The organism is Bifidobacterium sp. ESL0825 (genome assembly GCF_052606465.1).
This window is the reverse complement of sequence record NZ_CP199589.1, coordinates 920,676-1,035,588: the sequence shown is the minus strand read 5'-3', so window position 1 is coordinate 1,035,588 and position 114,913 is coordinate 920,676. Positions and strand designations below refer to the sequence as shown.

Here is a 114,913-nt window from a genome sequence, read left to right as displayed (position 1 = left end):
CAAGTCCCGTCTGCTGGCCATGAAGCACGAGGAGGAGGCCGCCCAGGCCGCAGACATGCGCCACTCCCAGGTCCGTTCCCTGGATCGGTCCGAGCGTATCAGGACCTACAACTTCCCAGAGAGCCGGATCGTGGATCACCGTACCGGCTACAAGGCCTACAACCTGGAACAGGTGCTGGACGGCGATCTGCAGGCCGTCATCGACTCCGACATTCAAGCTGATGAGGCCCGCAGAATGGCTTCGCAGGGGTGAATCAGCAGGAGCGCGGGACCAGTATGGCTGAGCTGGTCGATAGGGGCCATCACATGCTGGCCCAGGCTGGCCTGCCCACTCCGCTCAATGATGCCAGGCTGCTGCTGGCCGATGCCCTTGGGTGCGATCTGCACCAGCTGGATCAGGCGCTGCTCTTGGATCGGACTGCTGAGGAACTGCTGACGAACGGTGTTGGTCGCAGACAGGCCGATGACTCCCAGTCGGCGGCCCTGGACCGTTATCAGTCCTATCTGCAAAGGCGGGTCGGACGCGAACCCTTGCAGTACATTCTTGGCCACGCCTGCTTTCGTTATTTGGATCTCCGCCTGGGTCCGGGGGTCTTTATCCCCCGTCCTGAGACCGAAACGGTGGTTCAGGCAGGTATCAATGCCTTGACTGGAGTGGATCATCCACTGGCAGTGGATCTGTGTTCCGGCAGTGGAGCCATCGGCCTGTCCTTGGCCACAGAGGTTCCAGGGGCGCGGGTTCGGGCCGTGGAGGTGGACAAGGAGGCATATCGGTGGGGTGCGTTGAATGCCGCCGCTCAGGAGGCTGCCATTCGGGAGGCTGGATCCGACTATCAGCTGCTCTTGGCTGATGCCACGGATTCCGCCGCCCTGTCTGATCTGGATGCCCATGTGGATTTGGTCATCAGCAACCCCCCCTACGTCCCCATGGATGCGATTCCTAGCCAGCCTGAGGTGCGTGACTGGGATCCGGACCTGGCCCTCTATGGCGGTTCACCCGACGGGTGCCTTGTGCCCTGCCGCATTCTGGACAGGGCCATGGTTTTGCTGGCACCCGGCGGTCTGCTGGTCATGGAGCATGACGCCTCCCAGGGGGCGGCCATGGTTGCAGCTGCACAGGAGCGAGGGTACCTGGATGCGCACACACACCGGGATCTGGCTGGCCGCGACCGCTACCTGACAGCCCGACGGCCAGGGTGACCGGACGCAGATCCGCGGTTCTTCAGGTCCTGGCGGGCTGCCGGGGTCCTGGGATAGATTGGTAGCTGGTCACATGAACATGTCGAGCCGAAAGGTCGTGATGCAGGGTATGAGCCGGGTGATGACCTATGACAGTCGGTCGCCGCAGTTACTGGCCCAGGTGGTGGCCGCCGGGGGGCTGGCGGTCATTCCTACCGACACGGTCTATGGCATCGTCTGCGATCCATGCAATGATGCGGCCATCGATAGGCTCTTCCAGGCCAAGCACCGTCCCAGGACCAAGTCCATCCAGGTGCTGTTGGATGGGGTCCAGGCCATGGACCGGCTGGATCTTAGCCTGCCTGCGCCTCTGGATCGCCTGTCCGATGCCCTGTTGCCGGGCCCCTTTTCGCCTATTGCCCTTGTAGGAAGTTCCTGCTCTCTGCGCACCCCTCGAAGGGAGCCCGAGGGTCCCACCCAGGCCGTCAGAGTGCCTGACTCGTCCATTTGCCGGGCCCTCCTGCAGGTGATCGGCCCCCTGGCTGCTTCCAGCGCCAACCGATCCGGCAATCCCAGCGTGGAGACCGTCCAGCAGGCCGAATCCGAGCTGGGTGACAGCGTCGATCTCTACCTGGATGGGGGGCCGACCCCTGGCTCAGTGGCCAGCACGGTGGTGGAAGCCGACAAGAATGATCCTGACGGAATACACGTGCTGCGGCAGGGCGTCATAGGCGAGACTCGGGTCCGTGCAATACTGTCCGGCCAGACCAGCAGAGGGGAGGGTCAGTGAGGGTATACCTGTTCATTGCTGCCATCGCTGGCGGAGCCACCTGGCTGGTCATGCCCATGGTTCGTCATCTCGCCATACGGGTTGGTGCCGTAGGTGTGGTCCGCGCTCGGGACGTGCATAAGGTGCCCACTCCTCGTATGGGCGGCTTGGGCATGCTGATAGGCTTTGCCGTGGCCATGTGCTTCGCCTCCCGCATTCCCTTCATCACGGGCCTCTTCCAGTCCGGACATCAGGCCTGGGTCATTCTGGCCGGGGCCGTGGCCATCTGCCTGCTGGGCATAGCCGACGACCTTTGGGACCTGGACTGGATGCTCAAGCTGGCCGGCCAGCTGCTGATTTCGGTCTTCGTCTCCTGGGGTGGCATCCAGATCATCTCCCTGCCTCTGGGATCCCTGGTGGCGGCCTCGCCCAGCCTGTCCATGGCCATCACAGCCTTCCTGATCGTGGCCTCCATCAATGCGGTCAACTTTGTGGACGGCCTGGACGGCCTGGCTGCAGGCATCGTAGCCATCGGGGGCATCGCCTTCGCCATCTACTCCTATATCATCGCCCGCATCTCGCCCGACTATGCCTCCCTGGCGACCCTGATCGACGTGGCCATGGTGGGCATTTGCGTGGGATTCCTCCTGCACAACTGGCATCCGGCCAAGCTCTTCATGGGCGATTCAGGATCCATGCTGCTGGGATACTTGATCACCTGCGCTTCGATTGTGGTGACTGGTCGGCTGGATCCGGCCACCATTCACGCCAGCATCTATCTGCCGGCCTTTATGCCCATTCTTTTGCCCATCCTGGTGCTTTTCCTGCCCGTTCTGGACATGTGCTTGGCCATCGTCCGGCGGCTCAGCCACGGGCAATCACCCATGCACCCCGACCGCATGCACCTGCACCATCGTATGCTGCGCATCGGTCACACGGTTCGGTCCGCGGTCCTGATCCTCTGGGGCTGGGCCGCCCTGATTGCCTTCGGCTCGCTCTTTATTCTTTTCTTCCCACTGAGATATGTCTTGATCGGTCTGGCCCTGGCCGCCATGCTGCTGACCTTCGCTACCCTCTACCCCTACTATCGTCGCCGCCTTCCCGAAATAAGGCGTGAGAACGCTCTTCTCGCCGCCCAAGGTTCACAGCATGCGGCCAGACCGCACTGGCATCGCAAGAGCCGCCACGATAAAGATGAGGACAATTGATTCACCCAATGAAATAGTGCGGACACGGTGCAGTGAACGGTCAAGAAGCACTTGTAGCATGGTGCTATGGCTATGGAAAACCCACAAAGCGAACCCTCCTCCTACACTCAACTTCCCGACGCCTTCCAGAAAATCGGTCTGGCCTATGACGACGTCCTCCTGCTCCCCAACGAATCCGATGTCATCCCCTCCGAGGTAGATACCACCACCCGGTTGACTCGGAACATCACCATGAAGTCCCCGGTCCTTTCGGCTGCCATGGACACCGTCACGGAGGCCACCATGGCTGTGGCCATGGCCCGCAACGGCGGCATCGGCGTCCTCCACCGCAATCTCAGCATTGAGGATCAGGCCAATCAGGTCGACATCGTCAAGCGGTCCGAGTCCGGCATGATCTCCGACCCCCTGACCGTCACCCCGGATGCCACGCTGACCGACCTGGACAAGCTCTGCTCCACCTACAAGGTCTCCGGTCTGCCCGTGGTGGATCGTCGGCAGCGGCTGGTGGGCATCATCACCAACCGTGACATGCGTTTCGTCAATCCTGCCGACTTCGACAGACTCAAGGTCAGCGACATCATGACCAAGGACCATCTGATCACCGGCCCGTCCAACATCACCAAGGAAGATGCCCATGAGCTGTTGGCCAAATACAAGGTGGAGAAGCTTCCCCTGGTCGACAGCGAGGGCAAGCTGACCGGGCTGATCACCGTCAAGGACTTCGTCAAGACCGAGCAGTACCCCGAGGCCACCAAGGATGAGCGCGGACGGCTGCGTGTGGCTGCAGCCGTTGGTTTCTTCGGCGATGCCTGGCAGCGCATCACCGCCCTGGCCGATGCCGGGGTCGACATCCTGGTCGTGGACACCGCCCATGGCCATGCCAAGCTCATGCTGGATATGATTCGCAGGATCAAGGCAGATCACGCCTTCGACCATGTGGATGTGATCGGCGGCAACGTGGCCACCCGCGAGGGCGCCCAGGCGCTGATCGATGCCGGCGTTGACGCGGTCAAGGTCGGCGTGGGCCCCGGCTCCATCTGCACCACCCGCGTGGTTGCCGGTGTGGGTGTGCCCCAGCTGACCGCCGTCTACGATGCAGCCCTGGCCTGCCGCCCTGCCGGGATTCCCCTGGTGGCCGACGGCGGAATCCATTACTCCGGCGACATCGCCAAGGCCATCGTGGCCGGGGCCGATTCGGTCATGCTGGGCGGTCTGCTGGCAGGCACTGAGGAGGCCCCTGGCGAGAAGGTCCTCCTGCATGGCAAGCAGTACAAGGTCTATCGGGGCATGGGCTCGCTGGGCGCCATGGCTCCGCGCGGCAAGAAGAGCTACTCCAAGGACCGCTACTTCCAGGCCGATGTCACCAGCTCCGACAAGGTGGTGCCAGAGGGTGTCGAGGGCGAGGTGCCCTACCGCGGTCCGCTCAACTATGTGCTCTACGAGCTGGTCGGCGGCCTGCATCAGACCATGTTCTACACCGGTGCCCGAACTATCCCCGAGCTGCAGCGCAAGGGCCGGTTCATTCGGATCACCGATGCCGGTCTGCGTGAATCGCATCCCCATGACATCGTCATGACCAAGGAAGCCCCCAACTACTCGGGTTTCCACAACTGAGCCAAGATAGGCAGGTGATCGGCGCAGGATCTCATCAGGACCTGCGCCGATTGCATATCACAAGTCAGTCATGGCCCGGTCGGCTGTGCTGGCGGACCCCCCGCCGGTCACGTGCTGGCGGTATCTTGTAATGTTCCGTTCAAGACGGCGGAAGAAGCGATCCGGTGCGCGACCCGGATCTGAAAGGCGTACAGATGAGCGATAACAATGATCTGACTTTCTCTGCGGAGGAATCCCGCATGATCTGGATTGACTGCGAGATGACCGGTCTGGATATCTTCCATGACGAGCTGTGCGAGGTCTCCGTGGTGCCTACCGACTTCAACATGAAGGTCCTGGACAAGGGCATCGACCTGGTCATCAAGCCCTCCCAGGCGGCCCTGGACCATATGGGAGACTTCGTCAGGAAGATGCACACCTCCTCCGGCCTGATCGAGGAGATGAAGACCGGCCTGGATCTTGAGGCGGCCCAGCGTCAGGTGATCGAGTACGTCAAGCCCTTCCTGCCCAAGAACGGCAAGGCTCATCTGGCAGGCAACTCCGTGGGCTCCGACAAGAAGTTCCTCGACAGGTACATGCCTGAACTGATGGATCTTCTGCACTACCGGGTCATCGACGTGAGCACCCTCAAGGAGCTGTCCCGCCGCTGGTACCCGGACGTCTACAAGAACAAGCCGGCCAAGCATGGCGGCCACAGGGCCCTGGCCGACATCATCGAGTCCATGGACGAACTGCGCTACTACCGCTCCATGTTCTTCCTTCCGGCTCCCGGACCTGACCAGGCGCAGTCCAAGGCCGGGGCGGAACAGATCGAGCAGACCAGCCTGCTGCGTCATTACGAAGAGTCCGGCAATCCGGTCGAGGACGCCAACAAGCCTGAGAAGACCGACTACTGACAGGCATGGCCATGTACCTCTGACGTGGCACCATGGAGGCATGCAGCAATCCGAAGCCTTGACCATATTGAGTGCGGGGGCCAATGCCTTCATCACGGGCGCCCCCGGGTCAGGCAAGACCTTTGTGCTCAACGAGTTCGTCGCCCAGGCCCGTCAGGCTGGGGCGGTGGTGGCGGTGACCGCCTCGACCGGCATCGCCGCCACGCACATCAACGGCCAGACCATCCACTCCTGGAGCGGAGTAGGCATCGCTACCTGCATGACCGAATCGCTCTTGAAGCGGATCAAGACCCGCCGTCGCAGACAGATCGAGGGCACCGACATCCTGGTCATCGACGAGGTTTCCATGATGCACGCCTGGCTCTTCGACATGGTGGACCAGGCCTGCCGGGCCGTTCGCCACAGCCCTGAACCCTTCGGAGGGATCCAGGTGGTCCTTTCCGGGGACTTCTTCCAGCTGCCGCCGGTGACGCGATCCAACCGAGCTGCAGGAATACTGCCCAGCCCTGAATTGCAGGCTGCCCGGGAACGCTATGCCCAGGCCGGCAAGGACCCGGATGGGTTCGTAACAGAATCACTGGTCTGGCAGGACCTGGACCCGGTCATCTGTTACTTGACCGAGCAGCACCGCCAGGACGATGGCCAGCTGTTGACCGTCCTGACTGACATCAGAGAGGGTGGCGTCACCCAGGAGGACCATGAGGTCCTGGCCGCCCGTGTCGGCGCAGTGCCCGCCCCCGGCCAGGTGGCGGTTCACCTCTTTCCGGTCAACAAGCAGGCCGACACGCTCAACGACCAGCGCCTGGCCTCCATCGACGAAGAGGCCCACCATTACCAGGCCACATCCCGAGGTGAGGCCAGGCTAGTGGAACGGCTGAAGAAGAACATGCTGGCCCCCGAGGATCTGGCCCTGAAGACCGGGGCCGCGGTCATGGCCCTGCGCAACGACCAGGACCATCAATATGTCAACGGCTCTATCGGCACCGTCAGTGGATTCACCAGCTCGGCCAAGGGGGGATGGCCGATCGTCTCCTTCCAGAACGGCAACGTGGTCACCATGAAGCCGGCCGCCTGGGAGACCATGGACGGGGACGCGGTCTTGGCCGCCGTCAATCAGGTTCCCCTTCGTTGCGCCTGGGGAATCACCATCCACAAGTCCCAGGGGATGACCCTGGACAGGGCAGTCATGGACCTGAGACGGACCTTCGCGCCAGGGATGGGCTACGTGGCCCTCTCGCGTGTGGAAAGCCTGGATGGGCTCTACCTGACGGGCATCAATGAGCACGCCTTCCTGGTCTCTCCCGATGCCGTCGTTCTGGATGCGGGTTTGAGGGCCGAATCCAAGGCTGCCTGCGCCCGTCTGAAGGATGAAGGTCCCGAGTCCTTCACCAAGCGGGCCGTCGGTCAGGAGCCAGAAGACGAATTCAGCCAGGACCAGCTTTTCTGAAGGGTCGTCCTTATCGGTCTTGGCCTGGTGTGGTTATTGGGGTCGCTAGAGATGCCATGACAGGCGGACCATGTCTCTCAGGGTGATTCCGTTCTCGACAATGGGATGCGCGTAGCGATTGACAAAATAATCCCGTTCAATGCGGTCCATGCGAAACCCGCATGTCTGGTAGAAGCAAAGGGCTCCAAAACTGGTGGATCCGGTCCCGACTTCCAGCCTTCTCAGGCCCAGTCTGACGGTCTCCATCTTGGCTCGGTCTATTAATCGGCTTCCGACTCCCAGTCTGCGTAAAGCGCGGTCCACGCTGATGTTGGCAATTTCCAAGGTATCCGTGTTTGGTCTGACAAGCAGCATGACACCGGCCAGAGTTTGTCCCACTCGGATTTCGTAGGCGCGCGAATGGATGAAAACGTCACGAACTATCCGTTCTGAAGGATCGGCCTCCAGAAGGAACGTCATGTGCTCTGCGTCGAGGTTGGTAAAGGTCTGGATGGTCACACCCGGCTCTGATGACATAGGTGCCCGCCTTGTCCTTGTAAATCAGAAAACCTGTTCGATATACAACCACTATATCTTGGCTATCCCAATGGAGGGACTTAGAGCTGGATAGATGCCCGGTTACGAATTTACCGACTTTCACCTGCATATGCTGTTTGGTTTCGGGCTTGGTTGCGCGGATCGTCATGTAGCTTCCCCTGCAGCTGCTTGTCCCTTTGCGCGCATATCTTTGGGAGGTATGAGAACCAAAGCCATGCGCATGTCAACCCTCTTTCTGCGGACCCTCAGGGAGGATCCTGCCGATGCCGATGTGGACTCGGCCAAACTCCTGCAGCGGGCCGGCTACGTCCGCAAGGTGGCCCCCGGCATCTTCACCTGGCTGCCGCTGGGTCTGAAAGTCCTTGACAAGGTCCAGGCCGTGGTCCGGGAGGAGATCGACGGCATTGGCGCCCAAGAGGTCCACTTCCCGGCCTTGCTGCCTCGCGAGCCCTACGAGGCCACTCACCGCTGGGAGGAGTACGGCGAGAACCTCTTCCGCCTCCAGGACAGGCACGGTGCTGACTACCTGCTGGCTCCCACCCACGAGGAGATGTTCACCCTTTTGGTCAAGGACATGTATTCCTCATACAAGGACCTGCCGGTGGTTCTGTACCAGATCCAGACCAAGTACCGCGACGAGTTCCGTCCCCGCGCCGGGCTGATCAGGGGTCGCGAGTTCATCATGAAGGACGCTTACTCCTTCACCGTGGACGAGGAAGGGCTGAAGAAGGCCTACCAGGATGAGCGCGGCGCCTATGAGCGAATCTTCAAGCGTCTGGGTGTCAATTACGTAATCGTCCATGCGGTTTCCGGACCCATGGGGGGATCCGAGTCCGAGGAGTTTCTGGCTCCGCTGCCTATAGGCGAGGATACCTTTGCGCTGGCTCCCTCGGGGAAGGCATGGAACGTGGAGGCGCTGACCACCCCGCGTCCTGATCCCGTCGACTATGCTGCGACCCCGGCCATGCAGGAGCTGGACACTCCCGACTCGACCACCATCGACACTCTGGTGGAGCAGTTCAACCAGCTGCATCCTCGTGAGGACGGCCGGGACTGGACTGCTGCCGATACTCTGAAGAACCTGGTTGTGGCCGTCAAGCACCCTGCGGATGATGACCATCCCGAGGGCTGGCGGGAGCTGGTGGCCGTCGGCCTGCCGGGCGACCGTCAGGCGGACATGAAGCGGCTGGAGGCCCAGTTCGCCCCGGCCGAGATCGAGGAGGCCAGCGAGGCTGACCTTGCTGCCCACCCCGAGCTGGTCAAGGGATACATCGGACCCCGCGTTTTGGGTCCTCAGCGTTCGGACACTGAGTCCGCCGCTCATATTCGCTACTTCCTCGACGCCCATGTGGCGCCCGGTTCAGCTTGGGTGACCGGGGCTGATGCCGAAGGCGTGCACCTGGCCAATGCGGTCTACGGGCGTGACTTCCAAGCCGACGGAGTGGTGGAAGCCGCCGAAGTGCGTCACGGTGACATGAGCCCTGACGGTTCCGGGCCGCTCAGCTTCGAGCGTGGCGTGGAGATTGGCCAGGTCTTCCAGCTTGGGCTGAAATACTCTGACGCATTGGGTTTGAAGGTCCTGGACCATAACGGCAAGGCTGTGCCGGTCTGGATGGGTTGCTACGGCATCGGCATCTCCCGTGTGCTGGCCTGCATCGCCGAGATGCATCACGATGACAAGGGTCTGGCCTGGCCCAAGGCTGTCGCTCCTGCCGCGGTGCATGTGGTGGCCACCGGCAAGAAGCAGGAGGCCTTCGATGCCGCCGAGAAACTGGTCGCCGAACTGGAGAAGCGTGGTGTGGAGGTCCTCTACGATGACCGTCTCAAGGTATCTCCCGGGGTCAAGTTCAAGGATGCCGAGCTGATTGGGGTGCCCCTGGTCGCCATCGCAGGTCGCGACACCATTGCCAACGGTACTATCGAGATCCGCAATCGCGACGGTTCGGATGTGCAAGCGGTTCCTGCCGATCAGGCCGATCAGGTGATCGTGGATCGGATAGCAGCTCTGCAGTAGGGTATGCCGCACTCAAAGTTGTTTATCGCAACAATATAGAGGGGTGGGGTCTTGGTCACGCCATGATGTATGCGACCAAGACCCCACCCCTCTGGTTTATCGGTTTGGGTTCAGGAATCTATCAGGTCAGATGCGCATCAGAATGGGCAGATGATCCTGGCGCTCGCCGGTGTCCACCGGTTCGCTGGTGCTGACTTGGCCAGCGATCCGATTGGAGGTCAGCCAGTAGTCGATGCGCCAGCCGGAGTTGTTGATCTTGCTCTTTGGGGCCCGCTGGGCGAACCAAGTGTAGACGCTGCGGTGATCGTCGTAGAAGCCGGCGGCATCGCCATGGATCTTTCGGAAGGTGTCGGTGAAGCCCGCATCCAGCAGAAGGCCGAACTTCTCGCGCTCCTGGTCGGTGAAGCCGGCTGAGTGATGGTTGGAACCGGGGTTGGCGATGTCAATCTCCTCGTGGGCCACGTTGAAGTCGCCACAGGCCAGGACCGGTTTACGGGCATCCAGCTCCTGCAAGTAGCGACGGTAGCAATCATCCCAGATGCCGCGTGGTTTGAGCCTGACCAGTCCCGATCCGGAATTGGGGGTGTAGACCGTGGTGACGAAGCAGTCCGGGAACTCCAGGGTGAGCATACGGCCCTCGTCGTCCATGGTGGCCGGAGCGCCGATGCGGGGGCGGGTTACGGTAGGCTCCGGCAGGCTCTTACGGTAGAGCATGAGCGTGCCTGCATAGCCTGTGCGGGCCGGGGGCTCGGAGCGGCGGTCCACCTCCTGATAATCAGGGAAGTAGCGCATGAGCGCCTTAAGGATGCCTGCGGATTTCTTCTGGTCACCGTTGAGTTTGGTTTCCTGGATGGCTACGACATCAGGGTCCAGATCCCGTATGGTCTCCACCACCTTCAGGGAGAGGGCGCTGCGGCTGCTCTTGCCCAACAGGGCGGCGTTGAGCGAATCGATGTTCCAACTGACCAGCGTGTGAACCATGACTGCAGGTCCTTCCAAACCGTGCCGATGTATCTGCTCTCACAGTTTAGCCCAGGACCGATGCTCAATGGTCCGGGGCGGTGACGGGGGCATTCGGAACCCAGCCATGGGGTGGCTTATCCACCACGGGAACAAGGCCGAGCCCGTTCGACCACAATGGCCAGCAGGTCGGGTGCGGGGACGTGTGCGGAGGCAGGATGGATTCACCGTTCGACGGAGGGTTCCTGGCTGGGGCCAGTCCCTTCCCCCGCTCCGATTATCCGCGCTCTGGCTAGGGGTTCTCCGTCGGACGGCTTCACCGCCGCGCAATTAGTAATCGACCGACAGGTTTACAGCGTCGGATTCATACCTTCGACAGAGAGGTTCCGATATGTCCATCAACGAAATAAAAACGACCGTCTTCGGCTTTATGGGGACCCAGCCAGCCCGTCTGGGACAGCCGGGCGCCACACCGGTCTGCTCCTTCAGGCTGGGCTCTACCCCGGCCTATTACGATGCCTCAGCTGGGGTGTGGAAACGAAAATCCACCACCTGGCTGACGGTCAAGGCTTTCAGGACTCTGGCGGTTAATGCCCTGGCCTGTCTGCACAAGGGCGATCCGGTCATCGTATCCGGATCCTTGGTGACGGAGGAATGGACTAGTGATGGTCAATCGCACAACAGCCTGGTCTTGGTGGCCGATGGCATCGGTCACGACCTGGCCAGGGGACAGGACACCTTCACCAAGATCCAATCAGGTGCTGGGCCCATTGATGAGGGGGCTGCCGGTCCGGATCCTTGGACCACTCCGCTGACATCATCGCCGCCCGAAACTGCCTCAGCATCATCTGCATCATCTGCAGCCGAGCGGACATCGGTGGAGGCTTCCAATGTCGGATGAGCAAAGGTTGTTTTGGCCGAGCAAGACGAAGGTGGGAGGCCGACTGACTCCCGTCGGCCTCCCACCTTGATCAGCAGGCTGATTGAAACCGTCAAACAGCCAACGATCTCAATCGAGCTGGCTTACCAGATTCTGACCCGTGCGGCGGGTTCCAGCCACATGCCGTCCTCGGCGGTGACCCCGAAGGCCTGATAGAAGCGATCCACATTCCTGACGATGCCGTTGGTGCGGAATTCAGCAGGGGAGTGGGGATCGATCTGCAGATACTGTTCGGCCAACTGATCCCTGTTCTTGGTCCTCCAGATGGAGGCATAAGAGAGGAAGAACCGCTGCAGGCCGGTGTAGCCGTCCATGACCGGAGCCGAGGCCAGCGCCTGGTCCATGGCCGCATCGTCTGTCCCGGCTGTGCCGCCCCGCCGCTTCTGCAAGGAGAGGGCATAGGCCTTGATGGCGATGTTGACGCCTCCCAGGTCTCCGATGTTCTCGCCGATGGTCAGCGACCCATTGACATGAGGTGCCTGCCCGGGCTTGTCGGCGTACTTCTCGGCAAGCTGTTGGGGGACGAACCCGTTGTACTGCTCGATGAGCGCCTTGGTCCGCTGCTCGAAGTTTTCACGGTCCTGCGGGGTCCACCAGTCCTGCAGACGTCCGTCGCCGTCGTACTTGGAGCCCTGGTCGTCGAATCCGTGACCGATCTCGTGGCCGATGACCGACCCGATGCCTCCGTAGTTGACCGCATCGTCGGCTTCTGGGTTGAAGAAGGGCGGCTGCAGGATTGCTGCGGGGAAGACGATGACGTTCAGGGTGGGCTCGTAGTAGGCGTTGACTGTCTGAGGGTTCATCAGCCACTCTTCCTTGTCCACAGGCTGGCCGGCCTTGCCGAACTGATAACCGGACTCGTAGAGGTTGGCCCTCCGTACGTTGTCGACCAGGCCCAGTTTTTCGTCCACAGCCAGGGCCGTATAGTCGCGCCAGTGCTCGGTGTAGCCGATCTTGGGCGAGAATTTGTCCAGCTTGGCCAGTGCCTTGACCTTGGTCTGTTCGCCTAGCCAGTCGCTGGAGGTGATGGAGACCCGGTAGGCGTCGATCAGGTCTTTGACCAAGGCCTCCATACGAGCCTTGCTGGAAGCAGGGAAGTGCCGGCGCACATACTCGCGTCCGACCTCCTCGCCGCAAATGCCGTTGACCAGGGAGACGGCTCGCTTCCAGCGGTCACGCATCTTGGTCGTGCCTGAAAGGACCTTGCCGTAAAAGTCGAACCTGGCCTGATCGAAGTCGCTGCTGAGCAGACCTGCCCACTCGATCAGAGTGTGTACGCGGGCCCAGAGCTTAAGGTCATCCAGGTCGCTGGTCTTCCATAGATCGTTCAACCCCTGCAGGAAGGAGGGTTCATGCACGATGGTCCTGGACAGGGCTGCGTTCAGATCGACTGGTTGCAGATTGGCGACCGGGCTGGAGGCATAGGCCCTCTGCCAGGACTCGATCCAAGTGTGCAGATCGAAATCGGCAAGCGTTGACTCCAAGTCTTTTAGGGTAGTGGGATTGTAGGTGCGATCCTCATCTCGTGTGGATACATTGTTCCAGTGGCGTGCCGCTATGCGGGTCTCGATCTCAAGGAAAGACTCCGCCTGCCTGTGGGCTTCCTCCTGGTCGTCGGCGTAGCCGGAGAGCCTGAGCAGTGAGGCGACCATGTCGGTGTAGGCCTGGCGGACTGGAGCGTAGCTCTTCTCCCGGTAGTAGGCCTCGTCGGGGAGCCCAAGCCCGGCCTGCTCCATGTGAGCCACGTTGACGCCAGCGTTGCCCGGATCGCCATAGATGGCGATGCCGAACAGGTCGGGGCCGCCAGTCGGATTGAGCTGGCCGAGCAGGCTGGTCAATGCCTTCTTGTCGGGTGCAGCATCAATGGCCTGCAGGTCGGAGCGGATGGGTTCCATTCCCGCAGCCTCGATGGCATCGGTGTCCAGGAAGCTGCGATAGAGCAGGGCCGACTTGACGGCCGGGGATTCCGGATCCTCAAGGATTTCATGGATCTGTGCTTCGGCATCCTCGGCAAGCTTGTCGAAGGAGCCGAACCGGGAGCGGTCCTCGGGCAGACTGTAGGTGTCGATCCAGGGGCCGTTGACGAAGCGGAAAAGATCGTCCTGAGGGCGAATGACCGAAGAGAAGGAGGCCGGGTCAAGTCCGGAGGAGGTCGTGGATTCTGTAGATTGTGCCATGGTACAAGCCTAGCCATCTTTGGTGACATGCCATGCCCTGTGGCCACCGGAAATTGGCGGATCGACGAATCATCCGCCGAAGGGAAAAGCCACGATTGCCTCTGTTGGTGATTTACACTTGGAAGACGGTAACAGGGCGGCCCATCAGCCGCCCTGAGCGAGCGAAAGAGGACGGTATGACGGATCCCATGCAGGGCGGTCAGCCCAACCAGTACGGCGGTCAGGATTCTGGGCAGAATAGCGGCCAATACCAGAATAATCATGGTCAGTATGGGCAATACCCCGGCTATCAGGGGCGCCCGCCACGCATGGATCCTTTCTCCATGATCGCCGAGGATCTGGGATTCAGAACCTTGCGGGCCATCCGCGTCATCATGGGTGTCATGGGCGTGATTGGAGTCATCCTGGGTCTGGCCTTGCTGCTCAGGCCGGACAAGACCCTGATAGCCGTGACTGTGGTGCTGGGCATCTACTTCATCATCTCCGGCGTGGTCCGTCTGGCCACCTCCATTGTGTCCAGGGGACTTCCCGGCGGTTGGCGGGTGCTGGGTGTCCTCTTTGGCGCTCTGATCGCCGTCGGCGGCATCGTTATCGTCAGGAACACGGCCCTGTCCGCTTCAGCGCTGACCCTGCTGGTCACCATCATTGTGGGCATCAGCTGGATCATGGAGGGCGTGATGAGCCTGGCCGCCTCCTGGGGGCTCCCGCATTCAGGCTGGGCCATCTTTTCCGGCATCGTCTCCATCATCGCCGGGGTCATCGTCATGATCTACCCGTTGAGCTCCGTCATCTTCCTGGTTATCTTCAGCGGGTGCGCTCTTCTGGTGCTGGGAGTCGTCTCCATTATCAGGGCCTTCACCTTCGGCCGGAACTGAGAGCCGGACTCGTCCGAGTGACCCGATAATACTGAGAGGTAGTACTTGGGCAGGATCCTGAGGGGCGGCACCCGCGGGCACCAATCATGAAAGGACGCAGAGGATGATCGAGCTCAAAACCAAGCAGGAGATCGAACAGATGAAGCCGGCGGGCAGGTTTGTCGGCAGCATCCTCAAGGAGCTCAAGGCCATGAGCAAGCCTGGGGTCAACCTCCTGGAGCTGGACGACTACGTCAAGGACAGGATCAACTCCCGCAAGGGAGCCACTTCCTGTTATGTGGATTATGCGCCTGATTTCGGCACCGGACCCTTCGCCCACTACATCTGCCTATCCGTCAACGATGCCGTCCTGCACGGGGTGCCTTATGACTACAACCTCAAGGACGGCGACCTGCTCTCCCTCGATCTGGCCATCAACGTGGACGGCTGGGTAGGCGACTCGGCCATCAGCTTCGTTGTGGGCGAGCATGCCGATCCGGAGGATCTGCGGCTGATTCGGACCACCGAAGAGGCCCTGAAGGCCGGCATCGCCCAGGCTCAGCCAGGTAACCGCCTAGGCGACATCTCCGCTGCAGTCGGTGAGGTTGCCCATGAAAACGGATACAGCGTCAACCTGGAGTTCGGCGGACACGGGGTAGGGCGGATCATGCATGGTGATCCCCATGTGCCCAACGACGGCACTCCCCATCACGGCTACAAGCTGCGCCCGGGTCTGGTCATCGCCATTGAGCCTTGGTTCCTAGCGACCACCGATCAGATTTACCAGGATCCCAAGGATGGGTGGACCCTGCGTTCTGCAGATGGATCGCGCGGCGCCCACAGCGAGCACACCATCGCCATCACCGAGCAGGGACCTGTCATCCTGACGACCAGGGACTGAGCCAAAAGGCTGTCCGAGGCCGAATCAGGACCATAAGGGATCTAGGAATGTCCACAATGTGGATGCTCTTGGATCCCTTTTTGATGCCGACCCTGTTGGACACCTGCACTTGCTTCATTGGCCTTGTGCCGGCAAGCTGCTGCGGGAGCGAAGACGGCACTGGCTTGGACCTGCGCATCGTTGGTGGAGGCGGCGGATTCCTGCTTGCGGTTACAAGCCGGTAATCGAAGTCGTGATTGTTTCTGTTAGCATGTCGGCAATTCCACGCCGGTACAGGTGCCGGTAGCCTGATCCGGCATGGCCGTCGACTCTCACTGGCACCTCACTGGTTGATTGACAGGAGGTGCGTGGTGTCTACAGCACGGTTGTCCATCGGTTCCGACCAGGTTGATCTGCCATTGGTCCGCGCCACCGAGGGGCCCGACGGCATTCTGGTCTCCTCCCTGCGCAACGATGGCTGGGTCACGCTCGATCCCGGCTTCCAGACCACAGCTCAGTGCGTTTCGGGAATTACCTTCATTGACGGCAAGCGATCCATACTGCGCTATAGGGGCTATGCCATAGAGGACTTGTGCGCCCAGTCCAATTTTCTCGAAGTGGCCTGGCTGCTGTCCCATGGCGAGCTGCCTGATGCCGAGCAGTACCAGCAGTTCCGCAGCCATGTCCTGGGTTACACGGTCGTAGGGGAGGACTTCCGCCATCTGCTCTCATCCTTCCCCCGCCAGGCTCATCCCATGAGTGTGCTGGCCGCGGCGGTCAACGCCCTTGCAGGCTTTCACCCCGACACCTGCAATGTTGATGATCCTGATCAGCTGGAGGAGGCCAGCGCCATCATCATGGCCAAGGTGCGCACCATCGTCTCTCTAATCCACCGTCGTCGCCGCGACCAGCCCCTGCTTTACCCGGACAGGACCTGGGGCTATGTGGAGGACTTCCTGCGGATGAGCTTCGCCATGCCCTACCAGCCTTATCAGGCCGATCCTCTCAGGGTGCAAGCCTTGGACAAGCTCCTGATCATCCATGCCGACCATGAGCAGAACTGCTCCACCTCAGTGGTGAGGATTGCCGGATCGGCCCGGGCCAATCTGTATTCTGCGGTGGCTGCCGGCATCAACACTCTGTCAGGCCCCTTGCACGGCGGTGCCAACGAGGCCGTGCTTCGTCAATTGAAGAACATACGGAATTCGGGCCTGGGTGTACGAGGCTATGTGGACCAGGCCAAGAGCGAGGGGCGGAAAATCGCGGGTCTGGGCCACCGGGTCTATAAGTCCTATGACCCGCGCGCGGCAATAGCCAAGCAGTGGCTCTACAAGCTCATGGACGAGCCCGACCAGGACAGGAACGCCGAGGACGCAGAGCTCTTCGACGTGGCCCTGGAGCTGGAGGACCTGGCCCTGCATGACGACTACTTCGTCGAGCGGCACCTCTATCCCAACGTGGATTTTTACACCGGGCTCATCTACCGCGCCATCGGCTTCGATCCGGAGATGTTCACCACGCTCTTCGCCTTGGGTCGCATCCCCGGATGGATCGCCCAGTACCGGGAAATGCTGGACGATCCTGACACGAAAATCGGTAGACCCCGGCAGGTCTATACCGGTCAGGGGCCACGCGACTACCTGCCCATAGAGCAGCGCTGAATCCTATGGCTGCCTGGGTTCAGTTGGCGTGCAGCCGCTCGTTCAGCTCGATCCCCTTCTTGCGAGGCAGGGCTCTGACCTGGCCCGTGCGGGAGTCGCGGATGAAGAGCAGATGATCCCGTCCGCTGAGTTCCGCCCCCTTGACCTCCTGGTCGCCCAGGCCGATCTTGGTGCCAGCGGTGACGTAGAGCCCGGCTTCAACCACGCAGTCGTCGCCCAGGGAGATGCCGATGCCGGCGTTGGCTCCCAGCAAGGAGTGCTGACCGATGGAGACTCGATGGCGGCCTCCGCCGGACAGGGTGCCCATGATGGAGGCTCCGCCGCCGATGTCCGAACCGTCGCCGACCACGACTCCCTGGGAGATCCGTCCTTCGACCATGGAGTGGCCCAGAGTTCCAGCGTTGAAATTGACGAAGCCCTCATGCATGACCGTCGTTCCCGGCGCCAGATGAGCGCCGAGCCGAATCCGGTCGGCGTTGCCGATGCGCACTCCCTCGGGAACCACGTAATCCACCATGCGGGGGAATTTGTCCACGCTCAGCACCGTTACTTGTGTCACCGGGATGCCCGGCATGGACCGGCTGGCTGCAGCCATGACCGCTGACCTGCGCAGGGCGAAGTCCTCAACGGCAAAGGGTCCGTAGTTGGTCCAGACCACCGTGTTGAGCTGTTCGAAGATCCCGTCCAGGTTCATGCTGTTGGGAGGAGCCAGCCGCATGCTGAGCAGATGAAGCCGCAGATAGGCATCGGCTGCATTGGCTATCGGGCCATCCAGATCGGCCACAGTGAAGACCGGAACCTTTCGGATGCCGCGGGCGTCCGGCTGGCTGTTGACCTGGTCGCCAAAGCCGTGGTTGGGACGGCTTGCCGGGGTCGGCGGCGTCGAGATCTCGGCCTTGGGGTACCAGACGTCCAGGGTCCGGCCCTGCTCGTCCTGGCTGGCCAGGCCCCAACCCCATGCGGTGCGTGCTGTGCTCATCGTTCCTCCTTCAGGCGGTGCTCTCGTATTGGCATAAGCTGTCTTACAGGATAAACCGGTCGACGCTCAAACAGAGACGGTCCGTCCGACAGTCGGGTCTGGATGGTCGCCAGCCAGGTCCCAGCCGATAGGTAAAATTATCAACTATGAGTGCCTACAGTCATGAGCGTGAGCGCCGGGAACGTCGGCGCCGCAACACAGCCAGGGCGGTCTGCCTGGTCATTGCCGTGGCTTTGCTGGCCAGTCTTGTCATTCCCGCCATCTTCAGCGGCCTTTGACCCGGTCCGTCCGGTCGGCGGGAATCCGGCCGTCACAGGCAAAGGCAAAGGGGAATGAAGACGGCGACCGACTCGCGTGGAGCCGGTCTGGAAAGCGGTGAGACGGTATGGCAGAGATGGATTTTGCCCAAGCTTTGGATCAGGCCAAGGCCAAGTACGAGATGATTTCCAAGGCGCTGGACCCGGAGGGTTTGCGCTCGCGGATTGCTGATCTGGAGCGTCAGGCCAGCGCGCCCGGACTCTGGGACGACCAGGAGAACGCCCAGAAGGTGACCAGCAGGCTCTCGGCCCTGCAATCCCAGCTCAAGCATCTGGAGTCCGCATCCTCCCGGCTGGAGGATGTCCAGGCTCTGGAGGAGCTGGGTCAGGAGGAGCATGATCAGGACACCTTGGTGGAGGCCCGCAAGGAGATCGACTCGTTGAGGTCCGACCTGGCCGATATGGAGATCCAGACCCTGCTGGACGGGGAGTATGACGAGCGTGCTGCCGTGGTCACTATCCGCTCTGGCGCCGGCGGGGTGGACGCGGCCGACTGGGCCCAGATGCTCCTGCGCATGTACATGAGGTGGGCTGAGCGGCACGGCTTCTCCACCAAGGTCATGGATACCTCCTATGCAGAGGAGGCTGGCATCAAGTCAGCCACCTTCCAGGTGGATGCCCCCTACGCCTACGGTCGGCTGTCGGTGGAGGGCGGCACCCATCGTCTGGTGCGGATCTCGCCCTTTGACAACCAGGGGCGACGGCAGACCTCTTTCGCCGCCGTCGAGGTCATCCCCTTGGTGGAGCCAACCGACCACATCGACATCCCCGATTCGGATATCCGAGTGGATACGTACTGCTCCTCCGGCCCCGGCGGCCAGGGTGTCAACACGACCTATTCGGCCGTGCGCATTACCCATTTGCCGACCAACATCGTGGTCACCATGCAGGATGAGCGCAGCCAGATTCAGAACCGTGCGGCTGCTATGGCCGTTCTGCAGTCCCGGCTGCTGGTTCTGCGGCACGAAGAGGAGGCCAAGAAGAAGAAGGAGCTGGCCGGCGACATCAAGGCCAGCTGGGGTGATCAGATGCGCTCATACGTCCTGCATCCCTACCAGATGGTCAAGGATCTGCGCACCGGATACGAGACCTCTGATACCCAGGGCGTTTTTGACGGCAACATCGATGCCTTCATAGAGGCCGGTATCCGTTGGCGGCATCAGCAGCGGGTTCAGGCCCGTGAGGAGGAAGCCAGCAAATAAACCTGCGCTCGGCCTCATCCGGGTCGGTGTTTCATGAGTGTGTAGTGTCGGTCTTCTTGATAGCCTCTGTAGGGGAATACCGAGGAACGGAGAGTCAATGGCGTTGATTTCGCTCAAGGACGTGACCAAGATCTACCCCAAGGGGTCCCGTCCCGCCTTGGATGACATCAGCCTGGATGTCGATCGTGGGGATTTTGTCTTCCTTGTGGGCGCCAGCGGGTCGGGCAAGACCACCCTGCTCCGCCTGCTTCTGCGCGAGGAGGAGGCCACCGAGGGGGAGATCCGCGTGGCCGGCAACGACCTGCGACGCCTGCGCAACCGTGAGATTCCCGGGTATCGGCGCTCCATCGGCTTTGTGTTTCAGGATTACAAGCTGCTCAATAACAAGACTGTATGGCAGAACGTGGCCTTCACGCTGGAAGTCATCGGCGCTCGTCGATCCACCATCAAGACTCTGGTTCCTCAGGTGCTCAAGACCGTGGGGCTGACGGGCAAGGAGCAAAACTACCCCCATGAGCTTTCCGGCGGCGAGGCGCAAAGGGTGGCTTTGGCCCGCGCCTACGTCAATAATCCGGAAATCCTGCTGGCTGACGAGCCCACAGGCAATCTAGATCCCACAACCTCCCTGGGCATTATGGAGGTTCTGGATGCCATCAACCGGACCGGCACCACCGTGGTCATGGCCACCCACAACGAGGAGATCGTCAACTCCATGCGCAAGCGGGTGGTGGAGCTGCATACGGGTCGGATCATGCGCGACGAGGCCCACGGCTCCTACGATTCTTCGCGCTTCTTCCCCGATGCCGAGGTTGCGGCGCGCTCCCATCATGCCATCGGGGATCCCGCCGACGGCGATGCCCTGGACCGTGCTCGTGAGGTTGGTGTTGGAGGGCGCCGTCCGGTGCAGGTTGTTGTGCAGGATGGGAATAGCTCGGCTACCGAACCCATCTCGGATGGAACCAAGGGGGCCAAGCAGGTGGTCCAGGCGGCGGCACAGGCCGTCGACCAGGGTCAGTATGGCGATGAGGGAATCGCACGGCTGGCCAAGTCCATGCATTCGGGGAGGACAGGACGTTATGGGCAGGTCTTCACCTCGGTCGAGGACACCCTGACCTGGGGGAAGGGCCTGGGCAGTCTTGAGTCTGCGCAGGAAGATTCCAGTCAGCATGAAGAAGCCTCTTCGGGGCAGCCCGATCGGAAGGCCGATTCCGATTCTGACGAACGATTCCGCAGACCTGCACCGGTGTCTCAGGGCAGCCAGGATCGACCGGGTCAGTCGAGTGAAGGTTCCGGCGACAAAGACCAGGGCAAGGCAGGAACTGATCGCGCCGAATCCGGGAATCGTCCCCAAGCAGAACCTGCAGAACCTGCAGCCTCCAGGAAGTCTCGGAAGTCCGCTCGTGGTTCGGAAGCTGCTCCGCGGCCCGAAGATGCGGGCAGCCAAGAGCAGGATAGGAGCCCAGGTCGTGACCGCAAGGGTCTCGCGCATGACGATCACAATCATGACCATGGTCAAGGCGGGTCCAAGAAAGACGACAAAGTCAAAAACCGCCAACCGTTGAAGGAATCCTCTGCTGAGGCTTCTGATCGTGAACAACAGTTCAAGAGGCCCGATATCTCCAGCCCAGCCCAACCGACCGGCGAATCCGGTCAGGCTGCGGTCCGCATGAAGCAGGACGGCGCGCAATCCTCAAAAGAACCCTCCGGCAAGAGCAGGACCGGTAAAAAGGACTCGACGAATGAAATAGATCATGATGTTGAGTCTTACGATGCCGAGTCCATGGGGGCCCCGCCGGCCCCGCCCGCTCCCCCTGAAGCCCCCAAGGCGGCCAGGAAGCCCCAGCAAAAGAGCGGCGCACAGGCTCGGAACGAGCGTCATGACAAGAAGAAGGCGGCACGATGAGACTGCGGTTCATCCTTTCCAGCACCTGGGACAACCTGCGGCGCAACGGTTCCATGATCCTCTCGGTCATGCTGGTCACGTTCATCTCCTTCCTCTTCATCGGCGCATCGGGACTCATGCAGGCCCAGATCAGCAAGGCCAAGGGGGACTGGTACGACCAAGTAGAGGTGGTGGTCTGGCTATGCCCGGACGGCGCCAGCCAGGCGGCATCCTGCGCGACCGGCAAGGCGCCCACCAACGCCGAGATCGTCAAGCTGGAGAACACCATCAATACCGAGCTGCGCGACTCTGTGGCAAAAATCACCTACCAGAGCAGGGAGGACTTCTTCAAAAACACCTTCCTCAAGCAGTACCCCAACGGCACATACGAGGGAAGGACCATGACCGCAGCGGACATGCAGGCCTCCCTGCGTCTCAAACTCAAGGATCCAACCAAGTACCAGGTGGTCTCCGAGGTGCTGTCCGGACGCGACGGCGTAGAGGAGGTGTCCGACCAGCGTCAGATATTCGACCCGGTCTTCAAGATCCTCAACAGGGCTACGGCAGTCACCCTGGTCCTGGCTGTAGTCATGGTGATCGTAGCCATCCTGCTGACTGGCACCACCATCAGGATGAGCGCAGCCTCGCGTCGCAACGAGACCGAGATCATGAGACTGGTGGGAGCCTCCAACTGGACCATACGACTGCCCTTCATCCTGGAGGGCGTGGTGGCATCCTTGCTGGGATCTCTTCTGGCTGTCGGCGCTCTGAGCGCCATCGTCAAGCTTTTCATCACGGATTGGCTGGCCCGGACGGTCCAGTGGATGCCCTACGTGGACCAGTCCACGGTCCTGCTCATGGCCCCGGCGCTGATCCTGGGGGCCATGCTTCTGTCCGCATTGGCTTCTTCCATCTCCCTGCGGCGGTATTTGAGGACCTGATCCGCAGCGACGGGCCGATTGTCCTTATGGGCCCGAACTCTGCCATAATGATGACTAGCATGGATAAGTGATAGTGAGGACTTGACCATGAATCGTACGAAGCACTTGGAAGCCATCTGCGGCCTGGTGGGGTCGTTGGCCATGATGCTGGGCGGTGGGATCCTGGGGTTGACAGTGGCCCCCGCACCGGCCCGGGCCGATTGGAGTAGCTATCAGCAGAAGGTGCAGAGCCATGAGGCTCTGAAGAGCAAGCTGGCGGGTGTCAACAGCGAGCTGGCCAACCAGATTCTCAGTCTCAGCGATCTGACTGCCAACCAGATCCCGGCGGCCCAGCAGAGCGCTATCGAAGCTCAGCAGCAGGCCGAGCAGGCCGACAGTTTGGTTCAGGCCACCAATGACCGACTGCAGGCGGCCCGCAAGGATCGTGCCGACCTGGAGGCCAAGATCCGTCAGACCGGCATCGACTATGACGACGCCAAGGCCGGTGTGGCGCAGATGGCGAGAAAGAGCTTCCACGGCTCTGAGGCCTCCCAGGTCATGGACGTGGTGACCAAGTCCTCCAGCACCAAGGACTTTGTGGACAAGATGCAGTCCGATGCAGCCGTGACCCGATCCGAGGCCAACACGGCCAATGATGCCGCCAACACCCTCAATTCGTCCATGAATCGCAAGCAGCGCCTCGAGGCCATCGAGGAGCAGATCAGCACCTTGAAGGCCAAGGCCGACCAGCAGCAGGCAGCGGCCCAGCAGGCGGCAGCCGCGGCGCAAGCCAAGCAGGACAGTCTGCAGGCCTTGCGCGACCAGGGAACTGCAGCACGCAAGCAGCTGGAGGGGCAGAAGGCCGCCCTGACCACGCAATCGGCCCGTGAGGCCGCTGACATTGTGGCCACCGAGTCTATGATCGATTCCCTCAACACTGGCAATGCCGGCGGCGGGGCCGATCCTCATGCCGGCGGCGCCCAGCAGATCGGCGGTGGCGGCTCCGCACCATCGCCGGCTCCGCAGCCGGCTCCGCCGAGCAACGGGGGCGGTGGAGGTGCCTCCGGCATGAATTACGGGGTGCCTGGCAGCTGTCCTGAGGGTTCTGGGTTCTGCTACGGCCATCCCACCGGCAACTCGGTGGGCGGCAGCGCTTACCCCGCCCGTCAGTGCACGCTCTGGGCCTACATCCGCCGCTCGCAGCTCTCCCTGCCTGTGGGATCCTATATGGGCAACGGGGCTGAGTGGGCTGGCAAGGCACGTGGCCTTGGCTATTTGGTCAACAACACCCCCCATGTCGGTGCTGCCATGGTCTTCGCCCGCGGCCAGCGAGTTACAAATTGGAACGCTGACTGGACCTATGGCCATGTGGCTGTGGTCGAGCGGGTCAATGCAGATGGATCGGTGCTCATCTCCGAAGGAGGCACCGGCTTCGCCTCCTTCCCGACTTATGAGACGGTCTATGGGGCCGGCAACTACCAATACGTTCATTACTGATGCCGTTGCGGGCCAGGTCCGCCGCTTGGAACGTTACTATCGCTGTCCGGAGTGCCAGGTAGCCTCCTTGGCGCGATCCAGAGGAGGATATTATGGCTAAGGAAACCGGCACAACCATGATCGCCCAGAATCGCAGGGCTCGTCATGACTACCAGATTGAGGATCGGTACGAGGCCGGCATAGCTCTGACCGGGACTGAGGTCAAGTCACTGCGTGAGGGGCGGGCTTCCCTGGCCGAGTCGTTTGTCAGCATCGACCGGAGGCACGAGGTCTGGCTGGAGAACGCCAATATCCCTGAATACCTTAATGGCACCTGGAATAACCATGCCCCCAAGCGCAAGCGCAAGCTGCTTCTGCATGCCAGGCAGATCATTCGCCTGGAGCGGCAGATTCAGGCCAAGGGCTACACCATTGTCCCCCTGAGCCTGTATTTCAAGGATGGCAGAGTCAAGGTGGAGATCGCCGTGGCAAGAGGCAAGCGCGAGTATGACAAGCGTCAGTCCCTGCGGGAGGAGCAGGACCGCCGCGAGGCCCAAAGGGCCATGCGCTACCGGAACCGTCGGGGCTGAGACACCTGCTGATGCACTTTCTGATTCTCGGATAGGCCGGCTGCCTCCTGATATTTCCTTGCACTATGCAGATCGACACGCCCGGAGCTAAGACGATTGGCAGTGTTCTATAAGCTTCTGAAGCTTGAGCTGGAGCCAAAATCTGCCCTGCAGAACAAACTGCAATCGATGATCAACAATCAGCTGGATGCATAAAAATACAAATGTGTGCATAATAGTGCATGTCGATCAAGGGATACGGAGGGTCGCCTCGGGCGGTCCGGAAGAGGAGAAGAGACATGGGCAAGATCAAGGCGGTGCTGGCGGCGGCTCTGAGTGTCACCCTGCTGGCCTCCCTCGGGGCCTGCGGAACTACCGACGAGGCGGACAGCAACAGTGCATCGGGCAAGTCCACAACAAGTTCCCATCCGGCGGCTTTTGACGTCAGTGGCATCAAAAAGGATCCGGACATCGCGGCCAAGGTGCCCGAGTCGGTTTCCAAGGACGGCAAGCTGACTGTGGGCATGGAGACCTCGTATGCTCCGGGTGAATTCATGAATGAGGACGGAAAGACACCGATAGGCTATGACGTCGACCTGTCCAACGCCATCGCCAAGGTGATGGGGCTCAAGGGGGAGATGGTCAGCGCTTCCTTCGATACCATCATCCCGGCCATCGGCAGCAAGTACGACGCGGGCATCTCCAGCTTCACCATCACCAAGGAGCGGATGCAGTCGGTTGACTTCGTCACCACCTTCAAGGCAGGCACGGCCTTTGCAGTCAAAAAAGGCAACCCCAACAAGATCAATCCTGACGACATCTGCGGCGTCAAGGTCGGTGTGCAGACGGGCACCATCGAAGAGCAGCAGGCGACCGACAAGATTTCGGCCGAGTGCAAGGCCAAGGGCAAGAAGCCGGTGGATGTGCAGTCCTACAAGCAGCAGACTGATGCCGCCACAGCGGTGGTCAACGGCAAGATCGACGTCTTCTACGCCGATTCCCAGGTGACCGGATATGCCATCAAGCAGACCGACGGTCAGCTGGAGAAGCTGGGCAAGGATACCGACATCGTCCTGCAAGGCGCCGCTCTGAAGAAGGGCAGCGGCATGGCTGAGGCCACCCAGGCGGCGCTCCAGAAGCTGATCGACGACGGCACCTATGCCAAGATCCTCAAGAATTGGGGCGTCCAGAGCGGGGCAGTCGAAAAGGCGGAGATCAACCCTGCGGTCTCTGACTGAGACAGGCCTCTAGGCGCGGGCCGGCTCAACAACCGGACTGCGCCTAGCGGTTGGCCCGGCTGGATAGGCTGGGCCTGAATAAGTTCAGCGGTGCGGAAGGAAGCAGGAGATGCATACCAAGAAGGGGACGGACCAGATTCAGATCCCCGGCAGAATAGAGGCCAGGCCGGTGCGCAAGCCGGGGCCGATCGTGGCCGCCGTCATCGTGGCCGTTTTCGTGGCCATGCTGATCCATGGCATGGTGACCAATCCCAACTTTGATTGGCCCACGGTCTGGAAGTATCTCTTCAACGAGCATGTCCTGGACGGCATCAAGTGGACCCTTCTGCTGACCGTCTACGCCATGGTTCTGGCCACAATCCTGGCCATCATCCTGGCGGTCATGCGCAAGTCGTCCAATCCGGTCCTGCGTTGGGTCAGCTGGTTCTTCATCTGGTTCTTCCGCGGCACTCCTGTATATACCCAGCTGGTCTTCTGGGGCCTGCTCTCCGTGCTGATTCCCAAGCTGGCCATAGGCATCCCCTTCGGGCCGGAGTTCTGGAGCATCGACACCAAGACCGTGCTCAACGCCACCGTGGCGACGGTTCTGGGGCTTGGACTGAACGAGGCTGCCTACCTTTCCGAAATCGTCCGCGCCGGCATCGAGGCTGTGGACCCCGGCCAGGAGGAGGCCGCCAAGGCTCTGGGCATGCCGCCCTCCATGATCATGCGACGGATCGTCCTGCCTCAGGCCATGCGCATCATCGTGCCGCCTACCGGCAATGAAACCATCGGCATGTTGAAGACCACATCCCTGGCCCTTGCCGTGCCCTTCACCCTGGAGCTCCAGTTCGCCACCAACGCCATCGCCAACCGCATCTACAAGACCATCCCGCTGCTGATCGTGGCCTGCATCTGGTACCTGGTCATCACCTCCGTTCTGATGGTCATCCAGGCCCAGCTGGAGAAGCACTACGGCAAGGGCTTCGACTCGCGGCCCCTGACCGGATCAGGGGCCAAGGACGGCAAGGATGGCGAGGACCCGCAGACCCGTCAGGAAACTGACAAGGTCAACAAGGTCATGATGGCCGGGCTGAACGCCTGAGCGCAGGAGGAAAATCATGGACGAGGACAGGCAGACCAGGAAAAATGGGCAAGTCAATAAGAATCCGGCTATTGTCATCAGGAATGTGCACAAGGTATTCGGCGACCAGCATGTACTGCGGGGGATCAACCTGGAAGTCATGCCCGGCACGGTAACGGCCGTCCTGGGGCCTTCCGGCTCAGGCAAGTCGACCCTGCTGCGGCTGATCAACCAGCTGGAGACCCGCACAGCCGGCGAAATCTATGTGGACGGCGAGCTGACCGGATACAAGAAAATCAATACCGGCAAAGGTTCTGTGCTGCAGACCCTGGATGACAAGGCTATTGCCAGGCAGCGATCCAAGATCGGCATGGTCTTCCAGCGTTTCAACCTCTTCCCCCACATGACTGCCTTGGAGAACGTCATGGAGGCGCCGGTTCATGTGGGCCGGGTTCCCAAGGCCGATGCCCGCCAGGAGGCTCAGGCCCAGCTGGAACGTGTAGGGCTGGAGGACAGGATGGACTACTATCCTGCCCAGCTCTCCGGTGGTCAGCAGCAGCGTGTGGCTATCGCGCGAGCCTTGGCCATGCACCCTGACATCATGCTCTTCGACGAGCCCACCTCAGCCCTGGATCCTGAGCTGGTGGGAGAGGTTTTGGGGGTCATGAGGCAGGTTGCCCAACAGGGCATGACCATGGTGGTGGTCACCCATGAGATGGGCTTCGCCCGCGAGGTGGCCGAGCAGATCGTCTTCATGGATCAGGGAGTCGTGGTGGAGCAGGGAGGCCCTGACATCATCGACCATCCGCACTCCGAGAGGTTCGCTGAATTCTTGCATACCGTACTCTAGCCTCCGCAGGCTCAGGCCCTGTCCAGGTTGTAGAAATTCCGGCAAGAAGCCTTCCGGACAGGCGACGGCGGAACTCCCATGGCTAGACTGGGGTCCATGTGCGGAATCGTCGGTTATGCGGGATCGGTGCGGACGGCCTGCGGCAGGCCCCTGGAGGTCTGCCTCAAGGGTCTGGAACGTTTGGAGTACCGGGGCTATGACTCGGCTGGAGTGGCTCTTGCTGCCCCGGGAATGACGCAGGTGGCCATACGCAAGAAGGCGGGGCGCCTGGGCAATCTGGTCGCTGATCTGAAGACCAAGCCCATGCCCGAAGCCACCGTGGGCATCGGGCACACCCGCTGGGCCACCAATGGCGAACCCACTGATGTCAACGCTCATCCCCACACCAGCCGTGACGGCAAGGTCGCGCTGATCCACAACGGGATCATCGAGAACGCCTCAAGGCTGCGGCTGGACCTGGAGACCGAGGGATACACCTTCGTGTCCTCCACGGACACCGAAGTGGCGGCCAAGCTTCTGGGCAAGATCGCCCAGGAGATCGTCGATGCCACCGGCCAGCCCGACATCTTCGAGGCCATCAGGCGGTTGGCCCGCATGCTCAAAGGAGCTTTCACCATCCTGGCTGTGGACTCACGTCAGCCTGATCTGGTGGTGGGCATCCGACACGATTCGCCGCTGGTGGTCGGCCTGGGAGACGGGGAGAACTACCTGGGCTCCGATGTGGCGGCCTTCGTAGCCTATACCCGCCAGGCCATGGAGCTGGGGCAGGACCAGGCCGTCTGCATCAGCGCGGACCAGGTCAAGGTTACGGACTTCCAAGGGCACCCGGTGGAGCATCCCCGCCGTTATACCGTCGACTGGGATGCCTCGGCCGCCGAAAAGGGCGGATGGGACTCCTTCATGGACAAGGAGATCCACGAGGACCCGGCTGCCGTCTCCAACACCCTGTTGGGCCGATACGACGAGTCGGGCGACCTGGATCTGGACGAGGTTCATATCGATGAGGAGGTCTTCCGCCAGATCGACAAGATCATCGTTGTGGCCTGCGGAACGGCCTCCTACGCAGGGCTGGTGGCCAAGTACGCCATCGAGCACTGGGTCCGCATCCCGGTGGAGGTCGAGCTGGCCCATGAGTTCCGTTACCGTGATCCCATTCTGACCCCGCGCACCCTGGTCGTGGCCATATCCCAGTCAGGAGAGACCATGGATACGCTGATGGCGCTTCGCCACGCACGCGAGCAGGGTTCACGGGTTCTGGCCATCTGCAACACCCAGGGATCCACCATCCCCAGGGAGTCCGACGCCGTGCTCTACACCCACGCCGGCCCAGAAGTGGCTGTGGCCTCCACCAAGGCCTTCCTGGCCCAGATCGTGGCGGCCTACCTGCTGGGTCTCTACCTGGCCCAGGTCAAGGGGACCATGTATCGAGACGAGATCCACCAGACCATCGACAGCCTCAAAGCCATGCCAGCCAAAATCCAGAAGGTGCTGGACGGACAGGCCGAGGTCATCAGCCAGACGGCTCAGCGCATGTCCAAGGCTCGCTCCTTCCTCTTCCTGGGGAGGCATGTGGGCTATCCGGTGGCCTTGGAAGGGGCGCTCAAGCTCAAGGAGATCGCTTACATCTTCACTGAGGGGTTCGCCGCTGGCGAGCTCAAGCACGGGCCCATCGCCCTGGTGGAGCCGGGGGAGCCTGTGGTGGTCATCGTGCCCAGCGCCCGGGGCCGCAATGTGCTGCACGACAAGGTCATCTCGGCCATCGAGGAGGTCAAGGCCCGTGGCGCCTTCACCATTGTCGTGGCCGAGGAGGGCGACCCGGACGCCGACCGCTATGCTGACGTGGTCTTTTGGAGGCCGCCCTGCCCAACCCTGCTAAGCCCCCTGGTGGACGTGGTCCCCCTGCAGCTGTTCGCCTTGGACATGGCCCGGCTCAAGGGTCTGGATGTGGACAAGCCCCGCAATCTGGCCAAGTCGGTCACGGTGGAATAGGATCTCATGGCTGTCGGGTCCGGGCAGCGGGGGCACCGGATGGTCCTTGAGGAGCCGCGGATCCCCTTCGAACCCCGAATCATATACGAGGACCAGCGCATCATCGTGGTCGATAAGCCCCATTTTCTGGCCACTATGCCTCGAGGGATGTGGTACGCCAGTACTGTGCTGATCCGAATGCGCCGACTCTACGGGGAGCCCGACATCATCCCTGCCCACCGGCTTGATAGGGCTACTGCGGGCGTGCTGGTCCTGGTTCGAGATCCGGCTGCCAGGCGGGCCTATCAGATGCTCTTCCAGGAGCATCGCGTGCGCAAGGCCTACCAGTGCTTGGCGCCGGTGCGACCCATAGTGCGTCCGCGGACCGGCACTGTGCGACACCTGGATCCGCCCCGGGTCTTCCCGCTGGAGCGCCGTTCCAGGATGATCAAGCGCCGTGGGGTTCTCCGGGCCTGGGAGGAGCGAGGGCCTGTCAATGCGGTTACTCGGGTCGATTTGACGGCGGGCCTGGGATGCCTGGCCACCTACACCCTTTACCCGAAGACCGGCAAGACCCACCAGCTTCGTGTGCACATGAACGCTCTGGGGCTGCCCATAGTGGGTGACGATCTCTACCCCCGAATCCAGTCCCGGGCCTATGACGACTTCTCCAGACCACTGCAATTGGTGGCCCGTCGCTTGGAATTCACGGACCCCTTCACCGGGGTTGATCGAACTTTCACCTCTTCCGTTCCCCTGGAGCCTCAAGGAAAAGCCTGAACGGTCAGACTGGTAAGACATAATGGTCAGGGGATCCCCGAGCCGCGGGACGACGTGGACGCGGCAGGTATCCCCGTCCGAGGTTTGAGACGGACCAGGAGGTTCTACCCATGAGCAAACCGACACGGCGGCCCTATCGATGGCCCAAGCATCTCAAGGGTCAGCAGTCCCTCTGGTACGGCTGCGACTACAACCCCGACCAGTGGCCTGAGGATACATGGGATGAGGACATCAGGCTGATGACCAAGGCAGGGGTCAACGTGGTGGCCTTGGCGGTCTTCTCCTGGTCGCGCATAGAGCCCAGCCAGGGGGTTTTCGATTTCGACTGGCTGGACCGGATCATCGACAAGCTTGGCAGGGCGGGCATCGGGGTCAACCTGGCCTCGGCCACGGCCTCGCCGCCGCTCTGGCTCACCCAGGCCCATCCTGAGGTTCTGCTCAGGGACGAGCGGGGCGACACGGTCTGGCCCGGGGCCCGGCAGCACTGGCGGCCCACCTCGCCGGTCTTCCGCTCCTACGCTTTGAAACTCTGCCGGGCCATGGCCGAGCACTACCGGGACAACCCCTATCTGGTGGCCTGGCATGTGGGCAATGAGTATGGCTGTCACAATCGCTTCGACTATTCCGACGATGCCATGCGGGCCTTCCAGCGCTGGTGCCGCCGCCGCTACAAGGACATCGAGGCCGTCAACCGCGCCTGGGGCACGGATTTCTGGTCACAGAGGCTGAGCGACTTCTCGCAGATTCTGCCACCGCGTTTCATCGGCCAAGGGAATTTTCAGAATCCGGGCCGCATGCTGGACTTCGAGCGATTCAGCTCCGATGCCCTCAAGGATTTCTACATGGCCGAGCGGGACACCCTGGCTGAGATCACCCCGGACATCCCCCTGACCACCAACTTCATGGTCAGCGCCGGCGGATTCGCCCTGGACTATGACGACTGGGGCGACCAGGTGGACTTTGTGGCCAACGACCACTATGTGACGCCTGGCAGGGATCATCTGGAGGAGCTGGCCTATTCCTCCAGCCTGGTGGATGCCATCGCCCGTCGGCGTCCCTGGTGGCTTATGGAGCAGTCCACCTCAGCGGTCAACTGGCGGCCGGTCAACCCCCGCAAGGAGCCCGGACAGCTGGAGCGTGACTCCCTGGCTCATCTGGCGCTTGGTGCTGATGCCATCTGCTACTTCCAGTGGAGGCAGTCCCGGGCTGGCGCGGAAAAGTTCCACTCGGCCATGCTGCCTCATGCCGGCGAGGACACGGCAGTCTTCCGTGACGTCTGCCAGCTTGGAGGGGACCTGCAGGGACTCTCGCAGGCTGGTTTGGCCGGCAGTACGCTGGCCAAGGCCCCGGTGGCCCTGGTCTTCGACTACGCAAGCCAGTGGGCCAGCTCCCAGGCAGCCTCACCCAGCGATCGGGTCGAGCATGGCCAGGAGCCGCCGGTCTGGTACCGGGCCTTTCTGGACAACGCCATCCGGCCCGATGTCCTGCCGGTCAGGGCCGGATGGGAGGAGTATCCGCTGGTGGTCCTGCCAGCCCTCTACCTGATCGACGCTGACCTCTCCAAGCGGCTGCACAAGTATGTACACAGTGGAGGGCGGCTGATCGTCACCTGGGGCAGCGGCATCGCCGACGAGCAGGACCGCGTCTGGACAGGAGGATATCCGGGGCCGCTTCGGGACCTGCTGGGTCTGTCGGTCGAGGAGTTCGCACCCATGGCCCCCGGTGTGCCCGGTCTGCTGGACCATCTGGATCTGACCAATGGGGTTACGGCGCACGATTGGGCCGATGTCATCGGTCACCTGGACAAGGGCACCAAGGTCCTGGCAAGCTACCGGGCGGATCCCTGGACAGGGATGGATGGCATGCCGGCCATGACCGTCCATGACTGGGGTCATGGCAAGGCCGCCTATCTGGGCTGCCGTCTGGATGCCCAGGATCTGGCCAAGGTTCTTCCTGCCCTGCTGGAGGCCCTGGATATTGCTGATATGAGGTCAGTCCAGGGCGACCCCGATCTGTTGAGAGTTGAGCGAGTGAGCAAGGATGACCGGACGCGATTCGTCTTTCTGTTCAACAGGACCAGGCATCCGGTGCAGGTTCAGCTGGAGGGCCAAGCCCTGGTGGGTTCACTGGCCAGCGTTGACGGGGAGGGCAAGCAGGCCAGTCTGCAGGTCAATGGCGCGCTGGTGCAGCGTGTGGTCGGCCATCGGCATTGAGCTGGTGAATCCTGTACATGCCGGCGAAGATCAACTCGGGATCGTAGACCTCGATCAGGTCGGTGTCTTCTGAGAAGGTGCGACCCATGCCGCCCGTGGCCACCACGTGGAAGTCCCGGCCTATCTCGCTGCGGTATTGGCGAATGATCCGCTCCAGACCGCCGAGGAAGTTGTAATAGAGCCCGGCCTGCATGGCCGTCCTGGTACCCGTAGCCATGATGGTCTGAGGGCGGGTGATCTCCACCTGGGGGAGCTGGGCGGTCTGACCGGCAAGGGCCTGGGCCCCTGAACGGATACCCGGCACGATCAGGCCTGAGCGAATGGCGCCCCTGTCATCCACATAGTTGAAGGTGGTGGCCGTGCCGAAGTCGATAACCAGTACAGGCCCTCCGTAGCGGTGGAAGGCGCCCACGCAGTCAGCCAGGCAGTCGGCGCCCAGGGAGCGCGGGTCGTCCAGACGGATGTTCATGCCCGTCTTCACGCCGGGGCCCACCACCATGGGGTCGATGGAAAAGAAGCGGATCAGACAGGATCTGACGGCGTGCATGACCGCAGGAGCCACCGAGGAGATGATGGCATCCTGCACGTCCGCAGTCTTGTAGCCGGCCAGGGCCATGAGCTGCCCCAGCAGAAGCCCGAACTCATCGGCCGTGTGGTCGATCCTTGTGGTCAGCCTGTAGGAGGCGGCAACCTGGTCGCCCTCCATGAATCCGACCTCGATGTTGGTGTTGCCGATGTCGATGGCCAGCAGCATGTCTCTTCCTCCCTGCCGTCGTCCGGGCGCGTGGCGCTTTCCGGATCCATCCTAAGCGCATAAGCCTGGGTGATGGCTTCGGGGAGTATGCTGGTGGGCGGTGATCGACCAGAATGGCGGTCAACCACAGCATAAGGATTCGTCAATGAACGCAGATCGACACGGCACGCATGCCCATGGCAGCGTGACCGCAGCAGATACAGAGGCGGCCCAGGAGTCAGGCCCCAGCACTGACCCCGAACTCAACGCCAGGATCAGACCCATGAAGTCGGGCGGCAACACCCTGCCCTGGAAGCTGCTCAGTCTCCTGCTGGCCCTGGCCTTGGCACTCTCCCTGTGGGCCGGGCATCGTGGACCTATTGGCCAGGCCGAGGGAGGAACTGTTGCGGACACGGTCACGGTGGGGCTCAAGCTGGCTCCCACCAATCTGGACATCCGCAATCAGTCGGGTACGGCGCTGGATCAGCTTCTGATCGGCAATGTCTATCAGGGCCTGGTGTCGCGGGATTCCCGGAACCAGGTGCGCCCAGGGCTGGCCAGGAGCTGGAATGTCTCCGAGGACGGCCTGGTCTACACCTTCCACCTGCATGAGGGCATCCGCTTCTCCAACGGTCATGCTCTTCGGGCCCAGGACGTGGTCGACTCCATTCGCGGGCTCATGGCAGGCCACTACCAGGGCAGCGAGATGCTGGAGGGCTTCCAGGGCGTTGAGGCCACAGATCCGCTGACGGTGCGTCTGACGCTGTCCAGACCCTACCAGGACCTGCTCTGGCAGTTGAGCGGCCGGGCTGGCCTGGTCTTTGACCGTCGTGCTCATTACGACATGAAGACCCAGGCCGTGGGATCCGGCCCGTACCTGCTGGAAAGCTTCCGGCCAAACGACTCGGTCACCCTCAAGGCCGATCCGCACTACTGGGGCAGCGACAAGCCTAAGACGCCAACCATCGTCATCCGTTACCTCAACGACGACAACGCTGCCGTCAACGCCCTGCGCAGCGGGGATGTGCAGGTGCTGGCTCCGGTCACCGAGAACCTGGCCAGTCCTTTCCGCAACAGCCGCGACTTCCAGGTCAGGGCGGGCGACGACACCGACAAATACGTTCTGGCCATGAACGGCAAGGGTGCCGCCACATCCGACCCGCTGGTGCGGCAGGCCATCCGCCATGCCATCGACCATCGGCAGTTGATCGCCTCCCGGGGCGGATCGGACAGGGCCCTGGGCGGCCCCATACCCTCCCTGGATCCCGGCTATCAGGATCTGACAGGGCTCTACCCCCACGATCCTGAGCAGGCGCGGCGGCTTCTGGCCCAAGCCGGGTACGGTCCCGGTCACCGGCTCAAGCTGCGGCTGACCTACGCCAACACCTACGGCAGCGAGTTGGGCGATCAGCTGCGCTCGCAGCTGCGTCAGGTGGGCATCGACCTGGATGTGCGGGTGGTGGAGTTCTCGGTTTGGCTCCAGGACGTCCATGCCAACAAGGACTATGACCTGTCTCTGGTGGATCATGGCGAGAGCCACGACTTCCATCAGTGGGCCAACCCCGGCTACTACTACAACTATGACAATCGTCAGGTCCAGGAGCTCTATAGGCAGGCCATGGCCACGACCTCCGCCGATGACTCCGACAGGCTCCTGGCCCAGGCCGCCCGGATTGTCAGCAACGATGCGGCGGCGGATTGGCTCTTCAACTACCGGGTGACCACGGCCTGGCGGACGGGGTTGGAGGGCTTCCCGGTCGATCTGAACCAGTCCCTCATGCCCTTGTCCGACGTGACCTACAGGCGGGGATAACCATGGCCAAATTCCTAGTGCGGCGCCTGGTGCTCTTCATCTTGGCGCTGATGGGCATCTCCCTGCTGATCTTCCTGGCTCTGCGCATCCTGCCCGGTGACGTGGCCGCCGTCATGGCCGGGCTGGATGCTCCGCCTGCGCGTGTTGACCGGCTGCGTCGGCAGATGGGCCTGGACCGCTCCTACCCAAGGCAGTATCTGGACTGGATCAGCGGCTTTCTGCAAGGGGACCTGGGCAGGTCCATTCTGACCAACCGTCCCATCGCCTCCCAGGTTGGTGTCCGGGCCCAGATCACCTTCCCGCTGATTCTTCTGGGGCTGGGTGTGGCCCTGCTGCTGGGCATTCCCCTGGGCTGCGCGGCCGCTCTGGCGCGCTCGCCACGGATGCAGTCCTTCAGCCACATGGCCGCCATCGTGGGCGGATCCGTACCCGCCCTCTGGTCAGGACTGCTGCTGATCATGCTCTTCGCCAAGGGCAGTGGCCTGATTGGTCTGCTGCCCTCCCAGGGCTTTCCTGCTCTCGGCTGGGCTCAGCCGGGTCAGGCCCTGGCGGCTTTGATTCTGCCTGCTCTGTCCACCGGCATCATCGTGGGCGCCGGCATCATGCGGTACACCCGCTCCTTGTTGGCCGACATGCTCTCTTCGGGGTATGTGGACATGGGCATGGCCTGCGGGATGACCCGGACCCAGGCCGCCCTGCGCATCGGTCTGCGGCTGGCTTCCCCCCAGCTGGTTTCGGTGATCGGGTTGACCATGGCCGAGATGATCACCGGGGTCATGGTCAGCGAGAACCTGTTCGCCCTGCCGGGGCTGGGCTCCATGCTGATCACCGATGTGGGCAACCGGGATCTTCCGGCCGTTCAGTCCGAGCTGCTTCTGCTGGCGGCCTTCTTCCTCTTCCTGGGACTCTTGGTGGACGTTATCCATAGATTGATCGATCCGCGTTTTCGAGGTGCGGCCAGGCAGGAGGTGGCTGACTGATGAGCTGGGAACACGCAGACAGGCCTTATCTGGGATTGAGGGCCACATTCCCAGGCCAACTGGGATTCTTCGGACGGATGCGGGTGGTGTTGTCCAGCATGTGGCGCAAGGCCTCGGGGCGATACTCGATGATTGTTCTGGTCATGTGGATCCTGGTTTCCCTGGTCTCCAGGTTCTGGACTCCGGTTCCTATTTGGACTACCGACGGGTACCGGATCTGGCAGGCCCCCAGCCGCGACCACCTGCTGGGAACGGATGGCACCGGGGCAGACATTCTCTCCTGGCTGATGGCGGGATCGGCCACCAACCTGGACATCAGCCTTCTGGCGGTCCTCCTGTCGGGCCTATTGGGGCTCCTTCTGGTCATGGCCATGGTCTCGCGCCGCTCTGGAATATCCCAGACGGTCGTGGTCCTGGTCGACGCCCTGATTTCCCTGCCCACAGTTCTGCTGGCCCTGATCCTGGCTGTCCCCCTAGGCCCCAGCATCGCCGTGGTCGTCGTGGCCTGCGGGTTCGGATACGGACTCAACCTGGCCCGGATCGTACGACCCCAGGCGCTCCTGGCGGCAGAGTCGGACTATGTGCAATCCGCCCGGCATAGCGGGGTCGGATCCTTCAGAATCTTCTTGACTCATTTGGTGCCCAATGTCATTCCGGTCCTGTGCGTGCAACTTTCCATGTCGGCGGGGACCTCCGTGCTGGCTGAGGCAGGGTTGACCTACTTGGGGGTGGGTGTTCCCTCCGGTCTGCCCTCCTGGGGGCACTCGCTGACCACCTCGGTCAAGTTCATCAACGTCTTTCCGCTGACCGTGCTCTGGCCCGGCCTGGCGGTCACCATGGTGGTGGTAGCTCTGAACCTGTTCGGCGACGCTCTGCGTGATGCCATCGATCCGGTTACCAATCCCAGGCTCAGGGCTGCCGTAGCTGCCGCCGGACGGTCCACTCTTCAATCCGGGCAATCAGATGACGCTGATCATCATGTCGAGAATGCGGTCCATACAGGCGAGGGAGGCCAATCATGTCGCTGAATATTGACGGCCTGAGCCTGTCCATCAATGGCCGCACCATTCTCGACCAGGTGGACCTCAAAGTCGGGGACGGCCAGCGGGTAGGCCTGATCGGCTCCTCAGGCTCCGGAAAGTCGATGATCGCCCGCAGCGTTTTGGGCACCACACCACTGACGGCCTCCCTGTCGGGATCCATTCTGGTGGACGGGCTCCAGATTCTCGGTTCGGACGACCGGTCCCTGGCGGATCTGCGCGGTTCCCGGATGGGCATGATCTTTCAGAATCCTTCCACGGCCCTGAACCCGGTAAAGAAGGTCTACAGCCAGGTTGAGCTGCCTCTTCGCCGCCACTACCGTCTGAGCGTCCAGGAACGGCGCAGGCGGGTCATGGAGATATTGGCCCAGGTCGGGTTGGATGCGGATCTGGCTGGATCCTATCCGCATGAGCTGTCCGGGGGACAGCAGCAGCGGGCGGCCATAGCCACGGCCCTGGTCACCAAGCCCAGACTGATTCTGGCAGACGAGCCGACCACGGCCCTGGATGCCATAACCCAGCGGCAGATTGTGGACCTGTTGGTCTCCTTGGTCGACCAGAGCGGGGCCTCCCTGCTGTTCATCACCCATGATTTCTCCGTCCTGGCCCGGGTTGCCGATTACTGCTACATCCTCGATGCAGGGCGAGTGGTGGAAAGCGGGCAGACGCAGAGCATTCTGCGTAGTCCATCCAGTCCGCAGGGCAGGACCCTGGTGCGAGCGGCCAGAGAGTTGACGCTGAGCACAGATGGAGGCAAGCATGAGGCTGACTGACGGTGCACATGCCGATCCGATCCTGATCGGGGAGGGCCTGACCAAGGTCTATGCCTCCACCGGCAATGGAGAAGCTGCAGTTGACGGCATCGATGTTTCCCTCCTGCCGGGGGAGTGCTTGGCGATCATAGGGGAGTCCGGTTCAGGGAAGACCACGCTTTCCCGTCTGCTCCTAGGTCAGTTGAGGCCTGATGCCGGGCAGGTGACATATCAGGGCAGACCGGTTCTCCACGGTTCCCCGGCCGCCAAGGCGCTTGCCCAAGACTCTGCTCTGGTCTTTCAAAACCCCTTCACCTCCCTCGACCCGCGGTGGACCATCGGCCGGTCAGTCGCCGAACCTCTTCTGGCTGCCAGGCGCAGGGGGAGTGGGCACCTATGGCATCGTCGTCAAGATGGGACAGACCTTGCTGATCGGGTGGCCAAGGTCTTGTCAGAGGTTCAGCTTGACCCAGGCGCGATCATGACGGCTTATCCCTCCGATCTGTCCGGAGGCCAGGCTCAGCGGGCGGCCATAGCCCGGGCCCTTGTTGTCAAGCCCCGGATACTCTTGGCCGATGAGCCCATGAGCGCCATTGACGTCTCGGCGCGCGTCGGGATTCTTCATACCCTTCAGTCCATCATGGCTCAGTCCAGAAAGCAGAGCAATCCGTCAAATAGCATGTCCATGATCATCATCTCCCATGATTTGGGCGTGGTTCAGCACATCGCGGACAGGGTCATGGTGCTCAGTCAAGGAAAGGTGGTGGAGGAGGGGCCTGTGAAAGCCATCCTCGATCACCCCAGTCAGTCTTATACCCGTCAGCTACTGGCAGCTGCGACCCTATAGGTACCGGTGCTCATCGGCATTCTGGCCAAGCAAAATTATATGAGTGCATGCCCGTCCTTGACGGAATGAAGGAGGGCAGCGAGAGCATCTGTGCAGAGAAAACGGACGGTTAAAGACTGCGCCTGATTTGACGGTTGGTAGAGCAAATCGTAGACTGTTGGTTAGTTACTCAAGTAACTAAGTAATAAACAGTAATGCAGATCCTAATTCGACGCCCCGAATCAAGGCAGACAAGGCGGTCAAACGATGGCGATCGAAATACCGGATGGTCGGCCGGTTTTCGTGAAGGTGGCAGACCGGTTGACCGAAGCCATAGCCGAGGGACTGGTCGCCGATGGTGAAAGGATTCCCAGCACCACGGAAATCTCGACTGCCTACCAGATCAACCCGGCCACAGTCCTCAAGGGGATGAACCTGCTGGTCGACCGGGGCCTTCTGGAGAAACGGCGGGGGCTGGGCATGTTTGTCACTGTCGGTGCGGGGCGGAGCGTTCGTGAGCGTCGCAGGAGGGAACTCCTGAACGGAAGGTTCCAGGATCTGGTCGAAGAAGCCAAGGCTCTGGACGTATCCCGTGAGGACTTGGACGCCATCATAGAAAGGGTCTACCAATGAGTCTGACAGTTTCCAAGGTGGACAAATCGTACGGAAAGCTGAAGGCCTTGGATGAGATCTCGCTCTGCTTTGAGCCCGGCAAGATATACGGACTCTTCGGGCGGAACGGGGCCGGCAAGTCCACCCTGTGCAATCTGATGGCGGGCAGGGCACTTCCTGACCAGGGGCTGATCCACCTGGATGGAAGCGATCTGGTCAGCGACTCAAGAATCGTTCGCCGAGTGGCTTTGGTCAACGAAACCTGGCCCTATCCATCCCGACGGCACATTAGACAGGCATTTGCCATGGCCGAGGGGTTTTACGGCGGTTTCGACTGGCACTTGGCTGAGCGTATTCTTAAGAGCTTCGCATTGAGGCCCACTGACACTTTTGTCTCCCTTTCCACGGGGCAGCGTCAGGTGGTCAAGGACCTCATCGGACTCTGCCTGCCTGTGGAATATCTCATTCTGGATGAACCGACGACAGGAATGGATGCGGCGGCCAGGGAGAGGATCTACTCCTTCCTTCTGGAGTCCTATCAGCGCCGCGGACCGACCATGATCATCGCTACCCATATCATCAACGAGGTCAGCCAGCTCATCTTCCGCGCCACGATCATCGACCAGGGGCGGGTCCTGCGATCTTTCAGCGTGGATGATCTGTCAGGTCTGGGGACCACTGTCACTGGCCGTCCGCGTGACGTGGAGGGCTACCTTGCACAGGGCGACCCAAAGCTGCTTGGCAGGCAGCGCATCGGCGACCTGCTGCGCGTCAGCTTCGAGGGGCCGGTGACCGACGAGCAGCCCAAGGGGCTAATTGTCGCTCCCATGGATCTGCAGACCTACTTCGTCCAGATAACGGAAGGAGCGGCACAATGAATAACACGCAAGTTGCGGGGGTAGTGCGGACGAAGACCAAGCCGGGGTCTGACAGCCCCGACCTGGGTGCTGGACCTGCTGAAGGCTGGGCTCAAATCAAGCGCTTCCTGTCGCCTGCGGTGCAGACCCGGATGGCCCTGCGCGTACAGGTGATGCCGAGGCTGATCGTCTTTTTGCTTTGGGCCCTCGTCCTCGCTCTGGGGGTTATGGGGTTCATCCCCTTGGGCTCCGGGTTCACCGGTCTGTTCACCGAGATGGTGCTCATGGCCACCGCCTTTGTCTGCTCACTGACGACTTTCCGGCCCTTGATCTCCAATGCTGTGACCCGGTCCACAATCGCATGGACCCAGATCATCTCCAATGTGGTCATGGCCCTGGCGACAAGCACTTTCATGATCGTGGTCGCGATTATCAGCAGCCTAGGCCAAATCGGATGGATGCCCTTTACAGAAAGTTACCAAAGGTTTCTCGTACAGGGCTGTTCGCCTTGGAGACTGACTCTTGATCCCTGGAGTGTGTCATGCTTTAACCAGTCGTATGCCCAGCAGCCGTCCCGTTGGCTGGCTCTGGCGCTGCATGTCTTTATGGTGCAGGTAGCCTTCGTTCTGCTTGGCCAGGTGCTGGGTGACCTGGCCGCCCGTCTTGATCGAAAAGGCAGATGTCTGCTGCTGGTAGGGCTGTTGATCTGTGTTGGTTTCTGGCATTCGATTTCCGGCTGGAATTTCTGGGGGTGGCAGCAAATGGCGGTTCAGATGATCAACCTTATGCGCGGCCATTGGATGTACAAGACCTTAAGCCCCTTCATGAATGTTGATTTATGGGGATACGTCACCGTGTATTTACTCTGGCCCCAAGTGGTCTTCACATTAGTCTTCTCCGCCATATGCATCCTGTTCAGCTACTGGCTCACCAGCCGTCGGCAGCTACCAGCTATCCAGGGGCTCAGCATTCTGGGTTAGTGGCAGGATAGCTAAGAATTCCAGCGACGATTGACCACATGGTCGTTCGCCCACTGCTTGACGCCTGCCGGGGCAATAGACTGGGGAACCATGGTGGACATCCAGGATGCAGGGCAGGCGCTGAAGCGGTATTTCGGGTATGAGTCCTTTCGCCCGGGTCAGGAGGATTTGGTCAAGGCTATCCTGAACGGGCAGGACTGCCTGGGTGTTATGCCGACCGGGGCCGGCAAGTCCATCTGCTATCAGATTCCTGCCACCCTTCTGGACGGTCTGACCATCGTCATCTCTCCCTTGGTCTCCCTGATGAAGGACCAGGTGGACGGGTTGGAGGATGCCGGCATACAGGCCTCATTCGTTAATTCCACCCAGGATATGGATGAGCAGTCCCTGGCCCTGGCTCAGGCTGCACAAGGGCGCAGCAAGATCCTCTATGTGGCTCCAGAGCGGCTGGACGCCCCCAGATTCAGGGAATTCGCCCAGCATACGAGGATCTCCCTGCTGGCTGTGGATGAGGCCCACTGTGTATCCCAGTGGGGTCAGGACTTCCGCCCTGCCTACCTGGGCATTGGCGACTTCATCAGATCCCTGCCTCACCGGCCCACGGTGGCAGCCTTCACTGCTACGGCGACCGAGAAGGTTCGGCGCGACATCGTATACATGCTGGGCTTGGACGACCCCTACGTGGCGGTGACGGGATTCGACAGGCCCAACCTCTTCTTCGACGTGATCAAGCTGGAGAGCAAATACAAGAATCGCTGGGTGGTCCAGTACGCCCTGAAGCATGGAAACGACTCAGGCATCGTCTACTGCGCCACCCGCAAGGAGACCGAAGCCCTAGCCGATGATTTGACCAAGGCCGGTGTCAGCGCTGTCAGCTACCACGCTGGCATGGATGCCCAGGACAGGGAGCAGGCTCAACGGGACTTTGTCAACGACAAGGTGCAGGTGGTCGTGGCTACCAATGCCTTCGGCATGGGCATCGACAAGTCCAACGTACGTTATGTCATTCATCACAATATGCCTGAGAGCATCGAGGCCTATTACCAGGAGGCCGGCAGAGCGGGACGTGACGGCGAGCCAGCCCGTTGCTCCCTGCTGTGGAACGAGAGCGACATCGTCACCCGCAGGCGCCTCTTGGACATGGACAACGGCAACGACAGAATGACCGGTGAGCAGGCTGAAGCGGTCAGGGCCGAACACCGGCGTCTGCTCAACGTCATGATCGGCTACTGCAGGACCACCGGCTGCCTTCACCAGTACATGTTGCGCTACTTCGGCGAGGAGGTGGATCAGGCGGCCGCAGGTCTTTCGCCTGCAGAGGCCGATAAGGGCAAATCCGTCCCAGTCGGGCATCCTGACACGGGCAGCGGCGGCTGCCAGAACTGTTCCAACTGTCTGAGCACCTTCACGACCATCGACGTCAGCGATGTGGCCCGTGCCATCAGCAGGTGCGTGCATGATGTGAACCAGGGATTCGGCTCCGGCAAGATCGCCCAGATTCTCCGGGGTTCGCGCTCGCAGGATCTTCTTCGGCGAGGGTTGGATCGGTGCCCTAGCTATGGCGCTCTGGATCAGGTTCCAGAGGCGCGAATCCGTGACGTGCTCAACCAGATGGCCTCGGACGGGTATCTGTATATCACCGAAGGGCGGTTGCCCATGGTCCATTTCGGGCCCAAGGCCGCGCAGACGGTCAGTCCGAACTTCCATTACGAGATCAAGCGGACGGAACGCCCACGCGCCTCGGGCAAGGTCTACGGCGGCAGATCCTCTTCAACTGTCGACGATGATGGTCTCGATCAGGCCGCTGCTAGCGATGCCAGCCCAGAGGATGAGGAACTTTTCCAGAAGCTACGCGACCTGCGGACCAGCATAGCCCGCAAGATCGGCAAGCCTCCCTACATTGTCTTCTCCGACAAGGCACTGCGCGATATGTGCCGTCTTCGTCCGGCTGATGATGCAACCTTCCTGGCCGTCAATGGGGTGGGACAGCACAAGCTGGAGCAGTATGGGCCACAGTTCATGGGTGTCATCTCCGAGTTTTCGGCCAGAAGAGGGGTGGATGTGGTCAGGGGCACTGCCGAATCTGATAGGTAGGTCGGCCTACCATGAGACATACACGACTTCATCAAGGTTGCCTTTCATACCGGGCGCCCGACAGGAAAGGAAATAACAATGGCTGACAAACCTATTGTAGAGAGCTTCCAGCTGGATCACACCAAGGTCAAGGCGCCCTACGTTCGTCTGATCGACGAGGAGAAAGGGCCTCAAGGAGACATCATCTCCAACTATGATCTCCGTCTGGTCCAGCCCAACCAGAACGCCATTCCAACTGCCGGGCTGCACACCATCGAGCACACCATCGCCGTGCTCCTGCGCGAGCGCATCCCCGGTTACATCGACTGCTCGCCTTTCGGCTGCCGGACGGGCTTCCACCTGCTTGCCTGGGGCCGTCATTCGACCGAGGATGTGGCCAAGGCCCTGAAGGAGTCGCTGGAGTTCATCGCCGACAAGGCCACCTGGGACGATGTGCCCGGCACCGAGATCACCTCCTGCGGCAACTACCGCGACCATTCGCTCTTCTCGGCCAAGCAGTGGAGCCGCGACATCGTGGCCGCCGGCATCAGCTCCGATCCTTACGAGCGCAAGCTGGTCTGATCGCTGACAGGCAAACAACTGGGCCTGAGGAAGGGTATGTTCCTTTCCTCAGGCCCAGTTCGATCTAACAGACGAAAGCTCAACTACGCAGTATGGTTTCGATCTGTTTCATCTGATCGTCATCAATCTGCATGGCTGGTTCGCGGATGCGTGTGCTGATGGGCAGACCCTGCAGTCGCACAGCTCCCTTGATGGCAGACACGAACAAATCCGCAGTGTCGTAAATCGCCATCAGGTGGTTGATGCGTCGGGCCTTGTCTAGCGCAGTCCGGTAATCGCCCTCTTGATAGGCCTGATGCATGGCAACGAAGGTTTCCGGCTCCACGTTGGTCAGGCCCGATAAAACACCGTTGCCTCCGCAGATACGATTGACCATATAGTATTCGTCGAATCCGGAGAACACCGAGAATCCAGGGCTGACACGTCTGACTGCCGATACGACTCGACGTGTGTGGCTGATTGTGTCCACGGTGTCTTTGATGCCAACGATGTTTGGACATTCCTGGGCCAGTTTAGCGACCAACTCCGGGGAGCAGTCGTTGCCAGTACGAGCCGGGAAGTTGTAGAGGATCACCGGCACAGCCGAGGCCTGGGCGATGCTGGTGAAATACCTGTAAGCAGTCGGTTCCGAAGGGCCGAAATAATAGGGGCTGACAGCCACCACGGCATCGGCGCCGATTTGTCCGGCAAACTTGGTCAGATCCCAAACCCGGTCCATGTCAGTGTCGCCTACTCCGACGAATACCTTCATGCGCCCCCGTATATGGTCGACGGCGAATTGCAGGGCTGAGCGCTTCTCTTGGAGATCATAGGCATAGAACTCGCCGATGCTTCCGAACAGGAGCACCCCATTAATGCCAGCCTGGATCAGATGGTCCAGATGTCGTCCCCACAGGTCGGTGTCGATGACTCCTTGATCGTCGCTGACGGTTATCGACGGGCAAAATATTCCCTCGAATTTGGCTGATGACGTGCTCATGTTCACCCTTCCACAGTAAGCATATCGGCATCGATCCCATAGGCCCTCATGGCATTGTGCTTGAAGAAGTCCTCATCAGGGCCAAAGATGTCCAGCATCAGTTGCCAGTGTTCCCTGAGTGAGGAGTGCACGGTGACGACCGGCCAGTTGGAGGCATAGAGGATCCTATCCGGGGGAAATGTGTCCCTGACGAAGGCGACGATGTCGCGATCGACCGGCAAGTCGCCTGACACCTTGATATAGCAGTGCGGCAGGGCCGCCATGGCCTGCATGGCCTTTCTGCAGGCCGGCGACAAGTCGGGCATGTTGCCCAGATGGTCCATGATGACAGTCAGGGAAGGAACCTGAGAGAAAGCCTGAGCCATGTCCGGCAGTTCTGCCCCCCGGTTGCATAGCTCAAAGGGCAGGCCCTTATCAGCCATGGCGCGGAGCCCAGCGATGAAGGAGGGTTCCATGCAACGGCCGCGAGGGGCAGAGTCAGTATGCAGTGGCTCTCTGATGCCCGTAGCGTTGATGGGCACTCTCATATAGGGCCCTACCTGGGCTCGGAGCATTCGGGCAAGAATCTTGGGGTCATTGTTCTCATAGACCAAACGGTCCTCTAATAGGGGGTCATCCGAGTCTACTTCCACATAGACTCCGCCCAGGAATTCCGCTCCCAGCTGCTCGTACTCGTTTTCCAGCTCATGAAGGGGAAAGCTCCGGTTCAGTGAGGGCATTCCGTCCAGCCAAGGCAGATGCTGCCGTTCGAGATCCCACATATGGAAGTGAGCATCGATGACCTGTAGTTGTCGTGTCATGTCAGGCTCCCTGCTTAAGACCTATGCGGCACCCGCGGAAGGCATACCAGGCGATGTAGAGGAATCCGGGCACGGTCACCAGCATGGCGATTTCGATGCCCATGGCATCCTGAATGGCACCCAGCAGCAGCGGGATCAGGGCTGCTCCGACGATGCTCATGACCAGCGCCGAAGAGCCGGTCTTGGCGTCGTTGCCCCTGATGCCCTTGAGCGTCAGCGAGAAGATGGTGGGGTAGCCGATCGATATGAACAGATAGGCAACCAGGAAGCAGATGACCGAGAATCGTCCCAGACCTAGGAATACCAGAACCATCAGCACGGCTGTGACGCACATGTAGATGCCCAGTATCTTGCCGGCATCGAATTTGGTCATTAACGGAGTGGTCAGGAACCGTCCAAGGGTGAACAGCAGCGACAGCAAGGCCAACAGTGTGGCAGCCAGACCGGCGGTGATGCCGGCACCCCAGTGTTTGAGAGCATAAGCGGAGAACATGGCCATGCCAGCCACCTGCAAGCCGATAAAGATGAACTCGGCGATCACGCCCAGTACGAAGTAAGGGCGTTTCAGCAGGCTTGAGGTGCCGGAACCGGTGCCAGTTTTCCCTTCCTGCTCGTCATCGCCGGGTGGTGTTGGCAGTTTGAAGACGATGAAGACAGCTAACACCAGCAGCAGGACGATGCCGATGACGATATAGATCATTCTGGTATCTGACAGGAACTTGACCTTGGCTTGCTCAAAGCCCGGCTCTTTTGGGGTCAGGGTTTTGGACAGGACTCTGCCCAAAATCAGAGGCCCTACCACGTTGCCGACGCCGTTGAAGCTCTGTGCCAGATTGAGTCTGAAGGATTCGCCTTTTTCGTCGCCCAGCTTGGTGACGTAAGGGTTGCAGTTGGTCTCCAGCGAGGAGGCTCCCAGCGCTACCACGAACATGGCGAATAAGAAGAGCCCGTAGCTGGCCATATTTGTGGCTGGCACCACGATGAATGCCCCAACCGCGAACAGTATCAGTCCGGAGATGACCCCGCCCTTGTAACCGAAGCGCTTGGAGATGATTCCGGCTGGGATGGCCATGACGAAGTAGGCTCCATAGTAGGCCACCTGCAGCAGCGATGCCTGGGTGCTGTTCAGCTCCATGTAGTTGCTGAATGGGCTGTTGAGGGCGTTGACCAGATTCATGGTCAATCCCCAAATGAAGAAGAGTCCGATGACCAGGGTTATAGCGACGGTTGCCTTGGACCCGCCCTTGTTTCGCGTATTTGTATTTTCCATGTCAGAGCTCAATTCAGTGCCCGGTCCAGGTGGACGTATCCGCCATCAACGAATACCCATTGGCCGGTGGTGTGGGATGCGCGATCAGAGAGCAGGAAGGTGGCGGTGTTCCCAATCTCCTCGGGTGTGGTCATGCGATGCTCCAGAGGAATCTTGTCTGTGATGACCGACAGGCGTGCCTGCTGGGCCTTTTCATCGCCAAAGGTTTTGATCCAGTCGGCATAGAGCGGGGTCCAGCATTCCGAGACCACGATGGCATTCACTCGTACGTCATCATGGACCAAGGCCGCAGCCCATTCCCTGGTCAGGCCCAGAACCCCGCCCTTGGCTGCTGCATAGGCGCTGGTCTTGCCCTGACCGGTCACAGCGGTTTTGGAGGTGATGTTGATGACGGATCCGTGGCTTTCCTTGAGGTAGGCACAAGAGGCATGCATGAGTTCGTAGTAGTGGGTGAGATTGCCGTGTACGGAACGCTCGAACTCCCGCCAGTCAGTGGTTTCCAAAGCCTTGTTGTCGTTGACTCCAGCGTTATTGACTATGCCATCGATATGGCCGAATTCCTTGTGTACCTGCTCCACAATGGGGGCTATGCCGTCGGTGTCATTCAGATCCAAAATGAAGGTCCGGTAGGTATCGGTATAGGCCTCGATGTCTTTGCAGAACTGGTCCCTGGCTGACTCGTCACGGTCTATGACTGCGGTTATGGCACCCTCCTGGGCCAGTTGTAGAGTGATGCCCCTGCCGATGCCCTTGAAGCCGCCGGTGATGATGAATACCTTGTTCTTGAGATGCAGATCCATGAGAACTCCTTTGTCTATATGGATGGATGATTTGTTAGAGGTCCAGTGATTGGACTGGATTTTGATTGAGGTGGGCCGCTCTCACTCCTGGTGCAGGTAGCGCTGTGCGGTTTCCACGGTCATTTCGGCTCCATTGCCGGGAGCGGTCGGTGCCTGATACATGCCTTGGCTGATACGTACGGGGTTCACGAAATATTCGTGCTGGTTGTCTACGTATTCGATCATTCGGCCCTGTGTGGTGCAGGAGACGGCTGCGTAGTCGAACATGGCGAAGTGGCAGACCATCTCGCACAATCCGACCCCGCCGGCGTGGGGGCAGACTATTTTGTGGAACTTGCGAGCCAGCAGGTATTCCAGAACTATCTCCTGGGGGCCCGCCACTCTGGTGGCGTCGATCTGCATGATGCCGAAGGCGTTGGCCTGAAGGAACTGCTTGAACATGATGCGGTTCTGCATCTGTTCGCCGGTTGCCACGGGTATGGGATTGATGGCTCTGGCAATGGTTGCGTGGCCGATGATGTCGTCGGGGCTGGTGGGCTCTTCGACCCATGCCAGGTCGAAGTCATGGAAATGGTTGATCCAATCAATGGCTTGAGGGACATCCCAGACCTGATTGGCGTCGACGGCCAGGCGGACGTCGGGACCGATGGCATCCCTGGCCAGTCCCAGACGGCGTATGTCATCATCGAGGTTCTGGCCTACCTTGAGCTTGATTTGCTTAAAGCCCTTCTCCTGCGTCTCTCGTTTGGCGATCTCCACCATTTTTTCGTCGCTGTAGCCAAGCCAGCCTGGTGCTGTCGAATAACCGGGGTACCCGTGCTGGCGAATGTCCTCGATGCGCTCCTGCTTGCCGGATTGCCCATCCTTGAGGATGTCTATGGCCTCCTCGGGGCGCAGGGCGTCAGACAGATATCGAAAGTCCAATGTGCTGACAAGATCCTCAGGATCCATTTCAGCCAGCAGCAACCACAAGGGTTTTCTCGCCCTTTTGGCTTTCATGTCCCAGAGGGCGCTCAGCAGTGCGCCAATGGCCATGTGCTCGACTCCCTTTTCGGGCCCCAGCCAGCGCAGCTGTGAGTCATGGACCAATAGGTCCCAGGCCAGACCCATGCTGTCCAGCAGACGTTCAACCTCTAGGCCACGCAGAGTCTCTCCTATGGAATCTATGGCTCTGCAAACAACATCGTTGCCTCGTCCGATGGTGAAGACCAGACCACAACCTTTGATGCCGTCGTCAGCCGAGGTGTGTATTTCCACATAGGCGGCCGAATAGTCGGGGTCCTTGTTCATGGCATCCGACCCTGACAGGGTCAGAGAAGTGGGAAAACGAAAGTCATACGTTTTCACCGCAGTGATAGTACTCATCGTGGCTCCTTTGCCAATCTTGTGAACGTATACCCTACTATAGGCGTAGAAATAGAAATTTGAAAATCAGAAATGTAAAAATTCTAATTTCGACATGGATGCTTTAGCTGCTTCCTTGGTTACGATTGGTGGGTAATGGAAAGGACGCACATGGCCAGACAGGAACCAGGCAATCCGCACGTTGGCGCCATAGCCGAGCAGCTCGGCATCTCTGCTTCGACCGTCTCCAAGGTGATCAACGGTCGACCGGGCGTGGCGGCAAAAACCCGTCGAAGGGTCGAAAAAGCTTTGGCAGACGAGGGCTATGCGCATCCGCTTGTCAGCACGAAGATTGCTCAGACTATTGAGCTGGTTGTGGATTATATTGCCAACAATGGCACTATCGAGATGATACGTTATGCCTCAAAGTGGGCTTTGGATGCCGGTCTGGCTCTGACGGTGACACAGACCGATCACCAGCGGCGTGCCGAGGAATGCCTGAGGGGGATCATTGATCGCAACCCGCTGGGTGTGATCACCCAGATGTCCTCCATAGACCAGGAGGGCAAGAATGTGCTCAAGGCAAGGGGCATTCCCCTGGTGGCGGTCGATCCGGTGGACTTGGTAAGCGATGAGGACATGAGCATAACGCTAGACAATTGGACTGGAGGATACCAAGCGGCCAAATGCCTTCTTGACGCCGGGCACAGGTGCATTGGCGTCATCGCTGGACCGGCGAATGTGCAATCCGCGCAAGCCAGACTGGCTGGATACCGAGCAGCATTGGCAGCCATTGGTGCCAGTCTGCCGTCAAACATGGTTCAACAGGGAGATTATTTGCCTGACAGAGGGTACCAAGCCGCTTGTGATCTGCTGGACCGCGCACATCGTCCAACTGCGATTCTGGCCTGCAACGACTTGACAGCCGTCAATATCTATAGAGCGGCTCGCGAACGTGGACTGGAACCCGGGCAAGACCTGTCTGTGGTCGGATTCGACAACGTATATCCATCCTCTTATCTGATGCCCGCTCTTACCACGGTGGACCAGCCATTTGATTTGATGGCCAGGATGGCGGTGGGAATGATCCTCGATGCACGCCAGGGCAAGGAGTTCCAGCGGCATGTGGTCATGCCAACCCGTCTGGTCAGTCGGCATAGCGTGGTCAACCTGACTCGTGCTCGCCGTTTGCGCTCGGAAGGCCGGGTTCAGGAGAGCGCAGAATAGCCCAAACTATTCCCTGATTCGCTCAATGCGTACTCACTTCGTGACTGCCTGCTGATGGATACACTCGTACTTCGGCAATCGCGGGGGCGGGTCTCGTCCCTGCCGAACCGGTCGAGAAAGAGGTAGCCACAGTGAGCAGCTACACGATGGAAACTGCACGTTGGATCCGTCATGCCACCATGGACGACTTTGAGGCGATCATGCCTGTCTACGCCTACGCCAGAAAGCGGATGGCCGAGACTGGCAACCCCCGTCAGTGGGGGGACAAGTACCCCCTGCCCGAACGCATCCGCGAGGACATCGCCGGGGGCCACACCATGCTCTTGGTTGACGATGCGGCTGACATGGATCAGATTCCTGACGATCCTGCCTACCCTGAACCTGAGTTGGACGAGCACAAGGGCAGCCACGAGCGCATCATCGGCGTTTTTGCCCTCTTCAATGACCCGGAACCTGATTATAAGGTCATTGACGGCAGCTGGCTGGACGACCGGCCCTATACCACCATCCATCGGGTGGCTGCCTCGGGACTTGGGCGTCATGCGGCCGGGGACCTGCTTGACTGGAGCATGCGCCGGTACGAGAACATCCGCGCCGATACGGGACTGAAGAATTATGCCATGCAGCACATCCTGGAGACCCACGGTTTCACCCGCTGCGGCAACATCATCATGCCTGAGAACAAGGAGATCGAGAACGTGCGGGTGGCCTACCAGCGGCACGATCGGCCCCTTGACCTGGCTGAGCGCGAAAGGGCAGCCAGGCGCTTGGTTGCCGTCTGAGGGCGGAGGCCGACCGTCGCAGCGCCGTCGCACAATGGAGCCATGACATTGAGCGCAGCACCGGCATGGCGGTTCTCCGGGCCCGAGGGCCAGCGGCATTACGAGCAAGCTCTTCGGGCCTATCCTGGACAGATCATCGTGGACTTGCGGACCTTGAAGGTCAATATGGCCACCCTGGTGAAGCTGGTTCATTCCACGAACCCCGGTGCTGCAGTCATGGGTGTGGTCAAGGCCGATGCCTACGGCCACGGGCTCATCCCCGCCGCCCTAGCGGCACTGGCGGGCGGGGCAACTTGGCTGGGAACGGCCCAGTCCAGCGAGGCCCTGCGTCTGCGTCGTGCAGGCATCGGCCCCGACCGTTGCCGGATTCTGTCCTGGATGTTCAATGGGGACCGCGCCCCCTTTGATCAGTTGATCCAGGCTGACATCGATCTGGGCATCGGTTCCCTAAAGACCATGGAGATGGCAGCCCAGGCGGCAGATCTGGCCGGCAGACCTGCACGCGTCCATATCAAGGTGGATACCGGCTTTGGACGCAACGGCTTCACCCCTGAAGCCTTCGGGGATGCCCTGCACGAGCTCTCAAGCCTGGCCGCCAAGGGGCTGTTGGAGCCTGTGGGGCTTTTCAGCCATCTGGCAGTGGCCGACATGCCTGGCGTGGACGAGTTTGTGTCGTCCACTGACGAGCAAATCGCGCTCTTCGAGGAGTTCTCCGACAAGATGACGGCCGCAGGCATGAAACCCGAAATCCGGCATTTGGCCAATACCGCCGCCACGCTGACCCGTCCTGGGATACATTACGATCTGACCCGACCGGGCATCGGCCTGTACGGATACGAGCCTGATCCCTCCATGGGGGTTTCGGCCGATTATGGTCTGCGTCCGGCCATGACCCTCCAGGCCCAGCTAGGCACTGTCAAGGATATGCCGGCCGGCCATGGCATCTCCTATGGGCGCACCTATTTGACGGAGAAGCCCACCAGCACGGCCATCATGCCCCTGGGCTACGCTGACGGGATCCATCGGTCTGCTTCGGGCTTTGACCGCCAGGGCGCCATGGGCCGGGAGCACCGGGGCGGACCCGTCCGTCTGATGACTCGTCAAGGGCCCAAGTTGGTTCGCGTCGCTGGCAGGGTCTGCATGGACCAGTGCGTGCTTGACCTCAAGGGCATGGCTTCCGATCTGGGGGTGAGCGAAGGCGATACCGTTGTTCTCTTCGGTCCAGGAAGTGGAGAGGATCAGGCCGAGCCAACCGCTGACGACTGGGCCCGGGCCGCCGACACCATCAGCTATGAGATCTTCACCTGCCTGCGCAGCCGGATTCCACGGCTCTACTTGGGCGTGCATGAGGTGATCGACCCTGCCGACCTGCATCTGATGGCCGCTGAATCCATTCTTTGAGACCACTATCACAGGTAGAACCTGGGCTTGGGGCCTTGTCAAGGGGCAATATAAGTGGTGAGATGAGGTTATGACTACATATACAGGAAATGAACCCAGCAATATCTCATACACAGCCGTAGCTGACATCACCGGAGGCCGCGAGGGCCATGCGGATAGCCACGAGCCCGATCTCTCCCTGGACCTGGATACACCCAAGGCCATGGGGGGCAAGGGCCAGGGCACCAACCCCGAGCAGCTCTTCGCCATCGGTTGGGGAGCCTGCTTCCAGGGAGCTATGGGACTGGCCGGCAAGGAGTTGCGTGTGCCAGCCACCAAGTTGGCCCAGAGCAAGGTGCGCACTCATATCTCTCTTGGCGACCAGGGCGAGTCCTTTGGCATCAAGGCTCTAATTGAGGTCTGCCTGCCCGGCGTCGATCGTGATCTGGCCACCCGCCTGGTGGAACGCACCCAGGAGCTCTGCCCCTATTCCAAGGCAACGGCGGGCAATGTGCCCACTGAAGTGGTGGTCGTGGACAATCTGGACTGAACGGAGCGGGCGCGCCTGATGGGCACTGACGAGGAGGGCGGATCCCGCCTGCTGGCCGAGGGCTACTCCACTCAGGATCAGGAACGGTGGGCGCCAGAGCCTCCAAAGACCAGCAGCAGGACCGCCTTTGAACGTGATAGGGCGCGTCTTGTCCATTCTTCAGCCTTGCGTCGGTTGGGGGCCAAGACGCAGATCCTGGTCGCCGGCACCGACGACTTTGCTCGTACGCGGCTGACCCACACCCTGGAGGTGGCCCAGATTGGACGGCAGATCGGGACCATGCTGGGCTGCGACCCCGACGTGGTGGATTGTGCCTGCTTGGCCCATGACCTGGGCCATCCGCCCTTCGGCCACAACGGCGAACGCGCCCTGTCTTCGCTGGCCTCCGACATAGGGGGATTCGAGGGTAATGCACAGACCCTTCGATTGCTGACCAGGCTGGAGCCTAAGGTCTTCCATCCGGACGGACGCTCGGCAGGGGTCAACCTGACCAGGGCTGCCTTGGATGCTGCGGTCAAATATCCCTGGACCCTGGCCGAGGCCTCGGCTCATCCCAAGGGGGAGAGGACGGCCAAGTTCTGCGTCTACCCTGACGACCAAGAGGTCTTTCATTGGCTCAAGCAGGGGGCGCCGCAGGCCAGCACTCCTATGGAGTGCCAGGTCATGGATTTGGCTGATGACATCGCCTACAGCGTCCATGACGTGGAGGATGCCATCGTGGTCGGTTCTTTCGTGCCTGAGCGACTGGCTGAGCCCAGTATCATCGATGGCGTGGTCCGGGCTGCCCGATCCTGGTATGGCGACCGATGGGATGCTGACCAGCTGGTACGAGCTTTGGAAACCGTCCGTGGCATGTTGCCGTTGGGCTTCGACGGTTCACGTCGGGCCCTGGCTACGTTGAAGAACACCACCAGCTATCTGATAGGGCGCTTTGCCGACTCCGTGGAGGCGGCCACCCGAAGCCGCCATGGCCAAGGTCCGCTGACCAGGTACTCGGGAGGGCTGGTCATTCCTCCCCGGACCTCCTATGAGATTGTGGCCTTGAAGGGGATTGCTGTCTACTTCGTCATGGCTCCCCGTGAGAAGGAGCCCTTCCATGCAGAGCAGCTGAAAATCGTGACCGACCTGGTTGAGGTGATGATGGCCGACTCGCCAGCACCTTCGGATGCTCTGGAGGATGTCTTCCTGGAGGATTGGCGCCATGCGGGTTCAGACGGGGAGCGCCTGAGGGTGGCCATCGACCAGGTGGCCTCTCTGACCGACGGCTCGGCGTTGGCCCTGCATTCCCTGGTCTGCCCCTAGGCCTGCGGCATTTATGCCGGGCGCAACACATCGGCCTGGGCCGGTAGGCTGGGTGTCATGTCCGGAATGATCAAGAAGGAAGACATCGAGAAGGTCAGAGCCAAGGCCGATCTGTATGAGATCGTCTCTGAAAGCGTGACTCTGAAGCCTTCCGGTTCCGGCACTTATATGGGCTTGTGCCCCTTCCACGATGAGAAGTCCCCGTCCTTTTCGGTGCGTCCGTCCATGGGGGTCTGGCACTGCTTCGGCTGCGGCCTGGGCGGCGATGTCTTTACCTACGTGGAGCAGGAGGAGAACGTCGAGTTCGGCGATGCAGTCGAGATTCTGGCAGACAAGTACCAGATCGAGCTGCATTACGAAAACTCCCGCCAGGACAAGCGCCGGGGGTCCAAACGTTCCCGGTTGCTGGAGGCCAACGAGGAGGCCCAGCGTTTCTTCGTCTCGCAGATCATGAGCAAGGAGGCGCTGGCAGCGCGCAAGCTCTTGGCGGGCAGAACCTTCTCTCAGGCTGACAGTGCGCATTTCGGCTGCGGATACGCCCCACGCGGATGGGACAATCTGGTTCGCCACCTGGCTACCAAGGGTTTCACCCAGCAGGAGATGCTGGATGCAGGTCTGGCCAGGCAGGGGCAACGGGGGGTCTATGACTATTTCCGGGGCAGGGTCACCTGGCCTATCAGGGATTCCACTGGCCGTACCCTCGGCTTTGGCGCTCGCAAGCTCTACGAGGACGACGGCATCAACGCCAAGTACATCAACACGCCGGACACCCAGCTCTACCGCAAGAACCAGGTGCTCTACGGCATCGACCTGGCCAAAGACGCCATCGTCAAAAAGCGGCAGGTGGTTATCGTGGAGGGCTATACCGACGTCATGGCCTGCCACCTTGCCGGTGTCGATACGGCTGTAGCAACCTGCGGCACTGCATTCGGCGAGGATCATGCCAAGATCGTCCGCCGGCTCATCTCCGACGACGCCCTCGGCGCCATCCAGCTGATCGGGCCGGTCCAGGGTTCCCGGGTGGTTTTCACCTTCGACGGTGATGCCGCCGGGCAGAAGGCCGCCCTGCATGCCTTCGGCCTTGATGGGAGCTTTCTGACGCAGACCTTCGTGGCAGTGGCTCGGGAGAATCTGGATCCATGTGATCTGCGCATCCGCTATGGCGATGAGGCCGTGCGTTCCCTGGTCGAGCATGCCCGGCCGCTCTATGACTTCGTCATCGACACCGCCGTGGCCATGTTCGATACCCAGTACACCACCGGGCAGATGGGGGCGGTCAAGGCCGTAGCACCAATCCTGGCCCAGATCAGAGATCGCTCCCTGGTAGGGGCCTACACTCGCAAGACTGCCAGAAAAATCGGCGTGGATCTGGATCTGCTGCGCCAGGAGGTCAACAGGGCCCGTCGCAAGCTGCATGTGAAGGACCAGGATGCCTATGCGGTCCGAACTCCTCACCGCGGTGCGGGTGAATCAGAGGGTCGTGCGGGCCAGGGCAGTGACGATGCCATGCGACGCCGCAGAATACAGCGTGAGGACGCCCTTCGACAGGGCTACCACCACATTGATGATGCCGTCTTCATCTGCGAGCAGCAGTTCATGGGCGTGCTTATCCAAATTCCCAGAGCGGTCGGATCGAATGCCTTCGCCCAGCTGAGTCCGGACAGTTTCGAGGTTCCGATTTTCCGCTCCCTCTATCGGGCGGTGCAGGCCGCCGGAGGGCTGCCTGGCAGGAAGACGCCCCAAGGACTATGGATGCATAATCTGACCAAGGCTGGCGGGCCCATGCTGGAGTCGGCCATTAATGAGCTGGCCGTCATGCCCCTGCCGCTGAATCTGGATAAGCAGGAGGATAAGCAGAGGGGCTCAGGACCCGGCTCCAGGAAAGGCGACAAGGGGGACGATCAGAGCGCAGGCTCCGAGGGCGCGGATGTTCAGCTGAAGCAGCCTAGCCCAGAGGAGCGTCAGTATGCCTCAGAGCTGCTGGCAAGGCTGCTGGATGCCACCTACATGCGGCTGATTGCCTCGGTCAAGCACCAGATGAATCAGTTGCCCGACGGCCAGGAGAAGTTCGACCTTCTCGGCCAGCTCACTCAATACGAGACCCAGCGTAACAACTTGCGCAACCAGGTCTTCGGCAACGCCGAGTGAACTGCTGGTTAGATCAGTTGGCCCTTCCTGTTCTTGTGGGCGTTTTGACTGCCGACAAGCCCTGCCGATAGGGTGAATGCATGAACATGGAGCATCTAAAGGAAGCAAGTCCTGCCGAGTCAGCTGACAAAGCCCGGTCTGTTGAGGGCCGTCGACCGCTTGCTGTCTTCTGGGATATGGACGGAACCCTGATCGACTCAGAGCCTTACTGGCATCAGGCCGAGGTAGATCTAGCGCGCAAGCATGGAGGAGACTGGAATACTGACATGGGTTGGCAGGTTTCCGGCAAGCCTCTGTCCAAAGTGGCAAGGGTGATGCGCGAGCGGGGTCTTAACCTTCCAGAGGATAAGATTCCAGATCTGTTGATCGACGGGGTGATTGCCATGGAGGAGCGTCATATGCCTTGGATCGACGGGGTCCGCGACATCCTGGCAGATCTGGTTGAGGCTGGCATCCCCTCCATTCTGGTCACTACTTCGCCACGCCGAATGGCTGAGGCTGTGGTCGACAAGGCTCCTGACAGGGCTTTTGCCGACTATGTGTGTGGGGATGACGGACTGGCGCAAAAGCCTGATCCCGCTCCTTATCTGCATGCGGCGGGTCTGCTGGGCATCACAAGTCCTGATCAAATGGTCTCTTGCTTGGCTTTCGAAGACACCCTGACTGGTATCACTTCTGCTGTGGCATCGGGAGCCACCACTGTGGCCTATACCGGCACCAACCCGGTCGACACCTCTTCAGGTCCCCAGTTCGCTTCCATGAATAGCTATGTTGGAGTCACCTTGGATGATCTGTCAGCATTGATCGCCAAGCGACTCGAACGATCGGGGTCACCGGCTGCGCAGACCTGCTGAATCAAGCTGTCTACTGCAGGGGGCGATATTTTCGGCTGGAGCCGCGCGAAGTAGCCACTGGATACCTGTCGGCCGTCCTCTGCAGTTTGTCCATGATGATTCGATCCATGTCCAGATCCAGCCGATCCGCCAGCTGGATGCAATAGGTCAGCACGTCAGCCAGTTCGTCGGCCACATGGCCTTCATCTGCGTCCCTGGGATCATCCCCCCACTGATAGCATTCCAAGAGCTCGGCAGCTTCGATGCAGATTGATTTGGCCAGGTTGGCGGGCGTGTGGAATTGATCCCAGTCGCGCTCGTGCACAAAATCCATCACCGCTGTTTCCGTTTCCTTGCTGATCATGATTTCGAGCCTATCAGCCGGCCCTCCTGCCATCAGATTGGTGTGGGTTCGTGGCATAGTGAAAACCATGGATTCATCAAGCGCGCCGCAGCCTGTGGTGATGACGCTGCCCTATGGCGATTTCAGCGATGAGGATTTTTCCAAGGCTATTGCAGAGTACAAGCGGACGAAAGATGTTGGCGGTCAGGGCAGTAAGGTGGAGAGGAGGCTGCTTGAGGAGCTGTTTCTACGCTATCCCACTGTATATATTGTCTCTGCCGACGAAAGGGACAGCAGCAAAAAGCACGGCGGTGAGCCTCCTTATGTGGTTTACGTCGGGGAAACCAACGATATCCGTTCTCGAACCAGGCAGCATATTGAGCTGGACCCACGGACCCGGACGGATTGGGAACGCCTGGTGCGATTTATGCGCAATCATCAGGACAGGGTTTGTCAATACATCATCGGCGATCGCCACTTCAATAAGTCCTTGACCTTGGATATGGAAAATCGGCTGATGGGGTATATGCAGAGCGTCGACGCGGTCAAGCTGGTTATGAACCGTAGAACCAACGCTCAGGACATGTACTACACCAGCGATGAATTCGACAGCATCTTTTCCAAGGCTTGGCAGACTCTGCATGAAATGGAGCCCGATCTGTTCCCGGAAGAGAAGACGATCCTGGACTCTGCCCTGTTCAAAGCCTCGCCCTTCCGCAAACTCACCGACGAACAACGGCGGGCTGAAGAGGCTGTTCTGCATGTGTTGGAGTCGGTGATTATTCAAAACCCTGGCGAAGGTTTCCACTCGATGACGGAGTCGACGGATCCGGTGCAGATTGATGGTGACGCCGATACCCAGGTCATTGTCGTTCAGGGTATGTCAGGGACTGGCAAGACCGTTTTGCTCAGTCATCTCTTCTATCAAATATGTGCTAGATATGGCATCTATGGAAACTTGAACGGCGATGACGATAACCATTCGTCAAAGGCCAGGCAGCGTTCCTATATTATTGTCAACCAGGTCGAGCAGGCTAATGTCTACAACCAGATGGCTCTGAAGCTGGGATTGCAGAAGAAACGCGGTCAGTGTGTGGTTGGAGCTGTCCAGTTCATCAACCGATTCAGCAAGCACACCAATCGAAATGGCCGGTCCACAGGCAGGGCAGCTGACCCCATGAATAGCGTCGATGCCAAGGCGGATGTGGTGCTGATTGACGAGGCGCACCTGTTGCTGACGCAAGGGTCGCAGAGCTACTCCGGAAGCAACCAGCTCTATGACATCCTACGGCGGGCAAAAGTAGCCATCGTGGTCTTCGATCCCGAACAGGTCTTGCGTGGGTCTCAGTTCGTGGATGCCCAGGAAAGTCGGCTTCTGGGATTGACTGGTTCTGAGCATGATAAGACCTTCTCGCAACCTATGCTCATCCACGAAAAGTCACGGGACGGTCAGGCGCACGAGGATACCTTCCAGGTCAGTCATGTTCGTTTGGATCAACAGATGCGTATTCAGGCTGACCCTGCAACCTGCGCCTGGCTGGATCGGATGACAGCCAAAGATGGTGTCATTGAACCACTGCATCCGGATCCTTGGGAGCATCCTTATGAGATTAAGGTTTTTGATTCGCCCAAGGATTTAAGGGAGTTTATTCGTTGTAAAGACAGGGAGCAAAGGGGAGAGGGCTCCTTGGGCCTTTGCCGACTCCTGGCCACCTATGACTGGCCTTACAGCAGCAAGAAACACCCGGATCCACTGGATTCGTCCCGTCATTGGCAGGTTGTACTGCGCCAAGGGGATTCAGGCCAGTGGGTGTGGGCCGAAGAGGGTCAGGAAGGGGATGGTGAATTCGCCATGCCTTGGAATTACGAGCTATATGAGGCCCAGGGAAACTCTGCTGCAAATCACCGGATTGCCTGGGCCGAGCTGCCCTTCACCATCGATGAGGTGGGCTCCATATTCACCATCCAAGGTTTTGACCTCAACTACGCGGGGGTCATCATTGGACCATCAGTCACTTATAGGAATGGAAAGATCAAATTCGAACCGAAGTTCAGTTGCAACACACTGGCGACTAATCATCGGTCGGAGCCAGAGATGAATCCTGTGGATAACCTTCGTCATGAGTTCAATGTGTTGCTCAAACGAGGGGTGCACGGATTGGGGCTATTCGCAGTCGATCCCGAGCTTCGGAATCGACTGGCCTGGGCAGTGGGTGGGTTCGCCTGCGTCCAGGACTGACCAGCTTAACGCGCCTACAAGGATTGAATGCCAATCAGGGGTATCATGTCCTGGGCCATGATCCATGGCCCAGGACATATTCATGAGAAAGGCGCAGGCGAGTATATGACGACGCGCAAGATCATCCTGGACTGCGATCCAGGTCATGACGATGCGGTGGCTATCCTTCTGGCAGTAGGCGATCCGCGGATCGACCTGATCGGAGTGACTACGGTTGGCGGCAACCAGAGTCTGGACAAGGTTACCTACAACGCGAGGGCTGTGCTGGAAAAGGCTCATGCGCGCCAGGTGCCGGTCCATGCCGGATGTGATAGGCCCTTGGTGCGTCCTCAGGAAGTAGCCGCCTCCATCCATGGTCAGACGGGTCTGGACGGTGTCGAGCTCCCCGAACCTACCCGGCCCCTGGATCCTGGCCACGCTGTCGATTGGATCATCGAGACCATCATGCGCGAGGAGCCGGGCACGGTGACTCTGGTTCCCACTGGACCCCTGACCAACATCGCTATGGCCGTTCGCAAGGAACCCCGCATTGTCGATCGCGTTCAAGAGGTTGTGCTCATGGGCGGCGGTTACCATGTGGGCAACTGGAGCGCTGTTGCTGAATTCAACATCAAGGTGGATCCCGAGGCCGCACATATCGTCTTCAACGAGCCCTGGCCGGTCACCATGGTGGGGCTGGATCTGACTCATCAGGCCCTGTGCACCCCGGAGGTCCAGCAGCGCATTGAGGGCATCGGCACCGATCTGGCCCATTTCGTCAGCGGGTTGATGGACTTCTTCCGCAAGTCCTACCAGGACAACCAGGACTTCGTGGATCCGCCTGTGCATGATCCCTGCACTGTGGCCTATCTGATCGACCCCTCTGTTGTGAGCACCCGTCGTTGCCCGGTTGATGTGGAGCTGCGCGGGGACCTGACCTGCGGGATGACCGTGGCCGATCTGCGCGGCCCTGAGCCCTCTGCTGAGGACTGCCACACCCAGGTGGCTGTCAAGCTGGACTTCCAGGGATTCTGGGACCTGGTGGTCAAGGCCATCACCACGATTGGATGAAATCAATGAAGACTTCGAACGCAGCCGCACCCAAGACCGACAAGCCCGCTGCCACGACCGCTGGTGGCTCTGGCGCTTCTATTGTCGCCTTGATGACGGCCCTGATGGCCGCCGTCTTCGCCTTCCAGCTCAACGCCTCCATGCTCTCGCCGGCCCTAACGACCATGGAAACCGAGCTCAATGCCAGCAGCTCCAGCATTGGTCTGACACAAACGGTGTTCTTCACCTCCTGTGCCGTCTTCTCCCTCTTCCTGCCTCGGCTGGGCGATTTGGCCGGCCGCAAGAAGGTGCTGCTGGGCATGCTGAGCCTGACGGCGCTGGGATGCGTGGTCTCCGCTCTGGCTCCCAATGTGACGATGCTGATGATTGGGCGCGTCATTCAAGGAGTGGCCGGTCCGGTCGTACCCATGACCCTGATCATGCTGCATGCCGAAGTGACCGATGAGGCCCGCTACGCCAAGCTCATGGCCGTTTTGACGGCGGTCAACGGCGGCATCGGAGGCGTGGATGCCATCCTAGGCGGTTGGCTGGCCGGCACCTTCGGCTTCCGGTCGGTCTTCTGGTTCATGGTGGCCATTGCAGTGATTGCTGTCCTCCTAGTAGCAGTTTTCGCCCGCGAGAGCTATGCAGACGATCGTCCCCGCATGGACTGGGCCGGCGTGGTCTTCCTCTGCATAGCCTTCCTGGCGGCCTACCTGGCTATCAACGAGGTCGAGAAGCTGGCTCAGGCGCGCTGGATCCTGGTGGTCGTCGAGATCCTGGTTGCTGCGGTCTTCTTCATGATTTTCTGGAAAGTCGAAAGCACCACGTCGGCACCCATGGTCACCACCACCTACCTCAAGCAGCGGCGCACCTGGGGCCTTCTGCTGACGACTCTGACCACCATGGTCGGCGTCTTCGCCATCATGAACGGGATCGTTCCGGCGCTTGCTCAGGATGGCGAGGTCGGCGTCGGCTTGAAGGCCAGCATCGTCTCCTTTGCGACGCTGACCCCATATGCCCTGGTCGGTCTGGTCTTTGGCCCTGTGGCTGGGATGCTGGCCTCGCGCTTCGGCTATCTCAAGGTTCTGAGAGTCGGTCAATTGGTCAGCGTGCTGGGACTGGTCTTTGGCATCTACGTCTGCCTTGCCCCCAGCATCTGGAGCCTGGTGGCGCTCTCCCTGATCCTAGGTGTCTCCTACGCAGGGACGGCTAACATTATGCTCAATGGGCTGGGCGTGGTTCTGTCTCCTGCGGACAACACCGGCTATCTGCCGGGACTCAACGCCGGAGCCTTCAACCTGGGCTCAGGCCTGAGCTATGCGGTCCTCTATGCATGCATGAGCGGCTTGGCAGTATCCGGCGGAGCCCGTACTGGATACATTGCGGCTATGATCGGCGGCGGCGTGCTGGTGCTGATCGCCCTGGCTCTGTCCTATCTGATTCCCGATCCGGAACGAATGAACGACAGGTAATATTCCGGTCTGATAGGGGTCCTGCGAATGCACTGATTCGCAGGACCCCTTTCCATGTCTCATAGGCATCCGACTCTATGCGTATCCGACAAGGGTCAAAAGTCGGGACTAGACAGGCCAGCAGCCAGTAGCGCCGAGTGTCCCGACCTTGGGCTTAGTGGCGGAAAATAGCGCCAAGAGAGGCCCTGTAAGCCGTGGGCGGGCGCGTAAACTAAGTGAGGAATTCGTTCGCCGGAGGTGACCATGCAACATCGGGTGATCGGACTGCTGAAGAACGAAACCGTCCTGGTCGTCGCGGCAGTCATCGCTCTCGTATCCTGCATCCTCATTCCTCCCGACCGGCAGTATCTTGGCTACATCCACGTCAATACCCTCACCCAGCTGGGTTCCCTCATGATGGTGGTCTGCGGCTTTCAGCGCATCGGGGTCTTCCATGCCATTGGTGCCGGCCTGCTGAGTCGTGTCCGCTCGGTGCGGGGCCTGGCCTTGGTGCTGGTTTCCCTGCCTTTCTTCTCCAGCATGTTCATCACGAACGATGTAGCCCTGGTCACTTTCGTGCCCTTCGCCATTGCTGTTCTCATCATGGCTGGCCTGGAAAACCATGCTCTGCTGATCGTCACTTTGATGACCCTGGGTGCCAATGTGGGCAGCATGCTGACGCCTATCGGCAATGCTCACAACTTATATCTCAAGGCCCGCTCCGAGATGCCTGCCGGGGAGTTCCTCCTCCTCATGGTGCCTTATGCCCTGGCTGCAGCCCTGATGCTCTTCCTGTGCTGCTGGTTCGTCTTCAGGAATCAGCATTTGAATAAGTTCGAGGGCATGGATGCGCAAGAGATCCGCCGCAGCATACTAGCGCCCAGGGAGGAGGGGATACAGCCTCAGGTCAAGGAGATGCAGCAGTCCAGCGGATGGCGCATCACCGTCTACCTCCTGCTCTTTCTTGTCTGCCTGCTTGGTGTGGCCAAGCTGATTCCCCAGTGGGCCATGGTTCTGGTGGTGGCGGTGACCTTTCTGATCTGCGACAGGCGGGTCTTTCTGCATGTGGATTGGGGACTGCTCCTGACCTTCGTGGCTTTCTTCATCTTTATAGGCAATGCCAGACGGATCCCCCAGTTCTACAACCTGGTCAGTGGCCTGGTCAATATCCACCCTTTGATTACCTCGGTCCTGTGCAGCCAGGTCATCAGCAATGTGCCCACAGCCCTGCTGGTCTCAGGTTTTTCGACAGCCTGGCGCCCGATCATTCTGGGTACCAACCTGGGCGGGCTCGGCACCCTGGTTGCTTCGATGGCCTCACTGATTTCCTACAAGGCTGTGGTCAAGCAGTATCCGGGCAAGAAAGGCGATTACCTGAAAATCTATACCGCGTTTAATCTGCTCTTCCTCGTCGTGTTGGTTGGCATGGCCCTGCTGCTGGAGTAGACTACCCCCATCAACCAGGAATGGTGCCGCTGATATTGAGAGGGAGGCAGCAACGGTGGAACCGGACCCGTGCGCGTCTAAGCCTAAGAACACAGGGATATTGGCCAGACGGAACCTTGGGGTTCTGGTCGGAATCATGGCCTTGGCCATCATGTCGCGGTTTGACTCCATCATCTCTCCTTCCGTTGCAGCCATCCAAGCATCCTTTCCTCATGCTGATCCTTCAACTGTCGAGTCGGTGGTTTCCATCGGCTCCTCGGCTGCCATAGTTTCAGCTCTTCTGTTCGGTCAGCTCTTGACCAGAATGAGTTTCAGAACCGCTGCCTGCATCAGCTGTCTGTGTGTCGCCCTGGGCGGCTTGATGCCCTTGGTTGTGCATGGCAGCGTGAGTCAGCTTCTTCTCTTTGCTTTGGTTGTCGGGTTTGGCGTGGGTATCGCCACTACAGTCCTCCCCAGCCTGTCGGCCGGGTTCTTCCGCGGGAAGCAGTTGGCGGCGCTGATGGGGCTGGTCCTGGCTGTTCAGGATGGCTCTTCCATGCTGGTCCTTGCCCTGGGTGGTGTTCTGGCCAAGGGAGGTTGGCTGCACAACTATTGGCTCTATTTTCTGGCCTTGCCTGCCTTGGTCTTGGTCATCTTCATGGTCCCCGGAGTCGGTGCCGTCGAGGAGGAGTCGGAAAAGGCCGTAAGATCTGAAGCATCGTCTTCTTCTCAAAAAAGCGGACAATGCTGGTGGGCTACCGTTTCCTGTATCCTCATCGGGTTCCTGAGCATTTTCCTGGTCGCGGTCCTGTACAACAAGCTCGCTGTCTACATAGCCAAATACGGTTTGGGTGGCACCAGCGCAGCCGGGGTGGCCCTGATGTTCAACACGGGTTCCTCGGTCGTGATCGGGCTTGGCATCAACGGCATCAAGCGGATTTGCCGGCAATGGACCATTCCGGCCGCCTTCCTTCTGATGGCCCTGGGCGCCCTGCTTTTCCTGACCACTCGCTCATTCCCGCTGGTTTGTTTATCGGCATTTCTGATTGGGTCGGGCAGTGCCATCAATATGGCCACCTGCCCCTACTATCTGTCCAATCTGACTGAGCACAAGCGCTATCCGCTGGTCATGGGGGTCTTTTCAGCCACCACCAGCCTTGGTTTTACGGCATCCACCTGGGTCTTCAAGGCTTTCTCAACAGCGTTTGGCCTGGATCCGGTGACCGGCAGTTTCATGGGCATGCTGATCATTGCTCTGCTGGCTGCCGTCATTCTCTCACTTGTCCGCTTCCAGAGCTGTGTCGAGTCACGCTTCATTGAGCGATAAGCCACTCTTTTAGACAGTGCGAGCCAAAGGTGAAGCATTGTCGCTCACTTATCGAGACAGGTAGGAATTACCTGTGATGACGAACCTTCGCAGAGTCTCCTTGGCGTGGGATATGCCTATTCGGGGCGTTGCCGTGACGGTCTCGTCCTGGGCCAGTCCGTCGGCTGCCAGACGGATGGGCGGTTTTCTAAGGTCATGGCCATAGTAGCGCTTGTCAATGTCCAATGCCTGGCAGAGCTTGGCGGGACCGTTGGTCAGATCCCGGTCCGGGTGACGTCCGTGCCTGTGGATGCGCAGAAGGTCCAGACCCTGCACTGGCTGGCAGGCCCGAATCAGCACACCGGCGCCGAACCCGTCCTGCTGGCAGGAGATGTTCAGGCAGTAGTGCATGCCATAGGTGAAGTAGACATACATGTGTCCGCTGGGGCCGAAGAGAGCGGCATTGCGAGCCGATCGTCCATGGTAGGCATGGCTGGCCGGATCATTCTGATCGTAGGCTTCGGTTTCCACGATCCGTACCCTGGCCTGTTTTCCTTCCGACTCGTAGTCACGGATGATCAGGCAGCCCAAAAGCAGACGGGCGGCTTCCTCCACAGGGCGGTCCAGAAAGTCTGGGAAGACCAGGTGATCGTCCTGGCTTGAAACGGCCTTCATTCCATTTGGTCCTTGCGGACCCAGACCGCGCGCTGGCCGCGCGATTCCGGCTGGACACAGACGAAATTATCCTGGTGGGGCAGGGCGGCGACCTGTGGATGGTCGTGATCGTAGGGTCCCTGGGCCTGGGCGCCGCCGGCATCACCGACCTGGGTGAAGAAGTCTTCGGAGGCATCCTTGAACCAGGTCCATTCCTCTGGCAGGTCTTCTTCATAGAAGATCGCCTCCACAGGGCAGACCGGCTCGCAGGCGCCGCAGTCGATGCATTCGTTGGGGTTGATATACAGGTTCCTGGGGCCCTCGTAGATGCAATCCACCGGGCACTCATCTACGCAGGCCTTGTCCTTGACGTCCACGCAAGGTTGGGCAATCACGTAGGTCATTGCTTTGCTCTCCTTTTTGATTGGTTGTCCGCTTTTGCTGCTTTCAGAAAGCATCCCTTTGGCGACGACAGAGGTTCCAGCGATACACGGGCTCTTTTATTCCTGGCCGCTTTGCTGCTGCCTTCCACGATTCCTTGGACCATCCCCAGATGGATCGTGCAGATAATGGGATGGGCGTTGACACTGTCCAAGAAGGGGCATGCGGTCAGAAACAGGCTCGATGAATCCGGTTCTGCCATAACCGGAGCAAAACCCAGGGTGGCCAGAGTATTCAACAGCGTCTGCGACATGCTCGAGGACACGTCCTTCTCGGCATTCGCCCCGCTTTGTCTGGCCAGGGTACGACCCCAGACCTGACCTGCTTTCAGCGCAGCCCTACCTCTGCTGTCAGCATCGGGACAGGCAGTTTCCAGTGCGGAGCAGAGCGAGGAGATCATATCCTCCCTGGCATGGTTTGTAAATATAGGGGAGTAGATGACAGCCGGTCTGCCTCGACCGGCCGATCGACCTTCCCTGTCTCTTGTCTGACGGACAGCCTCGCCCTGTTCGACCAGGCGTTCAAGATGGAAACGAGCGGTCGTCGGATGGATGCCGAAGGCTGCTCCGATCTGCTGCGCAGTTAGGCCAGCACCGGTCTGTTCGGCTGCCGTATGCAGATGATCCAAAATTGCAGAGCGGATCTCCTCCCCGCTTCTGCGCCCAGAGGGGGCATGGATCCCTTGCTTAGAGGGTTGAATTTTCTGACTCATCGATTAAATTGTATAACTATCCAATCAATTATCAACCCAGGACAAGGCGGACAGACCCATGCAGGATGACCCAAAGATGCGCAAGTCCGGCGGCAGGACGGCCTTGCCCAGGTCCAGGATGGCCCTCCTCATCGGCGCAGGTCTGGCTGCATTGCTTGGCCTTGTTGCGGCGCTGATTCGCGCGGATCTGATTCACCCTTCAGGCAGGGTGCCGCTGGCTGACCTGCACGGCGGGCTCATGGTCTATGGGTTTTTGGGCGCTGCCATTGGCCTGGAGAGGGCAGTGGCCTACCGCAGCGGCGGATCCAGCAAACCCTCCTGGGGATTTTTTGCTCCTACCTTGGGCTTGCTGGGGTCTCTGCTCTGCCTGCTGTCGTTGATGGTTTCAAGCCATTGTGATGCCTCAGCATGGGTCAAGGTGGAGCTTTTTGGCGGCATTCCGTGGACTTTGTCCATGTTGATCCTGACAGCCATGTACTTGGCCATCTGGCGTCGGCAGCCTTCTGCAGAGGTGCTCATACAGGTCCTCGGATCCCTGGTTGGTCTGGTCGGAGCTGCTGCATGGGTTGCAGGGTTGGACGCCTCGGTTCTGGCCCCAACCTGGCTCTTCTTTCTTATTCTGACCATCGTGGGGGAGCGGGTGGAGCTGGCCAGGGCGGTCTTTTCGGATATTCGTCTTGAATCGGGAATCCTGGGTCTGAGCCTCCTGACAGTCCTGATGCTGCCGATCCAAGCCATGGCGCCTTCGATCGGCTATCCACTTCTGGGGCTGTCGCTGGGACTGCTCCTCCTGGTCATGGCCAGTCATGATGTGGCCAAGGGCACCTTCCGTCATGGCGGCCTGCCGGGATTCATGGGCACCTGCATGCTGTCGGCATACGCCTGGGGACTTCTGGCTGCCCTTATCTGGATGGCGGCGCCCTTGGATTCCAGCACCTACTGGAGGGATATGGCGCTGCATGCCTTGGCTATCGGATTCATCATGACCATGGTCATCGCCCATGTCTGCATGATCGTCCCCTCGGTCATCCGCAGGCCCCTGCCCTTTCACCCGCTCCTCTGGGTTGCCTGGGCGCTTATGCAGGCTGGCTTGCTGATCAGGCTCCTTGGAACCATCCGGCTCTACACGCCCTTATGGAAGGCGGGGAACCTGCTGAATGTCCTGGGAATCCTCTCCATGATGCTGACCGTGGTGTACCTGGCCGCTCGCGGCAAGCAGGTCCTGGCATCCAAACGCTACCGTCGTCGCCAGCCTGAGGGTTCGCAAACCGAACAAGTGGGAACCCTGGCCCTAAGAACGGATCTGGTTGCCACTTCCGCTACCGTGCTGGTCCTGGTGGCCGCCATGGTTCTGATGGCCCTGCGGCCGACGCTGGCTGTCCCGGTCGGGGCGGCACCTAGTGCCGGAGGCGTCCAGGAGGCATCGTCAAAGAGCGTCCAGCCGACGGGTCACACCAGCAGAGCAACGATCAAGGTAAAAGGGATGGCCTTTGTGCCGGATACCATCACCATCGATGCAGGAGACCGGCTGATTGTAGATTTTAGGAACACCGGAGATCAGCGGCACGACTTGGTTTTCGCCAATGGCAAGAGCACAGGGTCAGTTCCGGTAGGCCAGAGCGTCTCGGTCGACGTGGGGGTCCTAGGCGGGGACACATTGGGATGGTGCTCGCTGGCAGGACACCGCCAGATGGGCATGGAGCTCAAGGTCAAAACCAGGGGTGGAATTGTTGCCGGGCAAGGTCAGTCCTCAGCTGGGAAGGTGGCCCTAAGCCATGTCCCTTCAGCCGCCAAGCTCAAGTCTCAGGCTGAGAAGAGCGACCCCGCCAAGGCCGCTCTTCCGCCACTGGATGATCAGGGGAGGGCTGGAACCAGAAAATACGCACTGGATATCAAGGAACGCAAGGAAAAGGTGGCTGCGGGGTTTGAGCGCACGGTCTGGAGCTTCGACGACGCGAACGATTCGCGGGATAGCGGATCGCGCCCTTTGGCTCAGGGTCCGGTGTTAAGGGGCCGTGTGGGAGACACTTTTGAAGTCACCATCAGGAACAAGGGAAGCATGAGCCATTCCATCGACTTTCATGCCGGTCCGGCCGTCCCTCAGACCATGATGCGCAATATAGAGCCAGGCAAGGAGCTCCTGTACACCTTCACCGCTGATCGGGCTGGCATTTGGATGTACCACTGCAGCAGCGACCCCATGTCAAACCACATAGCCAACGGCATGTATGGGGCTGTGGTTGTCGATGACGGCACGCTGCCGCCCGTGGCTGCTGAATATGTTCTGGTCCAGTCCGAAATTTATCTGGGGTCCAATGGAGGGGCTGCCAATGCGGAAAAGGTAGCGGCCATGAATCCGGATATCATGACCTTCAACGGACGGGCCTTTCAATATGACGCTCATCCCTTCAAGCTGGAAAAGGGGCAAAGGGTCCGCATCTGGGTTCTGGACGCCGGACCCAACCAGCCGCTGTCCTTCCACATTGTGGGAACCCAGTTCGATACGGTCTGGACTGAGGGACGCTATCTGATCGGTGGAGGTTCTCGAGGGAATTCCGACGCTGCCTCATTTTCATCAGCCGGAGCCCAGGTCCTGCCCCTCCTGCCGGCCCAAGGCGGCTTTGTAGAGCTCAAGGTCGATCAGCCTGGCGACTATTCCATAGTCAACCACGTGATGAGCCTGGCTGAAAAGGGCGCTCACGGCATCCTGCGGGTGTCGTGACGCGATCAGACGACGTCTGTGCCAAGCTCTGCTGATTGTCTGTCTTCTCCAATCCTGCAGCTGGAGTACCTTGCCGTCCATGTGGTAAGGCAAACCTGGATGTGAGCCAAAAATTTGCGCACCTTCAACGATGTCCTAGTTCGAAGAGATGAGAGAGCTGATGAAGAGAACGAAGATGATGATCAGCAGCTGTGTGACCCCATGCCCGGTCTTATCAAAAGATAAAAGTTCTGTATGCCGAAGCAGCCCAAGAAAAAAGCCAGGATGGCCGCCGTGACCTTCAACTTGTTCGACCTGCCAGGTTCGCTGTCATATCGGACTTGAAGCTGCCAAGGCTGAATTTAGGCCGGACCACTGGTGCCGTCGGCTTTAGGGGGAATGTGCTGGACAAGCAGGCAAACACGAGGTCTAGCATATAGACATGAGTCAGAGCGGATGTTTGTATGCCATCATGCTGACCAACTTCGATTCAGAAGAACAGCTGAGCGATTGGAATCGGGTCAGGCATCTATGCAACCACAATCTAAAGTGCGATCAAAAGCGCGTTCCAGAGGTGAACTCGAAGTTCTGGTCAGAGGGTCATGACGGCGTAAGCATCTGCGAGAGGACCATTCAGCAGCATCCAGAGTTTCTTGAACGATTTGCCGGCATTCTCAGAACTGCATTCCTTTATAGTCCTCAGGTTCTTGTCACTGACGCGGAGCTCTTTGATGGTATCTATTTCCTGGCATTTGGTCCTGATGTAGTTCTTGACCTTCTGGGACAAAATGGTTATGAAAAGCCTTTCCTCACCGTATCCGGCAGACAACCGACCTTGGAGCAATGTCTGTTGCGGTTCACTACAGTGCCGCCTGATAATCAGCAGCAACTTTCGGCTGAAGGAGAGGCGGTTGACTTGACGGATATAGGTACGCTGCGTCCGCTGGAGTATCAAGTTTTACAAAAGACCGTTACTTCTGAAGAAAGTCAACGATTTGCACCACAGGCTAGAGCTGTCTTGAATGGGCATGCAGGCGATCACGGGTCGATAGCTCAGAGGATCGCTTGCTTGTATGCTGCATACTGCCAGCAAGACCTGTCTGATGGTACCTGCCGATTGCTGGCTCAGCGCTGGCAGGAATGGATAGATGCGGAACGGAAGGGTCTCATTAGGTATGAGCAACAACGTTCTCAAACCGAGTCGAATTGCGGCATCGTCCGCAGCTTCAATGATGCCTTTCTTCCTGTTGTCAGTGAAAACGCCGATTGCCTGCGTTCCTGGTGTTCTGCTTCCAAGGCGAACGAGGCAGAAAAAACCGCATTCCGAAATGTTTTGGACAAGATAAGTCATGAACCGAGACGATCCAAGGCCTTTGCGCTTATCAGGCAGTCGGCCTTGCCGGTAGGTAGGGCTGATTGCAGTAGGACCATGGAATGCGACCAGCAAACGCTGGTAGACTGGTACCAGTTCGTCTACCGCTTAGCAATGGCGGATTATCTGGGCTGCTGCCTTATGGCTGTACAAAGCAAACCGAATTCGTATGAGCGCTTTGCAGGCCGGACCGGTGGGCGCTCATTGATGCTGTCGGGCAAAGTCACAGAATTATTGGGGCATATGCCTTCCGCGTGTTTCGTGCAGTTCTGTTATCAGTCAAGAGACGCGATCAAACAGTGGCGTAATTGTCGACCGAACGCTCCGGACTCTGACCAGCAGCGGCATATTCGTAACATTGCCTATTGTGTGCAGAAGTTTGCATCGCAGCTTGATCGAAAGCAGGACAACTCAAGAATCATCAAACAGTTCATTGTGACCCTGATTCTCGCATCCATATCTGTTATCTGTGACAAGGTTATTTTTTCAGGATCAATGTCCATTATCCTGATATTGATTGCGGCCTGGTTCATTGAAGTATTTCCCGAGTTGCTGACAATGGTGGAGTGGATGCACGACCAGCATACGGCAACACAAACTATGGTATTCGCTCAACGGTAATTATCGACCAGGAAGGTGACTGTGAAAAACGCTGATGAGCTGAGGCCCGGTAGCCCTTTACAGGAAATAAGGCGTAGAAAAGTCTTCGAGGAAGCGGGGGGAGCTGACTTTACCGTGACTGCTGTGGATGTCAAAGTGAGGGACACAGGTGCAGGTATGACCTTGCACGTGGCATCTGTCAAACAGGGTCAACCAGGCGTGATTTGCGTGACAGTCGTAGAACGAGGGGGAGAGGATTTCTACCTGATAGCGCGCCACTGGCGGGTCGCTGTAGAAGACTGGCTGTGGGAATTTCCGCGAGGCATGGGGGAGCAAGGCGAGAATCCCCAGACCACAGCCATTCGCGAATTGCATGAAGAGACTGGATTGCGGGCTCAGCCTGACGCCGTCCGTCAGTTGCACAGGCTTCATGCCGATGCCGGGGTGCTTCAAGACGACGTGCGAGTGATGGAAATACGGCTTGATGACGTTCCATCTATTCCTATGCTCGATAGCCTCAAACAAGGCGGTGATTGGGAACTAGAGGATTTCCAATGGCTGCGGTCAGCTGATATTGCCAATATGATCTGTGATGGACGACTGATTGATGGGCCTACCATATCCGCATTCTCAATACGAGAGATTGATAAGCAAAGGCAATGAGTCTGTAGTGTGATTTGTATATTTGCGGTCTGCTGCGCAGAGCTCGGATTAATTGCGTGCTTGATATGACAATTGCCACCAATGAGTGAACCGCTGTCGGCAGTCGTCAACTACTGCGAATCGTCTTACTCATTATTTTCTTCCTCATTTTTAGAAGATATGAGTTTGTTTGTCTCCCTGCTTTTGTGAGAGGAGCAGGGAGGGCTATTGGTGACCCCGGAGAGATTCGAACTCTCGACCTACAGATTAGAAGTCAGTTGCTCTATCCAGCTGAGCTACGGGGCCAAACCCTTTCATTGTACCCGCCTGTGTCCACCGGCGGGTCAGATCTATGAAGCCCGGTCGACAAGGGCATCCGATATGGCTTGGGTCATTGCAGGAACGGTCATACCATATCTTTCCAACAGGGTAGCCCGGGGGACCCGGTCGTTGAATTCCTTGGCCGCTCCAAAGGCCAGGGTGCGGATCTGACTAGGTCCGTAGTATGCAGCCACGGCTTGGCCCCAGCCGCCATCCAGCTGACCATCCTCGATGGTGACCATCAGGGAGTGGGTGCTGGCCAGGGCCTCCAGGGTCTGTTCATCCAAGCGGTCATAGCGATGGGGATCCACCAGTGTGGGCTTTAGCTCCATGGATGCCTCCAGGGAATCAGCCAGGTCACGACCCAGGGGCAGGGCATCGCCGAGAGCTAGCAGGGCCACTGTCCTGCCTTGCTGCAGGATACGGTAACGGTCCCATGGCTGGCCTGCGGTCGTGGAATCGGATTTTACCGGCGCTATCGGCTTGCCTGCGCGTTCAGTCGCCAGCGTGCGCTCGCCGGGCACCCTGATGACCACCGGCTGCCGGGCCGGGCCAGTGGCCCAGGCCAGCATGTCCAAGAACTCAGCCCCGCTGGTCGGAGCCAGGCAGGTCAGTCCGGGGATGCCTCGCATCATGACCATGTCGGCCGTGCCTGAGTGTGTGGCATCGGTTTTGGCAACGCCAGTGGAAAAGACCAGCAGGGTCACCGCACTGCCGTTCAAGGCCATCTCTTGCTCGATCTGGTCGTAGGCCCTCTGGAAGAAGGTGGCTGAGGTGGCGACTACAGGCGTGCCTCCGGCCTTGGCGATGCCCGCGGCATAGGCTATCGCATGGGATTCGGCGATGCCTACGTCCCGGTAGTGGTTTCCGGCCCGTTGGCGGAAGTCGGGATCGATGCCATTGGACAGCGGTGTAGCGGGGGAGATGACCGTCAGGCCCGGCTCTTGAGAGAACCTGGCCTCCAGGGTCTGCATGGCCATTCTTCCGTATGTCTTTCGTGAGTTGGGCAGACGGTTAAGTGAGTCCAAGCCGTCCTGCCAGTGGTTGGCCTCCACCGGACCCTCGGCGGGCAAATCCGGCAGGGAAGTCATATGAGCTGTTTGCCCATCGCTCTGGGCCATCGAAGTCGATCCTATCTGTCCTTGGCTGCCCTGGCCCAGTCCCAGGCCCTTGCGGGTATGGATATGAACCACCACCGGATGATCAGTGTCTTTGACCTGGCGGAAGGCCTTGATCAGATCCTCGATTCGGTTGCCCTCCTCCACGTAGCGGTAGTCCAGTCCAAGGGCGCGGAAGGGATTGTCTGAGCTGCGTCCCCCGCTGGCACGCAGGGCCGCCAGGCTCTTGTATAGCCCCCCGTGGTTCTCGGCGATGGACATTTCGTTGTCATTGACCACAATGATCAGGTTGCCGCCCTGCTCAGCAGCCCAGTCCAGCCCCTCGAAGGCTGGCCCGCTGCTCAGGGAGCCGTCCCCGATCAAGGCGATGATGTTGGCCTTGCCTCCGGTCGCATCCCGCTGGGCGGCCATTCCGCAGGCCAGGCCGATGGAGGTGCCGGTGTGCCCCAGCATGAAGTCGTCGTAGGGGCTCTCTTTAGGCGAGGTGAATCCGGAAAGATCCTTTTGAGACTCAGGGTCCGTGTAGAACCGGCGCCGGCCGGTCAGGATCTTGTGTGTGTAGGCCTGATGGGAGACGTCAAAGATCAGATGATCATGAGGCATATCGAAGACGTAGTGCAGGGCGATGATGGGCTCGATGGTGGCCAGGTTGGAACCCAGGTGGCCGCCGTGACGTCGACAGAAGCTGATCAGCAGCTGACGAATCTCGTCGGCCAGTCGATTCAGCTCTTCCAGGGAGAGAATCTTCAGATCCTGTGGGGAGTCGATGCTGTCCAGAAGCTTGCCCATAACCCTCCTGTCTGTTTCCGTAATGCAATCCAATGATTCTAAATCTGAGACAGCGGTTTGGAACCGCTGTAAGCCCGATGTTCACCAGGCCCGGCCCTTACATCCATAGGACCGTCACGATTGGCCGGCTTCTCCCCGGCCTTGCGTAGTATCGGATGTGCATGAACATTGGAGGGCCGATGGCTGACAATACACATGAAGGGGCACGCGTCGCAGTGATCATGGGATCATCGAGCGACTGGGAGACGATGAAGGAAGCCTGTCGGATGCTGGACCGGTTCGCTATCGTCTACACCAAGGAGGTCATCTCCGCCCATCGCACACCAGGGCGCATGGCGGAGTTCGCGCATCAGGCCCGGAGCCAGGGCATAGGGGTCATCATCGCCGGGGCCGGAGGAGCAGCCCATCTGCCTGGGATGGTGGCGGCCCAGACCACGCTGCCGGTCATCGGAGTGCCAGTGAAGTCCCATGCATTGAGCGGGGTTGATTCACTCCTGTCCATCGTGCAGATGCCTGCCGGCATTCCTGTAGCGACTACGGCTATTGGGGCGTCCGGGGCTACCAACGCCGGCCTGCTGGCGGCTTCGATTCTCTCCATCAATGATCCGAGGCTGGCTCAGGCCCTGGATGACTACCGTGCCGAGCTGGCCCGATCAGTGGAGGCTTCCAATGCCAAGCTTGTCTGAGGAGACCAAGGGAAGAATCGATCACCTGGAGCCGGGATCCGTCATCGGGATCGTGGGCGGCGGCCAGCTGGGACGGATGATGGCCCTGAGCGCCCGCTACCACGGCTTCCGCATCGGCGTGCTGGATCCCACGCCCGATGCCCCTGCGGCCCAAGTCGCCGATTTTCAGGAGACGGCCGACTATGGGGACTTGGATGCCCTCAAGCGGCTTGCCGACCGCAGCGATGTGCTCACCTACGAATTCGAGAACGTGGATGCCGACGCACTGGACCAGGTGAGGGACCGTGTGGCCATCCCCCAGGGGACCGACCTGCTCAGGGTCACCCAGGATCGCGTCCACGAGAAGACCTTCATCAACCGCCATGGCATCGATACAGCTCCCTGGAGGCAGGTTGACAGTCTTGATCAGCTGGACGCGGCCCTGAAAGAGCTGGGCATGCCCGCTGTGCTCAAGACACGAACCGGCGGCTATGATGGTCACGGCCAGGCGGTCCTGCGCACGAAGGAGGATCTGCAGGCCTTGCAGGCGCGTATGAAGGGTCGGGACTTCCCGCCCTCCGTGTTGGAGGGGTTCGTGGACTTTGCCTTCGAGGCATCCATTTTGGTCTCAGGCAACGGGAAGGATTACGTGACCTTCCCCATGGTCCGCAACGAGCATCGTCACAACATCCTGCACATGACTCTGGCACCGGCAAAGGTCGATCCCGGGATGGCTGACCGGGCGCGTGACATGGCCCTGACCCTGGCTGACGGCTTCAAGCTGGCCGGGACCTTGGCCCTTGAGCTCTTCGTCATGCCCGACGGCGGTCTGGTGGTCAACGAGTTGGCCCCGCGCCCCCATAACTCTGGTCATTACACCATCGAGGCCTGCTCCATGGACCAGTTCGATGCCCACGTCCGAGGCATCGCCGGGTGGCCCTTGCCGAATCCGCGCCTGCTCAGCCCGGCGGTCATGGTCAACGTTCTGGGACAGCATGTGGCCCCGGTCAGGCGGCTGCTGGGTGAGCACCCCGAATGGTTCCTGCATGATTACGGCAAAGCCGAAGTGCGCACCGACCGCAAGATGGGGCACCTGACGGTGCTGACCGACGATCCGGAGCAGACTGCACAGGACCTGGAAGCCACAGGCTGCTGGTCCGACCTGGACTGAACCGAATCCTCACATCTGTCCCGGCAATCCGGATGTAGGCTTGGTGGAGCCCAAGGAGTGTGTCTAATCATGAACGCTGGCTCATCCGTCGGCCGCCGGACGCGGCAGAAGAACGCCATCTGGAAGGTTCTTCAGGCCCAGAATGACTTTGTCTCAGCCAAGGAGCTGCACAGGCTCCTTGGCGATTCGGGCCAGCGAATCGGCCTGGCCACGGTCTATCGGCAGCTGGCTTCCCTGCATATGTCCGGCAGCCTGGACTGCATTGAGCACGGAGGCATCCGCCTCTACCGGGTCTGCTTGGCCCAGCGTAGGCACCACCATCATCTGGTCTGTGAACGCTGCGGCAGGACCGTGGAGATCAGCCCGCCGGACGATGGCTGGCTGAAGGCCGTGGCGTCTGAACATGGCTTTACGGTCTCCTCGCACACCTTGGAGGTCTACGGCCTGTGCAGCAGCTGTCGAGACCGCTCCGGTTAGGCAGACGTCAGTGATCCTCCCGGCCCTTGGGCATGATGGTCTTGATGGCATCCCAGGCCTGAGAAGCCTTGAGATTGGGCAGGTAGGCCTGGACTACAGCCAGTCCGATCTGAGCCAGCTGAGCCGGGTCGGGATAGCAGATATAGACCGGGTGCTCGCTGGGCTGGAACTTCTTCTTGAAGAAGAAGAGCGAGCGGAAGCCATAGGCCGGCTCCATCAGGTCGGCCACCAGGTGAAGAGCATGCTGCAGGAAGGCGGTCCGATCTTCGCCCTGACCATCGTCATCGTCTTCGCTGCTGTCCATGCCGGCCAGGGGAGCGGCCGATAGGCTCATGAATTCCGCCGTGCCCTGGTCGCGCAGCCGTTCGGCCATTCGTGCTATCAGGAACTCCATGATCCCGTTGGGACTGTCGGTCCTGTGCCGCATGAAGTCCAGGGTCCATCCAATTACCTGGCCCTGGCGGTAGGTGGGCATCCAGCTGGTCACGGCCAGCACCTTGCCCTGGTCGTCCACGGCGTAGAGGATGGCCATGCGCGGGTCCCTCAGCTCATCCAGGCCGCCCAGGGTGAACTTCATCTCGGGCAGGGCCTTGAGTTCGGCCCACTGCTCGGAGATGTCCACGATCTGCGATTGGACATCCCAAGAGGCATCGTTGAATGTGGTCAGCACGTCCGTGATCTTGTCGCGCTTGGCCTTGTTGATGGCTGTGCGAATGTCCTGCCACTTCTTGCCCTTGGTCTGCCAAAGACTGGGGGTGACCACCATCTCCGAACCGACTGTCAGGGTTGACCAGCCGCGGGAGGCGAGCAGATCGCGCTGAGGCTTGTGGACGCTGTAGAAGACCGGTGACCAGGAATGGGCGTTGCAGAAACGGGTGAATCCGTCCAGATCATCCGCATACTCGTCAGGGTCGCCGAATGGTCCAGTGGTGGTCAGGGCTATGCCGTGCAAAAGACGGTAGGCGATGGCCGAGCGGCCGCTGGGAGAGAACCAGTAGCTGTTGCCCTCCCAGGTGGTCATGAAGGACATGCTCTCGCCTCCATACTCGACCAGCCGATCGGCCTCCTGGCGCTCGCTGCCGTTCTGGATGACCGAGCTGCGCATCCAGGAGAGCAGAACCACCAGGACCGCCAGCCAGAAGATCAGCCCCACCCCATGGCTGACGATCATCCCGGTGGGCGTGCGTGGGACCAGGGCTGGGCGGAAGCGCGAGGCCACACCATTGGGCAGGTAGAGTTCGGGCAGCTGGGAGAGGGCCCTGCCGGTGGTGGGCCAGGGGTGGAAGGACCCGGGGCTTGCGGCAGTGAAGGCCAGATAGCCCATGGCCGTGGCCAGGAAGGCCAAGACGATGGCCGCCCAGCCCACCTGCAGGCGCGAGGCCTTGGTCCGTACCAGGAAGATGCGCAGGTTGCGTGCCAGGAACCAGTTGAGAATCAGCGGCGGCAGGGTGATGATCAGCAGGGAGGGCAAGGCGCCGTGGTGGATGACCCGAGGCAGGCCGTCTCCGATGGTCAGGGGGAAGACCAGGAAATAGAGTATGGCCAGGATGATGGTCAGGGTGTTGAGGACCAGACCGGTGACAGCGGCAACCCGGCGGCCATGATAGATGCCCCAGGCCACCACCAGCAGTACCAGGGTGGGCATGATCAGGGACGAGACGCCGGTGGGTGCTCGGCCGGCGACCAGACCGTACTGGGCGTAGCAGCTGGCCTGGTTGTTCTCGGCCAGGCAGCGGGACAGGGCAGCGCTGCCGCCAGGGTCCGAACCCAGGAACATGCCCAGCGGGGTGAAGAATCCTGCGCGGATCCTGGAGGAGACGGTGACCAGGGGGCCGAGAGCCAGAACCGTGGAAATGGCCCCCAGCAGGTGGCGGGTCTCATAGGAGCCGCTGTGGCCATGCGGATTGGCGTCCTGGACCGGTCCGTGCCAGAGGCGGCCGGTCAAGTGGCCGATCAGCGCTGCAGCCAGGGCGCAATAGTAGCCGGGGTTGCCGGTATACAGCACCATCAGTATCAAGGCCGTGTAGCCTATTGTGGCGATCCTGCGTCGCCAGAGGAAGTCGCTGAAGGGGATGGAGGCCATCAGGGAACCGACCACCAGGATGATGGGGCTGAGCGTCATGGGCACTCGGATGAACCAGGCCCAATGGTCCTGGAGTGCATTGATCAGGGTGCAGATGATCAGCCCGACAGCCGCGCCGCCTATCGCACTGATGACTGATGCCAGCACGGTGCGTCTGCGACCCAGTCGGGTCTCGGCGATGCACAGCATGACCAGCACCAGCGCCACATCTATGATCAGTTGCAGGGGGCCAGGGGTGATGACCAAGGATACCAGCAGCCGTGCGAACTGGACCAGAAGCGAGGGGCGGCCCTGGCCGTGGACCGGATGCGGAACCTGGTGAATGATCAGGTCTGACAGCGGCATGCCCAGCCGTGTCCTGCCGGGGATGCGCAGCAGCCAGATCAGCAGCCAGCTGATCAGGTTGAGCAGGACCAGCGCAAGGCTGAAAGCCAGTGCAAGAGCGTGACGACTGACCCATCTGGTCAGGTCCCGCAGAAGCACGGTCTTGGCCGAAGGCTCCATCAGCCCGGATCCTTTATTTGTTGTCTCCATGATTGCGGCGGCTCTTTCTGCTTATCGGTTTGGACGCTCTGATCTGTCAGCGGTTCAGCCGAGGTGTGTTTCGATAATGTTCGGGAAATCTTCAACTGGTCGGGACATGGGTCCTAGTCCCATGGCTTCGCCCACCCACTCCAGCCCGGGTTTCCAAGCCGTCTTGACTGTATGCCAGTCATGGCCCGATCCCTGGGTGATGACGGCCCGCACCTTCATGCCCGCCTGGTTGGCGGCCTTGGCGATGACCATCATATTGTGCTGGGACTCTTTATCGTTGGACCCGGCTGCGGTGAACAGAAGCTGGCGGGATGGCGCCCGCTCCAGCATGGCCCTGGCCGGAACCTGGGCCAGGAAGCGCTTTCGGTCGCCGCCGAAGTAGTCGCGGATCATCTGTTCCTGCCGACCCTGGGTCGGTTCCAGCTCCCCATCAGCCGGTAGCATGCTTCCATAGACGTCTGGATGCCGCGCCCCAAGCTGGGTGGAGCAGGTCCCGCCCTGGGAGAATCCTCCGATGGCCCATTGCCGGGGCTGGCTTGCGACGGGCAGTTCAGCGCGGATCCAGGCGGGGACGTCACTGCTCAGGTAGGTTTCAGCCTTCCCGTAGACGGGGGAGTCCACGCACAGGCTGTTGTGAGAGGATGCACCGTTCTGGTCGGGGGAGACCACCACTGGTGCCAGGCCGTCGTGCTGGGCGGCGTAGGCATCCATCATGGCCGGAATGGCTCCGGCGGTGAAGAGCCGGTCGGGGCTTCCGGGCTGGCCGGCCAGAAGCACGAACACAGGCAGCGCGGGCGGTTTGTCGCTCAAGGCGGCGGGCGGCAGGTAGATATCAGCCGGACGAGCCGCGAATCGGGAGCGGCTGTTGGGGATGCGCATGCTGTAGGATCGGCCGACACTGGGATGCGAGGGCAGCTCGCCCCGTGAGGCCAAGGATCGCCACTGTGCCACGCTCATGGCCGGTCTGGCTGTCTTATGGTCTTTGTAGTCGGGGTAGAGGGAGACGCTGAACAGGGACCCCAGAGTGGTGAACTCCCCGTAGATGATATCCACTCGAAGCCCGGTGGAAAGCAGGCAGAGCAGGACGGTCAGGGCGGCAAGGACGCGGCGCCAGCCCCGGGCAGTAATCAGGATGCAGACAGCAAACCCCACTGCCAGGAATCCCAAGGCCACGCTGATGATGACCATCCAGCCCAGTGAGACGCCGAAGAGCATAAAGACGTCGGAGACCAGCCAGGTGGCCAACAGTCCCAAGGCTCCTATGCCTAGGGCAATGGCCGCTTGACGCAGCAGAGTCCGCCAGCGTCCGTGCGTCAGTCCGGTCAGCACCAGCACGATCAGGGCCAGGGCTGTCAGCGAAAATATTGACGCAGGCAACCACCCCTGGGTCAGATGAACCCTTGCCAGCCATGCACCCATGCCATTCCTTCCAACCAAAATACATCCGCAGTTCAGTATAGGGAGTGTCCGGTCGCACGGCTGCCATTTGAACAGCCATTCATTCTCACCAGGATCGCATCTTCAGATTCCGGTCATGGGTTCGTCTATGGTAGATTTATTGATAATCAATCTCAGTAACGGTCGGCGAGCCTGGCGACAGGTCCGTCCAGTGCCGTCGCCAGGAAGGAACCACCCATCCATGCATGCCAGCAGCCCACGCCTCCGCCGGACCCGTACCTTGGTCGCCGCCCTCCTGGCCGGACTGACCCTGCTGACCTGTCTGACAGGTTGCGGCAAGAGCGAATCATCCTCGTCGTCCACAGGATCCGGCCCCCTGCAGGTGGTGGCCAGCATCAACCAATGGCAGTCTTTGGCCGTGGACCTGGGCGGCGACCAGGCCCGGGTGGACACTATTCTGAGCAACACCTCGACTGATGCCCACGACTATGAGCCCACGACGGCGGACATCGCCCGGATCAGTCGTGCAGATCTGGTCATCGTCAACGGGGCCGGCATCGACGACTGGGCTGCCAAGGCCGCGGAAACCGGGCAGGCCAAGCTGGTGGACGTATCCAAGGCATCAGGGCGCAAGACCGGCGACAACCCCCATCTCTGGTTTTCCTCCCAGGGCAGGAGAGCAGCTGCCAAGGCCGTGCATGAGGCCTACAGGCAGTTGCGCCCAGACCGAGCGGCTGGCTTCGACAAGGCCTACCAGGACTGGCAGGGTCGGCAGGCCCGGCTGGACAATCTTATTGCCGATGCGCGCAAGCACACCCAGGGACGGCACTACGCGGCCACGGAATCGGCTGCCTACTACCTTTGCCATGATCTGGGCATGGAGGATCTGACCCCAGAGGGGTACCTGCGGGCGGCCGCCAACGAGAGCGAGCCCTCGCCTGAGGACCTTGTGGCCTTCCGTCATTTGCTGGCATCCGGACGCTTGGACATGCTGGTCCTCAACACCCAAGAAGTCAATCGAACCTCCAAGGAGCTGGCTGCTGAGGCTCGCAAGGCCCATGTGCCGGTGTTCGAGGTCAGCGAGCAGCGCCCCGATAAGTACCGGAACCTGGAGGATTGGATCAGCGCCTTGGTCCAGCAGGTGCCGGGCGCCAAGGCCTGATGAGTCCACTTGCGCTTGATGTTCGCCAAGGGATGTTTTCGTGGGGCTTGTCGTCCTTGATGGGAACAATGGCACAGGTATCGGTAAAGGCCCAGCGGGCCCAATCGCCAAAGTCAGGAGTATGCGGTGAACGATCGTAAGCATCAGCCCGGCCGGTGGAGATCCTGGATGCAGAACATGACCGGACGTCTTCAGGTACGCGGGTGGGTCTACCTGCTTGCCTTCATCCTGATTGACTTCCTGTCAGTGGGCATCCTGCAGTGGGGGGTCTCCCTGAACAGCTCCCGCGTCGAGCTGTCCAACCCGCTGATCGGATTCTGGGGCTTCATCTCGGCCATGTGGACCCAGCGTCGGTTCGTCCTGGTGCTCAACATGCTGGCTGTGGGCCTGGTCTACCTGGCCCTGACCTACCTGACCAACCGCTTCTGGGCGGCATCAGGGCTGATCCTGGCCATCTGCGCGGTCATAGCGGTTATCGAACGCTTCAAGGTGCGTGCACGGTATGAGGCCGTCCTGCCCTCGGACCTGGATTTCCTCCATGCTGATGCGGCCAACCTGGTCTCCTTCCTGCCGGCCCGGTCCCTGATCATGATCGGGCTAGGCATCGTGGCCCTGATCGTCCTCGGCGCGCTTTGCTGGGTGGTGACGCGGATGGATGCCCGTCGCGGCCGTCCGGTGGCCACTGGCAACAAGCCTTTGGGTGCGGGACTCCGTACAGCAGGTGTTCTTGTTCCGGTGCTGGTGGTGGCGGTGTTCATGTCTACTGTGGGCACCTACGGCAGTCCCGCCTATCGTTTCTCGCAGTTCATGGGCGACAAACCCTCCATGTGGGACTCGGTCTATGACGCCCAGCGCAACGGGGTCTTCGTGTCATTCTCCCGGCAGCTGCGACCCAAGGTCATGGACCAGCCCGCAGGATACAGTCGTGCCACCATGCAGTCTCTGGCCCATCGATACCAGCTTTCGGCGGACCGCATCAACCATGACCGCAAGTCCTATATGAATGAGTCGAGCCTGGTCTATATCCTTTCTGAGTCGTTCTCGGATCCCACACGGGTGCCGGGCGTCGCGCTCAACCAGGACCCCATGCCTCATATCAGATCCATCAAGGAGGGCACCACCAGCGGGCTCATGCTCTCCTCAGGCTATGGCGGGGGAACGGCCAATCTGGAGTTCCAGGCCATGACCGGCCTGTCCATGGCCAACTTCGATCCCTCGCTGACCTCCCCCTATCAGCAGGTCATCCCTCACCTGAACTGGATACCCACGGTCAATCAGGCCTGGGGGACGCCATCCAGGTCCCTGGCCTTCCACCCCTACGAGTCCTCCATGTATTCCAGGGCCGAGAACTACAAGAAGTTCGGCTTCTCGCATTTCTACTCGCTGACTGGTCCTGACCAGATAGCCCACCAGGACCGCATCGACCGCAGCCAGTATGTGGGGGATCGCTCCGCCTACGAATCCGCCTTGGAGCAGATGGGCGACGACAGGGGCAACCAGTTCGTCGAGGTCATCACCATGCAGAACCACATGCCCTACAACGACTGGTATGACGGCAACGGCTTCTCGGTCAGATCCTCCGACCCCAGCAGGCCCCTGGGCGACGATGAGATGCAATCCATACGCACCTACGCCAAGGGGGTCAGCCTGAGCGATCAGGCTACCGCCGATTTTCTGAACAGCCTTGACTCCCAGAGCAAGCCGGTCACCGTGGTCTTCTACGGGGATCACCTGCCTGGCATCTACGGCACGGCAAGCTGGGACGAGCGCAACTCCCTGGCCCTGCATCTGACCGACTACTTCATCTGGTCAAACAAGGCTTCGGATTCTTCTGGAGCACAGGTCAGCAATAGCGCTTATTCCTCGCCAAACTTCTTCCAAGCCCAGGCGGCCGAGCACATGGACGCCAAGGTCTCGCCCTTCACGGCCTTCCTGACCCAGCTCCACGAAAAAATCAGTGCCATTGAGCCTCCGGTGGCCAACCAAATCCAGGACTGGAACAGGATTCCAGCAGGGCAGACCAACTATCTGAATGCCCAGGGTCAGCCCATGGATGCCCGAGATTTCGACAGGGCCACCCGGCAGCTCCTGAATGACTACAAGCTGATCCAGTACGACATCATGGCGGGCAAGCACTACCTGCAGGGGACGGGCTTCACTGCCACGCCCACCCGCCGCTCCGATGCTGCCCGACAGAAGGCTGAAAAGAAGCGCCAGGCCAAAGAGCAGGCCAAGGAGCAAGTCCGTCAGGAAGAGCAGAACCGGGACAAGGACCGGGAGAGCTCGACCAGTTCGGCCAACTAGGCTTCCAGTCCGCGGTGGCCGATGTCGTGTCGATAGAAGAGTCCGGGCATCGACAATCCGTCCAGCCGGTCATAGACTCGCCGGGCGGCCTGGGCCAGGTCGTCGCCTTGGGCCACGACCAGGGCGGTCCTTCCCGAGGAGGACGTCAGGCCAGTGGAAGCCGAGCCGGACACTCCGGCGTAGTAGGCTCTGAGGTCCTGCTCCGGGGCGATCAGCGGCACGGGCACCCCGGTCTTGGGATTGCCGGGATAGCCCTGGGCTGCCAGGATGACACCCAGGCGGCTGTGGGAGTCGTCCCAGGTGAACTGCGGCTCTCCGCCCTCCATCAGCGTGCGGATGGCCGTGCCCAAGTCGCTGGTCAGCGCAGGCAGCACCACCTCGGTCTCCGGGTCGCCCAGTCGCGCATTGAACTCGATGACTTCAGGACCCTTGTCAGTGACCATGAGCCCTGTGTACAGAACTCCGGTGAAGGGACTGCCTTCTTGCGCCAGGGCACGGACTGCGGGCGCGACGATGGTATCCAGGGCCTTTTGGGTCAGTTCCGGGCCGAACTGCGGCAGAGGGGAGTAGGCCCCCATGCCGCCGGTGTTGGGACCCCGATCCCCGTCATAGGCGGGCTTGTGGTCCTGGGACAGGGGCATGGGCCAGAACTGCTCGCCTCTGACGAAGCACATGAGTGAGCACTCCTGGCCCACCAGCTGATCCTCGATGACTACCTGGGCACCTGCCTGCCCGAATTTATGATCGATGAAGATGTCATCCAGGGCCTGTATGGCCTGCTCAAGGTCGGCGGCCACCGTCACACCCTTGCCGGCTGCCAGACCGTCAGCTTTAATGACGACCGGGGCGCCGTGCGAGTGCACATAGGACTTGGCACTGTCCAAGTCATGAAAAACCGCATAGTCAGCGGTAGGAATCCCATGCCTACGCATCAGGTCCTTGGCAAAGCCCTTGGACCCTTCGATGCGGGCCGCGGCCTTGGTAGGTCCAAAGGCTGGAATGCCGGCAGCCTGCAGTTCGTCGACCAATCCAGCGGTTAAAGGGGCCTCGGGTCCGACGAAGACCCAATCGATTCCCAGCTCGCGTATTGCAGCGATCAGTTTTTCTGGCTGCGAGGAATCCTCCTGCAGCAGGCTGATGCCGTCCGGCTCCATACCCGGGTTGCCTGGGGCGCACCAAACCCGATCCACTCCTGGTCCGGACAGCAGGGTGGTGGCGATAACGTGCTCCCTGGCTCCCGAGCCGATGACCAGTACCTTGTCCGCCATGATGGGCTCCTCTCGCTATTACTGACGACCGTTGTCGTTAAGGATGACCTGCTGGCCGTTTTGAGCATCTGTCACCTGTCCGATCAGGGCGTAGGGCTCCTGCTCCTCATCCAGGACTGCGCGGGCCTGGTCCAGCTGGTCAGGAGAAACCACCAGAACCATCCCAATGCCCATGTTGAAGATGTTGTACATCTCCAGATGGTCGACCCTGCCCATCTCTTCGATCATGGTGAAGATGGGCGGCACCTTCCAGGCATTCAGGTCGAAGCTGGCAGCCAGCCCCTCGGGCAGGATTCGCGGCACCTTCTCCACGAAGCCGCCGCCGGTGATGTGTGCTGCGCCCCTGAGCAGGCCCGAGGCGAAGAGCGGGCGCAAGGCCTTGACGTAGATACGGGTGGGGGTCAGCAGCTCCTCTCCCAGGGTCCGTCCATCAAGCTGGTAGGGCCGATCCTCCAGCTTCATGCCCCCCTGGTCCAGCAGGACCTGACGAATCAGGGAGAAGCCGTTGGAGTGGACGCCAGAGGAGGGCAGACCGATCAGCTGGTCGCCTTCCTTGATGGCCGAACCGTCCACCAGGGACTCCCGTTCGACCACACCCACGGTGAATCCGGCCAGATCGTATTCGTCCGGCTGGTACATGTCGGGCATCTCGGCGGTCTCCCCGCCTACCAGGGCAGCCCCAGCCTGAACGCAGCCGTCGGCCACGCCCTTGACCACTTGCTCCAGCAGAGCCGGATCGTTGTGCCCGCAGGCGATGTAGTCCAGAAAGATCAGCGGCTCGGCCCCCTGGGCGATGATGTCATTGACGCACATGGCCACGCAGTCCTGACCGATGGTGTCATGACGGCCGGCTTCCCGGGCCACCATCAGCTTGGTGCCCACGCCGTCAGTGCCTGAAACCAGGACTGGATGTCGATAATTGAGCGCAGACAGGTCGAAGTCGCCGCCGAAGCCGCCGATGTCGCCGGCCCCAGGCCTGCGCGTTCTGGCCGTGTGGGAGCGGATCCTGTCGATCAGTTCGTATCCGGCCTCCACCGATACCCCAGCCTGCTCATATGCCTTCGGCATGGATGCCCCTTTCTCTGCGCTGTCTGTTCTGCTCTTCGCTAGTGCTCATTGGTCTGTCTTCTGCCCCGACCCCGCAGGCATGTCAAGCCCGTAGGATCCTTTGGAGGCTTCCAGCCGGGCCCGGTCTTCTGGGGTCAGCGAGGCCAGGAAGCCCTGCTCGTAGTCGTCAAGCCGCGTTGGGTAGTCTCCGTTGAAGTAGGCCACGCAGAGTCCCTGGTAGGGTGCATCACGACCCAGGCCGATGGAATCCACCAGACCGTCCAGACTCAGGTAGGCCAGGGAATCGGCCTCGATGGCTTCTCTGATCTGCTCCACGGACTTCTTGGCAGCAATCAGTTCGGAGGTCCGTTGGATGTCGATGCCGTAGTAGCAGGGGTAGCGCAGGGGAGGGGAGGCGATGCGCATGTGCACCTCGCTGGCCCCAGCCTCCCGGAGCAGGCGGACGATTCTGCGCGAGGTGGTGCCTCGGACGATGGAATCGTCGATGACCACCACCCGTTTGCCGGCTACAACGCCGCGCACAGCGGCCAGTTTCATCCTGACGCCCTGCTCGCGCATGGCCTGGCTGGGCTGGATGAAAGTGCGGGCCACATACTGGTTCTTGATCAGCCCCATCTCGTTGGGCAGCCCGGCCGCCTCGGCATAGCCTGAAGCGGCGGACAGGGAGGAGTTGGGCACCCCGATGACCATGTCGGCGTCCACCGGGGCCTCACGGGCCAGCCTCGCGCCCATTCTCTTGCGGGCCGAATGGACGTTGACCCCATAAATATTGGAGTCGGGCCTGGCGAAGTAGATGAACTCCATGGAGCAGATGGACAGGCAGGTCTGATCGGTATAGCTCTCGATGCTGTAGCCCGAGTCGTCCACCCGGACGATTTCGCCGGGACCGATGTCCCGCACCAGCCTGGCGCCGACCAGGTCCAATGCGCAGGTCTCCGAGGCCAGGACATAGGCCCCTCCTGGCAGCTGGCCCAGGGAAAGGGGACGGAAGCCGTTGGGATCCATGGCTCCGATCATGGCATCCTCGGTCATGAGCAGGTAGGCGAAGCCGCCATGGACCTGGCGCAAGGCCTGTTTGAGCGCCGCCATGAAGTCCTTTTCAGGGCTGCGCCGAATCAGATGCATGAGCACCTCGGTGTCGGAGTTGGAGTGGAAGATGGCCCCCTGATCCTCCAGCTGCGCCTTGAGGCTGTTGCAGTTGGTCAGGTTGCCGTTGTGAGCCAGGGCTATGTCCCCGTCATGGAAGCGGAAGACGAAGGGCTGGATGTTCTCGATGGACCCTGAGCCGGTTGTGGCGTAACGAACGTGGCCGATGGCCCGGTCACCGGTCAGCGGTGCCAGGCTGGACTCGTCCGGGAAGACCTGAGTCAGCAGGCCCAGGCCCCGCCGTCCTATCAGGTGCCCCTGGTCGTTGGAAACGATGCCGGCGCCCTCCTGGCCGCGGTGCTGCAGGGCATGCAGGCCGAAGTAGGTCAGCCGGGCAGCGTCGGGGTGCCCCCAGACGCCGAAAATCCCGCACTCCTCGTGGATGCCTTCAAGCTCCAACGACATGGTCTACGTCCTTTCCCCTAGGCGGCAAAGTAGTCCACTCCCGACTGGAAGAGCGGCTGCGTGCGGTTTCCGGGCACGTTGAGATACAGGTCGGGGCCGCTGCGCTCCGTGTGGCCCATCTTGCCCAGCACCCGGCCGTCCGGGCTGGTGATGGCCTCGACGGCCATGTCGGATCCATTGGGGTTGACCAGTGGATCCATGGAGGGATGACCCTGCTCGTCCACGTACTGGGCAGCCACCTGTCCTCGGTCGATCAGGGCGCGCAGGAGGCCGGGCTCGGCCACGAACCGCCCTTCCCCGTGGCTGATGGGCATGGTGTGTATCTCACCCACCCGGCAGGCGCTCAGCCAGGGGGAGCGTGTGGAGCTGATCCGGGTGTGGACCAGACGGCTCTGATGGCGACCGATGGTGTTGACGGCCAGGGTGGGATCCTCGGGCGAGCCGGTGACGATTTTGCCATAGGGAACCAGGCCCAGCTTGATCAGCGCCTGGAAGCCGTTGCAAACGCCCAGAACCAGCCCGTCCCGGTCCTGCAAAAGCTCCTGGAGGGCGTCGGCTACCTGGTTGGAACGCAGGAAGGATGCCACCAGTTTGGCCGAACCGTCTGGCTCATCGCCGCCGGAGAAGCCTCCGGGCAGCATCAGTATCTGGCTGCTGCGAATGGCCCGGGCCAGGCGGCTGGAGCTTTCGGTCACGTCCTCGGCATTCAGGTTGCGGATGACCACGGTATCCACCTGGGCTCCAGCGTCCTGGAAGGCCCGTGCGGAGTCGAACTCGCAGTTGGTGCCGGGGAAGACGGGCATGACCACCCTGGGGCGTGCGGTCTTGGCAGCCCCCCTGGTTCTGCGCGCCGCTGGCCTGCCGGGCTCACGGTCGGCGCGGCCGATGGTCGGCACCTGGTCGCCTTGGCCCCGGTACGGGAAGATGCCTTCCAATCCCCTGGCACGGATTTCCTCAAGCTCAGCCAGGTCCAGATCCTCGCCGCCGCAGCGCAGACGATAATCCTCGCGAGTGTGTCCAAGGAGGCGCAAATGCAGGCCGGAATTCTGAATGAACAGGGGCTCCGGACCCGAGGTCTCCAGGATGAAGCTTCCATAGGCGGGGCGGAAGAGCGCAGATATAGCAGTGTCTGATGCCAGATCCAGTCCGATCCTGTTGCCTATGCACATTTCCATCAGGGACTGTGCCATGCATCCGTAGCCCGGAGTGGCTGCAGCATCCACCAGGCCCTGGCTGATCATCGATTCCACCTGGTCCATGACGGTCCGCAGGCTCTCCGGATCGGGCAGCAAACCGTCCTCTTGGTATTCGGGCGCCAAGAGATAGACCTGACGGTCAGCCGCCTTGAACTCGGGGGAGACTGCATCCTTGGCCTGCCCCAGGGCCACAGCAAAGCTGATCAGTGTGGGCGGCACATCCAGGTCTTCGAAGCTGCCGGACATGGAGTCCTTGCCGCCTATGGCCCCCACCGCCAGGTCCAGTTGGGCCTGGAGGGCGCCAAGGACGCCGGCCACTGGCAGGCCCCATCGCCGGGGGTCGCCGCCGGGCTTGGGGTAGTACTCCTGCAGGCTCAAGTGGGCATGGGAACGGCTGAAGCCAGAGGCCACCAGCTTGGTCAGGCTCTCGACCACGGCCAGGTAGGCGCCGGTGTATGGGTCCTGGCTGCTGATCCAGGGGTTGAATCCCCAGGCCATGGCCGAGGCGGTGGCAGTGTGCCCATCCACGGGCAGCTTGGCCACCATGGCCTGGGCCGGTGTCAGCTGTCGGGCTCCGCCGAAGGGCATGAGGACGGTGCCTGCGCCGATGGTGGAGTCGAACTGTTCGGCCAGACCCTGCTGGGAGCAGACGTTGATATCTGCAAGCAAGGCCTTCATGCGCGCATCCAGGTTGCCTTGGACCTCGAAGGGGGCATGGTAGGGAGCAGGGACCGCCACCTGGGCATCGGCCTTATGAGGGGCGCCGTTGGAGGCCAGGAAGGATCGAGGGATGTCCACGATGGTCTCTGATCGCCAGGTCATCCGCAGCCGGGGTTCTTCGGTGACCTCGGCAATGACGGTGGCCTCGAGGTCCTCCTGCTGGGCGTACTCGATGAAGGCGGGCGCATCTTCGGCAGCCAGGGCCACGGCCATGCGCTCCTGGCTCTCGGAAATGGCGATTTCGGTCCCGTCCAGCCCCTGGTACTTGAGCGGTACCCGGTCCAGGTCCACGTTCAGCCCGTCCGCCAGTTCGCCCACGGCCACGGCAACGCCGCCGGCTCCGAAGTCATTGCAGCGCTCAATCAGCCTGGCCGCCTCCTGACGGCGGAAGAGGCGCTGGAGCTTGCGCTCCTCAGGGGCATCGCCCTTCTGCACCTCGGCTCCGCAACGTTCCAGACTTTCTTCATTCTGGGACTTGGAAGCCCCAGTGGCGCCGCCGATTCCGTCGCGGCCGGTCCTGCCGCCCACCAGGATGATCAGATCGCCGGGTGCAGGTCGGCGGCGGATCACATGGTCGGCCGGTGTGGCGGCCACAACAGCGCCCACCTCCATCCGCTTGGCCGCATAGCCTGGGTGGTAGATTTCCCGAACCTGCCCGGTGGCCAGCCCGATCTGGTTGCCATAGGAGGAGTAGCCATCGGCTGCCTGACGGACGATCCGGCTCTGGGGCAGCTTGCCGGGCAGGGTCTGATCCAGCGGTTGACGGGGATCTGCTGCCCCGCTGACCCTCATGGCCTGGTAGACGTAGCCCCTTCCGGAAAGGGGATCACGGATGGCTCCGCCGATGCAGGTGGCTGCGCCACCGAAGGGCTCGATCTCGGTGGGATGGTTATGGGTCTCGTTTTTGAACAGGAAGAGCCAGTCTTGATCCTGGCCGTCCACGTCGACCTTGGTCCGGATAGTGCAGGCGTTGACCTCCTCGGACTGGTCCACGTCGTTCAGGATGCCGCGCTTCTGCAGGTACTTGGCTCCGATGGTGGCCATGTCCATCAGGCATTCAGGTCGGTCCTGACGGCCCAGCTCTCCTCGGATTGCCCGATACCGTTCCAGCGTGGTCCGTACTCGGGGGTTGTCCGCCTCGATCCGCTCCAGCCTGGTATTGAAGGTGGTGTGCCGGCAGTGGTCCGACCAATAGGTGTCGATCACCTTGAGCTCGGTCAGGGTCGGGTCGCGCTTTTCCTGGCGGTAGTGATCCCGGCAGAAGCGGGCATCCGGCAGATCCATGGCCAGGTCCAGCTTGTCGATCAATGCTTCCAGTCCAGGATCATCCAGATCGCGGAACCCGTCCAATACGGGCACTGGATCCGGATCGTCGTCAGGCATGGCCAGGGTCTTGGGCTGCTCCAGCCCTACCACCCGTGAGTCGACCGGATTGACCAGGTAATTGCGGATGGCCTCTATTTGCTCGGCATCCAGGTCGCCCTGGAGCAGGTAGACAGTGGCTGTGGCCACCAAGGGGCGGGCGCCCTGGCCGATCAGCTGGACACACTGGGCTGCGGAGTCGGCTCGCTGATCGAACTGGCCGGGCAGGGGGGCCACGGCGAAGAGCATGGGGGAATCCAGCGGCGGCAGGTCCTCGTCGCCCTTCATGCGCAAGGCCTGCTCCAATTGGGTGGCCACCAGGTCGGTCTGGGGCTGGGCGAAGACCGTGGGCAGGCAGCGATTGAAGAGGTCTTCGTCGATGCCTTCCAGATCGTAGCGGTTGAACATGCGCAGGCCGGTCAGCCCTTGCACGCCCGGCAGGGTGCGCAGCTGTTCGGCAAGCCTGTCGGCGGCCTGGTCGAAGCCCCGCTTTTTCTCGGTATAGACACGGAAGAGCACAATGGATCCTTTCGCAATGGACTGGTTGGGGACCAATGAAAAACCCGGAGGCGATATGCTCGCTTCCGGGTCGACCGATTCAGCTGTTCGATTGGCTTTCGCGCTCCTCCAATTCGGTCAGCCCATCCAGAATGGTTTGATAAGCCGGAATGATGCTGCCCAGGTCCCTGCGGAAGATATCCTTGTCCAAGTGGGTGACCTGGCCGTCATTATTGTTGCCGATCGCCCAGAGCCGGCAGGTGTCGGGGGTGATCTCGTCGCCGAGAAGGATGATGCCCGATCCGGTCTTGCCCATTTCGATCTTGAAGTCCACCAGCTCCACGTTGATGGCGCGGAAGATGCTGGTCAGGGCCCCGTTGATTTCCCGGGTCTTCGCGGCGATGATGTCCAGATCCTGCTCAGTGGCCAGTCCCAGGGCCAGGATGTCGTCCCGGTTGATAAACGGATCATCCAGGGGATCGGACTTATAGAAGAACTCCAGCACCGGCTGCTTCAGGGCGGTGCCTTCCTCAACCCCGTACCGCTGGGCGAATGAGCCTGCGGCCCGGTTGCGCATGACGATCTCCAGCGGGAACATGTCCAGCCGGCGGTTGAGTTGTTCGGTATCCGAGACGCTGCGTATGAAGTGGCTGGGGATCCCCCGGCGGGCCAGCAGGGAGAATATCACGGTAGTGATCCTGTTGTTCAGTCTGGCCTTGCCTTCGATATTGGCCTTCTTGGCCCCGTTCCCCGCGGTGGCCTGGTCAGTGTACTCAACCCAGAGTATGTCCGGGTCATCCGTCTCGTACAGTTTCTTGGCCTTGCCTTGATAGCGCATTCCCAACTTTTCCACTGTTCGCCTTCCTCGAGTTTGTTGCGAATTGGAAACTTCTGCACTGCTTGGGACACGACCACCATAGCAAGCCCGGGTTACATCCCCGTGCCCACCCGGGGTTTCAGATCGTGGACCACGGCTTCGGCACGCTTGGTGGCAGTCTGCAGGTCAGGGCCCAGGGCCAGGGCCACGCCCATGCGGCGCAGGCCATGCACTTCCGGCTTGGAGAAGATGCGCAGGTCGGTGCCTGGGTGGTCCAGGGCCTGCGGCAAGCCTTGGAAGCTGACCGGTCCCTGGCCCCTGACCAGGATGGGCCGGCTGACCGCGCATGCGCCTTCCGGCAGACTCAGGGCCAGATCCTCCTGGTGGACGGGAATGCCCAGGATGGCCCGGGCGTGAAGGTCGAACTCGCTCAGCCGCTGGGAGATCATGGTCACCATGCCGGTGTCATGGGGGCGCGGCGCCACCTCGTTGAAGAGCAGGGAGCCGTCGCGCAGGACGAAGATCTCCACACCGTAGATCCCCCAACCGGTCTCGCCGCTCTGGCGGGCCAGGGAGGTCATGGCCTCAACCAACCGGGTGGCCATGCTCCGGGCCTGCTGCAGGATGTCAGGATTCAGATCCGCCGGTTGCCAGGAGAGGCGGTAGTCCCCGTCCTCCTGACGCTGGCCGATGGGCGTGCAGGTGGCCACGCCGGCGCAGGAGGCCACGGTCAGAACCGTCAGCTCATGGGCCAGGGGGGCCAGGGCCTCCACGATGACCTCGGCCTTGCCCTGGTGCTTGGTGGCTGCCCGGCCTTGGGTCAGTGCCGAATTCCAGGCTTGAGACAAACCCTCCCTGCTTCGCACCAGAGTCTGTCCGTGGCCGGAGGAGCTCATCAGGGGTTTGACCATGCAGGGGTAGCCCACCTGGTCCGCCGCGCTGGCCAGCTCTTCGGGGGAGTCGGCGAATCGGTAGGGGGTAGTGGGCAGGCCTACCTGTTCGTGGGCGAAGACGCGCAGGGCCCGGCGGTCCATGCACATGGCCGCCAGGGGGGCGGCAGGCACTACCTGGATGCCCCGGGCCGCGGCACCGATCAGGCGGTCTGTGGCGATGGCCTCCACCTCAGGCACGATCAAATCGGGGTGGACCTTGTCGATCAGGTCCTCCAAAGCCTGGGGATCGCTCATTTTCACCTGGTAGCCCGCATGGGCCACCTGGGTGGCCGGTGCGCCAGGGTAGGAGTCCGCCGCGCCAACCCAGGCACCCAGCCGCATCAGACTGATGGCTATCTCGCGGCCGAGTTCGCCGGCTCCTAGGAGAAGGACTCGTGTAGATCTTGGCCCCAGAGGAGAGCCGAACGGTCGCTCCCCGGGATTGATGGTGTTGATAATCCGCTGCTGACCGGATGCGCTCATACCCATATTCTGCCACCGACCCATCGACCAAGCAGGCGGGTTATCGATACATGCCTATAAATGACATCTATAGAGGCCTTCTTGTCCACTGGCCGCCGGGACGATTACCATGTCAGGCAGTCGACCAGGGAAGGCGGGAACGTGAGCGAGCGGACACCGGCGGTGCGGATGGAGCACCTGACCAAGACCTATCACAGCGACGACGACGAAGACAAGACGGCACTGGCCGACATTGATCTGACCGTCGAGACTGGGGATATTTTTGGCATCATTGGTCTGAGCGGGGCGGGCAAGTCCACGTTGGTCCGCTGCATCAACGGGCTGGAGGATTACGACTCGGGCAGCGTCAAGGTCCGCGGCTGCGAGGTCAAGGATCTGGCTCCGGCCGAGCTGAGGGACCTGAGGCGTCGTACCGGCATGATCTTCCAGCATTTCAACCTGATGCCCTCCAGAACGGTGTCCGACAATGTGGGCCTGCCTCTGCGGGGGAGCGGCCGCGACCGTGCATCTCGACGGGCCCGGGTGTCCGAGCTTCTGGAACTGGTAGGGCTGACCGAGCTGGCCGACCACTATCCCGCCGAGCTCTCCGGTGGCCAGCAGCAGCGGGTGGCCATAGCTCGAGCCCTGGCCAACGAACCGGATATCCTGCTCAGCGACGAGGCCACCAGCGCACTGGATCCGACCACCACGCGCTCCATTCTTCAGCTGCTCCGCGACCTGCACGACCAGCTGGGCATCACCGTGGTCATGATCACCCATGAGATGTCGGTCATCCGGCAGATCTGCAACCGGGTGGCGGTCATCGACCAGGGCGTCATCGTGGAGCAGGGCAGGGTCTTCGATGTCTTTGCAGACCCCAAGGCCCAGCTGACCAAATCCTTCGTGGCCACCACCTCCAACCTGGACAAGGTCAAGGATCTGATGGCCGCCGATTCGCCCCTGGTGGCCCTGGAGCCCGGGCAGATCCTCATGCGCATGTCCTATGTCTCCAAGGAGGTCTCCGAGGCCCTGGTCTCCACCATCAGCCGTCGCTACAACCTGGACGTCAACATCATCTTCGGCGACATCGATGTGGTGGAGGGTGCGCCCCTGGGCGGTCTGGTGGTCAGAGTGGGCGGCGACGCTGAAAACATCCGCCGGGCCATGGAATACCTGCGCTCGCGCAACATCGGAATCGAGGTTCTCAAGTCATGACGTCCCTGCTTACCGCCTGGTTCCCCAACGTCATGAGCCGGCTGCCGGAGTTTTTCAGCAGCATGGTTCAGACCCTGGTCATGGTCGGCGTCTCCGGGGTGATCTCCTTCCTGCTGGCCCTGGTCATCGGGGTGGGGCTGATCATCAGCCGGCGTGACGGTATCCGCCACAACGGCCTGGTCTTCACCGTCCTGGACAAGCTGATCGACCTTTTCCGCTCCATCCCCTTCATCATTCTGGCGGCGGCCCTGGTGCCGGTGACCAGGATGCTCATGGGCACGGCCATCGGGCCCAAGGGGGCAATCTTCCCGCTGGTCGTGGGCATTACCCCCTTCTTCTCCCGACAGATCGAATCGGCCCTTGCCGGTCTGGACCCTGGGTATGTCGAGGCGGCGGAGTCCATGGGCATGACCACCTGGCAGATTATCTGGCATGTCTACCTGCGTGAGGGCATCCCCTCCATCATTCGGGTGACCACCATCACCATCGTCAGTCTGGTGGGCGAGACCGCCACCGTGGGCATCGTGGGCGGCGGAGGTCTGGGCGACTTCGCCATCCGTCTGGGCTACCAGCGGTCCATGAATGACGTGACCATCGCCACTATCATCGTGCTGGTCATCTTCATCGCCCTGATCGAACTGTTCGGCCGGCTTCTGGCCGAGGTCGTCGAACACTGAGCAACCCGGGAAAGGTCAGATTATCGTGGTCGGTCGTAATCGCGTCGGCAAAAAGAACAAAGCCAAGATCCAGCTGGCGGCGCTCAGCCTGGTCATCGTCCTCCTGCTGGCGCTGGTGGTCGGCACCGATGTCCGCCTGAACCAGGTGGGTGCCGATGTCAAGGTCGTCAGGGTCGGCGTCATCGGCAGCTCGGACGACCAGATCTGGAAGGCCGTCCAGGCAGAGCTGGATCGGCGTGGCGAACGCATCAGGATCGAACTCAAGCCCTTCCAGGACGCCATCTACGTCAACCAGGCCACATCCAACCGCGAGGTGGACTTCAACGCCGCCCAGCACTATGCCTACCTGGAGGACGATGTAAAGACCAACCACTACCAGCTGGCCGTGCTTGGCAATACCTACATCTCGCCCATGAATCTCTACTCGCAGCGCTATGCCAAGCCCTCGCAGTTCCAGGACGGCGACCGGGTGGCCATTCCCAACAACGCCACCAACATGGGCCGGGCCTTGAAGGTCCTGGCCGATGCCAAGCTGATCGGGCTGCGCGACCCCAAGGCCACCAACCCGCTGCCTGAGGATGTGGTGGACAATCCCAAGCATCTGCACATCGAGCAGGTGGACCCGGCCGGTATCCTCAACCTGCTGCCCGACTATGCGGGCGGGGTCACCAATGCCAACTTCGTGGTCGATGCAGGTCGCAGCGTGCATGATGCCATCCACGAGGTTCCCTACGATCTGCAAAACCCGGCCAACAAGCCTTACATCAACATCATCGTCACCACCAAGGATCAGCGGGACAACCCCACCTACGCCGCAGTAGTGCGCGCCTATCATTCCAAGCCTGTGGCCGACACCATCGTCCGTGTCTACAAGGGCGCCTGCCTGCCGGCTTTCAAGGTTTCCTGATGCGATAGGTTCCATCGATGAAGGAGGACGGATATGAGCACCAGAAGAACCAGGGCCAAGCGAGAGCTGGCGGCTGTTTCGGTCGTCATCCTGGTGGTCGCCGTCCTGATGGGCGTGGCCTATGTCAAGGTCAACCAGCCTGAACGCGGCCAGCGGGAGATCAGCATCGGCCTGGTGGGCGATGCCGATGAGGAGATCTGGAAGGCTGTTCAGCACGAGTTGGACCAGCGCCGGGCCGGCATAAAAATCAAGCTTCGGTCCTTCCAATACGGGCGCTACGCCAATCAGGCGCTGGCCAACGGGGAGATCGACCTGAACGCCTTCCAGCATTATGCCTTTCTGGAGCAGGAGTCCAAGCAGCATGGGTATCGCTTCGGCGCCATCGGCGACACCTACATTTCACCGCTCAACCTCTACTCAAAGAAGTACCGGAGCGTTGACCAGATAGGGCATGGCGAGCGGCTGGCCATTCCCAGCGATCCCATCGACCTGGGCCGCTCCCTGAAGGTGCTTGCCAGCGCCGGGCTGATCGGGTTGCGCGACCCCAAGGCCACCACGCCGGTTCCCGAAGACATCGTTGACAATCCGCGCGGGCTGGTCCTGGACCAGGTCGATCCGCCGGGAATCGTCAAGGTCCTGCCCGACTATGCGGCCGGCATCACCAACACCAATTTCATCCTGGATGCCGGCATGAAGATCCAGGATGCCATCTACCAGGTGCCCGGCGATCTCAAATCGCCAGCCAATCACCCCTATGTCAACATCATCGTGGCCAGGCAGGTCGACAAGAACGACCCCGCCTACAAGTCCCTGGTTTCCGCCTACCACAGTCGATATGTGGCTGATGCCATCAACCGCTACTACCGTGGGGCGGCCGTCCCGGCCTTCTCCTACTAATAGTGGGTGCAATCGGGTCGTCGCCCTTTTTTGGTCCGACCCAAAGCTGCTAATGATGAACAGCAGGGGGAAGGCTGATGAGGGATCCTAAGCGCCTGACGCTGGCCCTGGTTCTGGACTCCTTTGGCAACAGGGGCAACGGGACTTCCAACTCCGCCATCCAATACGCCCAGGGTCTGGAAGCGCTGGGGCATAGGGTCCGCTTGGTGGGGGTTGGATCGACCGAGTATCCGGCGCGAGTGCATCGAATTCCTCTGGTCTCCCGTGTGGCGGCCAGGCAGCAGATGAGCTTCGCTCGTGCTGATCCGGAACTTTTCCAAAGGGCCTTTACCGGTGTTGACCTGGTCCATATTTATGAGCCCTTCGCCTTCGGCCGGGCCGCCCTGGCACAGGCCAGGTCCATGGGCATACCGGTGACCGCAGGGTTTCACATTCAGCCTGAGAACATCACTTATTCCGCAGGCCCATTGCGCTGGCTGCCCGGGGTGGATGCGGCCATCTACCGGCTCTTTCGGTTCTGGCTCTACGACCATGTCGGGCACATCCACGTTCCTACCCAGTTGACGGCCGACCTGCTGCGCTCGCATGGGTACAAGGCCCGTCTGCACGTCATATCCAACGGGTACCAGCCCAGGTTCAACCCTGGTGACCGATACGAGCGGCAGCGATCCGGTCGGTTGATCCAGGTCGTGGCCTCTGGCAGGCTGGCTCGGGAAAAGGATCATCTGACCCTGATCCGTGCCCTGGCCTTGTGCAGGAACAAATACAGGATCCGCTTGACCATAGCAGGTACAGGTCCCATGGAGCGCCGGCTGAGAGCGGAAGCCGCTCGGCAGCTGGCCGGCATGCAGGTTTCGATTGGATTCCATCAGAACGCGACCATGCCCGATCTGCTCAGGCGGGCCGATCTTCTTATCCACCCCTCAATCGCGGATCTGGAATCGGTCAGCGTCCTGGAGGGGATGGCCTGTGGCGCAGTCCCGATCATTGCCCGATCCGACCTGAGCGCCGCAGGACACTTCGCCCTGACCCAGCATTCGCTCTTCCCGGTCGGCAGGGCCCGGTCCCTGGCTGAGCAAATCGACTGGTGGATAGACCATCCTGATGCCCTTGCAGTCTGGTCCGGACGCTACGCCGAACATGCCAAGGAACATTATTCCCTGGATGCCTCCGTCAAGGCCTTTGCCCATATGGCCATGCAGGCCGTCAGCGATCAAAGAGCCGGAGCAGGTATAGCCTGACCAGGCTTAGATCTCCTGCTTGGATATGATCAGAGCCGATCCGATGATGGCCGCCAGGACCACGCCTACGGATGCTCCGGCATAGATCCAGGCCTGATCGGCCTCCAGAGTGTTCAGAACGATCTGTTCACCGAACCCGACGAAGTCGAAGTATTTCAGCCACTGCCATTTTGCTGTCAACTCTACGAGGCCGATCAGCACGGGCCATATCACGATCGCCACCGCTGGGATGACCAGGGATTTGGCAATGATCAAGAGGACAATACCCAGACTGATGATGACGGAGATGCAGAAGCTCACCAGTAGGGTCATGACGGCCACATCCTTGCTCAAGACGCCCCAGTCGGCCCCCGGCTTCCTTCCTAGAGCCAGACCGGTGATCAGGATGGTGATGAAGTAGCACAGGGTCAGGAGGATGATGTCAATCAGGATGGTCACGTACTTGCCTAGGATGAACTGTATTCGTGATATGCCTGATGTCAGCGTGTTCTTCAAAGTGTGCTGGCTGTATTCCGAACCGATGACGATAACGAAGACCGCGATGTAAAAGTAAACCAGGGACGAGGCGGAGGCGACACCCACTTGCAGGCCGGTCCTGACTGTCCAGCCCTGGCGTTCGATTGCCGACAGTTGATGAGCGTATTCTTCGCCCCCGGTGGTGATTCCTATGGTCGTCTTGCTCCATGTGGTCACTATGCCGAGGGCCACAGTGGCAATCAGCAGAATCAGCATGCCGATGGATCGCCGCTGCCTGTAAAAGTCGGCCCTGATCTGGTTGATCATTGTTGCCTCCTAGACTCTTGAGGGTCCTTGTTCAGCAGATCCGCGAAATATTCCTCCAGCGATCCCTTCTGCTGGCTGATCTGATTGACCAGGATTCCTTCCTGAACCAGAAGTCTGTTGATGGGTCCCGGTTCCAGATTCCCCTGCCTGATCAGAATCTGATGGTCGTCAAGGACTTGGAAGGGGCCGATTCCCTCGCTATCTAGGAGCATGGCGGCTTTGGAGCTCTGGTCCACGTTGATCAACAGTCCATTCTGATTGATCCGATCCAGTTCATCCTTGTCTACCTCCTTGATCAGGCGACCGTGGCTGATGAATCCGAACCGGGAGGAGACCAGGTAGAGTTCGCTCAGAATGTGACTGGAGATGAGAATGGTCGTCTGGCGCTCCTTGTTGAGCTTGTCCAGGAGTGTTCTGAATTCCATGATTCCTGCCGGGTCCAGGCCGTTGATGGGCTCGTCCAGAATCAGGAAATCGGGCCGGTTGAGGATGGCCATGGCCAGCCCCAGGCGCTGACGCTGCCCAAGGGAGAGATGGCCGGCCAGGGTCTTGGCCTTCTCGCCCAGACCGACGAAGTCGATGGCCTGGGCGATGGCCTTGTCGTCGGCCAGCCCGTGCTGGATGGCTGTCAGTTTCATGTTCTGGATGACGGTCAGCTTTTTAAAGGCGGCTGGTGCCTCAATGATCGAGCCTATCCTGCTCAGGATGCGGCTGTCCTTGCCAATTGTGTGCCCCATCAGCCTTATGCTCCCCCTCTGCATGGGGGACAGTCCGGTGATCAGACGCATCAGGGTGGTTTTGCCAGCGCCGTTCTCGCCGATCAGCCCGTAGATCTCGCCCTTGTTTATGGAAAGGCTGACATCGTCCAGTGCCTGGAAGCGGCCGAACCGTTTGCTGACATGGCTGATATCCAGAATGGTATCGTCCATGGGGTTCCTTCCTCTGTGTCGCTACCTTCAAAATCTAAAAGGCCTTTCTTAAGTGCTTGGCCAAGAAATCATTAAGAATTGCATAAATCCGATTGGGCAAGACCGGCCTCCTTGGGTGGCTTCAGTAACATGAGAGTGACCTGCGAAAGGAAGAAAGCATGCCGACGATTCTGGTTGTGGAGGATCAGGAGGACATCCAGTCCCTGCTCAAGGATGTGCTGGGAGGGACCTACCGGATCATCCAGGCGACGACGGGCGCCCAGGCCTTGTCCTGCTTCCAGCAGGAGGAACCCGACCTGATCCTTCTGGATCTGATGCTCCCTGTAGTTACCGGGGACAGCGTCCTCAAGGCCATTCGGCATATGTCGTCGGTGCCGGTCATCATCCTCACGGCCATTCAGGATAAGACCAGAACCGTCAGCCTCCTGGAGCAGGGCGCCAATGATTATGTGACCAAGCCTTTCGACATCGACGAGCTCCGCGCTCGTGTCCAGGTCCAGCTGCGCCAATCCGGGGCACTGAAAGCCGATGCGGATGCAGAAGGTGAATCCGACTCCAAGATGTGTTTCGAAGGTATCGAGCTGGACCGGATGGAGCACACGGTCAGCGTTGATGGGCACCGGGTCGATCTGGCCCGCAAGGAATTCGCCATCCTTGAGCTCCTGATGGACCATCCGCATCGGGTTTTCGAAAAAGAGGACCTCTATAGGCAGGTTTGGAACCAGCCCTACATCAATGCCGAGAATACTCTCAATGTGCACCTGAGCACCCTGCGGACCAGCCTGAACAGGTGCGCCGGCAGCCAGCGCTACATCGTGTCGGTCTGGGGCATCGGCGTTCGCCTGGTCTGAATCGGGATGGAGGGAAGAACGATGGATAAGGGTCGTCGGAGGTGAATCCGTGAAAGTGGCCGCACTTGTTCTGGGTCTTGTCGCTCTAGCCCTGGCGATTGGTCTGGTACTGTTGATCGTCGATCTCAAACGGATCAGCGACGATCTGGATTTCATCAACCATGCGGACACCAATGCCCTGGTAACCACTGGATCCAATATCGAGCTTATCCGCACCCTGGCGGCCCGGATCAACGCCGTTCTGAACAAGACCAGACGGCTGCAGATCACTCAGGCCGAGCAGAACAAACAGGTCCGGCAGATGCTGACCAATCTGACCCATGACATCAAGACCCCGCTGACCGTGGCCAGAGGATATGCCCAGCTGCTCAAGGAGGGATCGGCTGATCAGGAGCAATTGAGCAAGATTCTCAACAACCTGCAGTCGGTGGATCGCTATTTGCATTACCTGATGGATTTCAATCTGATACAAGAAAAGAGCGTGAATCTGGATCTGGCCAAGGTGAACCTATCGGCACTGGTTCAGCAGGAGCTCTTCAATGCCTTCGATTCTTTGACTGCACGGTCAGTCACGGTGGAGCCCAGGATCCAAGCTGGTGTGGAAATCACGACGGATCAGATCATGATGAGTCGAATAATTCAGAACCTGATCGGTAACTGGCTCAAGTATGCGCAGGATTCAGCCTGGGTGGACCTATGCAAGAGTGAAGATGGGCGAATTCATCTGGACTTCGGCAACAAAACCAAGGGTGGAGCCGTCAATGTGGACAGGCTCATGGAACGGTTCCAGACCGATGACCAATCACGGACCAAGATCAGAAGCACAGGTCTGGGTCTGAGCATCGTCGACTCCCTGGTGGATTCGCTCGGCGGCTCCATGAGGCTGGAATCCGCCAATGGCATTTTCTTGGCCCACTTGTTGCTGAGCGATGCTCCCCAATCAAGCCAATCATAAACAATGCGGGTTTAAGGTCGCTTGTTAAGATGCTGTGGCCTGTCTCGGCCTTTATGACAAGGCCGAGACAGGCCACTGAGTGTATGTAGGCGGAGAAATGGTGTCAGCACATCAATCTGATTGTGTTTAAATCCGATCGTGCTTAAATCCAATCGATGGATGAGCCGCTTCTCCGCCTACGATCAAAGGAAAATCAGGCCTTGGTGTGGGGGACTATGACGGCCCTGGCTGAGAGCTTGTTGTCGACCAGCTTGTGGTAGGCATCCAGAGCGTTGTCCAGCGAGTAGGTTTCAATCTCGGTCTGGATCTGGCCGTGGCGATACATGTTGGCCACATCGTAGAGCTCAGGAATGGAGCCCCAGTACACGCCCAGCAGCTCCTGCTCCCAGGGCTTGGAGTACCAGTCGTATTCCGCCTTGCCGCCGGCGATGCCGACCACGGTCACCCGGGATCCCGGGCCGCCCGAGGCCTGTGCGGCAGCAATGGTCGGGGCCACACCCACGAAATCGAAGGCAGCATCCACGCCCTCCCCGTGGGTGATCTTCCTGATGTTCTCCACCTGGTGCTCGTCGCTCATAACGGGGATGGCACCCTTGGCCTCAGCCTTGGCCAGAGCCTCCGGCTTGGTGTCAGTGGCGATCACGGTAGCGCCGGTCAGCGCGTGCAGAATCTGAATGGCGATCTGGCCCAGCCCGCCCAGGCCAATGACCAGAGCGTACTTTCCGCCGCCGTTCAGGTGGGGCATGGCAGCCCGGATGGCGTGGTAGGGAGTCAGGGCAGCGTCAGCCAGGGGTGCAGCCGCGATTGGATCCGCATCGCCCAGGGGCACCAGGTTGCGGGCCGGGACGGTCATGTATTCGGCCATGCCGCCGTCGCGCCCCAGACCCAGGGCCAGCGACTTGTTGGTTGCGGCGCTGGAGCAGTAGTTTTCCTGGCCGGCTACGCAGTGAGGGCAGTGGCCGCATCCGGTGGGCCCGTAGACGATGTAGGCATCGCCCTTCTTGAAGCCCGTGACATCGGGTCCTACCTCTTCCACCCAGCCGGTGGTCTCATGTCCCAGAATGAACGGCGGCTTGGTGTGGCTGCCTGTTTCGGGGGTGTAGTCCTGGAAAACGGAGACATCGGAATGGCAGCAGCCTGCCCCGGCCACCTTGAGGAGAACCTCGCCGCTCCCGGGAGTCGGCTCTGGCACTTCCTTGAGGGTGGGGAAGGTGTTGAATTGCTCGAAAACAACGGCTTTCATAAGCTTCCTTTCATCGTTGAAACATTTCTGCCCTTGCGTTCAGGGCGGGAGTGTCTGCATCAGCATCGTTGCAATAAAAATTTTACTGAACGTCAGATTTGCACTCACCCGAAAGAGTGTGAGATGTCCAACAATGCAGGATTGGCCATGCCTATAGGTCGGGCCGAAAAGCCATATATATGCCCCCCCCCCTAAGGCGAACTGGGAGGGGAGGGGACAAAATGAGCTAAAGCTTGCCAGGATGAGTGTGAGCGGCTTTTACAGCAGACTGATCAGAGCCTGGGTGTCCTCAACGGTTGTCGCCCAGGAGGTGGCCAGCCGGATCACCGTGTGGGTGGCATCGCTGCGTTCCCAGAAGTCGAAGGCGACCTGCTTGGACAGCTTCTCCATGCGCTCGTTGTCCAGGCGGACGAAGGTCTGGTTGGTGGGGGAGTCCATGACAATCTGATACCCCTTCTCATGCAGGGCCTTCTTGATCATCGCTGCTGTCTGGATGGCGTTTCGGCTGATTCGCGAGTAGAGGCCGTCGGTAAAGAGGGCGTCGAACTGCACTCCCAGGAGTCTTCCCTTGGCCAGAAGGGCGCCTCTTCTTTTGATCATGGTGCTGAAATGCTCGGGAGCGTTCCCCCTGGGGAAGACCACCGCTTCCCCACAGAGTGCGCCGACCTTGGTCCCGCCGATGTAGAAAACGTCGCAGAGACGGGCTATGTCCGTCAGATCGACGTCGGTTCCGGGGGCCACCAGCCCGTACCCAAGCCTGGCCCCGTCCAGGTAGAGCGGAATCTTGTGTTCCCGACAGATTTGCGAAAGGTCTTCCAGCTCCTGGCGGGCATAGAGGGTTCCATACTCTGTGGGATGGGAGATGTAGACCATTCCGGGGAAGACCATCTGCTCATGGTTTGCGTCGGTGTAGAAGCCTTCCAAAAAGGCCTTAAGGTCCTCTGCACGAATCTTTCCCTGTTCGCCGGGGATGGTCAGAACCTTGTGGCCTACGGCTTCAATGGCGCCGGCCTCGTGGACGTTGACATGGCCCGTATCCGCAGCGACCACTCCCTGGTAAGGCTTCAGCAGGCAGGAGGTGACGACCTGGTTGGTTTGGGTCCCGCCGGCCAGGAAATAGACCTGAGCCTGGGGGCAGTCGCAGGCCTGAGCGATCTTCTGAGCGGCGGAGAAGCAGTACCGATCCTTGCCATAGCCGGGAAGATGCTCCATGTTGGTGTCGATCAGCCGCTGCAGGACTTCGGGGTGGGCGCCCTCGGAATAGTCGTTGACAAATGACAGCATGTGGGTCCTTCCTGTTAGACGATAATTGGCTCCGGACCAGCCAAGCCGATCCGGAGCCATAGCTGTGACTACAGCATATGCTCAGGCGATGAGCTCCTTGACGGATGCAATGATCGCCTGAAGGCTGACCTTGGCGTCGTTGAAGAGCATCTGCGTGTTCGGGTTGAAGTAGAGCTCGTTTTCGATGCCGGCGTACCCCTTGCCCCTGCCTCTCTTGAGGACGACAACGTGCTGGGCCTTGTCGACGTCCAGGATGGGCATACCGGAGACCGCGGTCCCCGGTCGGCGTGCAGCCGGGTTGGTCACGTCATTGGCGCCGACCACCAAGGCGACGTTGGCTGATGGGAACTGGGGATTGATGTCGTCGAGGTCGATCAATTCCTCATAGGGGACGTTGGCCTCGGCCAAGAGGACGTTCATATGTCCGGGCATGCGGCCGGCCACCGGATGGATGGCATAGGAGACCTCCACGCCGCGGCCCTTGAGCAGTTCGCCCAGGTCGGCCAGTTCGCGCTGGGCCTGGGCTTGCGCCAGACCGAAGCCGGGGACGAAGATAACCTTGTCCGCATAGACCAGCTGGACGGCCACATCGTCGGGCGTGGTCTCCTTCATGGTCCCTTGGGTGCTCGCGTCCTGGGCAGCATTGGTCGAGGAGCCGCCGAACCCGCCGGCCAGAACGCTCAGGAGCGGCCTGTTCATGGCCTGGGCCATCAGGACGGATAGAGTGGCACCTGCTGCGCCTACCAGAGCGCCTGCCACGATCAGAGCGACGTTGTCGATGGCCAGGCCATTCATGGCCACAGCTGTGCCGGTGCAGGCGTTCAAGACGGAGATGACCACGGGCATGTCGGCACCGCCAATGGGGATGACGAAGACCAGTCCATAGCCCAGGGCGAAGATGGCCGTGAGGATGGCCCATAGGGTTCGATTGCCGGGATTCAGGCAGAGCATGACCAGGCTGAGGACCGTCAACAGGGCGAAAAGCACATTCCAGACGGCCTTTGCTGGTAGCTTCAGGTTTTTGATCAGGCCGATGCCCTGGAGCTTGCCGGCAGCTATCAGAGAGCCGGTGAAGGTGATGGAACCGATGACCACACCCAGACCGGCGGTGATCAGCACTACCAGAGTCGGGGTGCCCTCGGAAGTCAATATGTCATTCAGGGCGACCAAGGCTGCAGCGCCGCCGCCGACCGTGTTGAAGACGGAAACCAGCTGAGGCATGTCCGTCATTTTGACCTTCCTGGCCGAGTAGACCCCCATTGCCGATCCGATCAGGATGCCGAGCACGAGCAGAATGATGGCCAGGGAGGAGTTGAAACCGGTGGCGAACAGATGGATGAAGGCCATAGCCACGGCGATGACCATGCCCGCTGCAGAGATCCTGTTGCCTGTACGTGCCGTCTTGGGGGAGTTCATGTAGTGCAGGCCCATGACGAACATGACCGAGGAAAGGAGATAGACGAACCAGGTAATGATATCGAGGGTATTCACTTGTTGGCTCCCTGGTTCTTAGCGGTCTCGGTCGTGAGGGACGAAGCCTGTTCGTCCTGGCTGGCCTTATCCTTTCCCTTGTCGGGTTTGGAGGACTTGAACATCTCCAGCATCCTGTCGGTCACCACGTAGCCGCCCACCACATTCATGGCGCCAAGGACGGCAGCCAGGAATATGAGTACATAGGAAAGCGGGGAATGGGCCTCCGCCGCGATAATGACTACTCCGACGATCACAATGCCATGAATGGAGTTGGCGCCCGACATGAGCGGCGTGTGAAGCGTGGCCGGAACCTTGCCGATCACCTCCACGCCGATCAGCAGGGCCAGAATGAAAAGCGTAATTGCTATGACCACAGAATTCATTGCTCTTGACCTTTCTCTTCGGCCTTTTCGTCACCTGGAGCATCCGCGCTTTCGCCCGTGCCGGAATCGGATGCATTAGATACAACCAGTGCTTGATCGATCTCGTCGTCCGCTTTGATGCTGAGCGCGCCATCACGAAGGAAATGCACCAGCACGTCCGCCACATTTCTGGACAGCAGGTTGGATGCCGTCATGGGTACGCCGCTGGCCAGGTATGGTGCCCCGATCATGATGACCCCCTTGTCGGTGGTCCTGGTTCCCACCTGTGATCCCTCGACGTTGCCGCCCAGGTCGCTGGCGGCGCAGTCCACGATCACTGCTCCGGGGTGCAGATTGGCCACACCCTTGGCGCTCAGGAGGCGGGGAGGCTTTCCGCCTGGAACCTTGGCCGTGGTGATGACCACATCGAAGCCTGCTGCTTTGGCATCCACCGCAGCCTGCTGCTGGGCCTGTTCCTGGTCGGTCAGCTGCCGTGCATAGCCGCCCTGGCCCTGTCCCTTGGAGAAGTCCAGCCCCAAATCGAGGAACTTGGCTCCCAAGGATTCCACCTCCTGCCTGGAAGCGGGCCTGACATCATAGGCAGTAACCACGGCTCCCAGACGTTTTGCGGTCCCGATGGCCTGCAGGCCTGCAATCCCCGCGCCCAGGACCAGGACCTTGGCTGGTCGGATGGTTCCTGCTGCAGTGGTCATCATGGGGAAGAAGGATCCATAGGCATCGGCAGCCACCAGAGCCGCCTTGTATCCCATGACCGAGTTCTGCGAGGTCATCTCATCCATGGACTGGGCCGAGCTGAGCTGGCGGGGGAGTCGTTCCATGGCGATTCCGGTAAGCCCGGCCGCTTCCAGGGATTTGATGTAGTCCCTGTCGCTCAAGGACCCCAGCATGCCGATGATCCATGTTCCGGCTGGAATCCTCTTCAGCAAGGAGCTTTCCGGTCTGTTGACGAAACCCAGGACTTCTGATTTGGATAGGACGGTATCCCTGTCGGTGACTGTGGCTCCCGTCCGCTGGTAGTCCTCATCCCGGAAGCCGGCTCGAGCCCCGGCCCCGGACTCCAATAGGCAGGTGATGCCTTGTCTGGTCAGCCGGGTCACGATGTCTGGCGTTAGGGCCACACGAGACTCTTCCTCGTTTGTCTCTTTGAGGACCCCGAAGGTTACGGGAGATTGTTCTGGTCCACTCATGTCTTTCCTTTTTCAAACACAGCTGTGTGTGAGCAATTGCACCATTGATTCTAGTTGCTGCACCCTGCTGTTGGGAGGTTAGTGCAGCCTGTATGTGCTTGCGCTGTATAAGTATCAGTCGAGAAGGGACCGAACTCAAGGTATTTTCCGAATGTGGACGAGAAATAGAAGGAGCATGAAGCTGTGCCCGCATAGTTGCACCCCCGCGATCTATGCAATGTCTGTAAAGTTGTAACGTCCGAAAATGGGCTCACGGTTTTGTTACCGAATTTTTGGGGGAGCCGGTCGGCGTAGCGCATGGCATCGTAGCCTCTGTCCATCCGACAGTTTCCAGCTATGACCAGCTACGGTATGTGGGTTGATCATGCAAGGGTGCCGCGCGTCTTCAAGAATGATACGCGGCACCCTGAGACGCAAAATCTCAGTGAGCACGAGACCTTGGCGAACAGAACAGCTAGGCGAGCTGATTTGTTCGTCTGCTGTGGCGGTCTCACATTGACGGTCAGCCTGCCCTTCTGGACTTGTGTGTCGTTTCTGATTGATGTGCGCTGTGGCGCCTTATTCATTTCCCTCGTGCTTGTCGTTTGCCGCGGAATCCTTGGGCTTGGACTGCAGGGGATTGTGATGGTAGATGAGGGCGAAGGCAGCCAGGGTCTCGATCATGCTGGCGATGATCCAGGTGATCACGATGGCGTTCTGGTGTTTGCCGACTGTTCCCATTCGGGTGAAGATGAAGACATCCATGATGAAGGACTGCAGCACCAGAAGGACCGTTGCTACGACTACCGTCCTGGTATGCCTGTCCGTCTCCGTTCCCTCTCCCTCCGGCTTGCCGGGAGACTTGAAGCTGGCATAGGAGAGGAGCCAGATGCCGATTCCGAATAAGACTGCGGCAAGAGGCAGGGAGAAGAAGATCGGCATGGTGCTCAAGCTGAGGCCCAGAGCTGCGACCAAGACTGCGGAGGCCAGGCCCAGATAGAAGGAGTCATGGTTTTTCGCCTTCCGCGGTTTGGGTAAGCTGGCAACACTTGGTTGAGATGGTTTGCCGACAGGCTTACTGGGTTGGCTTGGCTTGTCATCATGGAAGGAGTCATGCTCTCTGTCTGTGTGAGAGGCTTGCTCGCGGTCGGTGGCTATGGTCTGTTCCTGCTTATTTTCCTTTTCAGGCCTGCTATGATCAGCGTCCTTGTTGGATGAATCCCTGCCTTCCTTCTCGCCTGTTTGTTCAGGTGTAGGCTTCGGCTTGGGTGAATTTTCTACATGGTTATCTTTGCTGGCCTTGGGATTGTCCACCGGCTTTGGCATGTGGTTCTTGTCGTTCATGGTTGTTTGTTGGGAATCTTCACGTGTGTCGTCGCTGCGCGAGGAGTTGCCCTCGTGCCTGCCTTGGTTCTTATTCGCACGTTCGTTTCGATTGTTGCTCATCTGATCCTCCAGGCTTGTACTTCCCGTCACTTGTGGCAGGTCATCTGGCAGCCTGCCTATTTTCAGGAAGCAACCTCCGTTGAGGCCAGTTTATGTGTCATTTTCTCGTAAAAGCGGCATTGACTGGCACTAGGTCGGCATCATTTCGATATTGACCAAGTGCAGGTGAAGCACATAGAGTTAGACAAGAGATAGGGCCGGCAAAAGCGCAGGATTCGTTGCATTATATTCAACGACGAAGGGTTTTTGTTTATGCATTGGCAGCATCGGCGGTCACGATTGAAGTTGCTGTGGGTCGATCAGATGATTGTATATCCTGACTTGTCGAGGGCATCCAGGGCGGCAGGGAAGTCCTCGGCCTTGGTAAGGACATAATCCGTGTTGTAGGTCGAGACGGCGAAAATGCCTATGCCCTTGTTTGCCAGAATGGTGGCGATGGGCGCCAGGATGCCGATGAGTGAAAAGTCGAGAATGCCTTGGATGCGGAAGGCCCGTCAGCCGTCGCTGCGTTCCAGGGTCCGGCTGGGAACAATCTCGGTTGGACAGACTAATGAAGCTTCTTGGTCGGTTCGTCCTGTAAAAACAAAAGGTGAGTTCAGATCAATCTCTGTATAATCAGCAACTTTGCAGACAGTCAGTTCCGCTTCTATGGGTTGGATGCAGATACCCTGCCCTTGCCTTGTCGCTGAGCTGCAATTCTTGGTCGTGAATGAATCGCTTTTTAAATATGATCTGATGATGGCGTATAGCGCAACTAGGGCCCATACGCATTCAAGGGCAAAAAAGGCCCACCTCCAGTTAGCCAGAGCATCGACGGCCAGCAAACATGCGCCGATAAGGTTCAAAACAAGATTGACCCGGCTGCCGCTGGGCAGGCCTAGCAGCATCATCGAAGCAAAGGCCATGAGGAGCAGCAGAAATCCAATAAGCTGAGTCATTAGGAACAAACCAACCACATCCTTCCACGAGTGACCTGTTGAGCGTCGTCGTCGATCCGGGTACGGCGCGTCTCGTCGGGGGAAGGAATGCTTCCGAAAGATACTGTAGCATTACTGGCAGGGGTCGAAGGTCCGGTGTGCATCCCCATAAGCAGAGGATGAATATATAGCCAAAAGTGGTAGGCAATACTGTCTTCCTATGCTTTGTTAGATTGCAGGAGGGCATCACCAAGGAGACGATAGCGCATGGAAAAACTGCAGCTGAGCAATGGCTTCGAGCTTCCCATATTGGGATTCGGAGTCTACCAGATAGGTGATCTGGATGAATGCAGACGTAGTGTGGCATCGGCCCTCGATTGGGACTACCGCCTTATCGATACAGCTGCCTTCTACGGCAACGAGAGAGCAGTGGGGGATGCGCTGAGGGAATCTGCTATTCCTCGAGAGGAAGTGAGCCTTTCCTCAAAGGTCTGGATTCAGCAAAATGGTTACGAGGGGACGATGCAGTCCTTTGAAAAGACCCTGATCAACCTGCAGACGGACTACCTGGATCTGTACCTTATCCATATGCCTTATGGCGATTATCATGGGTCGTGGAGAGCTATGGAAGACCTGTATGACCAAGGCCGCGTTCGTGCCATCGGAGTCTGCAATTTCCTGCCTGACCGGCTAATTGATTTGATCCTTTCCAGCAGAATCGCGCCTATGGTCAATCAGATTGAGCTGCATCCCTTCACTCAGCAGACCGCACTTCGAAAGGTCATGGACGAGCAGGGGGTTGCACCCATGGCCTGGGCGCCTCTGACTAAAGGTCGTCGGGGAATTTTCGACAATCCTGTCCTCATGCGTATCGGCCAGCGCTACGGCAAGACACCGGCCCAGATAGTATTGCGCTGGCTGACCCAGCAGGGGATATGCGCCATCCCGAAATCCGCGCATGAGGAACGGATTCGCGAGAACCACAATATTGCAGATTTCAGTCTTGATGATGACGATATGCATGACATCAGAGCCATGGATACGGGAGGCCGCCTATTTCTTAATGTGGATACGCCTGAGGAGACCACACGTCTGCATGGGTTATCTTATACACAGTGACTGAGGTCCGCTGAGCTGATAAGACGAGGGCGCCCGCACTTTAAGATTCCTGTGTGGATGCCCTCGTCTTGATATTAGGGATTCTTGCTGAGGCTTATTGTGCCGGCCAGTCGCCTTGCAGACAGCTCAAGTAATCTTTGGCTGCCTTTTCCAGGCTCTGATCGCTCATACCTGAGCTAACGCCGGTCAGAATAAAGGGCTTCCGATAGACGGTTCCAATGAGATTGCTGGTAGCTTTGAACGGAGCCAGGAGCTCGTCCACCGTATAGCCGAATTCGCCCTCATGGTGATAGTTCTCTCCGGCAGAGCCGACCGAGACGGCGAGCATGAGTTCCTTGCCTTTCAGGGCATCGCCGTGGGTACCGTAGGCCCATCCGTAGGTAAGTACCAGGTCTTCCCACTCCTTGAGCAGCGGAGGACAAGCTGTACCAATACATGGGAGACTGCCATACCAGACGGTCAAAGCCTTTGACGAATGCTTGCTTACTAGGGATGTCGATCTGATTTGAGCGCAAGGCAGCATATTCGTCCCGGACCAGGATACCCTTATCCTCATGCCCCTTGGCTTCCCGCATCAGGCGGGCGTTGATCCGTGAGGCTTCCATATGGGGGTGGAAGACCAGGACTGCCGTCTTGGCGTTTTGCTTCATGCCTTATTCTCCTTCAGTCATCATTTTGCCAGATTTGCTTGGCGCGGTTGAAAGCCGACCAGGCCTTCGGCCAGCCTGCGTAGAAAACCAGATGGGTAATTTCGGCTGCTATCTCGTCCTTGGTGATGCCGTTCTTTTTCCCGATGTTCAGGTGAACGTCGAGCTGTTCTGTGCTACCCATGGCATTAATGTGGCTATGGTGATCATGCTTCTGTCGTGCGCGGACAGTGCTTGTTCGTCAGCCCAGACTTCGCCGAATAGCACATCGTCATTCAGAGTTGCGAACTGAGGCGCGAATTCGCCCAATTGCTCTCTTCCAACTGTTTGCTTTGTGGTCATGATGTTCCCTTCCTCGCTGACTATATGATCGCCCAAGATGCAGGCTCACTGCTGTCTTGGATGCGAACGGCAACAGTTTATGGCCCTCGAAACGGTATGTATAATGCCGATTACTTATATGTTGGTATTCGGTTTTTGCATGGGTCCATTGCCGAGCTTTCATCCGATTGGTTTCTTCTTGGCCCTGGCAGGTGTGTTGTCTGTTGTGACTATGGGTCGCCTTCTCTGCTGGCCGCAAGGCATTTTTTCGCATGCGCTCGCTTAGGCTGTCTTTTGAGTTATTGGGCGATAGGAGTTGAGCTCTTGAGAATCACTGGTTTGGACCATCTGGTCATCACGGTGCGGGATGTCGATGCGACCTGCGCGTTTTACCGTGATGTGCTGGCCATGAGATTGATCCCAAGGCGAATAGGCCTACGCCCGGCTCGGCTGACTTGTGTCTGCTTATGGAGGATTCGCTGGATGATGTGGTTGCCGCGTCATGAGCGTCATGTCGACTGTCTGGGTCCGGTCAATCAGACTGGTGCGCATGGGGCCATCACCTCGGTGTACGTCAGGGACCCCGATAGGAACCTGATCGAGCTTTCCAGATACGACCAGGACTGATATGGAGTACCAGCCATTTACTAATGCTTGTTCTAAGCGGGATGGTTGATAAAACGTTTTTATGAGGATATCAATCCCAACCCCTCAATTGCCCTCTCCCCCAGAAAGTAGTTCACTTCAATATGAACTTCACTGACCTGTGTGAGTTGTGTCAAGTTAGCAAAATTTGCACTTACTTCAAGAACTGATACAGCGTGGTAAATACATCGGATTTCAGAAAAACACTTCTTTGTTAGAACGATGAGATCATAATTTATTTGATATAGATATAAATAAACAGCAATAAGAGCCAGCGATAAAGCAAGGGGTGAGCCCCATGCTTATAGCAATGTTGAGAGTTTTGAGATCTATTGCTACATTATCCAAGGTTGTATCTTCAATTTATCCAAATCCTTTGGATTTCTTGGGTGAGGGTATCTGGGGTAACGTTGTTTACCTTTGTAAGTGACGCCTAAACAGTGAAGCCCTTCCTTGGGGAGGAGATACAAAACGCTTTCAATTCTTTTCCTGAATCCAGGCAAAAACTCTTCTCCTCCTGCTCCCCATGCGACGATTATGTTGTTTGGGTATTGCTGAACCACGTCTTGTATAATTATGTCGTTTTCAGGGCCTACTGCATCTATGTATGACTTTTCGAAAATTTTGTGTGAGTTGGAGTCAATAAAAGCATATAAATTGAGAATAACTATACCGTCATACGGTTTGTTATTATCATCTTTTTCCCCATGAATAAGTTTTATACAGGCATCTATTGCCGGATCGTCAACATACTCGTCACCCTTTGAAGGGTTCTGCATGATGAAGCATGCCAGATTTGGTTTTTCAACACCAGTTTTCCATTCCCTGGTTAGCAGGTAACGGTGGGTTCTTTTTTTAGGATTGGTATCGTTAAAAACAGCAGTCTGCCTCATATTTTCAGTAAGCGTAGGAAGTGAAGAGGTCAAATCTCTCATAATTCCTCCTTTTCAAATTTACAACTTGGCTGTTGCGTAAATATGTCATAGTGAATGAAAGAACTCTTTTATTTTAGTCTTTATTTTTAACTCGTAATCTTAGCTCTAAAGAGTAAGTTCTCATTTAACGAACTGTAAAGCAAGTCGGAAGTAAGGGTTTGATGTGAGGTGGTTAATGAGGTTCGTGCACGCGACCTTCTGGATCAGGATAAGAGGATGTTGGAGACTTGGCTTTGTGCCTGTAGATGTCTTCAGCAGCGTCAGCGTCTTGCTTGCTGGCTTCGTGACTCAACATACTATCATCGGATTTATGGAGAAATCCGGGCTCCGTAGAAAACACACCATATGTGTGGAAGGCTATGAACAGCCCCGGTGAAGCGATGCTAGAAATAAAAGGTCAAGGCTCACTAGTCGTTCAGATGCTGAAAGGTGCAATCAGCCTCCTACAATGTGAATTTGTCGGATTTACTTGTTGATTGGTCACGGTCGGTGGCTGGGATCATGTTGTGGGCCGGTCGATTTATGCGCCGTCTCGTTGTGCGTTTCGATGGGTTTTGCTTGGATAAATAGGCCTGGGTATGCTGCTGGTCAGTGGCAGCGTGAGGCTGCTGGCTCAGTGATAGTGTTCGGTTCTGGTCAAGGTGAATAGTACACGGTTGATTGAAGGGGACGTTTGCGAGGGCCGAAAGAATGTTGTCTTCTACTCACTGTACTTAGTGATGGTGCTCTTATTGTTGGTCAAGTGGTGAGTAGTAGCGCTACTCCCGTTCAGCAGATTGATAATTATGGGAGTTCATGTCATATTTTCC

100 protein-coding genes, 1 tRNA gene, 2 pseudogenes and 1 riboswitch (1 of these 104 running past the window's edge) are annotated in these 114,913 nt (G+C 59.9%); of the genes and pseudogenes, 64 read left to right on the top strand and 39 right to left on the bottom strand.

Translation table 11 applies throughout. The annotated features are described in order from the left end of the window. From prfA to ACUIAG_RS04410, 7 genes are all read left to right on the top strand, one after another. Window positions 1–253, top strand: the 3' end of a protein-coding gene (gene prfA / locus ACUIAG_RS04440) for a peptide chain release factor 1 (protein WP_045924736.1). 836 nt of this gene lie to the left of the window's left edge; 253 of the gene's 1,089 nt are visible here — the last part of the coding sequence; its start codon lies off the left edge, out of view; its stop codon occupies window positions 251–253. A 23-nt stretch (window positions 254–276) separates the two neighbouring features. Then, on the top strand, window positions 277–1,200 hold the full coding sequence (gene prmC, locus ACUIAG_RS04435; RefSeq protein WP_445340313.1) for a peptide chain release factor N(5)-glutamine methyltransferase: 924 nt from the start codon (window positions 277–279) through the stop codon (window positions 1,198–1,200). Between the two features lie 121 nt (window positions 1,201–1,321). Continuing rightward, entirely contained in the window at window positions 1,322–1,969 is a 648-nt protein-coding gene (locus ACUIAG_RS04430; RefSeq protein WP_445340312.1) for an L-threonylcarbamoyladenylate synthase, read from the top strand. Then, entirely contained in the window at window positions 1,966–3,156 is a 1,191-nt protein-coding gene (locus ACUIAG_RS04425; protein ID WP_313835751.1) for an MraY family glycosyltransferase, read from the top strand. The genes ACUIAG_RS04430 and ACUIAG_RS04425 overlap by 4 nt, the downstream gene beginning before the upstream one ends. A gap of 66 nt (window positions 3,157–3,222) precedes the next feature. After that, the gene (gene guaB, locus ACUIAG_RS04420; RefSeq protein ID WP_198182789.1) at window positions 3,223–4,770 is read left to right on the top strand and encodes an IMP dehydrogenase; all 1,548 of its coding nucleotides are present in this window, start codon (window positions 3,223–3,225) and stop codon (window positions 4,768–4,770) included. 194 nt (window positions 4,771–4,964) lie between these two features. Continuing rightward, a complete protein-coding gene (gene orn, locus ACUIAG_RS04415; protein WP_313841851.1) occupies window positions 4,965–5,666 on the top strand; it encodes an oligoribonuclease in 702 nt (233 codons plus the stop codon). A 40-nt stretch (window positions 5,667–5,706) separates the two neighbouring features. Then, on the top strand, window positions 5,707–7,113 hold the full coding sequence (locus ACUIAG_RS04410; protein ID WP_445340311.1) for a PIF1 family DEAD/DEAH box helicase: 1,407 nt from the start codon (window positions 5,707–5,709) through the stop codon (window positions 7,111–7,113). 45 nt (window positions 7,114–7,158) lie between these two features. On the opposite strand, the gene ACUIAG_RS04405 is transcribed toward ACUIAG_RS04410, so the two are convergent. Further along, on the bottom strand, window positions 7,159–7,629 hold the full coding sequence (locus ACUIAG_RS04405; RefSeq protein ID WP_445340310.1) for a GNAT family N-acetyltransferase: 471 nt from the start codon (window positions 7,627–7,629) through the stop codon (window positions 7,159–7,161). A 220-nt stretch (window positions 7,630–7,849) separates the two neighbouring features. On the opposite strand from ACUIAG_RS04405, the gene ACUIAG_RS04400 reads away from it, so the two are divergent. Further along, a complete protein-coding gene (locus ACUIAG_RS04400) occupies window positions 7,850–9,664 on the top strand; it encodes a proline--tRNA ligase (RefSeq protein ID WP_445340309.1) in 1,815 nt (604 codons plus the stop codon). Window positions 9,665–9,790: 126 nt separating this feature from the next. Here the strand turns inward: ACUIAG_RS04400 and ACUIAG_RS04395 are convergent, their stop codons facing one another. After that, the gene (locus tag ACUIAG_RS04395; RefSeq protein WP_445340308.1) at window positions 9,791–10,645 is read right to left on the bottom strand and encodes an exodeoxyribonuclease III; all 855 of its coding nucleotides are present in this window, start codon (window positions 10,643–10,645) and stop codon (window positions 9,791–9,793) included. 370 nt (window positions 10,646–11,015) lie between these two features. On the opposite strand from ACUIAG_RS04395, the gene ACUIAG_RS04390 reads away from it, so the two are divergent. Beyond that, window positions 11,016–11,525 (top strand): single-stranded DNA-binding protein, encoded by a 510-nt coding sequence (locus ACUIAG_RS04390; protein WP_313841847.1) that lies wholly within the window; start codon window positions 11,016–11,018, stop codon window positions 11,523–11,525. Window positions 11,526–11,647: 122 nt separating this feature from the next. Here the strand turns inward: ACUIAG_RS04390 and ACUIAG_RS04385 are convergent, their stop codons facing one another. Next, window positions 11,648–13,741: a M13 family metallopeptidase gene (locus tag ACUIAG_RS04385; protein WP_445340307.1), complete on the bottom strand. Its 2,094-nt coding sequence runs from the start codon at window positions 13,739–13,741 to the stop codon at window positions 11,648–11,650. Between the two features lie 176 nt (window positions 13,742–13,917). Here ACUIAG_RS04385 and ACUIAG_RS04380 point away from each other — a divergent pair, with 176 nt between their 5' ends. The 3 genes from ACUIAG_RS04380 to ACUIAG_RS04370 all read left to right on the top strand — a co-directional run bounded on the left by ACUIAG_RS04380 (window position 13,918) and on the right by ACUIAG_RS04370 (window position 17,136). Next, entirely contained in the window at window positions 13,918–14,616 is a 699-nt protein-coding gene (locus tag ACUIAG_RS04380) for an HdeD family acid-resistance protein (RefSeq protein ID WP_313838176.1), read from the top strand. 103 nt (window positions 14,617–14,719) lie between these two features. Continuing rightward, window positions 14,720–15,496 (top strand): type I methionyl aminopeptidase, encoded by a 777-nt coding sequence (gene map, locus ACUIAG_RS04375; protein WP_029678693.1) that lies wholly within the window; start codon window positions 14,720–14,722, stop codon window positions 15,494–15,496. A gap of 350 nt (window positions 15,497–15,846) precedes the next feature. Beyond that, a complete protein-coding gene (locus ACUIAG_RS04370) occupies window positions 15,847–17,136 on the top strand; it encodes a citrate synthase (protein WP_445340306.1) in 1,290 nt (429 codons plus the stop codon). A gap of 19 nt (window positions 17,137–17,155) precedes the next feature. Here ACUIAG_RS04370 and dapD read toward each other — a convergent pair whose 3' ends face one another. Continuing rightward, window positions 17,156–18,115: a 2,3,4,5-tetrahydropyridine-2,6-dicarboxylate N-succinyltransferase gene (gene dapD / locus ACUIAG_RS04365; RefSeq protein WP_313835736.1), complete on the bottom strand. Its 960-nt coding sequence runs from the start codon at window positions 18,113–18,115 to the stop codon at window positions 17,156–17,158. Between the two features lie 146 nt (window positions 18,116–18,261). On the opposite strand from dapD, the gene ACUIAG_RS04360 reads away from it, so the two are divergent. The 12 genes from ACUIAG_RS04360 (at window position 18,262) to ACUIAG_RS04305 (ending at window position 32,593) form a co-directional block, all read left to right on the top strand. Next, window positions 18,262–18,393, top strand: a complete 132-nt coding sequence (locus ACUIAG_RS04360; RefSeq protein ID WP_255297770.1) for a hypothetical protein — start codon at window positions 18,262–18,264, stop codon at window positions 18,391–18,393. A 107-nt stretch (window positions 18,394–18,500) separates the two neighbouring features. After that, complete coding sequence (prfB, locus tag ACUIAG_RS04355) at window positions 18,501–19,634, top strand: peptide chain release factor 2 (RefSeq protein ID WP_045924723.1); 1,134 nt, start codon at window positions 18,501–18,503, stop codon at window positions 19,632–19,634. A 97-nt stretch (window positions 19,635–19,731) separates the two neighbouring features. Beyond that, complete coding sequence (ftsE, locus tag ACUIAG_RS04350; protein WP_445340305.1) at window positions 19,732–21,537, top strand: cell division ATP-binding protein FtsE; 1,806 nt, start codon at window positions 19,732–19,734, stop codon at window positions 21,535–21,537. After that, window positions 21,534–22,457 carry a permease-like cell division protein FtsX gene (gene ftsX, locus ACUIAG_RS04345; protein WP_045924722.1) on the top strand — a complete coding sequence of 308 codons (924 nt, stop codon included), beginning with the start codon at window positions 21,534–21,536 and terminating at the stop codon, window positions 22,455–22,457. The genes ftsE and ftsX overlap by 4 nt, the downstream gene beginning before the upstream one ends. Before the next feature lie 87 nt (window positions 22,458–22,544). After that, window positions 22,545–23,933, top strand: coding sequence for a CHAP domain-containing protein (locus ACUIAG_RS04340; RefSeq protein ID WP_445340304.1), 1,389 nt, complete (start codon window positions 22,545–22,547; stop codon window positions 23,931–23,933). A gap of 92 nt (window positions 23,934–24,025) precedes the next feature. Beyond that, on the top strand, window positions 24,026–24,502 hold the full coding sequence (gene smpB / locus ACUIAG_RS04335) for an SsrA-binding protein SmpB (RefSeq protein ID WP_313838171.1): 477 nt from the start codon (window positions 24,026–24,028) through the stop codon (window positions 24,500–24,502). 278 nt (window positions 24,503–24,780) lie between these two features. Next, a complete protein-coding gene (locus ACUIAG_RS04330) occupies window positions 24,781–25,719 on the top strand; it encodes an ABC transporter substrate-binding protein (RefSeq protein ID WP_445340303.1) in 939 nt (312 codons plus the stop codon). 109 nt (window positions 25,720–25,828) lie between these two features. After that, complete coding sequence (locus tag ACUIAG_RS04325; protein WP_445340302.1) at window positions 25,829–26,803, top strand: amino acid ABC transporter permease; 975 nt, start codon at window positions 25,829–25,831, stop codon at window positions 26,801–26,803. Between the two features lie 16 nt (window positions 26,804–26,819). Next, complete coding sequence (locus ACUIAG_RS04320; protein WP_445340301.1) at window positions 26,820–27,632, top strand: amino acid ABC transporter ATP-binding protein; 813 nt, start codon at window positions 26,820–26,822, stop codon at window positions 27,630–27,632. 96 nt (window positions 27,633–27,728) lie between these two features. Continuing rightward, window positions 27,729–29,621 (top strand): glutamine--fructose-6-phosphate transaminase (isomerizing), encoded by a 1,893-nt coding sequence (glmS, locus tag ACUIAG_RS04315; protein WP_198189421.1) that lies wholly within the window; start codon window positions 27,729–27,731, stop codon window positions 29,619–29,621. Window positions 29,622–29,627: 6 nt separating this feature from the next. Then, window positions 29,628–30,380, top strand: coding sequence for a pseudouridine synthase (locus ACUIAG_RS04310; protein ID WP_445340300.1), 753 nt, complete (start codon window positions 29,628–29,630; stop codon window positions 30,378–30,380). Between the two features lie 110 nt (window positions 30,381–30,490). After that, a complete protein-coding gene (locus tag ACUIAG_RS04305) occupies window positions 30,491–32,593 on the top strand; it encodes a beta-galactosidase (RefSeq protein ID WP_445340299.1) in 2,103 nt (700 codons plus the stop codon). Here ACUIAG_RS04305 and ACUIAG_RS04300 read toward each other — a convergent pair. Then, a complete protein-coding gene (locus ACUIAG_RS04300; protein ID WP_045924713.1) occupies window positions 32,550–33,347 on the bottom strand; it encodes a type III pantothenate kinase in 798 nt (265 codons plus the stop codon). The genes ACUIAG_RS04305 and ACUIAG_RS04300 overlap by 44 nt on opposite strands. Window positions 33,348–33,492: 145 nt before the next feature. On the opposite strand from ACUIAG_RS04300, the gene ACUIAG_RS04295 reads away from it, so the two are divergent. The 10 genes from ACUIAG_RS04295 to ACUIAG_RS04250 all read left to right on the top strand — a co-directional run bounded on the left by ACUIAG_RS04295 (window position 33,493) and on the right by ACUIAG_RS04250 (window position 43,841). Next, on the top strand, window positions 33,493–35,139 hold the full coding sequence (locus ACUIAG_RS04295; protein WP_445340298.1) for an ABC transporter substrate-binding protein: 1,647 nt from the start codon (window positions 33,493–33,495) through the stop codon (window positions 35,137–35,139). Between the two features lie 2 nt (window positions 35,140–35,141). Continuing rightward, the gene (locus ACUIAG_RS04290) at window positions 35,142–36,119 is read left to right on the top strand and encodes an ABC transporter permease (RefSeq protein ID WP_445340297.1); all 978 of its coding nucleotides are present in this window, start codon (window positions 35,142–35,144) and stop codon (window positions 36,117–36,119) included. Window positions 36,120–36,196: 77 nt separating this feature from the next. Next, complete coding sequence (locus ACUIAG_RS04285; RefSeq protein ID WP_445340371.1) at window positions 36,197–37,147, top strand: ABC transporter permease; 951 nt, start codon at window positions 36,197–36,199, stop codon at window positions 37,145–37,147. Further along, a complete protein-coding gene (locus ACUIAG_RS04280) occupies window positions 37,138–37,932 on the top strand; it encodes an ABC transporter ATP-binding protein (protein WP_445340296.1) in 795 nt (264 codons plus the stop codon). Before ACUIAG_RS04285 ends, ACUIAG_RS04280 begins: the two co-directional genes overlap by 10 nt. Continuing rightward, window positions 37,919–38,758 carry an ABC transporter ATP-binding protein gene (locus ACUIAG_RS04275; RefSeq protein ID WP_445340295.1) on the top strand — a complete coding sequence of 280 codons (840 nt, stop codon included), beginning with the start codon at window positions 37,919–37,921 and terminating at the stop codon, window positions 38,756–38,758. Before ACUIAG_RS04280 ends, ACUIAG_RS04275 begins: the two co-directional genes overlap by 14 nt. A 246-nt stretch (window positions 38,759–39,004) precedes the next feature. Next, a complete protein-coding gene (locus ACUIAG_RS04270) occupies window positions 39,005–39,370 on the top strand; it encodes a GntR family transcriptional regulator (RefSeq protein ID WP_045924708.1) in 366 nt (121 codons plus the stop codon). Beyond that, a complete protein-coding gene (locus ACUIAG_RS04265) occupies window positions 39,367–40,227 on the top strand; it encodes an ATP-binding cassette domain-containing protein (protein WP_445340294.1) in 861 nt (286 codons plus the stop codon). The genes ACUIAG_RS04270 and ACUIAG_RS04265 overlap by 4 nt, the downstream gene beginning before the upstream one ends. A 131-nt stretch (window positions 40,228–40,358) precedes the next feature. Continuing rightward, window positions 40,359–41,186 carry a hypothetical protein gene (locus ACUIAG_RS04260; RefSeq protein ID WP_445340293.1) on the top strand — a complete coding sequence of 276 codons (828 nt, stop codon included), beginning with the start codon at window positions 40,359–40,361 and terminating at the stop codon, window positions 41,184–41,186. A gap of 90 nt (window positions 41,187–41,276) precedes the next feature. Then, window positions 41,277–43,280, top strand: coding sequence for a RecQ family ATP-dependent DNA helicase (locus ACUIAG_RS04255; protein WP_445340370.1), 2,004 nt, complete (start codon window positions 41,277–41,279; stop codon window positions 43,278–43,280). Between the two features lie 78 nt (window positions 43,281–43,358). Then, window positions 43,359–43,841, top strand: coding sequence for an S-ribosylhomocysteine lyase (locus ACUIAG_RS04250; RefSeq protein ID WP_015022202.1), 483 nt, complete (start codon window positions 43,359–43,361; stop codon window positions 43,839–43,841). 79 nt (window positions 43,842–43,920) lie between these two features. Here ACUIAG_RS04250 and ACUIAG_RS04245 read toward each other — a convergent pair whose 3' ends face one another. The 5 genes from ACUIAG_RS04245 to ACUIAG_RS04225 all read right to left on the bottom strand — a co-directional run bounded on the left by ACUIAG_RS04245 (window position 43,921) and on the right by ACUIAG_RS04225 (window position 49,055). Beyond that, window positions 43,921–44,820: a dihydrodipicolinate synthase family protein gene (locus tag ACUIAG_RS04245; RefSeq protein WP_445340292.1), complete on the bottom strand. Its 900-nt coding sequence runs from the start codon at window positions 44,818–44,820 to the stop codon at window positions 43,921–43,923. Window positions 44,821–44,822: 2 nt separating this feature from the next. Next, window positions 44,823–45,620: an amidohydrolase family protein gene (locus ACUIAG_RS04240; protein WP_445340291.1), complete on the bottom strand. Its 798-nt coding sequence runs from the start codon at window positions 45,618–45,620 to the stop codon at window positions 44,823–44,825. Window position 45,621: 1 nt separating this feature from the next. Continuing rightward, a complete protein-coding gene (locus ACUIAG_RS04235; RefSeq protein ID WP_101432670.1) occupies window positions 45,622–46,890 on the bottom strand; it encodes an MFS transporter in 1,269 nt (422 codons plus the stop codon). 8 nt (window positions 46,891–46,898) lie between these two features. Beyond that, the gene (locus tag ACUIAG_RS04230; RefSeq protein ID WP_045924701.1) at window positions 46,899–47,690 is read right to left on the bottom strand and encodes an SDR family oxidoreductase; all 792 of its coding nucleotides are present in this window, start codon (window positions 47,688–47,690) and stop codon (window positions 46,899–46,901) included. 81 nt (window positions 47,691–47,771) lie between these two features. Further along, complete coding sequence (locus tag ACUIAG_RS04225) at window positions 47,772–49,055, bottom strand: enolase C-terminal domain-like protein (RefSeq protein ID WP_045924700.1); 1,284 nt, start codon at window positions 49,053–49,055, stop codon at window positions 47,772–47,774. Window positions 49,056–49,205: 150 nt separating this feature from the next. Between ACUIAG_RS04225 and ACUIAG_RS04220 the strand changes: the two genes are divergently transcribed. From ACUIAG_RS04220 to ACUIAG_RS04190, 7 genes are all read left to right on the top strand, one after another. Beyond that, window positions 49,206–50,261 carry a LacI family DNA-binding transcriptional regulator gene (locus ACUIAG_RS04220; protein ID WP_198199952.1) on the top strand — a complete coding sequence of 352 codons (1,056 nt, stop codon included), beginning with the start codon at window positions 49,206–49,208 and terminating at the stop codon, window positions 50,259–50,261. Window positions 50,262–50,407: 146 nt separating this feature from the next. Further along, window positions 50,408–51,043, top strand: coding sequence for an N-acetyltransferase (locus ACUIAG_RS04215; protein ID WP_445340290.1), 636 nt, complete (start codon window positions 50,408–50,410; stop codon window positions 51,041–51,043). Between the two features lie 42 nt (window positions 51,044–51,085). Then, window positions 51,086–52,444, top strand: a complete 1,359-nt coding sequence (alr, locus tag ACUIAG_RS04210) for an alanine racemase (RefSeq protein WP_445340289.1) — start codon at window positions 51,086–51,088, stop codon at window positions 52,442–52,444. 70 nt (window positions 52,445–52,514) lie between these two features. After that, window positions 52,515–52,973 carry an Ohr family peroxiredoxin gene (locus tag ACUIAG_RS04205; RefSeq protein ID WP_024626651.1) on the top strand — a complete coding sequence of 153 codons (459 nt, stop codon included), beginning with the start codon at window positions 52,515–52,517 and terminating at the stop codon, window positions 52,971–52,973. 18 nt (window positions 52,974–52,991) lie between these two features. Then, window positions 52,992–54,275 carry a deoxyguanosinetriphosphate triphosphohydrolase gene (locus tag ACUIAG_RS04200; protein WP_445340288.1) on the top strand — a complete coding sequence of 428 codons (1,284 nt, stop codon included), beginning with the start codon at window positions 52,992–52,994 and terminating at the stop codon, window positions 54,273–54,275. Window positions 54,276–54,332: 57 nt separating this feature from the next. Next, window positions 54,333–56,423, top strand: coding sequence for a DNA primase (dnaG, locus tag ACUIAG_RS04195; RefSeq protein WP_445340287.1), 2,091 nt, complete (start codon window positions 54,333–54,335; stop codon window positions 56,421–56,423). Between the two features lie 80 nt (window positions 56,424–56,503). Next, the gene (locus ACUIAG_RS04190) at window positions 56,504–57,277 is read left to right on the top strand and encodes an HAD family hydrolase (protein WP_445340286.1); all 774 of its coding nucleotides are present in this window, start codon (window positions 56,504–56,506) and stop codon (window positions 57,275–57,277) included. 10 nt (window positions 57,278–57,287) lie between these two features. On the opposite strand, the gene ACUIAG_RS04185 is transcribed toward ACUIAG_RS04190, so the two are convergent. Continuing rightward, window positions 57,288–57,620 (bottom strand): nucleotide pyrophosphohydrolase, encoded by a 333-nt coding sequence (locus tag ACUIAG_RS04185; protein WP_445340285.1) that lies wholly within the window; start codon window positions 57,618–57,620, stop codon window positions 57,288–57,290. Window positions 57,621–57,687: 67 nt separating this feature from the next. On the opposite strand from ACUIAG_RS04185, the gene ACUIAG_RS04180 reads away from it, so the two are divergent. The 5 genes from ACUIAG_RS04180 (at window position 57,688) to ACUIAG_RS04160 (ending at window position 65,073) form a co-directional block, all read left to right on the top strand. After that, window positions 57,688–59,838 carry a DUF2075 domain-containing protein gene (locus ACUIAG_RS04180; protein WP_445340284.1) on the top strand — a complete coding sequence of 717 codons (2,151 nt, stop codon included), beginning with the start codon at window positions 57,688–57,690 and terminating at the stop codon, window positions 59,836–59,838. 105 nt (window positions 59,839–59,943) lie between these two features. After that, window positions 59,944–60,888, top strand: a complete 945-nt coding sequence (gene uriH, locus ACUIAG_RS04175) for a uridine-preferring nucleoside hydrolase UriH (RefSeq protein ID WP_445340283.1) — start codon at window positions 59,944–59,946, stop codon at window positions 60,886–60,888. A gap of 5 nt (window positions 60,889–60,893) precedes the next feature. Beyond that, complete coding sequence (uriT, locus tag ACUIAG_RS04170) at window positions 60,894–62,342, top strand: uridine transporter UriT (RefSeq protein ID WP_445340282.1); 1,449 nt, start codon at window positions 60,894–60,896, stop codon at window positions 62,340–62,342. Between the two features lie 243 nt (window positions 62,343–62,585). Beyond that, a complete protein-coding gene (locus ACUIAG_RS04165) occupies window positions 62,586–63,767 on the top strand; it encodes an SLC13 family permease (protein ID WP_445340281.1) in 1,182 nt (393 codons plus the stop codon). A gap of 100 nt (window positions 63,768–63,867) precedes the next feature. Continuing rightward, window positions 63,868–65,073 (top strand): MFS transporter, encoded by a 1,206-nt coding sequence (locus ACUIAG_RS04160; protein ID WP_445340280.1) that lies wholly within the window; start codon window positions 63,868–63,870, stop codon window positions 65,071–65,073. A gap of 48 nt (window positions 65,074–65,121) precedes the next feature. Here ACUIAG_RS04160 and ACUIAG_RS04155 read toward each other — a convergent pair whose 3' ends face one another. The 3 genes from ACUIAG_RS04155 to ACUIAG_RS04145 are packed head-to-tail and all read right to left on the bottom strand — an operon-like array spanning window position 65,122 to window position 66,859. Then, window positions 65,122–65,727, bottom strand: coding sequence for a DNA-3-methyladenine glycosylase (locus ACUIAG_RS04155; protein ID WP_445340279.1), 606 nt, complete (start codon window positions 65,725–65,727; stop codon window positions 65,122–65,124). Beyond that, on the bottom strand, window positions 65,724–66,110 hold the full coding sequence (fdxA, locus tag ACUIAG_RS04150; protein WP_445340278.1) for a ferredoxin: 387 nt from the start codon (window positions 66,108–66,110) through the stop codon (window positions 65,724–65,726). The genes ACUIAG_RS04155 and fdxA overlap by 4 nt, the downstream gene beginning before the upstream one ends. Then, window positions 66,107–66,859 (bottom strand): helix-turn-helix transcriptional regulator, encoded by a 753-nt coding sequence (locus tag ACUIAG_RS04145; protein WP_445340277.1) that lies wholly within the window; start codon window positions 66,857–66,859, stop codon window positions 66,107–66,109. Before ACUIAG_RS04145 ends, fdxA begins: the two co-directional genes overlap by 4 nt. Before the next feature lie 58 nt (window positions 66,860–66,917). Here ACUIAG_RS04145 and ACUIAG_RS04140 point away from each other — a divergent pair, with 58 nt between their 5' ends. Next, the gene (locus ACUIAG_RS04140) at window positions 66,918–69,581 is read left to right on the top strand and encodes a multicopper oxidase domain-containing protein (protein ID WP_445340276.1); all 2,664 of its coding nucleotides are present in this window, start codon (window positions 66,918–66,920) and stop codon (window positions 69,579–69,581) included. Between the two features lie 182 nt (window positions 69,582–69,763). Here the strand turns inward: ACUIAG_RS04140 and ACUIAG_RS04135 are convergent, their stop codons facing one another. After that, entirely contained in the window at window positions 69,764–69,865 is a 102-nt protein-coding gene (locus tag ACUIAG_RS04135; RefSeq protein WP_396166189.1) for an NINE protein, read from the bottom strand. Between the two features lie 137 nt (window positions 69,866–70,002). On the opposite strand from ACUIAG_RS04135, the gene ACUIAG_RS04130 reads away from it, so the two are divergent. Next, a complete protein-coding gene (locus ACUIAG_RS04130; protein WP_445340275.1) occupies window positions 70,003–71,553 on the top strand; it encodes a hypothetical protein in 1,551 nt (516 codons plus the stop codon). Between the two features lie 21 nt (window positions 71,554–71,574). Beyond that, the gene (locus ACUIAG_RS04125; RefSeq protein ID WP_445340274.1) at window positions 71,575–72,195 is read left to right on the top strand and encodes an NUDIX hydrolase; all 621 of its coding nucleotides are present in this window, start codon (window positions 71,575–71,577) and stop codon (window positions 72,193–72,195) included. 208 nt (window positions 72,196–72,403) lie between these two features. Here the strand turns inward: ACUIAG_RS04125 and ACUIAG_RS04120 are convergent. Next, a tRNA-Arg gene (locus ACUIAG_RS04120) sits at window positions 72,404–72,480 on the bottom strand. Between the two features lie 44 nt (window positions 72,481–72,524). Continuing rightward, complete coding sequence (locus ACUIAG_RS04115) at window positions 72,525–74,402, bottom strand: 1-deoxy-D-xylulose-5-phosphate synthase (protein WP_445340273.1); 1,878 nt, start codon at window positions 74,400–74,402, stop codon at window positions 72,525–72,527. A 179-nt stretch (window positions 74,403–74,581) separates the two neighbouring features. Here ACUIAG_RS04115 and purE point away from each other — a divergent pair, with 179 nt between their 5' ends. The 3 genes from purE to ACUIAG_RS04100 all read left to right on the top strand — a co-directional run bounded on the left by purE (window position 74,582) and on the right by ACUIAG_RS04100 (window position 76,715). Then, window positions 74,582–75,088, top strand: a complete 507-nt coding sequence (gene purE / locus ACUIAG_RS04110; RefSeq protein WP_024626635.1) for a 5-(carboxyamino)imidazole ribonucleotide mutase — start codon at window positions 74,582–74,584, stop codon at window positions 75,086–75,088. Beyond that, entirely contained in the window at window positions 75,072–76,238 is a 1,167-nt protein-coding gene (gene purK, locus ACUIAG_RS04105; RefSeq protein WP_445340272.1) for a 5-(carboxyamino)imidazole ribonucleotide synthase, read from the top strand. Before purE ends, purK begins: the two co-directional genes overlap by 17 nt. Before the next feature lie 69 nt (window positions 76,239–76,307). Beyond that, on the top strand, window positions 76,308–76,715 hold the full coding sequence (locus tag ACUIAG_RS04100; RefSeq protein WP_445340271.1) for a Fur family transcriptional regulator: 408 nt from the start codon (window positions 76,308–76,310) through the stop codon (window positions 76,713–76,715). A gap of 7 nt (window positions 76,716–76,722) precedes the next feature. Here ACUIAG_RS04100 and ACUIAG_RS04095 read toward each other — a convergent pair whose 3' ends face one another. Then, complete coding sequence (locus ACUIAG_RS04095) at window positions 76,723–79,332, bottom strand: bifunctional lysylphosphatidylglycerol flippase/synthetase MprF (protein ID WP_445340270.1); 2,610 nt, start codon at window positions 79,330–79,332, stop codon at window positions 76,723–76,725. A 54-nt stretch (window positions 79,333–79,386) separates the two neighbouring features. After that, on the bottom strand, window positions 79,387–80,751 hold the full coding sequence (locus ACUIAG_RS04090; protein ID WP_445340269.1) for an alpha/beta hydrolase-fold protein: 1,365 nt from the start codon (window positions 80,749–80,751) through the stop codon (window positions 79,387–79,389). Window positions 80,752–80,971: 220 nt separating this feature from the next. Between ACUIAG_RS04090 and ACUIAG_RS04085 the strand changes: the two genes are divergently transcribed. Further along, window positions 80,972–81,892, top strand: a complete 921-nt coding sequence (locus tag ACUIAG_RS04085) for a metal ABC transporter solute-binding protein, Zn/Mn family (protein ID WP_445340268.1) — start codon at window positions 80,972–80,974, stop codon at window positions 81,890–81,892. Between the two features lie 126 nt (window positions 81,893–82,018). After that, window positions 82,019–84,196 (top strand): sulfatase-like hydrolase/transferase, encoded by a 2,178-nt coding sequence (locus ACUIAG_RS04080; protein ID WP_445340267.1) that lies wholly within the window; start codon window positions 82,019–82,021, stop codon window positions 84,194–84,196. Here the strand turns inward: ACUIAG_RS04080 and purD are convergent. From purD to purT, 6 genes are all read right to left on the bottom strand, one after another. Then, window positions 84,193–85,464, bottom strand: coding sequence for a phosphoribosylamine--glycine ligase (gene purD / locus ACUIAG_RS04075; protein ID WP_445340266.1), 1,272 nt, complete (start codon window positions 85,462–85,464; stop codon window positions 84,193–84,195). The two genes, ACUIAG_RS04080 and purD, sit on opposite strands and share 4 nt — an antisense overlap. 18 nt (window positions 85,465–85,482) lie before the next feature. Further along, window positions 85,483–86,532, bottom strand: coding sequence for a phosphoribosylformylglycinamidine cyclo-ligase (gene purM, locus ACUIAG_RS04070; RefSeq protein WP_198189275.1), 1,050 nt, complete (start codon window positions 86,530–86,532; stop codon window positions 85,483–85,485). Window positions 86,533–86,577: 45 nt separating this feature from the next. After that, the gene (gene purF / locus ACUIAG_RS04065) at window positions 86,578–88,083 is read right to left on the bottom strand and encodes an amidophosphoribosyltransferase (RefSeq protein ID WP_045924674.1); all 1,506 of its coding nucleotides are present in this window, start codon (window positions 88,081–88,083) and stop codon (window positions 86,578–86,580) included. Window positions 88,084–88,100: 17 nt separating this feature from the next. Beyond that, window positions 88,101–91,880 carry a phosphoribosylformylglycinamidine synthase gene (locus ACUIAG_RS04060; protein WP_445340265.1) on the bottom strand — a complete coding sequence of 1,260 codons (3,780 nt, stop codon included), beginning with the start codon at window positions 91,878–91,880 and terminating at the stop codon, window positions 88,101–88,103. A gap of 79 nt (window positions 91,881–91,959) precedes the next feature. Then, on the bottom strand, window positions 91,960–92,712 hold the full coding sequence (gene purC / locus ACUIAG_RS04055) for a phosphoribosylaminoimidazolesuccinocarboxamide synthase (RefSeq protein ID WP_445340264.1): 753 nt from the start codon (window positions 92,710–92,712) through the stop codon (window positions 91,960–91,962). A 77-nt stretch (window positions 92,713–92,789) separates the two neighbouring features. After that, a complete protein-coding gene (gene purT / locus ACUIAG_RS04050) occupies window positions 92,790–94,097 on the bottom strand; it encodes a formate-dependent phosphoribosylglycinamide formyltransferase (RefSeq protein WP_445340263.1) in 1,308 nt (435 codons plus the stop codon). Window positions 94,098–94,232: 135 nt separating this feature from the next. Between purT and ACUIAG_RS04045 the strand changes: the two genes are divergently transcribed. From ACUIAG_RS04045 to ACUIAG_RS04025, 5 genes are all read left to right on the top strand, one after another. Next, window positions 94,233–95,285 carry a methionine ABC transporter ATP-binding protein gene (locus ACUIAG_RS04045; RefSeq protein ID WP_445340262.1) on the top strand — a complete coding sequence of 351 codons (1,053 nt, stop codon included), beginning with the start codon at window positions 94,233–94,235 and terminating at the stop codon, window positions 95,283–95,285. Continuing rightward, window positions 95,282–95,962: a methionine ABC transporter permease gene (locus tag ACUIAG_RS04040; RefSeq protein WP_313838110.1), complete on the top strand. Its 681-nt coding sequence runs from the start codon at window positions 95,282–95,284 to the stop codon at window positions 95,960–95,962. Before ACUIAG_RS04045 ends, ACUIAG_RS04040 begins: the two co-directional genes overlap by 4 nt. Before the next feature lie 25 nt (window positions 95,963–95,987). After that, the gene (locus ACUIAG_RS04035) at window positions 95,988–96,869 is read left to right on the top strand and encodes a MetQ/NlpA family ABC transporter substrate-binding protein (protein ID WP_445340261.1); all 882 of its coding nucleotides are present in this window, start codon (window positions 95,988–95,990) and stop codon (window positions 96,867–96,869) included. A 33-nt stretch (window positions 96,870–96,902) separates the two neighbouring features. Next, window positions 96,903–97,766, top strand: coding sequence for a MetQ/NlpA family ABC transporter substrate-binding protein (locus ACUIAG_RS04030; protein ID WP_445340260.1), 864 nt, complete (start codon window positions 96,903–96,905; stop codon window positions 97,764–97,766). A gap of 77 nt (window positions 97,767–97,843) precedes the next feature. Then, entirely contained in the window at window positions 97,844–99,007 is a 1,164-nt protein-coding gene (locus ACUIAG_RS04025) for a glycosyltransferase (RefSeq protein ID WP_445340259.1), read from the top strand. Window positions 99,008–99,013: 6 nt separating this feature from the next. Here the strand turns inward: ACUIAG_RS04025 and ACUIAG_RS04020 are convergent, their stop codons facing one another. Beyond that, window positions 99,014–99,790: an ABC transporter permease gene (locus tag ACUIAG_RS04020; protein WP_445340258.1), complete on the bottom strand. Its 777-nt coding sequence runs from the start codon at window positions 99,788–99,790 to the stop codon at window positions 99,014–99,016. Next, a complete protein-coding gene (locus ACUIAG_RS04015; RefSeq protein WP_445340257.1) occupies window positions 99,787–100,719 on the bottom strand; it encodes an ABC transporter ATP-binding protein in 933 nt (310 codons plus the stop codon). The genes ACUIAG_RS04020 and ACUIAG_RS04015 overlap by 4 nt, the downstream gene beginning before the upstream one ends. Before the next feature lie 158 nt (window positions 100,720–100,877). Between ACUIAG_RS04015 and ACUIAG_RS04010 the strand changes: the two genes are divergently transcribed. Together ACUIAG_RS04010 and ACUIAG_RS04005 are read left to right on the top strand one after the other, a co-directional pair. Continuing rightward, complete coding sequence (locus tag ACUIAG_RS04010) at window positions 100,878–101,570, top strand: response regulator transcription factor (RefSeq protein WP_198189268.1); 693 nt, start codon at window positions 100,878–100,880, stop codon at window positions 101,568–101,570. A gap of 49 nt (window positions 101,571–101,619) precedes the next feature. Continuing rightward, entirely contained in the window at window positions 101,620–102,525 is a 906-nt protein-coding gene (locus tag ACUIAG_RS04005; RefSeq protein ID WP_445340256.1) for a sensor histidine kinase, read from the top strand. Window positions 102,526–102,718: 193 nt separating this feature from the next. Here the strand turns inward: ACUIAG_RS04005 and ACUIAG_RS04000 are convergent, their stop codons facing one another. From ACUIAG_RS04000 to ACUIAG_RS03965, 8 genes are all read right to left on the bottom strand, one after another. Further along, on the bottom strand, window positions 102,719–103,768 hold the full coding sequence (locus tag ACUIAG_RS04000) for an NAD(P)-dependent alcohol dehydrogenase (RefSeq protein ID WP_045924663.1): 1,050 nt from the start codon (window positions 103,766–103,768) through the stop codon (window positions 102,719–102,721). A 258-nt stretch (window positions 103,769–104,026) separates the two neighbouring features. Continuing rightward, window positions 104,027–105,052: a threonine aldolase family protein gene (locus ACUIAG_RS03995; protein ID WP_445340255.1), complete on the bottom strand. Its 1,026-nt coding sequence runs from the start codon at window positions 105,050–105,052 to the stop codon at window positions 104,027–104,029. Window positions 105,053–105,133: 81 nt separating this feature from the next. Further along, complete coding sequence (locus ACUIAG_RS03990; RefSeq protein WP_445340254.1) at window positions 105,134–106,543, bottom strand: NAD(P)(+) transhydrogenase (Re/Si-specific) subunit beta; 1,410 nt, start codon at window positions 106,541–106,543, stop codon at window positions 105,134–105,136. Beyond that, window positions 106,540–106,908, bottom strand: a complete 369-nt coding sequence (locus tag ACUIAG_RS03985) for an NAD(P) transhydrogenase subunit alpha (RefSeq protein WP_445340253.1) — start codon at window positions 106,906–106,908, stop codon at window positions 106,540–106,542. The genes ACUIAG_RS03990 and ACUIAG_RS03985 overlap by 4 nt, the downstream gene beginning before the upstream one ends. Beyond that, on the bottom strand, window positions 106,905–108,095 hold the full coding sequence (locus tag ACUIAG_RS03980; RefSeq protein ID WP_445340252.1) for an NAD(P) transhydrogenase subunit alpha: 1,191 nt from the start codon (window positions 108,093–108,095) through the stop codon (window positions 106,905–106,907). The genes ACUIAG_RS03985 and ACUIAG_RS03980 overlap by 4 nt, the downstream gene beginning before the upstream one ends. 558 nt (window positions 108,096–108,653) lie before the next feature. After that, window positions 108,654–109,520: a hypothetical protein gene (locus tag ACUIAG_RS03975; RefSeq protein WP_445340251.1), complete on the bottom strand. Its 867-nt coding sequence runs from the start codon at window positions 109,518–109,520 to the stop codon at window positions 108,654–108,656. 299 nt (window positions 109,521–109,819) lie between these two features. Next, window positions 109,820–110,002 (bottom strand): ACT domain-containing protein, encoded by a 183-nt coding sequence (locus ACUIAG_RS03970; protein WP_445340369.1) that lies wholly within the window; start codon window positions 110,000–110,002, stop codon window positions 109,820–109,822. Between the two features lie 12 nt (window positions 110,003–110,014). Further along, complete coding sequence (locus tag ACUIAG_RS03965) at window positions 110,015–110,458, bottom strand: CBU_0592 family membrane protein (protein WP_445340250.1); 444 nt, start codon at window positions 110,456–110,458, stop codon at window positions 110,015–110,017. A 39-nt stretch (window positions 110,459–110,497) separates the two neighbouring features. Further along, a riboswitch (guanidine-III (ykkC-III) riboswitch) is annotated at window positions 110,498–110,558 on the bottom strand. A gap of 146 nt (window positions 110,559–110,704) precedes the next feature. On the opposite strand from ACUIAG_RS03965, the gene ACUIAG_RS03960 reads away from it, so the two are divergent. Beyond that, on the top strand, window positions 110,705–111,556 hold the full coding sequence (locus ACUIAG_RS03960; RefSeq protein WP_445340249.1) for an aldo/keto reductase: 852 nt from the start codon (window positions 110,705–110,707) through the stop codon (window positions 111,554–111,556). A 94-nt stretch (window positions 111,557–111,650) separates the two neighbouring features. On the opposite strand, the gene ACUIAG_RS03955 is transcribed toward ACUIAG_RS03960, so the two are convergent. The 3 genes and pseudogenes from ACUIAG_RS03955 to ACUIAG_RS03945 all read right to left on the bottom strand — a co-directional run bounded on the left by ACUIAG_RS03955 (window position 111,651) and on the right by ACUIAG_RS03945 (window position 112,387). After that, the gene (locus ACUIAG_RS03955; RefSeq protein ID WP_445340368.1) at window positions 111,651–112,019 is read right to left on the bottom strand and encodes an NAD(P)H-dependent oxidoreductase; all 369 of its coding nucleotides are present in this window, start codon (window positions 112,017–112,019) and stop codon (window positions 111,651–111,653) included. 22 nt (window positions 112,020–112,041) lie between these two features. Further along, window positions 112,042–112,131, bottom strand: a pseudogene (locus ACUIAG_RS03950) (hypothetical protein); the annotation flags it as partial. Window positions 112,132–112,219: 88 nt separating this feature from the next. Further along, window positions 112,220–112,387 carry a carboxymuconolactone decarboxylase family protein gene (locus tag ACUIAG_RS03945; RefSeq protein WP_445340248.1) on the bottom strand — a complete coding sequence of 56 codons (168 nt, stop codon included), beginning with the start codon at window positions 112,385–112,387 and terminating at the stop codon, window positions 112,220–112,222. Window positions 112,388–112,569: 182 nt separating this feature from the next. Between ACUIAG_RS03945 and ACUIAG_RS03940 the strand changes: the two are divergent. Next, window positions 112,570–112,932, top strand: a pseudogene (locus ACUIAG_RS03940) (hypothetical protein); the annotation flags it as partial. Between the two features lie 75 nt (window positions 112,933–113,007). Then, window positions 113,008–113,151 (top strand): hypothetical protein, encoded by a 144-nt coding sequence (locus ACUIAG_RS03935; RefSeq protein ID WP_445340413.1) that lies wholly within the window; start codon window positions 113,008–113,010, stop codon window positions 113,149–113,151. A gap of 353 nt (window positions 113,152–113,504) precedes the next feature. On the opposite strand, the gene ACUIAG_RS03930 is transcribed toward ACUIAG_RS03935, so the two are convergent. Beyond that, window positions 113,505–114,104: a DUF1643 domain-containing protein gene (locus ACUIAG_RS03930; RefSeq protein ID WP_445340247.1), complete on the bottom strand. Its 600-nt coding sequence runs from the start codon at window positions 114,102–114,104 to the stop codon at window positions 113,505–113,507. Window positions 114,105–114,913: the final 809 nt, after the last annotated feature.

What these genes read in the sequence shown, in the direction of transcription:
- ACUIAG_RS04300 (WP_045924713.1), bottom strand. Translation starts at nt 33,347, where the DNA reads ATGCTGCTGGCCATCGACATCGGCAACACCAACATCGAGGTCGGATTC.
- purD (WP_445340266.1), bottom strand. Translation starts at nt 85,464, where the DNA reads ATGGCGGACAAGGTACTGGTCATCGGCTCGGGAGCCAGGGAGCACGTT.
- ACUIAG_RS04235 (WP_101432670.1), bottom strand. Translation starts at nt 46,890, where the DNA reads ATGGAAAATACAAATACGCGAAACAAGGGCGGGTCCAAGGCAACCGTC.
- ACUIAG_RS04260 (WP_445340293.1), top strand. Translation starts at nt 40,359, where the DNA reads ATGGCCCTGCGCGTACAGGTGATGCCGAGGCTGATCGTCTTTTTGCTT.
- ftsE (WP_445340305.1), top strand. Translation starts at nt 19,732, where the DNA reads ATGGCGTTGATTTCGCTCAAGGACGTGACCAAGATCTACCCCAAGGGG.
- ACUIAG_RS04010 (WP_198189268.1), top strand. Translation starts at nt 100,878, where the DNA reads ATGCCGACGATTCTGGTTGTGGAGGATCAGGAGGACATCCAGTCCCTG.
- ACUIAG_RS04015 (WP_445340257.1), bottom strand. Translation starts at nt 100,719, where the DNA reads ATGGACGATACCATTCTGGATATCAGCCATGTCAGCAAACGGTTCGGC.
- map (WP_029678693.1), top strand. Translation starts at nt 14,720, where the DNA reads ATGATCGAGCTCAAAACCAAGCAGGAGATCGAACAGATGAAGCCGGCG.
- purF (WP_045924674.1), bottom strand. Translation starts at nt 88,083, where the DNA reads ATGTCGTTGGAGCTTGAAGGCATCCACGAGGAGTGCGGGATTTTCGGC.
- ACUIAG_RS04215 (WP_445340290.1), top strand. Translation starts at nt 50,408, where the DNA reads ATGGAAACTGCACGTTGGATCCGTCATGCCACCATGGACGACTTTGAG.
- ACUIAG_RS03930 (WP_445340247.1), bottom strand. Translation starts at nt 114,104, where the DNA reads ATGAGAGATTTGACCTCTTCACTTCCTACGCTTACTGAAAATATGAGG.
- ACUIAG_RS04200 (WP_445340288.1), top strand. Translation starts at nt 52,992, where the DNA reads ATGGGCACTGACGAGGAGGGCGGATCCCGCCTGCTGGCCGAGGGCTAC.
- ACUIAG_RS04185 (WP_445340285.1), bottom strand. Translation starts at nt 57,620, where the DNA reads ATGATCAGCAAGGAAACGGAAACAGCGGTGATGGATTTTGTGCACGAG.
- ACUIAG_RS04340 (WP_445340304.1), top strand. Translation starts at nt 22,545, where the DNA reads ATGAATCGTACGAAGCACTTGGAAGCCATCTGCGGCCTGGTGGGGTCG.
- ACUIAG_RS04360 (WP_255297770.1), top strand. Translation starts at nt 18,262, where the DNA reads ATGAGTGCCTACAGTCATGAGCGTGAGCGCCGGGAACGTCGGCGCCGC.
- ACUIAG_RS04030 (WP_445340260.1), top strand. Translation starts at nt 96,903, where the DNA reads ATGAGCACCAGAAGAACCAGGGCCAAGCGAGAGCTGGCGGCTGTTTCG.
- ACUIAG_RS04250 (WP_015022202.1), top strand. Translation starts at nt 43,359, where the DNA reads ATGGCTGACAAACCTATTGTAGAGAGCTTCCAGCTGGATCACACCAAG.
- smpB (WP_313838171.1), top strand. Translation starts at nt 24,026, where the DNA reads ATGGCTAAGGAAACCGGCACAACCATGATCGCCCAGAATCGCAGGGCT.
- purT (WP_445340263.1), bottom strand. Translation starts at nt 94,097, where the DNA reads ATGGGTATGAGCGCATCCGGTCAGCAGCGGATTATCAACACCATCAAT.
- ACUIAG_RS04320 (WP_445340301.1), top strand. Translation starts at nt 26,820, where the DNA reads ATGGACGAGGACAGGCAGACCAGGAAAAATGGGCAAGTCAATAAGAAT.
- ACUIAG_RS04130 (WP_445340275.1), top strand. Translation starts at nt 70,003, where the DNA reads ATGAGTCAGAGCGGATGTTTGTATGCCATCATGCTGACCAACTTCGAT.
- ACUIAG_RS04245 (WP_445340292.1), bottom strand. Translation starts at nt 44,820, where the DNA reads ATGAGCACGTCATCAGCCAAATTCGAGGGAATATTTTGCCCGTCGATA.
- alr (WP_445340289.1), top strand. Translation starts at nt 51,086, where the DNA reads ATGACATTGAGCGCAGCACCGGCATGGCGGTTCTCCGGGCCCGAGGGC.
- ACUIAG_RS04430 (WP_445340312.1), top strand. Translation starts at nt 1,322, where the DNA reads ATGACCTATGACAGTCGGTCGCCGCAGTTACTGGCCCAGGTGGTGGCC.
- ACUIAG_RS04040 (WP_313838110.1), top strand. Translation starts at nt 95,282, where the DNA reads ATGACGTCCCTGCTTACCGCCTGGTTCCCCAACGTCATGAGCCGGCTG.
- uriT (WP_445340282.1), top strand. Translation starts at nt 60,894, where the DNA reads ATGAAGACTTCGAACGCAGCCGCACCCAAGACCGACAAGCCCGCTGCC.
- ACUIAG_RS04330 (WP_445340303.1), top strand. Translation starts at nt 24,781, where the DNA reads ATGGGCAAGATCAAGGCGGTGCTGGCGGCGGCTCTGAGTGTCACCCTG.
- ACUIAG_RS04295 (WP_445340298.1), top strand. Translation starts at nt 33,493, where the DNA reads ATGAACGCAGATCGACACGGCACGCATGCCCATGGCAGCGTGACCGCA.
- purE (WP_024626635.1), top strand. Translation starts at nt 74,582, where the DNA reads ATGGCTGACAATACACATGAAGGGGCACGCGTCGCAGTGATCATGGGA.
- ACUIAG_RS04190 (WP_445340286.1), top strand. Translation starts at nt 56,504, where the DNA reads ATGAACATGGAGCATCTAAAGGAAGCAAGTCCTGCCGAGTCAGCTGAC.
- ACUIAG_RS03965 (WP_445340250.1), bottom strand. Translation starts at nt 110,458, where the DNA reads ATGACTCAGCTTATTGGATTTCTGCTGCTCCTCATGGCCTTTGCTTCG.
- ACUIAG_RS04095 (WP_445340270.1), bottom strand. Translation starts at nt 79,332, where the DNA reads ATGGAGACAACAAATAAAGGATCCGGGCTGATGGAGCCTTCGGCCAAG.
- prmC (WP_445340313.1), top strand. Translation starts at nt 277, where the DNA reads ATGGCTGAGCTGGTCGATAGGGGCCATCACATGCTGGCCCAGGCTGGC.
- ACUIAG_RS04405 (WP_445340310.1), bottom strand. Translation starts at nt 7,629, where the DNA reads ATGTCATCAGAGCCGGGTGTGACCATCCAGACCTTTACCAACCTCGAC.
- ACUIAG_RS04380 (WP_313838176.1), top strand. Translation starts at nt 13,918, where the DNA reads ATGACGGATCCCATGCAGGGCGGTCAGCCCAACCAGTACGGCGGTCAG.
- ACUIAG_RS04155 (WP_445340279.1), bottom strand. Translation starts at nt 65,727, where the DNA reads ATGAAGGCCGTTTCAAGCCAGGACGATCACCTGGTCTTCCCAGACTTT.
- ACUIAG_RS04165 (WP_445340281.1), top strand. Translation starts at nt 62,586, where the DNA reads ATGCAACATCGGGTGATCGGACTGCTGAAGAACGAAACCGTCCTGGTC.
- ACUIAG_RS03960 (WP_445340249.1), top strand. Translation starts at nt 110,705, where the DNA reads ATGGAAAAACTGCAGCTGAGCAATGGCTTCGAGCTTCCCATATTGGGA.
- ACUIAG_RS03935 (WP_445340413.1), top strand. Translation starts at nt 113,008, where the DNA reads ATGATGTGGTTGCCGCGTCATGAGCGTCATGTCGACTGTCTGGGTCCG.
- ACUIAG_RS04310 (WP_445340300.1), top strand. Translation starts at nt 29,628, where the DNA reads ATGGCTGTCGGGTCCGGGCAGCGGGGGCACCGGATGGTCCTTGAGGAG.
- ACUIAG_RS04390 (WP_313841847.1), top strand. Translation starts at nt 11,016, where the DNA reads ATGTCCATCAACGAAATAAAAACGACCGTCTTCGGCTTTATGGGGACC.
- ACUIAG_RS04145 (WP_445340277.1), bottom strand. Translation starts at nt 66,859, where the DNA reads ATGAGTCAGAAAATTCAACCCTCTAAGCAAGGGATCCATGCCCCCTCT.
- ACUIAG_RS04305 (WP_445340299.1), top strand. Translation starts at nt 30,491, where the DNA reads ATGAGCAAACCGACACGGCGGCCCTATCGATGGCCCAAGCATCTCAAG.
- ACUIAG_RS03980 (WP_445340252.1), bottom strand. Translation starts at nt 108,095, where the DNA reads ATGAGTGGACCAGAACAATCTCCCGTAACCTTCGGGGTCCTCAAAGAG.
- ACUIAG_RS04085 (WP_445340268.1), top strand. Translation starts at nt 80,972, where the DNA reads ATGCATGCCAGCAGCCCACGCCTCCGCCGGACCCGTACCTTGGTCGCC.
- glmS (WP_198189421.1), top strand. Translation starts at nt 27,729, where the DNA reads ATGTGCGGAATCGTCGGTTATGCGGGATCGGTGCGGACGGCCTGCGGC.
- purK (WP_445340272.1), top strand. Translation starts at nt 75,072, where the DNA reads ATGCCAAGCTTGTCTGAGGAGACCAAGGGAAGAATCGATCACCTGGAG.
- ACUIAG_RS04395 (WP_445340308.1), bottom strand. Translation starts at nt 10,645, where the DNA reads ATGGTTCACACGCTGGTCAGTTGGAACATCGATTCGCTCAACGCCGCC.
- ACUIAG_RS04400 (WP_445340309.1), top strand. Translation starts at nt 7,850, where the DNA reads ATGAGAACCAAAGCCATGCGCATGTCAACCCTCTTTCTGCGGACCCTC.
- ACUIAG_RS04205 (WP_024626651.1), top strand. Translation starts at nt 52,515, where the DNA reads ATGACTACATATACAGGAAATGAACCCAGCAATATCTCATACACAGCC.
- ftsX (WP_045924722.1), top strand. Translation starts at nt 21,534, where the DNA reads ATGAGACTGCGGTTCATCCTTTCCAGCACCTGGGACAACCTGCGGCGC.
- ACUIAG_RS04290 (WP_445340297.1), top strand. Translation starts at nt 35,142, where the DNA reads ATGGCCAAATTCCTAGTGCGGCGCCTGGTGCTCTTCATCTTGGCGCTG.
- ACUIAG_RS04115 (WP_445340273.1), bottom strand. Translation starts at nt 74,402, where the DNA reads ATGGGCAAGCTTCTGGACAGCATCGACTCCCCACAGGATCTGAAGATT.
- dapD (WP_313835736.1), bottom strand. Translation starts at nt 18,115, where the DNA reads ATGAGCACAGCACGCACCGCATGGGGTTGGGGCCTGGCCAGCCAGGAC.
- ACUIAG_RS04385 (WP_445340307.1), bottom strand. Translation starts at nt 13,741, where the DNA reads ATGGCACAATCTACAGAATCCACGACCTCCTCCGGACTTGACCCGGCC.
- ACUIAG_RS04265 (WP_445340294.1), top strand. Translation starts at nt 39,367, where the DNA reads ATGAGTCTGACAGTTTCCAAGGTGGACAAATCGTACGGAAAGCTGAAG.
- ACUIAG_RS04025 (WP_445340259.1), top strand. Translation starts at nt 97,844, where the DNA reads ATGAGGGATCCTAAGCGCCTGACGCTGGCCCTGGTTCTGGACTCCTTT.
- ACUIAG_RS04255 (WP_445340370.1), top strand. Translation starts at nt 41,277, where the DNA reads ATGGTGGACATCCAGGATGCAGGGCAGGCGCTGAAGCGGTATTTCGGG.
- fdxA (WP_445340278.1), bottom strand. Translation starts at nt 66,110, where the DNA reads ATGACCTACGTGATTGCCCAACCTTGCGTGGACGTCAAGGACAAGGCC.
- ACUIAG_RS04410 (WP_445340311.1), top strand. Translation starts at nt 5,707, where the DNA reads ATGCAGCAATCCGAAGCCTTGACCATATTGAGTGCGGGGGCCAATGCC.
- ACUIAG_RS03975 (WP_445340251.1), bottom strand. Translation starts at nt 109,520, where the DNA reads ATGAGCAACAATCGAAACGAACGTGCGAATAAGAACCAAGGCAGGCAC.
- ACUIAG_RS04100 (WP_445340271.1), top strand. Translation starts at nt 76,308, where the DNA reads ATGAACGCTGGCTCATCCGTCGGCCGCCGGACGCGGCAGAAGAACGCC.
- guaB (WP_198182789.1), top strand. Translation starts at nt 3,223, where the DNA reads ATGGCTATGGAAAACCCACAAAGCGAACCCTCCTCCTACACTCAACTT.
- ACUIAG_RS04225 (WP_045924700.1), bottom strand. Translation starts at nt 49,055, where the DNA reads ATGAGTACTATCACTGCGGTGAAAACGTATGACTTTCGTTTTCCCACT.
- ACUIAG_RS04090 (WP_445340269.1), bottom strand. Translation starts at nt 80,751, where the DNA reads ATGGGTGCATGGCTGGCAAGGGTTCATCTGACCCAGGGGTGGTTGCCT.
- ACUIAG_RS04230 (WP_045924701.1), bottom strand. Translation starts at nt 47,690, where the DNA reads ATGGATCTGCATCTCAAGAACAAGGTATTCATCATCACCGGCGGCTTC.
- ACUIAG_RS04140 (WP_445340276.1), top strand. Translation starts at nt 66,918, where the DNA reads ATGCAGGATGACCCAAAGATGCGCAAGTCCGGCGGCAGGACGGCCTTG.
- uriH (WP_445340283.1), top strand. Translation starts at nt 59,944, where the DNA reads ATGACGACGCGCAAGATCATCCTGGACTGCGATCCAGGTCATGACGAT.
- ACUIAG_RS04280 (WP_445340296.1), top strand. Translation starts at nt 37,138, where the DNA reads ATGTCGCTGAATATTGACGGCCTGAGCCTGTCCATCAATGGCCGCACC.
- ACUIAG_RS03985 (WP_445340253.1), bottom strand. Translation starts at nt 106,908, where the DNA reads ATGAATTCTGTGGTCATAGCAATTACGCTTTTCATTCTGGCCCTGCTG.
- ACUIAG_RS03995 (WP_445340255.1), bottom strand. Translation starts at nt 105,052, where the DNA reads ATGCTGTCATTTGTCAACGACTATTCCGAGGGCGCCCACCCCGAAGTC.
- orn (WP_313841851.1), top strand. Translation starts at nt 4,965, where the DNA reads ATGAGCGATAACAATGATCTGACTTTCTCTGCGGAGGAATCCCGCATG.
- ACUIAG_RS04180 (WP_445340284.1), top strand. Translation starts at nt 57,688, where the DNA reads ATGGATTCATCAAGCGCGCCGCAGCCTGTGGTGATGACGCTGCCCTAT.
- ACUIAG_RS04325 (WP_445340302.1), top strand. Translation starts at nt 25,829, where the DNA reads ATGCATACCAAGAAGGGGACGGACCAGATTCAGATCCCCGGCAGAATA.
- ACUIAG_RS04020 (WP_445340258.1), bottom strand. Translation starts at nt 99,790, where the DNA reads ATGATCAACCAGATCAGGGCCGACTTTTACAGGCAGCGGCGATCCATC.
- ACUIAG_RS04220 (WP_198199952.1), top strand. Translation starts at nt 49,206, where the DNA reads ATGGCCAGACAGGAACCAGGCAATCCGCACGTTGGCGCCATAGCCGAG.
- purM (WP_198189275.1), bottom strand. Translation starts at nt 86,532, where the DNA reads ATGCCGAAGGCATATGAGCAGGCTGGGGTATCGGTGGAGGCCGGATAC.
- dnaG (WP_445340287.1), top strand. Translation starts at nt 54,333, where the DNA reads ATGTCCGGAATGATCAAGAAGGAAGACATCGAGAAGGTCAGAGCCAAG.
- prfB (WP_045924723.1), top strand. Translation starts at nt 18,501, where the DNA reads ATGGCAGAGATGGATTTTGCCCAAGCTTTGGATCAGGCCAAGGCCAAG.
- ACUIAG_RS04285 (WP_445340371.1), top strand. Translation starts at nt 36,197, where the DNA reads ATGCGGGTGGTGTTGTCCAGCATGTGGCGCAAGGCCTCGGGGCGATAC.
- ACUIAG_RS04275 (WP_445340295.1), top strand. Translation starts at nt 37,919, where the DNA reads ATGAGGCTGACTGACGGTGCACATGCCGATCCGATCCTGATCGGGGAG.
- ACUIAG_RS04270 (WP_045924708.1), top strand. Translation starts at nt 39,005, where the DNA reads ATGGCGATCGAAATACCGGATGGTCGGCCGGTTTTCGTGAAGGTGGCA.
- ACUIAG_RS03945 (WP_445340248.1), bottom strand. Translation starts at nt 112,387, where the DNA reads ATGGGTAGCACAGAACAGCTCGACGTTCACCTGAACATCGGGAAAAAG.
- ACUIAG_RS04240 (WP_445340291.1), bottom strand. Translation starts at nt 45,620, where the DNA reads ATGACACGACAACTACAGGTCATCGATGCTCACTTCCATATGTGGGAT.
- ACUIAG_RS04000 (WP_045924663.1), bottom strand. Translation starts at nt 103,768, where the DNA reads ATGAAAGCCGTTGTTTTCGAGCAATTCAACACCTTCCCCACCCTCAAG.